Source organism: Microbacterium sp. bgisy207 (assembly GCF_965345035.1).
Lineage (GTDB): Bacteria > Actinomycetota > Actinomycetes > Actinomycetales > Microbacteriaceae > Microbacterium.
In genome coordinates this window covers 1-112,470 of sequence record NZ_CBDRMG010000005.1, presented here as the reverse complement: position 1 = coordinate 112,470, position 112,470 = coordinate 1, and the positions used below count along the sequence as shown (strand labels likewise).

At 67.1% G+C, this 112,470-nt stretch carries 105 protein-coding genes and 4 pseudogenes (1 of these 109 only partly in view); 42 read left to right on the top strand and 67 right to left on the bottom strand.

What is annotated here, in order from left to right:
• The 5 genes from ACSGC5_RS06205 to ACSGC5_RS06185 all read right to left on the bottom strand — a co-directional run.
• A protein-coding gene (locus ACSGC5_RS06205; RefSeq protein ID WP_434969744.1) for a peptidoglycan D,D-transpeptidase FtsI family protein crosses the window boundary here: on the bottom strand, window positions 1–1,020 show its 5' portion. Its footprint begins 717 nt before the window's first position; only the first 1,020 of its 1,737 coding nucleotides appear in the window; its start codon is at window positions 1,018–1,020; its stop codon lies off the left edge, out of view.
• A 44-nt stretch (window positions 1,021–1,064) separates the two neighbouring features.
• Window positions 1,065–1,652 (bottom strand): hypothetical protein, encoded by a 588-nt coding sequence (locus tag ACSGC5_RS06200; RefSeq protein ID WP_434969743.1) that lies wholly within the window; start codon window positions 1,650–1,652, stop codon window positions 1,065–1,067.
• Window positions 1,649–2,602, bottom strand: a complete 954-nt coding sequence (rsmH, locus tag ACSGC5_RS06195; RefSeq protein WP_434969742.1) for a 16S rRNA (cytosine(1402)-N(4))-methyltransferase RsmH — start codon at window positions 2,600–2,602, stop codon at window positions 1,649–1,651. The genes ACSGC5_RS06200 and rsmH overlap by 4 nt, the downstream gene beginning before the upstream one ends.
• 99 nt (window positions 2,603–2,701) lie before the next feature.
• Window positions 2,702–3,133 carry a division/cell wall cluster transcriptional repressor MraZ gene (gene mraZ / locus ACSGC5_RS06190; protein WP_434969898.1) on the bottom strand — a complete coding sequence of 144 codons (432 nt, stop codon included), beginning with the start codon at window positions 3,131–3,133 and terminating at the stop codon, window positions 2,702–2,704.
• Between the two features lie 296 nt (window positions 3,134–3,429).
• A complete protein-coding gene (locus tag ACSGC5_RS06185; RefSeq protein ID WP_434969741.1) occupies window positions 3,430–3,798 on the bottom strand; it encodes a DUF3040 domain-containing protein in 369 nt (122 codons plus the stop codon).
• 66 nt (window positions 3,799–3,864) lie between these two features.
• Here ACSGC5_RS06185 and ACSGC5_RS06180 point away from each other — a divergent pair, with 66 nt between their 5' ends.
• Window positions 3,865–4,959 carry a polyprenyl synthetase family protein gene (locus tag ACSGC5_RS06180; protein WP_434969740.1) on the top strand — a complete coding sequence of 365 codons (1,095 nt, stop codon included), beginning with the start codon at window positions 3,865–3,867 and terminating at the stop codon, window positions 4,957–4,959.
• 7 nt (window positions 4,960–4,966) lie between these two features.
• Here the strand turns inward: ACSGC5_RS06180 and ACSGC5_RS06175 are convergent, their stop codons facing one another.
• Window positions 4,967–5,323, bottom strand: coding sequence for an Rv2175c family DNA-binding protein (locus ACSGC5_RS06175; protein ID WP_434969897.1), 357 nt, complete (start codon window positions 5,321–5,323; stop codon window positions 4,967–4,969).
• A gap of 119 nt (window positions 5,324–5,442) precedes the next feature.
• Between ACSGC5_RS06175 and pknB the strand changes: the two genes are divergently transcribed.
• Window positions 5,443–7,395 (top strand): Stk1 family PASTA domain-containing Ser/Thr kinase, encoded by a 1,953-nt coding sequence (gene pknB, locus ACSGC5_RS06170; protein ID WP_434969739.1) that lies wholly within the window; start codon window positions 5,443–5,445, stop codon window positions 7,393–7,395.
• Between the two features lie 6 nt (window positions 7,396–7,401).
• On the opposite strand, the gene ACSGC5_RS06165 is transcribed toward pknB, so the two are convergent.
• Together ACSGC5_RS06165 and ACSGC5_RS06160 are read right to left on the bottom strand one after the other, a co-directional pair.
• Complete coding sequence (locus tag ACSGC5_RS06165) at window positions 7,402–8,739, bottom strand: class II 3-deoxy-7-phosphoheptulonate synthase (protein ID WP_434969738.1); 1,338 nt, start codon at window positions 8,737–8,739, stop codon at window positions 7,402–7,404.
• Between the two features lie 4 nt (window positions 8,740–8,743).
• Window positions 8,744–9,457 (bottom strand): lysophospholipid acyltransferase family protein, encoded by a 714-nt coding sequence (locus tag ACSGC5_RS06160; protein WP_434969896.1) that lies wholly within the window; start codon window positions 9,455–9,457, stop codon window positions 8,744–8,746.
• A gap of 196 nt (window positions 9,458–9,653) precedes the next feature.
• Here ACSGC5_RS06160 and ACSGC5_RS06155 point away from each other — a divergent pair, with 196 nt between their 5' ends.
• The gene (locus ACSGC5_RS06155) at window positions 9,654–11,480 is read left to right on the top strand and encodes an AMP-dependent synthetase/ligase (RefSeq protein ID WP_434969737.1); all 1,827 of its coding nucleotides are present in this window, start codon (window positions 9,654–9,656) and stop codon (window positions 11,478–11,480) included.
• Between the two features lie 77 nt (window positions 11,481–11,557).
• Here ACSGC5_RS06155 and ACSGC5_RS06150 read toward each other — a convergent pair whose 3' ends face one another.
• Genes ACSGC5_RS06150 through ACSGC5_RS06140 form a run of 3 tightly spaced genes read right to left on the bottom strand, consistent with a single transcriptional unit; the run spans window position 11,558 to window position 16,901 of the window.
• Window positions 11,558–12,049: a peptide deformylase gene (locus ACSGC5_RS06150; RefSeq protein ID WP_434969736.1), complete on the bottom strand. Its 492-nt coding sequence runs from the start codon at window positions 12,047–12,049 to the stop codon at window positions 11,558–11,560.
• 6 nt (window positions 12,050–12,055) lie between these two features.
• On the bottom strand, window positions 12,056–13,447 hold the full coding sequence (locus ACSGC5_RS06145) for a MinD/ParA family ATP-binding protein (RefSeq protein WP_434969735.1): 1,392 nt from the start codon (window positions 13,445–13,447) through the stop codon (window positions 12,056–12,058).
• Between the two features lie 46 nt (window positions 13,448–13,493).
• The gene (locus ACSGC5_RS06140) at window positions 13,494–16,901 is read right to left on the bottom strand and encodes a pyruvate carboxylase (protein WP_434969734.1); all 3,408 of its coding nucleotides are present in this window, start codon (window positions 16,899–16,901) and stop codon (window positions 13,494–13,496) included.
• A gap of 71 nt (window positions 16,902–16,972) precedes the next feature.
• Between ACSGC5_RS06140 and ACSGC5_RS06135 the strand changes: the two genes are divergently transcribed.
• Entirely contained in the window at window positions 16,973–17,779 is an 807-nt protein-coding gene (locus ACSGC5_RS06135) for a ParA family protein (protein WP_434969733.1), read from the top strand.
• Window positions 17,780–17,843: 64 nt separating this feature from the next.
• Here ACSGC5_RS06135 and ACSGC5_RS06130 read toward each other — a convergent pair whose 3' ends face one another.
• From ACSGC5_RS06130 to ACSGC5_RS06120, 3 genes are all read right to left on the bottom strand, one after another.
• Complete coding sequence (locus ACSGC5_RS06130; RefSeq protein ID WP_434969732.1) at window positions 17,844–18,389, bottom strand: MerR family transcriptional regulator; 546 nt, start codon at window positions 18,387–18,389, stop codon at window positions 17,844–17,846.
• Between the two features lie 93 nt (window positions 18,390–18,482).
• Window positions 18,483–19,175 carry a transcriptional regulator FtsR gene (gene ftsR, locus ACSGC5_RS06125; protein WP_434969731.1) on the bottom strand — a complete coding sequence of 231 codons (693 nt, stop codon included), beginning with the start codon at window positions 19,173–19,175 and terminating at the stop codon, window positions 18,483–18,485.
• Window positions 19,175–19,684, bottom strand: a complete 510-nt coding sequence (locus ACSGC5_RS06120; RefSeq protein ID WP_434969730.1) for an FHA domain-containing protein — start codon at window positions 19,682–19,684, stop codon at window positions 19,175–19,177. The genes ftsR and ACSGC5_RS06120 overlap by 1 nt, the downstream gene beginning before the upstream one ends.
• Before the next feature lie 122 nt (window positions 19,685–19,806).
• On the opposite strand from ACSGC5_RS06120, the gene lpdA reads away from it, so the two are divergent.
• The gene (gene lpdA, locus ACSGC5_RS06115; protein WP_434969729.1) at window positions 19,807–21,207 is read left to right on the top strand and encodes a dihydrolipoyl dehydrogenase; all 1,401 of its coding nucleotides are present in this window, start codon (window positions 19,807–19,809) and stop codon (window positions 21,205–21,207) included.
• A gap of 15 nt (window positions 21,208–21,222) precedes the next feature.
• Here the strand turns inward: lpdA and ACSGC5_RS06110 are convergent, their stop codons facing one another.
• Genes ACSGC5_RS06110 through ACSGC5_RS06095 form a run of 4 tightly spaced genes read right to left on the bottom strand, consistent with a single transcriptional unit; the run spans window position 21,223 to window position 24,426 of the window.
• On the bottom strand, window positions 21,223–21,897 hold the full coding sequence (locus ACSGC5_RS06110) for a CYTH domain-containing protein (RefSeq protein WP_434969728.1): 675 nt from the start codon (window positions 21,895–21,897) through the stop codon (window positions 21,223–21,225).
• Window positions 21,872–23,107: a YihY/virulence factor BrkB family protein gene (locus tag ACSGC5_RS06105; RefSeq protein ID WP_434969727.1), complete on the bottom strand. Its 1,236-nt coding sequence runs from the start codon at window positions 23,105–23,107 to the stop codon at window positions 21,872–21,874. The genes ACSGC5_RS06110 and ACSGC5_RS06105 overlap by 26 nt, the downstream gene beginning before the upstream one ends.
• Window positions 23,108–23,149: 42 nt before the next feature.
• A complete protein-coding gene (locus ACSGC5_RS06100) occupies window positions 23,150–23,635 on the bottom strand; it encodes a prepilin peptidase (protein ID WP_434969726.1) in 486 nt (161 codons plus the stop codon).
• An 11-nt stretch (window positions 23,636–23,646) separates the two neighbouring features.
• Window positions 23,647–24,426, bottom strand: coding sequence for a glycosyltransferase family A protein (locus tag ACSGC5_RS06095; protein ID WP_434969725.1), 780 nt, complete (start codon window positions 24,424–24,426; stop codon window positions 23,647–23,649).
• 110 nt (window positions 24,427–24,536) lie between these two features.
• Between ACSGC5_RS06095 and ACSGC5_RS06090 the strand changes: the two genes are divergently transcribed.
• On the top strand, window positions 24,537–26,150 hold the full coding sequence (locus tag ACSGC5_RS06090; RefSeq protein ID WP_434969724.1) for an acyl-CoA dehydrogenase family protein: 1,614 nt from the start codon (window positions 24,537–24,539) through the stop codon (window positions 26,148–26,150).
• A 302-nt stretch (window positions 26,151–26,452) separates the two neighbouring features.
• Here ACSGC5_RS06090 and ACSGC5_RS06085 read toward each other — a convergent pair whose 3' ends face one another.
• On the bottom strand, window positions 26,453–27,082 hold the full coding sequence (locus ACSGC5_RS06085) for a response regulator (RefSeq protein WP_434969723.1): 630 nt from the start codon (window positions 27,080–27,082) through the stop codon (window positions 26,453–26,455).
• Window positions 27,079–28,689 (bottom strand): GAF domain-containing sensor histidine kinase, encoded by a 1,611-nt coding sequence (locus ACSGC5_RS06080; RefSeq protein WP_434969722.1) that lies wholly within the window; start codon window positions 28,687–28,689, stop codon window positions 27,079–27,081. The genes ACSGC5_RS06085 and ACSGC5_RS06080 overlap by 4 nt, the downstream gene beginning before the upstream one ends.
• A 114-nt stretch (window positions 28,690–28,803) precedes the next feature.
• Between ACSGC5_RS06080 and ACSGC5_RS06075 the strand changes: the two genes are divergently transcribed.
• The 3 genes from ACSGC5_RS06075 to ACSGC5_RS06065 all read left to right on the top strand — a co-directional run bounded on the left by ACSGC5_RS06075 (window position 28,804) and on the right by ACSGC5_RS06065 (window position 32,011).
• Window positions 28,804–29,712 carry a universal stress protein gene (locus ACSGC5_RS06075; protein WP_434969721.1) on the top strand — a complete coding sequence of 303 codons (909 nt, stop codon included), beginning with the start codon at window positions 28,804–28,806 and terminating at the stop codon, window positions 29,710–29,712.
• A 29-nt stretch (window positions 29,713–29,741) separates the two neighbouring features.
• Window positions 29,742–30,413 carry a GAP family protein gene (locus ACSGC5_RS06070; protein ID WP_434969720.1) on the top strand — a complete coding sequence of 224 codons (672 nt, stop codon included), beginning with the start codon at window positions 29,742–29,744 and terminating at the stop codon, window positions 30,411–30,413.
• Between the two features lie 77 nt (window positions 30,414–30,490).
• Window positions 30,491–32,011: an arylsulfotransferase family protein gene (locus tag ACSGC5_RS06065; protein ID WP_434969719.1), complete on the top strand. Its 1,521-nt coding sequence runs from the start codon at window positions 30,491–30,493 to the stop codon at window positions 32,009–32,011.
• Window positions 32,012–32,098: 87 nt separating this feature from the next.
• On the opposite strand, the gene adhE is transcribed toward ACSGC5_RS06065, so the two are convergent.
• Complete coding sequence (gene adhE / locus ACSGC5_RS06060) at window positions 32,099–34,798, bottom strand: bifunctional acetaldehyde-CoA/alcohol dehydrogenase (protein WP_434969717.1); 2,700 nt, start codon at window positions 34,796–34,798, stop codon at window positions 32,099–32,101.
• 143 nt (window positions 34,799–34,941) lie between these two features.
• On the opposite strand from adhE, the gene ACSGC5_RS06055 reads away from it, so the two are divergent.
• The 3 genes from ACSGC5_RS06055 to ACSGC5_RS06045 all read left to right on the top strand — a co-directional run bounded on the left by ACSGC5_RS06055 (window position 34,942) and on the right by ACSGC5_RS06045 (window position 37,355).
• Window positions 34,942–35,361 carry a nuclear transport factor 2 family protein gene (locus ACSGC5_RS06055; RefSeq protein WP_434969716.1) on the top strand — a complete coding sequence of 140 codons (420 nt, stop codon included), beginning with the start codon at window positions 34,942–34,944 and terminating at the stop codon, window positions 35,359–35,361.
• A gap of 102 nt (window positions 35,362–35,463) precedes the next feature.
• The gene (locus tag ACSGC5_RS06050) at window positions 35,464–36,453 is read left to right on the top strand and encodes a type IV toxin-antitoxin system AbiEi family antitoxin domain-containing protein (RefSeq protein ID WP_434969715.1); all 990 of its coding nucleotides are present in this window, start codon (window positions 35,464–35,466) and stop codon (window positions 36,451–36,453) included.
• Window positions 36,450–37,355: a nucleotidyl transferase AbiEii/AbiGii toxin family protein gene (locus ACSGC5_RS06045; protein ID WP_434969714.1), complete on the top strand. Its 906-nt coding sequence runs from the start codon at window positions 36,450–36,452 to the stop codon at window positions 37,353–37,355. Before ACSGC5_RS06050 ends, ACSGC5_RS06045 begins: the two co-directional genes overlap by 4 nt.
• A 23-nt stretch (window positions 37,356–37,378) precedes the next feature.
• Here ACSGC5_RS06045 and ACSGC5_RS06040 read toward each other — a convergent pair whose 3' ends face one another.
• Window positions 37,379–37,951, bottom strand: a complete 573-nt coding sequence (locus ACSGC5_RS06040; protein WP_434969713.1) for a YdeI/OmpD-associated family protein — start codon at window positions 37,949–37,951, stop codon at window positions 37,379–37,381.
• 75 nt (window positions 37,952–38,026) lie between these two features.
• Between ACSGC5_RS06040 and ACSGC5_RS06035 the strand changes: the two genes are divergently transcribed.
• The 5 genes from ACSGC5_RS06035 to ACSGC5_RS06015 all read left to right on the top strand — a co-directional run bounded on the left by ACSGC5_RS06035 (window position 38,027) and on the right by ACSGC5_RS06015 (window position 40,478).
• Complete coding sequence (locus ACSGC5_RS06035) at window positions 38,027–38,608, top strand: dihydrofolate reductase family protein (protein WP_434969712.1); 582 nt, start codon at window positions 38,027–38,029, stop codon at window positions 38,606–38,608.
• Between the two features lie 303 nt (window positions 38,609–38,911).
• The gene (locus ACSGC5_RS06030) at window positions 38,912–39,163 is read left to right on the top strand and encodes a type II toxin-antitoxin system Phd/YefM family antitoxin (RefSeq protein WP_434969711.1); all 252 of its coding nucleotides are present in this window, start codon (window positions 38,912–38,914) and stop codon (window positions 39,161–39,163) included.
• A complete protein-coding gene (locus ACSGC5_RS06025; protein ID WP_434969710.1) occupies window positions 39,160–39,420 on the top strand; it encodes a Txe/YoeB family addiction module toxin in 261 nt (86 codons plus the stop codon). The genes ACSGC5_RS06030 and ACSGC5_RS06025 overlap by 4 nt, the downstream gene beginning before the upstream one ends.
• Before the next feature lie 89 nt (window positions 39,421–39,509).
• On the top strand, window positions 39,510–39,968 hold the full coding sequence (locus ACSGC5_RS06020; protein WP_434969709.1) for a MarR family winged helix-turn-helix transcriptional regulator: 459 nt from the start codon (window positions 39,510–39,512) through the stop codon (window positions 39,966–39,968).
• Between the two features lie 24 nt (window positions 39,969–39,992).
• Complete coding sequence (locus ACSGC5_RS06015) at window positions 39,993–40,478, top strand: glutathione peroxidase (protein ID WP_434969708.1); 486 nt, start codon at window positions 39,993–39,995, stop codon at window positions 40,476–40,478.
• Window positions 40,479–40,520: 42 nt separating this feature from the next.
• Here the strand turns inward: ACSGC5_RS06015 and ACSGC5_RS06010 are convergent, their stop codons facing one another.
• From ACSGC5_RS06010 to ACSGC5_RS05990, 5 genes are read right to left on the bottom strand one after another with little or no spacing between them, the layout of a single operon-like run.
• Window positions 40,521–41,465 carry a siderophore-interacting protein gene (locus tag ACSGC5_RS06010; RefSeq protein WP_434969707.1) on the bottom strand — a complete coding sequence of 315 codons (945 nt, stop codon included), beginning with the start codon at window positions 41,463–41,465 and terminating at the stop codon, window positions 40,521–40,523.
• Window positions 41,452–42,393 (bottom strand): ABC transporter ATP-binding protein, encoded by a 942-nt coding sequence (locus ACSGC5_RS06005; protein ID WP_434969706.1) that lies wholly within the window; start codon window positions 42,391–42,393, stop codon window positions 41,452–41,454. The genes ACSGC5_RS06010 and ACSGC5_RS06005 overlap by 14 nt, the downstream gene beginning before the upstream one ends.
• A complete protein-coding gene (locus tag ACSGC5_RS06000; RefSeq protein WP_434969705.1) occupies window positions 42,390–43,439 on the bottom strand; it encodes a FecCD family ABC transporter permease in 1,050 nt (349 codons plus the stop codon). Before ACSGC5_RS06000 ends, ACSGC5_RS06005 begins: the two co-directional genes overlap by 4 nt.
• Complete coding sequence (locus ACSGC5_RS05995; RefSeq protein ID WP_434969703.1) at window positions 43,436–44,482, bottom strand: FecCD family ABC transporter permease; 1,047 nt, start codon at window positions 44,480–44,482, stop codon at window positions 43,436–43,438. Before ACSGC5_RS05995 ends, ACSGC5_RS06000 begins: the two co-directional genes overlap by 4 nt.
• Window positions 44,479–45,507, bottom strand: a complete 1,029-nt coding sequence (locus tag ACSGC5_RS05990) for an iron-siderophore ABC transporter substrate-binding protein (protein WP_434969702.1) — start codon at window positions 45,505–45,507, stop codon at window positions 44,479–44,481. Before ACSGC5_RS05990 ends, ACSGC5_RS05995 begins: the two co-directional genes overlap by 4 nt.
• Before the next feature lie 186 nt (window positions 45,508–45,693).
• Between ACSGC5_RS05990 and ACSGC5_RS05985 the strand changes: the two genes are divergently transcribed.
• The gene (locus ACSGC5_RS05985) at window positions 45,694–46,743 is read left to right on the top strand and encodes an SDR family NAD(P)-dependent oxidoreductase (protein ID WP_434969701.1); all 1,050 of its coding nucleotides are present in this window, start codon (window positions 45,694–45,696) and stop codon (window positions 46,741–46,743) included.
• Here ACSGC5_RS05985 and ACSGC5_RS05980 read toward each other — a convergent pair whose 3' ends face one another.
• Entirely contained in the window at window positions 46,744–47,304 is a 561-nt protein-coding gene (locus ACSGC5_RS05980; protein WP_434969700.1) for a TetR family transcriptional regulator, read from the bottom strand. It lies immediately after the preceding gene.
• A 169-nt stretch (window positions 47,305–47,473) separates the two neighbouring features.
• Here ACSGC5_RS05980 and ACSGC5_RS05975 point away from each other — a divergent pair, with 169 nt between their 5' ends.
• The 6 genes from ACSGC5_RS05975 to ACSGC5_RS05950 all read left to right on the top strand — a co-directional run bounded on the left by ACSGC5_RS05975 (window position 47,474) and on the right by ACSGC5_RS05950 (window position 53,667).
• On the top strand, window positions 47,474–47,944 hold the full coding sequence (locus tag ACSGC5_RS05975; protein WP_434969699.1) for an Lrp/AsnC family transcriptional regulator: 471 nt from the start codon (window positions 47,474–47,476) through the stop codon (window positions 47,942–47,944).
• A 22-nt stretch (window positions 47,945–47,966) separates the two neighbouring features.
• Window positions 47,967–49,355, top strand: a complete 1,389-nt coding sequence (locus ACSGC5_RS05970; protein WP_434969698.1) for an aspartate aminotransferase family protein — start codon at window positions 47,967–47,969, stop codon at window positions 49,353–49,355.
• Between the two features lie 204 nt (window positions 49,356–49,559).
• Window positions 49,560–50,801, top strand: coding sequence for an ABC transporter substrate-binding protein (locus ACSGC5_RS05965; protein ID WP_434969697.1), 1,242 nt, complete (start codon window positions 49,560–49,562; stop codon window positions 50,799–50,801).
• A 6-nt stretch (window positions 50,802–50,807) separates the two neighbouring features.
• A complete protein-coding gene (locus ACSGC5_RS05960; protein ID WP_434969696.1) occupies window positions 50,808–51,953 on the top strand; it encodes an ABC transporter ATP-binding protein in 1,146 nt (381 codons plus the stop codon).
• A 2-nt stretch (window positions 51,954–51,955) separates the two neighbouring features.
• Window positions 51,956–52,867 carry an ABC transporter permease gene (locus tag ACSGC5_RS05955; RefSeq protein WP_434969695.1) on the top strand — a complete coding sequence of 304 codons (912 nt, stop codon included), beginning with the start codon at window positions 51,956–51,958 and terminating at the stop codon, window positions 52,865–52,867.
• Window positions 52,864–53,667 (top strand): ABC transporter permease, encoded by an 804-nt coding sequence (locus ACSGC5_RS05950; RefSeq protein ID WP_434969694.1) that lies wholly within the window; start codon window positions 52,864–52,866, stop codon window positions 53,665–53,667. The genes ACSGC5_RS05955 and ACSGC5_RS05950 overlap by 4 nt, the downstream gene beginning before the upstream one ends.
• A gap of 53 nt (window positions 53,668–53,720) precedes the next feature.
• Here ACSGC5_RS05950 and ACSGC5_RS05945 read toward each other — a convergent pair whose 3' ends face one another.
• Entirely contained in the window at window positions 53,721–54,179 is a 459-nt protein-coding gene (locus tag ACSGC5_RS05945; protein WP_434969693.1) for an SRPBCC family protein, read from the bottom strand.
• Between the two features lie 166 nt (window positions 54,180–54,345).
• Here ACSGC5_RS05945 and ACSGC5_RS05940 point away from each other — a divergent pair, with 166 nt between their 5' ends.
• Window positions 54,346–55,317, top strand: a complete 972-nt coding sequence (locus tag ACSGC5_RS05940) for a DNA topoisomerase IB (RefSeq protein ID WP_434969692.1) — start codon at window positions 54,346–54,348, stop codon at window positions 55,315–55,317.
• A 15-nt stretch (window positions 55,318–55,332) separates the two neighbouring features.
• On the opposite strand, the gene ACSGC5_RS05935 is transcribed toward ACSGC5_RS05940, so the two are convergent.
• From ACSGC5_RS05935 to ACSGC5_RS05925, 3 genes are all read right to left on the bottom strand, one after another.
• Window positions 55,333–56,190, bottom strand: a complete 858-nt coding sequence (locus tag ACSGC5_RS05935; RefSeq protein ID WP_434969691.1) for an N-acyl homoserine lactonase family protein — start codon at window positions 56,188–56,190, stop codon at window positions 55,333–55,335.
• A gap of 56 nt (window positions 56,191–56,246) precedes the next feature.
• Window positions 56,247–57,059: a tryptophan-rich sensory protein gene (locus ACSGC5_RS05930; protein WP_434969690.1), complete on the bottom strand. Its 813-nt coding sequence runs from the start codon at window positions 57,057–57,059 to the stop codon at window positions 56,247–56,249.
• A gap of 137 nt (window positions 57,060–57,196) precedes the next feature.
• Window positions 57,197–58,546, bottom strand: coding sequence for a DUF222 domain-containing protein (locus ACSGC5_RS05925; protein ID WP_434969689.1), 1,350 nt, complete (start codon window positions 58,544–58,546; stop codon window positions 57,197–57,199).
• A gap of 147 nt (window positions 58,547–58,693) precedes the next feature.
• Between ACSGC5_RS05925 and ACSGC5_RS05920 the strand changes: the two genes are divergently transcribed.
• Complete coding sequence (locus ACSGC5_RS05920; protein ID WP_434969688.1) at window positions 58,694–59,767, top strand: DNA glycosylase AlkZ-like family protein; 1,074 nt, start codon at window positions 58,694–58,696, stop codon at window positions 59,765–59,767.
• Window positions 59,768–59,788: 21 nt separating this feature from the next.
• On the opposite strand, the gene ACSGC5_RS05915 is transcribed toward ACSGC5_RS05920, so the two are convergent.
• A complete protein-coding gene (locus ACSGC5_RS05915) occupies window positions 59,789–62,227 on the bottom strand; it encodes a glycogen/starch/alpha-glucan phosphorylase (protein WP_434969895.1) in 2,439 nt (812 codons plus the stop codon).
• Window positions 62,228–62,452: 225 nt separating this feature from the next.
• Between ACSGC5_RS05915 and ACSGC5_RS05910 the strand changes: the two genes are divergently transcribed.
• The 3 genes from ACSGC5_RS05910 to ACSGC5_RS05900 all read left to right on the top strand — a co-directional run bounded on the left by ACSGC5_RS05910 (window position 62,453) and on the right by ACSGC5_RS05900 (window position 65,282).
• Entirely contained in the window at window positions 62,453–63,184 is a 732-nt protein-coding gene (locus ACSGC5_RS05910) for a glutamine amidotransferase (protein WP_434969687.1), read from the top strand.
• 125 nt (window positions 63,185–63,309) lie between these two features.
• Window positions 63,310–63,867, top strand: a complete 558-nt coding sequence (locus ACSGC5_RS05905) for an RBBP9/YdeN family alpha/beta hydrolase (protein ID WP_434969686.1) — start codon at window positions 63,310–63,312, stop codon at window positions 63,865–63,867.
• Entirely contained in the window at window positions 63,864–65,282 is a 1,419-nt protein-coding gene (locus ACSGC5_RS05900) for a CoA transferase (protein ID WP_434969685.1), read from the top strand. Before ACSGC5_RS05905 ends, ACSGC5_RS05900 begins: the two co-directional genes overlap by 4 nt.
• A 21-nt stretch (window positions 65,283–65,303) precedes the next feature.
• Here the strand turns inward: ACSGC5_RS05900 and ACSGC5_RS05895 are convergent, their stop codons facing one another.
• From ACSGC5_RS05895 to ACSGC5_RS05885, 3 genes and pseudogenes are all read right to left on the bottom strand, one after another.
• Complete coding sequence (locus ACSGC5_RS05895) at window positions 65,304–65,972, bottom strand: GntR family transcriptional regulator (protein WP_434969684.1); 669 nt, start codon at window positions 65,970–65,972, stop codon at window positions 65,304–65,306.
• Window positions 65,953–66,387 carry an EamA family transporter gene (locus ACSGC5_RS05890; RefSeq protein WP_434969894.1) on the bottom strand — a complete coding sequence of 145 codons (435 nt, stop codon included), beginning with the start codon at window positions 66,385–66,387 and terminating at the stop codon, window positions 65,953–65,955. Before ACSGC5_RS05890 ends, ACSGC5_RS05895 begins: the two co-directional genes overlap by 20 nt.
• Before the next feature lie 116 nt (window positions 66,388–66,503).
• Window positions 66,504–66,878, bottom strand: a pseudogene (locus ACSGC5_RS05885) (EamA family transporter); the annotation flags it as partial.
• A gap of 117 nt (window positions 66,879–66,995) precedes the next feature.
• On the opposite strand from ACSGC5_RS05885, the gene ACSGC5_RS05880 reads away from it, so the two are divergent.
• On the top strand, window positions 66,996–67,748 hold the full coding sequence (locus tag ACSGC5_RS05880; RefSeq protein ID WP_434969683.1) for a glutamine amidotransferase: 753 nt from the start codon (window positions 66,996–66,998) through the stop codon (window positions 67,746–67,748).
• On the opposite strand, the gene ACSGC5_RS05875 is transcribed toward ACSGC5_RS05880, so the two are convergent.
• From ACSGC5_RS05875 to ACSGC5_RS05865, 3 genes are read right to left on the bottom strand one after another with little or no spacing between them, the layout of a single operon-like run.
• Window positions 67,714–69,483: a hypothetical protein gene (locus ACSGC5_RS05875; protein WP_434969682.1), complete on the bottom strand. Its 1,770-nt coding sequence runs from the start codon at window positions 69,481–69,483 to the stop codon at window positions 67,714–67,716. The genes ACSGC5_RS05880 and ACSGC5_RS05875 overlap by 35 nt on opposite strands.
• Window positions 69,484–69,529: 46 nt before the next feature.
• Window positions 69,530–69,946: a DUF2809 domain-containing protein gene (locus ACSGC5_RS05870; protein WP_434969681.1), complete on the bottom strand. Its 417-nt coding sequence runs from the start codon at window positions 69,944–69,946 to the stop codon at window positions 69,530–69,532.
• 26 nt (window positions 69,947–69,972) lie between these two features.
• Window positions 69,973–70,764, bottom strand: coding sequence for an SDR family NAD(P)-dependent oxidoreductase (locus tag ACSGC5_RS05865; protein ID WP_434969680.1), 792 nt, complete (start codon window positions 70,762–70,764; stop codon window positions 69,973–69,975).
• A gap of 115 nt (window positions 70,765–70,879) precedes the next feature.
• Between ACSGC5_RS05865 and ACSGC5_RS05860 the strand changes: the two genes are divergently transcribed.
• Window positions 70,880–71,347, top strand: coding sequence for a MarR family winged helix-turn-helix transcriptional regulator (locus tag ACSGC5_RS05860; RefSeq protein WP_434969679.1), 468 nt, complete (start codon window positions 70,880–70,882; stop codon window positions 71,345–71,347).
• Window positions 71,348–71,398: 51 nt separating this feature from the next.
• Here ACSGC5_RS05860 and ACSGC5_RS05855 read toward each other — a convergent pair whose 3' ends face one another.
• Window positions 71,399–73,015 carry an FAD-dependent oxidoreductase gene (locus tag ACSGC5_RS05855; RefSeq protein ID WP_434969678.1) on the bottom strand — a complete coding sequence of 539 codons (1,617 nt, stop codon included), beginning with the start codon at window positions 73,013–73,015 and terminating at the stop codon, window positions 71,399–71,401.
• 75 nt (window positions 73,016–73,090) lie between these two features.
• Here ACSGC5_RS05855 and ACSGC5_RS05850 point away from each other — a divergent pair, with 75 nt between their 5' ends.
• Together ACSGC5_RS05850 and ACSGC5_RS05845 are read left to right on the top strand one after the other, a co-directional pair.
• The gene (locus ACSGC5_RS05850) at window positions 73,091–73,645 is read left to right on the top strand and encodes a helix-turn-helix domain-containing protein (RefSeq protein ID WP_434969677.1); all 555 of its coding nucleotides are present in this window, start codon (window positions 73,091–73,093) and stop codon (window positions 73,643–73,645) included.
• Between the two features lie 43 nt (window positions 73,646–73,688).
• Window positions 73,689–75,438 (top strand): annotated as a pseudogene (locus ACSGC5_RS05845) (DEAD/DEAH box helicase).
• 26 nt (window positions 75,439–75,464) lie between these two features.
• Here the strand turns inward: ACSGC5_RS05845 and ACSGC5_RS05840 are convergent.
• The gene (locus ACSGC5_RS05840) at window positions 75,465–76,376 is read right to left on the bottom strand and encodes a L,D-transpeptidase (protein WP_434969676.1); all 912 of its coding nucleotides are present in this window, start codon (window positions 76,374–76,376) and stop codon (window positions 75,465–75,467) included.
• A gap of 149 nt (window positions 76,377–76,525) precedes the next feature.
• On the opposite strand from ACSGC5_RS05840, the gene ACSGC5_RS05835 reads away from it, so the two are divergent.
• Complete coding sequence (locus ACSGC5_RS05835) at window positions 76,526–77,776, top strand: IS256 family transposase (protein ID WP_434969675.1); 1,251 nt, start codon at window positions 76,526–76,528, stop codon at window positions 77,774–77,776.
• A gap of 474 nt (window positions 77,777–78,250) precedes the next feature.
• Here ACSGC5_RS05835 and ACSGC5_RS05830 read toward each other — a convergent pair whose 3' ends face one another.
• Window positions 78,251–78,721: a general stress protein gene (locus tag ACSGC5_RS05830; RefSeq protein WP_434969674.1), complete on the bottom strand. Its 471-nt coding sequence runs from the start codon at window positions 78,719–78,721 to the stop codon at window positions 78,251–78,253.
• Window positions 78,722–78,767: 46 nt separating this feature from the next.
• The gene (locus tag ACSGC5_RS05825) at window positions 78,768–79,652 is read right to left on the bottom strand and encodes a M48 family metalloprotease (protein WP_434969673.1); all 885 of its coding nucleotides are present in this window, start codon (window positions 79,650–79,652) and stop codon (window positions 78,768–78,770) included.
• A gap of 290 nt (window positions 79,653–79,942) precedes the next feature.
• On the opposite strand from ACSGC5_RS05825, the gene ACSGC5_RS05820 reads away from it, so the two are divergent.
• Window positions 79,943–80,137 (top strand): hypothetical protein, encoded by a 195-nt coding sequence (locus tag ACSGC5_RS05820; RefSeq protein ID WP_434969671.1) that lies wholly within the window; start codon window positions 79,943–79,945, stop codon window positions 80,135–80,137.
• Between the two features lie 50 nt (window positions 80,138–80,187).
• On the opposite strand, the gene ACSGC5_RS05815 is transcribed toward ACSGC5_RS05820, so the two are convergent.
• Window positions 80,188–80,514, bottom strand: coding sequence for a MerR family transcriptional regulator (locus ACSGC5_RS05815; RefSeq protein WP_434969669.1), 327 nt, complete (start codon window positions 80,512–80,514; stop codon window positions 80,188–80,190).
• A gap of 76 nt (window positions 80,515–80,590) precedes the next feature.
• A complete protein-coding gene (locus ACSGC5_RS05810) occupies window positions 80,591–82,711 on the bottom strand; it encodes an amylo-alpha-1,6-glucosidase (RefSeq protein ID WP_434969668.1) in 2,121 nt (706 codons plus the stop codon).
• A gap of 146 nt (window positions 82,712–82,857) precedes the next feature.
• On the opposite strand from ACSGC5_RS05810, the gene ACSGC5_RS05805 reads away from it, so the two are divergent.
• From ACSGC5_RS05805 to ACSGC5_RS05795, 3 genes and pseudogenes are all read left to right on the top strand, one after another.
• Window positions 82,858–84,009: a glycosyltransferase family 4 protein gene (locus ACSGC5_RS05805; protein ID WP_434969667.1), complete on the top strand. Its 1,152-nt coding sequence runs from the start codon at window positions 82,858–82,860 to the stop codon at window positions 84,007–84,009.
• Between the two features lie 72 nt (window positions 84,010–84,081).
• A pseudogene (locus ACSGC5_RS05800) lies at window positions 84,082–85,121 on the top strand (IS256 family transposase).
• A gap of 42 nt (window positions 85,122–85,163) precedes the next feature.
• A pseudogene (locus ACSGC5_RS05795) lies at window positions 85,164–85,430 on the top strand (DUF6112 family protein).
• A gap of 44 nt (window positions 85,431–85,474) precedes the next feature.
• Here the strand turns inward: ACSGC5_RS05795 and trxA are convergent.
• From trxA to ACSGC5_RS05765, 6 genes are all read right to left on the bottom strand, one after another.
• Complete coding sequence (trxA, locus tag ACSGC5_RS05790) at window positions 85,475–85,855, bottom strand: thioredoxin (protein WP_434969666.1); 381 nt, start codon at window positions 85,853–85,855, stop codon at window positions 85,475–85,477.
• 38 nt (window positions 85,856–85,893) lie between these two features.
• Window positions 85,894–86,199 (bottom strand): glutaredoxin family protein, encoded by a 306-nt coding sequence (locus ACSGC5_RS05785; protein WP_434969665.1) that lies wholly within the window; start codon window positions 86,197–86,199, stop codon window positions 85,894–85,896.
• The gene (locus ACSGC5_RS05780) at window positions 86,199–86,846 is read right to left on the bottom strand and encodes a redoxin domain-containing protein (RefSeq protein ID WP_434969893.1); all 648 of its coding nucleotides are present in this window, start codon (window positions 86,844–86,846) and stop codon (window positions 86,199–86,201) included. The genes ACSGC5_RS05785 and ACSGC5_RS05780 overlap by 1 nt, the downstream gene beginning before the upstream one ends.
• A gap of 97 nt (window positions 86,847–86,943) precedes the next feature.
• On the bottom strand, window positions 86,944–87,444 hold the full coding sequence (locus ACSGC5_RS05775) for an Hsp20/alpha crystallin family protein (RefSeq protein ID WP_434969664.1): 501 nt from the start codon (window positions 87,442–87,444) through the stop codon (window positions 86,944–86,946).
• A gap of 146 nt (window positions 87,445–87,590) precedes the next feature.
• Window positions 87,591–88,517 (bottom strand): transposase, encoded by a 927-nt coding sequence (locus ACSGC5_RS05770; RefSeq protein WP_434969663.1) that lies wholly within the window; start codon window positions 88,515–88,517, stop codon window positions 87,591–87,593.
• 50 nt (window positions 88,518–88,567) lie between these two features.
• Complete coding sequence (locus ACSGC5_RS05765) at window positions 88,568–88,885, bottom strand: transposase (protein WP_434969661.1); 318 nt, start codon at window positions 88,883–88,885, stop codon at window positions 88,568–88,570.
• An 87-nt stretch (window positions 88,886–88,972) separates the two neighbouring features.
• Here ACSGC5_RS05765 and ACSGC5_RS05760 point away from each other — a divergent pair, with 87 nt between their 5' ends.
• The 3 genes from ACSGC5_RS05760 (at window position 88,973) to ACSGC5_RS05750 (ending at window position 90,985) form a co-directional block, all read left to right on the top strand.
• Complete coding sequence (locus ACSGC5_RS05760) at window positions 88,973–89,575, top strand: helix-turn-helix domain-containing protein (RefSeq protein ID WP_434969660.1); 603 nt, start codon at window positions 88,973–88,975, stop codon at window positions 89,573–89,575.
• A 78-nt stretch (window positions 89,576–89,653) separates the two neighbouring features.
• Window positions 89,654–89,842: a hypothetical protein gene (locus tag ACSGC5_RS05755; RefSeq protein ID WP_434969659.1), complete on the top strand. Its 189-nt coding sequence runs from the start codon at window positions 89,654–89,656 to the stop codon at window positions 89,840–89,842.
• Window positions 89,843–89,896: 54 nt separating this feature from the next.
• A complete protein-coding gene (locus ACSGC5_RS05750; RefSeq protein WP_434969658.1) occupies window positions 89,897–90,985 on the top strand; it encodes a hypothetical protein in 1,089 nt (362 codons plus the stop codon).
• A gap of 14 nt (window positions 90,986–90,999) precedes the next feature.
• Here ACSGC5_RS05750 and ACSGC5_RS05745 read toward each other — a convergent pair whose 3' ends face one another.
• The 16 genes from ACSGC5_RS05745 to ACSGC5_RS05670 form a co-directional block, all read right to left on the bottom strand.
• A complete protein-coding gene (locus ACSGC5_RS05745) occupies window positions 91,000–91,584 on the bottom strand; it encodes a hypothetical protein (protein WP_434969657.1) in 585 nt (194 codons plus the stop codon).
• Window positions 91,581–91,712 (bottom strand): hypothetical protein, encoded by a 132-nt coding sequence (locus tag ACSGC5_RS05740; RefSeq protein WP_434969656.1) that lies wholly within the window; start codon window positions 91,710–91,712, stop codon window positions 91,581–91,583. The genes ACSGC5_RS05745 and ACSGC5_RS05740 overlap by 4 nt, the downstream gene beginning before the upstream one ends.
• 87 nt (window positions 91,713–91,799) lie before the next feature.
• A complete protein-coding gene (locus ACSGC5_RS05735) occupies window positions 91,800–93,527 on the bottom strand; it encodes a UvrD-helicase domain-containing protein (protein ID WP_434969655.1) in 1,728 nt (575 codons plus the stop codon).
• A gap of 5 nt (window positions 93,528–93,532) precedes the next feature.
• Window positions 93,533–95,392 carry an ATP-dependent nuclease gene (locus ACSGC5_RS05730; protein WP_434969654.1) on the bottom strand — a complete coding sequence of 620 codons (1,860 nt, stop codon included), beginning with the start codon at window positions 95,390–95,392 and terminating at the stop codon, window positions 93,533–93,535.
• Window positions 95,393–95,528: 136 nt separating this feature from the next.
• Window positions 95,529–96,995 (bottom strand): hypothetical protein, encoded by a 1,467-nt coding sequence (locus ACSGC5_RS05725; protein WP_434969653.1) that lies wholly within the window; start codon window positions 96,993–96,995, stop codon window positions 95,529–95,531.
• Complete coding sequence (locus ACSGC5_RS05720) at window positions 96,992–97,780, bottom strand: TatD family hydrolase (RefSeq protein ID WP_434969652.1); 789 nt, start codon at window positions 97,778–97,780, stop codon at window positions 96,992–96,994. The genes ACSGC5_RS05725 and ACSGC5_RS05720 overlap by 4 nt, the downstream gene beginning before the upstream one ends.
• On the bottom strand, window positions 97,780–99,078 hold the full coding sequence (locus tag ACSGC5_RS05715) for a hypothetical protein (protein WP_434969651.1): 1,299 nt from the start codon (window positions 99,076–99,078) through the stop codon (window positions 97,780–97,782). The genes ACSGC5_RS05720 and ACSGC5_RS05715 overlap by 1 nt, the downstream gene beginning before the upstream one ends.
• A complete protein-coding gene (locus ACSGC5_RS05710) occupies window positions 99,075–99,917 on the bottom strand; it encodes a hypothetical protein (protein ID WP_434969649.1) in 843 nt (280 codons plus the stop codon). The genes ACSGC5_RS05715 and ACSGC5_RS05710 overlap by 4 nt, the downstream gene beginning before the upstream one ends.
• Window positions 99,907–101,790 carry a KAP family P-loop NTPase fold protein gene (locus ACSGC5_RS05705; protein WP_434969647.1) on the bottom strand — a complete coding sequence of 628 codons (1,884 nt, stop codon included), beginning with the start codon at window positions 101,788–101,790 and terminating at the stop codon, window positions 99,907–99,909. Before ACSGC5_RS05705 ends, ACSGC5_RS05710 begins: the two co-directional genes overlap by 11 nt.
• Window positions 101,787–104,582 carry a DEAD/DEAH box helicase family protein gene (locus ACSGC5_RS05700; protein ID WP_434969646.1) on the bottom strand — a complete coding sequence of 932 codons (2,796 nt, stop codon included), beginning with the start codon at window positions 104,580–104,582 and terminating at the stop codon, window positions 101,787–101,789. The genes ACSGC5_RS05705 and ACSGC5_RS05700 overlap by 4 nt, the downstream gene beginning before the upstream one ends.
• Entirely contained in the window at window positions 104,566–106,545 is a 1,980-nt protein-coding gene (locus ACSGC5_RS05695; protein WP_434969645.1) for a site-specific DNA-methyltransferase, read from the bottom strand. Before ACSGC5_RS05695 ends, ACSGC5_RS05700 begins: the two co-directional genes overlap by 17 nt.
• A 291-nt stretch (window positions 106,546–106,836) precedes the next feature.
• Window positions 106,837–107,952, bottom strand: a complete 1,116-nt coding sequence (locus tag ACSGC5_RS05690) for an ImmA/IrrE family metallo-endopeptidase (RefSeq protein WP_434969644.1) — start codon at window positions 107,950–107,952, stop codon at window positions 106,837–106,839.
• An 18-nt stretch (window positions 107,953–107,970) separates the two neighbouring features.
• Window positions 107,971–108,600, bottom strand: coding sequence for a hypothetical protein (locus ACSGC5_RS05685; protein WP_434969643.1), 630 nt, complete (start codon window positions 108,598–108,600; stop codon window positions 107,971–107,973).
• Between the two features lie 105 nt (window positions 108,601–108,705).
• On the bottom strand, window positions 108,706–108,972 hold the full coding sequence (locus tag ACSGC5_RS05680) for a hypothetical protein (RefSeq protein WP_434969642.1): 267 nt from the start codon (window positions 108,970–108,972) through the stop codon (window positions 108,706–108,708).
• Window positions 108,973–109,165: 193 nt separating this feature from the next.
• Window positions 109,166–109,615, bottom strand: a complete 450-nt coding sequence (locus ACSGC5_RS05675; RefSeq protein ID WP_434969641.1) for a hypothetical protein — start codon at window positions 109,613–109,615, stop codon at window positions 109,166–109,168.
• Window positions 109,616–109,730: 115 nt separating this feature from the next.
• The gene (locus ACSGC5_RS05670; protein WP_434969640.1) at window positions 109,731–110,120 is read right to left on the bottom strand and encodes a helix-turn-helix domain-containing protein; all 390 of its coding nucleotides are present in this window, start codon (window positions 110,118–110,120) and stop codon (window positions 109,731–109,733) included.
• A gap of 567 nt (window positions 110,121–110,687) precedes the next feature.
• Between ACSGC5_RS05670 and ACSGC5_RS05665 the strand changes: the two genes are divergently transcribed.
• Complete coding sequence (locus tag ACSGC5_RS05665) at window positions 110,688–112,430, top strand: recombinase family protein (RefSeq protein ID WP_434969639.1); 1,743 nt, start codon at window positions 110,688–110,690, stop codon at window positions 112,428–112,430.
• Window positions 112,431–112,470 lie beyond the last annotated feature (40 nt).

Below are 112,470 nucleotides of genomic sequence, written 5' to 3'. Positions count from 1 at the left end.
CTGGTAGTCGGGGTGGGGCAGGTCATCTCGGACGCTGGCGCCATTGTCGAACGTCTGACGGAAGGGCACGTGCACCACAGAGCCGGGACTGGCAGTTCCGGAATCGACGAGCATCGCCGCCGACAGCGCCTTGAACGTCGAGCCGGGCTCGAAGGTGGCATGGAAGATCCGGCTCTCCCGATCGGCGGGGTCGACCGCCCCCGGTGCGTTGGGGTCAACGGTCGGGTACTCGGCTGCCGCACGGATCGCCCCGGTCTTGACCTCGACGACGAAGATCGTCCCGGACCTGGCTCCCGTGTTCTGGGTCTGCTCGGCGATCAGCTGCTGCAGATACCACTGCAGGTCTCGGTTGATCGTCAGCTGCAGGGTGCCCCCGTCGACCGCGGGAATCTCGGTCGATGTGCCGGGGATGATGACTCCGTCGCCGCCGCGCTGATAGCGGATCTCGCCGTCCGTTGAGGCGAGGCAAGAGTTCTGCGCCGCCTCCAAGCCCGCGAGCGGTGTCGCGTCGGAGCCGACGAACCCGACGACGTTCCCGCCGACGGCGCCATCCGGGTACGTGCGCGCGGGGTGCGGCACGAAGGCAAGATAGGGAAGCCCCAACGCGGCGAGCTCACGGTACTGCGCTGTCGTGAGGCCCCGCTTGAGCATCGCGTACCGGCTCTCCGGGTTCTCGTCGAGAGCGGCCGTCACGATCGCCTGAATCTCCTCGGCGGGCTGGCCCGTGATCGCACCGATCTCGGCGGAGATCGTCTCCCACGGGACATCGACCTCCTCGCCGTCGATCTCGCGTTCGACCGGGCCGACGAGCATGGGGTCCAGCTGCGCGTCATAGAGCACGATGCTGCCCGCAAGGACCGCCCCGTTCTCGTCGATGATGGCCCCGCGCGTCCCATAGGTCTTCTGCGAGCCCGAGAGGCCGAGCTCGAGCGACTGCGCGACATGCTCCTTGGCATTGACGACCTGGATGTCGACGAGACGGATGACGAAAGCGGCGAGCACCGCGAGTACAACGGCCATCGCGACGACGGTGCGGCGCCGGGGGCTTCGCGTGCTGCGTCCGGTCATCGCGTCGTGGGGGTCGGCAGGCCGTCGGTGAGCGCGGGGGGAACGACGGACTGGCCGGCGGCATCGGTTACGTCGACAGGCACCCCTTCGATCGTCGCGGCGGGATCGGTGATCAGCGGGGTATCGGTGATGAGCGCGTTGGCCACGGCTCCCCTTCCGACGGCATCGATGGATGACTGCCAGCTCGCCGCCTGCGACGCTCCCACCAGTGCCCCATCCGAGAGTCTGAGGAAGGTGGGCGCTTCACTGATGACCATACCCAGCGCCGACGCGTTCGCTGCGAGGTACTGCGGCGAGCTGAGACCCGCGACCTCGTCATACAGAATCTGGCGGTCCCAGGTGAGCTGCCGCTGCTGCGCCGTGAGTGTCGAGAGCGCATAGGTGTCCTGCGTGGTCAGGATCGAGACGACCATCTGGGCCGCGACGATCGCGGCCGCTCCCAAGACCGCCACGATTCCATAGAGCACGCGCGGACGACGACGGGCCGCGGGGCGCTCCACGGGACGCAAGTGCGGGGTGGCCGGAGTGTCCGGGCGTACGCTCGGCGCGAACTCATCGATCGCTGCCAACAGGTCCGCGCTCATGCGGCGTCCTTCACTCGCTCGGCCGCCCGCAGGCGAACGGGGGCGGCGCGCGGGTTGCGCGCCTTCTCGGCATCCGATGCGAGCTCGGCGCCCTTGACCAGCAGGCGGAATTGCGCCGCGTGCTCGGGAAGCTCGACCGGCAGGCCTGCCGGTGCGGTGGATCGGATCGCCTGGGCCAGGACGCGCTTGACGAGCCGATCCTCGAGGGACTGGTAGGACATGACGACGAGTCGCCCGCCGACCACGAGAGCGTCCAGCGCGGCAGGCAGCGCGACCTCGAGCGCCGAGAGCTCGCCGTTCACTTCGATCCGCAGGGCCTGGAAGACGCGCTTCGCGGGGTGACCGGCGTTCTTGAGCGCGGCCGGTGTCGCAGCCTGCAGGATCTCGACGAGCTCTCCGGACCGCTCGATCGGCCGCTGCTCGCGCGCCCGGATGATGGCGCGGGCGTATCTGGCAGCCAGCTTCTCCTCGCCGTAGCGCTCGAAGATCCGACGCAGATCGCCCTCCCCGTAGGTGGCGAGCACATCGGCCGCGGTGATCCCCGCGGACTGGTCCATGCGCATGTCCAGCGGCGCATCCTGCGCGTACGCGAATCCCCGATCGGCGACATCCAGCTGCAGGGAGGAGACGCCGAGGTCGAACAGGATCCCGTCGACCCGCGCGAACCCCTCGCCGCGGGTCGCGTCGGTGATTCCGTCATAGACGGTGTGAACGGGGCGGAGACGGTCGCCGAAGCGGGCGAGCCGCTCAGAAGCGATGCGGAGAGCATCCGTGTCGCGATCAAGCCCGATCACGGTCAACGACGGGAACCGCTCGAGGAGGGCCTCGGTGTGCCCGCCCATCCCGAGTGTCGCATCGACGAGAACGGGCGCATCCCCCTCGAGTGCAGGAGCCAGGAGCTCGATGCAGCGCTCGAGAAGGACGGGGGTGTGGATGTCGCGCAGGTTCATGATGTCGGGCCGGACCGCTGGGCTCTGATCCCCATCCGCTGAAGACCTGGCGCCGGGGAAGTGCGTCAGGGCCCCGCAGATGGGCATCACAACCGAGGGTCAGAACAGGCCGGGGATCACCTCCTGCTCCATCTCCGAGTAGGTCTCCTCGTTTCCTTCGAGGTAGTCGTTCCACGCCTTGGCATCCCAGATCTCGGCGTGGGCGCCCACACCCGTCACCACGAGCTCCCGCTCGAGGCCGGCGTATGCCCGCAGCGGCGGGGGGATCGTGATGCGGTTCTGGCTGTCGGGGGTCTCGGCGCTTGCGCCGGACAGGAACATGCGCAGAAAGTCGCGGGCTTGCTTGTTGGTGAGTGGGGCTTCGCGGATGCGGTCGTGGACGCGCTCGAACTCTTCGGCCGAGAAGACGTAGAGGCAGCGTTCTTGACCGCGGGTGACGACGATTCCCGCGCCGAGGTCGTCGCGAAACTTCGAGGGCAGGATGACGCGTCCTTTGTCGTCGAGCTTCGGAGTGTGAGTCCCCAGCAGCATCCGCGTCACCCCCCCTTCGTCCGGCCCCTCCAGGTTGAGCGCCACTTTACTCCACTTCCCTCCACTTTGTCACCACTTCGATGGCACGCCGCTCCCCCGGCAGGCCGGAACGCCTGTTTCGCCGGGCAGGGCGCGGTGGTGAAAGCACCCGCGGGGCGCTGGAGTGAAGGCGTGACGCTGGGCGTTAACGACGAAACGCCGACCCGAAGGTCGGCGTTCGGTGGCTCCCGCTGGGGGGCCGTGGGGGGAGGTGGAGATCCGCGTGGAGCGGAGTGGAGGGCCGATGACCCCTCGGGTCAGCGGCCTTCCTGGCGGCGGTCCCACCGCTCGTTCATGCGGTCCATGAAGCTCGCCCCGGTGCGGCTGGCGGCCGGGCGCTGCTCATCGCGGACCCGCTCTGCCTCGGTGCGCTTGGCAGGCGTGACCGCGACGATCACGCCGGCGATCATGGCCAGGAAGCCGAGGACTCCCACGACGATCAACTGAATGGCGACGCCCACGATGAGGGCGCCGATGCCGGCGAGCACGAGGATCGTGCCGTAGACGACGTTGCGATACGAGAGACTCCCACCGCCGCCGGATGCCGAAACGACATCCGCGTCGTTGCGCATGAGATGGCGCTCCATCTCGTCGAGCAGACGCTGCTCCTGTTCGGAGAGTGGCATGAGATCCCCCTCGGGCTGGATCGGTGGCACGATTCTACGCGCGCCGTCGATTACTAGGCTAGGCCCGTGTCAGTAGGTAGTGATGCGGTTGCGGCAGTTTCCCAGCGAGTCGAGGACTTCCTCGCGGTCAGGGAAGCCGAGGCGGCACTGTTCGGGGACGAAGCGATCCTGCTGCACGAGGCAGCCGCCGACGCCGTGCGCGGCGGCAAGCGACTTCGCGCGCGGTTCTGCTTCGCGGGGTGGCGAGCCGTCCGCGAGTATGCCGGCACCTCCCTCACCCCCACGGATGACGTGCTCGCTGCGGCAGCCGCTCTCGAGGTCTTCCACGCCGCTGCGCTCGTGCACGACGACATCGTCGACAACTCCGACACTCGCCGTGGCCGTCCCGCCGCCCATCGCGCCCTCGAGGCCGCCCATCGGGCACGAGGGTGGGTCGGCGACGCGGCTCGGTTCGGGCGCTCCGGAGCGCTTCTGCTCGGCGACCTCCTCGTCGCGTGGAGCGATGATCTCCTCGAAGAGGGTCTGGCGCACGCGGATCGAGAGGCTGCGTCCGCCGGCCGCGAGGAGTTCGCCGTCATGCGCCGCGAGGTCACGGTCGGACAATTCCTCGATGTCGCCGAAGAATCGGCATACGTCACGGATGCCGATGATCGCCACGCCGAGCGGGCGCTGCGCGTAGCCTCACTCAAGTCTGCGCGTTACAGCATCCAGCAGCCGCTCGCCATCGGCGCGGCGATCGCGGGAGCGAGCACGGCACAGCGCGCGGCGCTGGTCGCCTTCGGGCACCCCATTGGCATGGCCTTCCAGCTACGAGATGACGTCCTCGGGGTCTTCGGCGACGCCGAGTCGACCGGCAAGCCGTCCGGAGACGACCTGCGAGAGGGCAAACGGACCGTCCTCGTCGCCTACACGCGGGAGGCGCTTTCACCCGGGTCTCGGCGCCTGTTCGACGAGATGCTCGGAGATCCGCAGCTGGAGCCGGATCAGATCGCGGCGATGCAGCAGACCATCCGCGAGACCGGCGCGCTGGAGCGGACAGAAGCGCTCATCCTCGAGTACACCCGCACGGCGGAGCGTGCCCTCTCGGGCGCGCCGCTGGGGAACCGAGCGGTCGGAGAGCTGCGAGACCTCGCGCGGGCGGCGACGGTCCGGATCACCTGAGGGCCGGTCAGGCGAGCGTCTGGGCGACTCGGCGCACCTCGCTCTTGCGCCCCGCCCGGAGCGCCTCGATGGGCGCGGTTCCGATCGTGTCGTCGTGCGCGAGCATCCAGTCGATCGCCTCGTCGTCGGTGAATCCCGCGTCGTGCAGGACGATGATCGTGCCCCGGAGTGAGGCGAGAGGTCGACCGCCGTCGATGAACACGGCCGGAACGGCGAAGGCACCGTGACGCTTCGAGCCGATCAGGTGTGACTCGTCCAGGAGCCGACGCACCCGACCGAGCGGTTCGCCGAGCACCTCGACGAGTTCGGGCATCGTGAGCCAAGCGGTGTCTGCTGCGGAGGTAGGGGTGGTCACGAAAGACATGATCTCACCACGTCGCACCATCCTCACCGCCATCTCCACGCTCTGCAGCCGGCCGGCGGTCGCGCTCACTCTGTGAGCCGCTCCCAGGCGGGGCCGCTCACGCTCCGTAGACTCGGTTCGTGAGCACCAGCGCGCAGACCGATCCCCTGATCGGCCGTCTCGTCGATGGCCGGTATCGGGTGCGCGCTCGCATCGCCCGCGGTGGCATGGCGACGGTGTACGTCGCCACCGACCTGCGCCTGGAACGCCGCGTCGCGCTCAAGGTCATGCACGGGCACCTGAGCGATGACACGGTTTTCCAAAGCCGGTTCATCCAGGAGGCGCGTGCGGCGGCACGCCTGGCCGACCCGCATGTCGTCAACGTCTTCGATCAGGGCAGCGATGGCGAGATCGCCTACCTCGTGATGGAGTACCTGCCCGGCATCACGCTGCGCGAGCTGCTGCGCGAACAGAAGCGCCTCACCGTGCCGCAGACGATCTCGATCATGGATGCCGTGCTCTCCGGCCTTGCCGCGGCACACCGGGCCGGCATCATCCACCGCGACGTCAAGCCCGAGAACGTCCTGCTTGCCGAGGACGGGCGCATCAAGATCGGCGACTTCGGCCTCGCCCGGGCAACGAGTGCCAACACGGCGACCGGCGCCCAGCTGATGGGCACCATCGCGTACCTCGCCCCCGAGCTGGTCACGCGCGGCACCGCGGATGCCCGCAGCGACATCTACAGTCTCGGCATCATGCTCTACGAGATGCTCACGGGTGAGCAGCCGTACCGCGGCGAGCAGCCGATGCAGATCGCGTTCCAGCACGCCACTGACTCGGTGCCGCGACCGAGCGTCAAGAACCCGGGGGTTCCCGAGCAGCTCGATGAGCTCGTGCTGTGGTCGACCGAGAAGAAGCCCGACGATCGCCCCGCGGATGCCATGGAGATGCTGCAGCGGCTGCGGGAGATCGAGCGGCACCTGGGGATCTCACCGCAGGTCGTCACGGCAGCGACGTCGGGGATGATCGATCGCGACGACGATCCCAGCCAGCTCACCAAGGTCCTCCCGGCGACGACCGGAAACCTCACCGTGCCCGCCAGCGAGGTCGACAATGCCGCCCTGCTGCGCCGCTCGGCGCAGCGCCAGGGCACGCGTACCGCCTGGATCGTGACGATCGTCATCCTTCTCGCGGTGCTGGCGGCCGGCATCGGCTGGTGGTTCGGATCCGGGCCGGGGTCGCAGGTCGTCGTGCCGTCGGTCGCGGGCCTGGATTACGAGGGTGCGGCAGCCCAGCTCGCGGCACAGAATCTCCTTCCCGAGCAGGCTGGCGAGAACAGCCTCGAGGTCGAGGAGGGGCTCGTTATCCGCACCGACCCTCCGGCCGGCGAGCGTGTCGACAAGGAGTCAACGGTCCGCGTCATCGTTTCCCTGGGGCCCGCGCAGCACGACATCCCGTCGGTGTCGGGCCAGCCCGCCACCGACGCACGCGTGACGCTGGCGGGGTATCAGTTGATCATCACCGAGCCCGACGCAGAGGTGTTCTCGGATGCCGCCGCGGGGACAGTGGTCGCCGTGTCGCTCACGCCCCGTGAGGGAGGCGACGTCGTCGACTGCACGAACGGGTGCACCGCCTTCGAAGGCGACACCGTCACGATGACCGTGTCGCTGGGTCCGGTGCCCGATGTCCGCGGCCTCTCCGTGGCTGCCGCCACCGAGACGCTCGAGGCCGCAGGCCTGAGCGTCTCCGGCGAGAAGATCGAGCAGTACGACGACGACGTCCCCGCCGGAGAGGTCATCGGCATCGCCGAGCGGTCGGAGGGCGGCTCGTGGCGCCCCGGCGACGCGGTGACCCTCATCGTCTCCAAGGGAGTCCAGCCCGTCGAAGTTCCCGCCGTGGTCGGACTATCGGTGCGCGACGCGGTGACGGTCCTCAAGGACGCGGGCTTCGAGGCCGAGACGGCACTGCCCGAGGGGAGCCTCTGGGACGTCTTCCGGGTCAACGCGATCGAGCCTCGGGCGGGAACCTTCCACGTTCCCGGCACCGTCATCACCATCACCGACATCGGGATCGGCGGGGGCGGCGACGACTGACCGCCGCTAGCGCTTCTCGAGCTCTTCCGCGACGAGGAACGCCAGCTCCAGAGACTGCATGTGATTCAGTCGCGGGTCGCACAGCGACTCGTACCGTGTCGCCAGACCAGCCTCGTCGATCATCTCGGAACCACCGAGGCACTCGGTGACATCGTCGCCCGTGAGCTCGACGTGGATGCCGCCGGGATGCGTTCCGACCGCGCGGTGGGCCTCGAAGAAGCCGCGCACCTCGTCGACGACGTCATCGAAACGGCGCGTCTTGTAGCCGGTCTGCGAGGTGATCCCGTTACCGTGCATCGGGTCGGTCACCCACAGCGGAGTCGCGCCGGACGCCTTCACAGCCTCCAGCAGCGGCGGCAGCGCGTCGCGGATCTTCCCTGCACCCATCCGGGTGATGAAGGTCAGCCGACCGGGCTCACGCTCGGGGTCCAGCTTGTCGATCAGCGCGAGCGCCGTCTCGGCGGTCGTGGTCGGACCGAGCTTGACGCCGATGGGGTTGCGGATGCGTGAGAAGTAGTCGACGTGTGCGCCGTCGAGGTCGCGGGTACGCTCCCCGATCCAGAGGAAGTGCGAGGACGTGTTGTAGGGCGTCCCGGTACGCGAGTCGATACGGGTCATGGGGCGCTCGTAGTCCATGAGCAGGCCCTCGTGCCCGGTGTAGAACTCGACCCGGCGCAACTCGTCGAAGTCAGCGCCGGCGGCCTCCATGAACTTGATCGCCCGATCGATCTCGGTCGCCAGGCGCTCGTAGCGCTGGTTGGCGGGGTTCTGCGCGAAGCCCTTGTTCCAGCTGTGCACCTCGCGCAGGTCGGCGAAACCACCCTGCGTGAAGGCACGGATGAGGTTCAGCGTCGACGCGGACGTGTGGTACGCCTTCAGCATCCGTGCCGGGTCTGCACGCCGCGAGGCTTCGGTGAAGTCGTATCCGTTCACGATGTCGCCGCGGTAGGCGGGCAGGGTGACATCGCCGCGGGTCTCGGTGTCGGACGAGCGGGGCTTGGCGAACTGACCCGCCATCCTCCCCATCTTCACGACCGGCATCGATGCGCCGTACGTCAGGACGACAGCCATCTGCAGGACGGTCTTGATGCGGTTGCGGATCTGTTCTGCTGTCGCGCCCGCGAAGGTCTCCGCGCAGTCACCCCCCTGAAGCAGGAACGCCTCGCCCGCGGCGGCGCGGCCGAGCTTCTCGCGGAGGATGTCGACCTCTCCGGCGAACACCAGGGGCGGGAGTGTGGCAAGCTCCGCAGACACCTCGACCGCAGCCTCAGGCGCATACCACGACGGCTGTTGCTTGATCGGGAGGGTACGCCAGTGGTCGAGCGGGTCGGTCTTCGAGAGCATCCCCTCAGTCTATCGGGGCGGGCACGGGCGCAGAGCGCGGCGGCACCGCACGGTTCTTGACGGTCGAGGCGTACACGTCGTCGTACCGCTGCTCCCCCAGCCGCTGCAGCGCGACCATGATCTCGTCGGTGATGGAACGCAGGATGTATCGGTCGCCTTCCATCCCGTGGAAGCGCGAGAAGTCGAGGGGCTCGCCGATGATCACCCCCACCCGGACAACGTTCGGGATCTTTCGCCCGATGGGCATCATCGTGTCGGTGTCCACCATGACGCACGGCACGACGGGTACGCGAGCCTCGAGCGCCATCCGGGCGATTCCCGTGCGCCCGCGGTACAACTGGCCATCGGGACTGCGAGTGCCCTCGGGATAGATACCGAGAAGGTCACCCCGGCCGAGGACCTGGAGGCCCGTGTTCAACGACGCTTCGGATGCCTTGCCCCCGGAGCGGTCGATGGGCAGCTGACCGGTCGCCTTGAAGAACACCCGGGTCGCCCACCCCTTGATGCCCTTCCCGGTGAAGTAGTCGCTCTTGGCCAAGAACGTGACCGGGCGATCGATCATCAACGGGAGGAAGATCGAGTCCGCGAACGAGAGGTGGTTGCTGGCGAGGATAGCCGCGCCGGTCTTGGGCACATTGCGTCGACCCACGATCCAGGGGCGGAAGATCGCCTTCACGATGGGGCCGATGACCACGTACTTCATGAGCCAGTAGAACACCGCTCGCACGCTCCTTCCCTCACCGGCGCTTCTGAAGTCTAGTCACGACGGGCCGGCGGTCTGAGCGTGGCGATCCCGGCGAGACACCCCCCGAAAACCATCTGGAACGAGGTGTCATCCAGGGTGAGATCGAGTCTCATCGGGTAGCATTGGCGGTCACACCGATCCGCTTTTCACCGGTACCGAAGGAGTTGCCGTGGTCCAGTTCGATACACCCGCGGTCGTGGCCCCCGATCCGCAGGCCAACATCACCGATCTGCTCGTGGAGCGGGTGAAGAAGACACCACAACTCGCGCTGTTCGCGGTTCCCGACGGCACCGGCTGGCGAGACATCACCGCATCCGACTTCCTGAACCAGGTCGTGGCGCTGGCAAAGGGACTCGTGGCCGGCGGGATCGAGCCAGGCGACAAGGTGGGCTTCATCGCCCGCACGACGTACGAGTGGACACTCGTCGACTTTGCGATCTTCTTCGCCGGCGCGGTCATGGTCCCCATCTACGAGACCAGCTCCCCGACGCAGATCGCGTGGAACCTGTCGGACTCGGGCGCCGTGGCCTGCATCTGCGAGTCGGCCGACCATGAGGCTCGGGTCAAGGAGGCCCTCGCCGACCTCCCCCACGTCCGGTCGACGTGGGCGATGCACAAGGGAGACCTCGACGCGCTCGTCGAGAAGGGCGCGGCGATCACGGATGACGAGATCGAGCGACGGCGCTCGCTCGCCGTGGGTGCCGACATCGCGACGCTCATCTACACCTCCGGGTCAACAGGCCGCCCCAAGGGCTGCGTCCTCACCCACAGCAACTTCGTCGAGCTCTCCCGGAACTCCGCGGAGGCGTTGAAGGAGGTTGTCGCCAAGCCGGGCGCCTCGACACTCCTGTTCATCACGACGGCCCATGTCTTCGCGCGCTTCATCTCGATCCTCAACGTGCACGCGGGCGTGAAGACCGGGCACCAGCCCGATACGAAGCAGCTCCTTCCCGCGCTCGGATCCTTCAAGCCGAGCTACCTGCTCGCGGTGCCCCGCGTGTTCGAGAAGGTCTACAACTCGGCAGAGCAGAAAGCGGAGGCCGGCGGGAAGGGCAAGATCTTCCGGGCGGCAGCGCACACCGCGATCGAGCACTCGAAGTACATCCAGGAAGGACGCAAGGTCCCGTTCATGATGGGGCTGAAGTTCCGCCTGTTCGACAAGCTCGTGTACTCGAAGCTCCGCGAAGCGATGGGCGGGCGCGTCGAGTACGCCGTGTCGGGATCCGCTCCCCTGGGCGAGCGTCTCGGCCACTTCTTCCACAGCCTCGGCGTCGACATCCTCGAGGGCTACGGTCTGACCGAGACCACCGCTCCCGCAACCGTCAACCTCCCCGGCAAGTCCCGGATCGGAACCGTCGGGCCCGTGCTGCCGGGCGTCGGCGTGCGGATCGCGGAGGATGGCGAGATCGAGGTCCGCGGCATCGACGTCTTCAAGGAGTACTGGCGAAACCCCGAGGCGACCGCGGCCGCCTTCGACGGCGAATGGTTCAAGACCGGCGACATCGGCGCCTTCGACAAGGACGGATTCCTCCGGATCACCGGCCGGAAGAAGGAGATCATCGTCACCGCGGGCGGCAAGAACGTCGCGCCCGCCGCTCTCGAGGATCCCATCCGCGCCAACCCGATCGTCGGTCAGGTCGTCGTCGTCGGCGACCAGAAGCCGTTCATCTCGGCCCTCGTCACCCTCGATCCCGAGATGCTGCCGACGTGGCTTGCCAACAACGGGCTGCCCAGCGAGATGTCTCTCGACGATGCCGCGTCCCACGAGGCGGTCCGCGCCGAAGTGCAGCGGGCGATCGACGGCGCCAACGCAGCAGTCTCCCGCGCCGAGTCCATCCGCAAGTTCGTCATCCTCCCCACGGAATGGACCGAAGCAAGCGGCCACCTCACACCCAAGATGAGCATCAAGCGCAACGTGATCATGGCGGACTTCGGCGACCACATCGAGGAGCTCTACGCGGTGCCGGTCACGACATCCAACGTGTCGTTGTCCTAGTCCTCACCCTGAGACCGTGACGCACAACGGCGGGGTTCCTGCAGGAGCAGGCACCCCGCCGTTCGCGATCGGACGTGTCAGAACCAGTCGGACTCACGGACCTCGCGCATTGCGCGCTTGCGGCGTTCCGGGTCGAGCCGGTCCAGGTAGAGCTTCCCGTCGAGGTGGTCGGTCTCGTGTTGCAGGGCCTGCGCCATCAGGCCGTCGCCCTCCAGGATGACGGGCTTTCCCTCCAGGTCGATGCCGTGCACGACCGCGTGAGGATGCCGCAGCGTGTCGTGCCAGAGTCCGGGCACGGACAGGCACCCCTCCCCCACGAGTTCCGGCTCGCCCGAGACCGCCACGAGCACCGGGTTGAGCACGTAGCCGATCTCTCCGTCGATGTTGTAGCTGAACGCGCGAACGCCGACGCCGATCTGCGGCGCGGCGACGCCGGCACGTCCGGGGAGCGCGACGGTGTCGAGGAGGTCGGCGACCAGCGCCCGTGTCCCCTCGTCGATCGTGTCGATCTGAACGCTCGGTGCGCGCAACACGGGGTCACCGAACACGCGGATGGGTCGAACAGCCATGAGCGCTCACACCACCGCGGGGGTGCGCAGGGATTCGACGACTGCTGCCGCGAGCTGGCGCGCGGCCTCGCGCGTCGCAGGATGGATCTCGTGGAACCCGATCGCCGCTCCTGACGCGATGTGGGAGTCGTACGGCATCCGGATGACGGCGCGTACGCGAGTCCGGAAGTGAGCCTCGACCTCGTCCGCCCGAACCAGCGGTGACCCGGGTCGCGTGGTGTTGAGCACCACGACGGCCTCGCGCACACGATCGCCGTACCCGTTCGTCTCGAGCCAGGTGAGAGTCTCGGATGCGAGACGCGCCTCGTCGATGCTCAGGCCCGCCACGACGACGAGCGCATCGGCACGCTCCAGGGTCGCCGACATCACGGAATGCACGATGCCTGTCCCCGTGTCGGTCAGCACGACCGAGTAGTAGTGTGCGGCGACGGCGGCAGCTGCACGGTAGTCGTCATCACCGAACGCCTCCGAGACGCGAGGATCGGCGTCGGAGGCGAGGACGTCGAGCCGCGTTTCGTCGCGCGCGACGATCGTCGACAGGTCGTTGTATCCGACCACCTCGTCTTTGATGCGCACGAGGTCTCGGATCGTCTTGCCGCTGGTGCGTCCGATCCGCTCCGCCAGCGTCCCGCGGTCGGGGTTGGCGTCGACCGCGACGACACGGTCATCGCGGGCATCGGCGAGCGCCATCCCGAGCAGCGTCGTGACAGTGGTCTTGCCCACGCCACCCTTGCGGCTGAGCACCGGAACGAACCGCGCGCCGCCGGGCAGCGGAGCCGCGATCCTCCGGCTGAGTTCCTTACGGGCACGCGCCTTCTTGCTGTCGCCGAGGTTGATGAGTGTGCCCGAGGCCCGGTAGAGGGTGCTCTGCCAGAATCCTTCCGGCTCCACCTTCGCCACATGATGCGGGTCCAGCAGTCGGTCGGCGGTCAGGACGTCCGCGCCCTCACGGCTGACCTCCAGTTCACCGAGGCGTTTCGAGGCGAGGGTGACGTCGAACACCGCGGCCGTCGGCTCCACCGCGCGGACCGGCTGCGCCACCGAAACGGCGACACGGTCGGTGAATGCCGGTGCGGGCTCGGGCTCGTCCGCCTCGACCGCATCCTCGATATCCATGTCGTGGCGCTCCTGCGGAGCATCCGCGACGGCATCGTCGATGATCTCGGCTTCAGCGGTGTCGGCTCGCTCCGCGGGCGCGGGCTGCGTCATGCGTTCCTGCGCGGACGACTCGTCGAAGTCCTCGTCGATCGCGTCATCGTCGTCGGCGGGAACGGGAAACGCGACATCGACCTGCGCCGTCGAGCCGCCGAGGAAGATCCCCGACGTGTCGACCCGCTCCTCGTCGAGGATGCCGTGCTCTTCGTTCTCCGGCTGTTCCGAGTCCGGTCGATCTGCCACGTGCTCTCCCTGCCGTCGATGTGGCGGCGCTGCGCCGCCCTCCAGGCTATCCGGCGGGTCGCACGACGAGCAAAAGATCCCCCGCATCGACCTGCTGCGGGGACGCGATCACGAGTCGCTCGACGATGCCGTCGACCGGCGACGTGATCGCCGCCTCCATCTTCATCGCTTCGATCGAGGCGACCGGTTGACCGGCTGCAACCGCCTCCCCCTCGCCGACCTTCAGTGTCACGACGCCGGCGAACGGCGCGGCGACCTGACCCGGCTTCGACGTGTCAGCCTTCTCCGCCTGGCGCACCTCGACCGAGATGCTGCGGTCGCGCACGAACACGGGGCGAAGCTGGCCGTTGAGCGTGGTCATGACGGTGCGCATGCCCTTCTCGTCGGCCTCACCGATGGCTTCGAGCCCGACGAACAGCTGCACGCCGCGCTCGATCTCCACGACGTGCTCGGATCCGTGCTCGAGTCCGTAGAGGTAGTCGACGGTGTCCAGCACGCTCACATCGCCGAACGTGTCTCGTACACGCTCGAACTCCTTCGTCGGCGCCGGGAAGAGGAGCCGGTTGAGGGTGGAACGACGCTCGCTCGAGGTTCCGGCGAGTCGCTCGGCATCCTCGGCGCGCAGCGGAGCGGTGGCGGCGCGCGGTTCGCGCCCCTGCAGAACCTTGGAGCGGAACGGCTCAGGCCATCCACCCGGCAGATCGCCGAGCTCACCTGCCATGAACCCCACGACGGAGTCGGGGATGTCGTAGCGCTCGGGGTGGGCGGCGAAGTCGGCGGGGTCGGCCTTGACGGCGGCCAGGTGCAGCGCGAGGTCGCCGACGACCTTCGAGGACGGGGTCACTTTCGGTACCCGACCGAGGATGTCGTTGGCCGCGGCGTACAGGTCCTCGATCAACTCGAAGTCCTCGGCAAGACCCAGGGCGATCGCCTGCTGGCGCAGGTTCGAGAGCTGACCGCCGGGAATCTCGTGCCGGTACACGCGACCTGTCGGGCCGGGGAGCCCCGACTCGAACGGGCGGTACAGATGACGAACGGCCTCCCAGTACGGTTCGAGATCGGATGCCGCCGCCAGGTCGATGCCGGTGTCGCGTTCGGTGTGCGCCAACGCGGCGACGAGCGCCGACAGCGACGGCTGGCTCGTCGTTCCCGCCATCGGAGCAGACGCCGCGTCGACGGCATCCGCACCGGCCGCGGACGCGGCGAGCAGGGTCGCGAGCTGCCCGCCGGCGGTGTCGTGCGTGTGCACGTGCACGGGAAGGTCGAACCGCTCGCGCAGCGCGCTCACCAGAGCGGATGCTGCAGCCGGGCGCAGCAGACCCGCCATGTCCTTGATCGCCAGGATGTGCGCGCCGGACTGCACGATCTGGTCGGCAAGTCGCAGGTAGTAGTCGAGGGTGTAGAGATCCTCAGCGGGGTTCAGGAGGTCTCCCGTGTAGCACATCGCGACCTCGGCGACCGCGGTGCCCGTCGACAGCACGGCATCGATCGCGGGACGCATCTGCGACACGTCGTTGAGCGCGTCGAAGATGCGGAAGATGTCGACGCCGCTTGCGGCGGCCTCAGCGACGAAGGCATCCGTCACCTCGGTCGGATACGGCGTGTAGCCGACCGTGTTGCGTCCGCGAAGCAGCATCTGGATCGCGACGTTGGGCAGCGCCTCGCGGAGTCGGTCGAGACGTTCCCAGGGGTCCTCGCCGAGGAACCGGAGCGCCACGTCGTAGGTGGCTCCGCCCCACGCTTCGACCGAGAGCAGTTCGGGAGTCATGCGCGCGACGTAGGGCGCCACGGCGACCAGATCCTTGGTGCGCACCCGTGTGGCCAGCAGCGACTGATGCGCGTCCCGGAACGTCGTCTCGGTCACCGCGAGCGGGGTCTGCTCGCGCAGCGCTCGCGCGAACCCGGCAGGACCGAGATCGAGGAGTCGTTGACGCGAGCCCGCCGGCGGGTCCTCCGTCAGGTCGATCGTCGGGAGCTTGAGTGCGGGGCTGACCGTCAGCGGGTTCTCGCCGTGGGGGCGATTCACCGTCACGTCGACGAGCCAGTTGAGCATCTTCGAGCCGCGGTCCTTGGACTCCCGTCCACGCAGCAGCTCGGGGCGCTCGTCGATGAACGAGGTCGAGAGGTCGCCGGCGAGGAAGGCGGGGTCTTCGAGCACAGCCTGCAGGAACGGGATGTTGGTGGACACGCCACGGATGCGGAACTCCGCCAGCGCGCGCCGAGCGCGAAGCACCGCGGCCCCGAAGTCCCGCCCGCGGCAGGTGAGCTTGGCGAGCATGGAGTCGAAGTGCGGGCTGATCTGCGAGCCGGCGGCCGTGGTGCCGCCGTCCAGACGGATGCCGGCACCGCCGGGCGAGCGATACGTCGTGATCTTCCCGGTATCGGGGCGGAACCCCTGCGTGGGGTCCTCCGTCGTGATGCGGCACTGCAGCGCCGCCCCACGCAGACGGATGCGGTCCTGCGTCAGGCCGAGCTCGTCCAGGCTCGACCCCGACGCGATCAGCATCTGCGACTGCACGAGATCGACATCCGTGACCTCTTCGGTGACGGTGTGCTCGACCTGGATGCGGGGGTTCATCTCGATGAACACGACCTCGCCGGTGCGCGGTCCCGCGGTCTCGAGCAGGAACTCGACTGTGCCGGCGTTCTCGTAGCCGATGGACTCGGCGAAGGCCACCGCGTAGCGGTGCAGGTCGTCTCGCACCACGGGATCGAGATTGGGCGCCGGAGCGATCTCGATCACCTTCTGGTGACGGCGCTGGACCGAGCAGTCGCGCTCGAACAGGTGAACCGTGTGTCCGGTCTTGTCGGCGAGCACCTGCACCTCGACGTGTCGGGGACGCTGCACGGCCTGCTCGAGGAAGACCCGCGGGTCACCGAAGGCGCTGCCTGCCTCGCGCATCGCCTCGGCCAGCGCCGGCGGCAGCTCCTCGGCGGTCTCGACTCGGCGCATGCCGCGGCCTCCCCCGCCGGCGACGGCCTTCACGAAGATCGGGAAGCCGATCTCGGCGGCCTGCGCGACAAGAGCGTCGACGTCGTCGGAGGCATCGGTCGAGCGCAGCACCGGCACCCCGGCGCTGACGGCGTGCTGCTTCGCCGTGACCTTGTTGCCTGCCATCTCCAGGACGGCGGCGGGCGGTCCGATGAAGGTGATTCCGGCGGCTGCGGCCTTCTCAGCCAGCTCGGGGTTCTCCGAGAGGAACCCGTAGCCGGGGTAGATCGCGTCGGCACCGCTCTCGCGGGCAACGCGGATGATCTCGTCGACGTCGAGGTACGCGCGCACCGGATGACCGCGCTCACCGATCTGGTAGGCCTCATCGGCCTTGAGCCGGTGCAGGGAGTACCGATCCTCGTAGGGGTAGACCGCGACAGTGCGGGCTCCGAGTTCGACGGCGGCCCGGAAGGCTCGGATCGCGATCTCGCCACGGTTTGCTACCAGGATCTTGCGAAACATCACACCTCGCTGTGGGTGAGGGGGCCTGCCTGAGTGTGCACCCAGCCTAGGGGACGGTAACGTAGAGCCTCGTGCACGTACTGTCGGTGAGCTCGCTCAAGGGTGGTGTCGGCAAGACCACTGTCACGCTGGGGCTTGCCTCCGCCGCCTTCGCCCGCGGTGTCCGCACCCTTGTGGTCGATCTCGACCCCCAGTCGGACGTCTCGACGGGCATGGATATCCAGGTGGCGGGAAAGCTCAACGTCGCCGACGTGCTGGCCAACCCGAAAGAGAAGGTCGTTCGACAGGCGATCACCTCCAGCGGATGGGCGAAGGTCCACCCCGGCACGATCGATGTCATGATCGGGTCGCCGTCCGCGATCAACTTCGACGGCCCGCATCCGAGTGTTCGCGACGTGTGGAAGCTCGAGGAAGCACTCGCGACGATCGAGGCTGACTACGACCTCGTTCTGATCGACTGCGCACCCTCGCTGAACGCACTCACGCGCACCGCCTGGGCGGCAAGCGACCGCGTCGTGGTCGTCACCGAGCCCGGATTGTTCTCGGTCGCCGCTGCCGACCGCGCGCTGCGTGCGATCGAAGAGATCCGCCGCGGCCTGTCCCCTCGTCTTCAGCCGCTCGGCATCGTCGTCAACCGCGTGCGGCCTCAGTCGATCGAGCACCAGTTCCGCATCAAGGAGCTGCGGGAGATGTTCGGTCCTCTCGTCCTGTCGCCGCAGCTTCCCGAGCGCACGTCACTGCAGCAGGCGCAGGGTGCGGCAAAGCCGCTCCACATCTGGCCCGGCGACTCGGCACAGGAGTTGGCGGCCGACTTCGACGCGATCCTCGACCGGGTCATGCGCACGGGCCGAATCCCCTCCCCCGACGCCGCGTCCTAACCGCATCCCCTGCGAAGCAGGTGCTGCAGAGCGGGTACTGCCGGATCAGGTGCTGCGGCGCCGGTCAGGCTGTGCGAGCGGCGCGGCGCGCCGCGAGTTCGTCGACGGCATCCGGAGCCTGCGGGTCGAACTCGACGAGGGTGGACTCGACCTCACGCAGTACCTTGCCGACGGCGATACCGAACACGCCCTGACCGCGGCTGACGAGGTCGATCACTTCGTCGTTGGACGTGCAGAGGTAGACGGATGCGCCATCGCTCATGAGCGTCGTGCCGGCCAGATCCCGGATGCCGGCAGCGCGAAGCTGCTCGACGGCCGTGCGGATCTGTTGCAGGGAGATGCCGGTGTCGAGCAGCCGCTTCACGAGCTTGAGCACGAGGATGTCGCGGAAGCCGTACAGTCGCTGCGATCCCGACCCGGATGCGCCGCGCACTGTCGGTTCGACCAACTCGGTGCGGGCCCAGTAGTCCAGCTGCCGGTAGGTGATCCCCGCTGCGCGGGCAGCGACCGCGCCGCGGTAGCCCACCTCGTCGTCGAGCGCAGGAAGACCATCGGTGAACAGGAGATCTGCCGTCAGGCTGGGCGTCGATTCCGCCTCGCGTGCCGTCATGGCAACCTCCCCAGTTCGATCGGACATGTCAACGCTAGATCAGCCACGTGTCTCGGGCAACGACATCCGGCCGTTGCGCCTCGGCGTGTCGCGCTACGAGAGAAAACGTTCGAGAGCGGAACGCAGGAAGATCGAGCGCACTTCCTCCAGGCGCCGCGCCAGTTCGGGCGCGAGTTCCTCCGCCCGCCCGCGCGAGGCAGCGTCCGTACGTCGAGCCAGCGGCGCGACGGCTGACTCTACCAGAGCGGCATCGCGCTCCGCGCTCTGCCGAAGCGTGCGGATGTGGCGCGGCTCGATGCCGTGGCGGTCAAGTGCCACGAGGCACCGCAACAACGCGACGGTCTGCTCGGAGTAGGTCTCGGATCCCGTGATCACTCCGGTGCTGATGGCATCGTTGAGCAGTTGCGGAGCGGCACCCGCGGCGGCCAACAGCTCTTCACGACGGTATCGGCGCGGGGCTGCGACGATCGAGGTCGGCGGTGCCGGCAGTGGCGTGACCGGGTCACGCCCCGCATCCACGTCATCGAGGTACTCGCGGATCACGACGAGCGGCAGGTAGTGGTCGCGCTGCAGTGTGAGCGCGAGCCGGAGGCGCTCGACGTCGGCGGGAGCGAACTTGCGGTATCCGGACTCGGTGCGCGTGGGCGTCACGATGCCCTGCATCTCGAGGAAGCGAAGCTTGCTCGAACTCAAGCCCGGAAACTCCGGAGACAGCCGCGCGAGAACTTGACCGATGCTCAGAAGCCCCGCTGCGGAGGCGCGATCACGGGCGGGAACGCCCGCCATCACTGCTCCGCCGCGGGCTCGAGGTCGGCGGGCGAAACGAAGAAGTTCAGTCGGAACTTGCCGACCCGGGCTTCTGATCCGTTGGTGAGCACGGCGCGATCAACCCGCTCTCCATTGACGTAGGTGCCGTTGAGCGAACGCTGATCGACCAACTCGAACGTCTTGCCGGTGCGGGTGATCTCGGCGTGCCGACGCGACACCGTCACGTCGTCGAAGAAGATGTCTGCTTCTGGATGGCGACCCACCGTCGTCACGTCGGCATCCAGCAGGTAGCGTGCACCCGCAGTCGGGCCGGAGCGGACGATCATGAGCGCAGATCCCGACGGCAGCGCATCGATCGCCTCGAGTTCGACCTCGCTCAGGTCGCTGCCGAACGGCACGAACGACAGGTCGGCATCGTGTCCGAACGACACCGTCGTGTCGGCCCCACGGCCACCGAGAGCCGACGCGGCGGGGTCGCCGGAGGCGCGACGGATCTCGTCGGGTTCAGCGGGCGCATTCTGTTCCACGGGGTGCCTCCTCAGGCTCCCCAGGATAGTCCGATTCGCTCCCCGAATGTCGAGTCGATCACCCGTATGCTCATCCGCCGAACTGTCGCCGTGGGATTGGTGCCGAGCGATAGGCTGGCAGCATGCCTCACTACGACGTCGTCATCCTTGGTGCCGGCCCCGGCGGGTATGTCGCGGCCGTCCGCAGCGCTCAGCTGGGTCTGTCCACAGCCGTCATCGAAGAGAAGTACTGGGGCGGGGTGTGCCTGAACGTCGGATGCATCCCGTCGAAGGCGCTGCTGCGCAACGCGGACCTCGCGCACACGTTCCACGCGAAGGCCGATCTGTTCGGCATCTCGGGCGATGTGCACTTCGACTTCGGCGTCGCCTGGGACCGCAGCCGTGAGGTCGCGGCAGGTCACGTCAAGGGCATCCACTACCTGATGAAGAAGAACAAGGTCACGGAGTACGACGGCCGTGGCTCGTTCATGGACGACCACACGATCGAGGTCAAGACCTCGGACGGCGGCACCGAGACGGTGACCTTCGACAACGCGATCATCGCGACCGGTTCGACGGTGCGGCTGCTCCCGGGCGTGTCCCTCAGCGAGAACGTCGTCACGTACGAGGAGCAGATCCTCACCCGCGAGCTGCCGACGTCGATCGTGATCGTCGGCGCGGGCGCGATCGGCATGGAGTTCGCCTATGTGCTGTCGAACTACGGCGTCAAGGTGACGATCATCGAGTTCCTGGACCGCGCGCTTCCCAACGAGGATGCCGAGGTCTCGAAGGAGATCGCACGCCAGTACAAGAAGTACGGCATCGAGATTCTCACCTCGACCAAGGTCGAGAGCGTCACCGACCACGGCGACCACGTCACTGTCGCCTACACCGGCAACAACGACGGATCCCAGGGGTCCATCGACGCCGACAAGGTGCTCATGTCGATCGGCTTCGCCCCCCGCGTCGAAGGATTCGGCCTGGAGAAGACCGGCGTGAAGCTCACCGACCGCGGCGCGATCGACATCGACGACTACATGCGCACCAACGTTCCGCACATCTACGCGATCGGCGACGTCACGGCCAAGCTGCAGCTCGCTCACGTCGCTGAGGCACAGGGCGTGGTGGCCGCCGAGACGATCGGCAAGGCCGAGACGATGCCCCTCGGCGACTACCGGATGATGCCGCGCGCGACGTTCTGCTCGCCGCAGGTCGCAAGCTTCGGTCTGACGGAGGCGCAGGCGCGCGATGCCGGCTACGACGTCCGCGTCGCCAAGTTCCCGTTCAGCGCGAACGGAAAGGCGAACGGGCTGGGCGAGGCGGTCGGCTTCGTCAAGGTCATCGCTGACGGCGAGCACCTCGAACTCCTCGGCGCGCACATGATCGGGCCGGATGTTTCGGAGCTGCTGCCCGAGTTGACCCTTGCCCAGAAGTGGGACCTCACGGCCCTCGAAGCCGCGCGCAACGTGCACACGCACCCGACGCTGTCCGAAGCGGTTCAGGAAGCATTCCACGGCCTCGCCGGCCACATGATCAACATCTGACCCGCGGGTCAGGCGTCACAGGCCCAGGGCGCGCGCGAGCTTCGAGTCACTCGACGCCTCGCGCGCGCCAGCCTGGTGCGCGGCGATCGTGATCGCGTCGAAGAACGCCGTCCGCTCTGCGGTGCCGACCGGACCCGCGGGGCCCGCCTCGATCTCCCACTCACGCCACGCCCGTTCCGTCCCGCGCACCTCGTCGCGGGCGCGGACACGATCATCGACCATCTCCGCGACCACACCGCCGTCGGCATCCGTCAGCGCGTAGGCGGTGCGCGTGTTCCGGATCCGAGCGATCACGATGAGCGGATCCGAGACGAGGTGACCGACGTGTGCGACGATCTCGGGCGGAACACCCGGGACGGATGCCGATCCCCCGCCCGTATCGAGCGGCCAGCCGGTTTCCATCCGGCCCGCGCCCTCGCGGGGCCCCTTGAGGTGCCAGCCGGCGTCCGGCCCGCCTTCGCGGCGCCGCAGTGCGTACCCGGCGCGACCGAGCGCGTAGTCCGCGGTGTCGTAGTAGACGGCGTCGAGTTCTCGCAGTTCCGGCTCTCCGACGCGGTCGATGCCGGCGACCGCCGTCCAGTCGGGCACCGGCGTGGACGGATCGACGTCGAAGGTGACCTCGACTTCCAGAGTTCGCGACGGATCTGTCGACCCCGCGGCCTCGTCAGTCGTCGGCGGGTCCGATCTCATCGGTGGACTCCACGAAGTAGAACTCCCCCTCGGTGGGGCCGTCGTGATCGCCCGTGTGCTCGAGCGCACCGCGGCGTTCGTAGATGACCTGTCCCTCGCCATAAGGAACGATCATGGTGTCCGCGTCCGGGGCATCCAGGGGCAGGACCTGCCCATCGAGCGGGCCTCCGTGAAGTCGTGCAATGGCCATGCCCCGAGCATAGTCCCGCAGGTCCGCGCTCTCCTCGATCGCCGCGGCGCGCGCGGCGAGCAGTTCCTGCGTCGACTGTCGCGAGGTCGCCACCGCGCGGCGCAGCCGCCGCTGCGCGAAGGTGAGAGGGGCCGATGCCGGGACGACGCCCTGGGACTCCTCTGCGGCGACGATGATGTAGGTGCACGCGATCAGGATGACCTGCGCCGAGAAGTTCAGCCACAGCAGGAGCGCGATGAGCGTGACGGATGCGCCGAGCAGGGGATTGGCGGAGGCGCCCTGCACGAACAGCCCCGACAGCTGCTGCAACACCGTGAGTCCCAGGCCGCCGACCAGCGAGCCGGCCCACAGCGCCCGCGCCGGCGCCCGGATGCCGCCCAGTACCAGGAAGATCGCCGCGATGAGAGCGGCATCCAGGACGAACACCGTGGCGATGCCGATCGCTCTGGTCAGCGCGTCGACGAGGAACTCCCCCGACGACAGCCCCAGCCATCCGGCCACGAGCGAGACGCCTGCCGTGCCGAAGTAGGTGACGGCCGCGGAGGCGATCACCGCGATTCCCACGCCCGCAGCCATCGCGAGGTTGCGCAGCATCACCCAGACGAAGAAGCCGTCGTCGAAGACGGTTCCCCCGAGGATGTGCAACGCCGAGCGCAGCGTGGCGACGGCGCCGATCGCAGCGAAGACGAGCCCGATGCCACCGACGATTCCCGCGATCGTGAGACCGGACTCCAGCGTGTCGGTGCTGATGACGCCGTTCTCGCCGATGAGCCCCGGGATCACCGAATCCACGGCCTCCACGAGCGCATCCCACGCCTCGGGGTTGTCTGCCAGCCACTGCCCCGCGAAGAAGAACCCCAGCGCCGCAGCAGCGAACACCGAGAACAGCGCGCGGTACGTGACGCTGTCGGCCAGCACCGGGCCGCGGCGCTCGGCGTACAGCAGCAGGGTGCGAACGATGCGCAGCGACAACGCCCATCTGATCGCGGCGGCGATGAACGTCTTCAGGGCGGCCGGCATGAGTCCAGGCTAACCGGCAGGCGTCGAGACGGCCGGGGAATGTCAGGGCCTTGACACGGCGAGGGCGATCGCCACCCACGCGCCGCCAATCATCCACGGTCCGAACGGAATGGCCGTGCGGCGGTCTGCCTGCCGCGTCGCGAGCATCCCCGCCGCGAACGCTCCTCCCAGCACGAACCCCGCGAGGGTTCCCACGAGCACGCTCCCCCAGCCGAGCCACCCCAGGTGCAGACCGATCACCGCGGCGAGCTTGACGTCACCACCGCCGACGCCGCCCGCCGACAGCATCCGGAGCACGAGGTACGCGCCCAGCAGCACGACGGCCGCCAGCAGGGCACGCACGAGGACGTCGAGGTGCCCGCCCGTGGCAGCGGCCGCCGACAGCCCCAGCAGTCCGGTCGCCCCGGCGAGCGCGACGAGGCGGTTGGGAAGCCGGTGGCTACGGATGTCGATGATCGCGAGGATCGTTCCGATCACCGCGAAGGCCGCGAACGCCGCAACGGTGAGCGCGGTCGAGATCGTCGGCATGGAGCCTGAGCCTAGGTGACCGCGACTCCTGCGTCGTCGCCGCCCGGGCCTTCCTGTGGATAGTCGGTTTCTCGGCGCCGCCAGGGCGCACCCTCCGGCCAACTGGCGGCGAAGGTCGGGACGACCCGTCCCACGCGGCGCGCGAGGCCACGGACCGAGGTGAGGGGCCGGGCCGAGACCGGCATCGTCAGCGTGCGGTCCCACCGCACGCCGTCGCTCTCGCGCAGGTGGATGGTCAGATCGAGGTCATCGTGGATGCGCGCGTTGTCACGGTCCACGACCTCGCGTGCGCGCTCCCAGATGGCGGAGCGCATGGCGAAATTCGATCCGAACACGAGCGGGATGCCGAGCCAGAGGTTGACCCAGAACCTGCCCCCGCCGATGTACCAGTGCTCGCCGAGATAGCGGACGACTCTGCCCGCACCGTAGAACTCCGCGCCGCCGGTGAGCACACCGAGGGTCTGGTCGGCCTCGAACGCGGCCTCGATGCGCGCGAGCCAGTCGGGGTGCGGCCGAGAGTCGGCATCGACGCGGGCGATGATCTCGCTCGTGGGCAGCGCCGCGTCGTACCCGCGGGCCGCAGCAGGCCAGATCCCCACGAGCGGCTCGTCGATCAGCTCGACGCCGGCTTCTCGCGCGACGGCGGCGGTGTCGTCGGTGCTGCCGTTGTCGACGACGATCACCCGGTCGGCAGGGCGTTCCTGCTTCTGCAGCGCCCGCAGGCATTCCCGGAGGAACTCGGCGTCATTGCGACACGGGATCACGACAGTAATGCGCAGCGCCGATGTCACCCCCTCACCCTACCGGCGGCCATCCCGGATGCCGGGAGCGCCGCATCCGGGATTCGATGGCCTTCGCGCGGGGCACAGGCTTACCGTGGAGCAACGGACGAGGGAGTCGGATGAACACGCACGAGGTCACGAACCAGGCCCCCGAACGCACCGGTCTCGACGAGTACGAGGCCAATACCGCGCTGCGCGAGGCGGTGGAGCGACATGATGCCGGTGGCGCGTCGGAACGACTGCACCGGATCGGGCGGCGTGTCGGCTCCGCTGCCTTTCAGAACGATGCGGCCCGCGCGAACCGGATCGAGCCTGTGCTGCGCACCCACGACCGGTACGGGCGTGTGATCGACCAGGTCGAGTACGACCCCGCGTACCACCGGATCATCGGGGCGGCACTGGCCGACGGCGCGCACACTGGTGCGTTTCGGGAACCCGGGCCGGGGGCATCCGTGGCACGCGCTGCCGCGTTCATGCTGTACGCGCAGGTGGAGCCCGGTCACGCGTGTCCGGTGTCGATGACACACGCGGCAGTTCCGGTCATCGCCGCTGACGACGACCTCGCCGGGGTGTGGATGCCGCGACTGCTGAGCACGCAGTACGAGCCTGATCTGGTGCCGGGCAAGGCGGGTGCCGTATTCGGTATGGCCATGACGGAGAAGCAGGGCGGCTCCGACGTGCGGGCGGGCACGACGCTCGCACGGCCCGTCGGTGGGGGCGAGTACGAACTGACCGGGCACAAGTGGTTCTGCTCGGCGCCGATGTCGGACGCGTTCCTCGTTCTCGCACAGGCTCCCGGCGGCCTGTCGTGCTTCCTCCTGCCGCGGCTGCTTCCGGATGGTGCGCGCAATGAGATCCGCATCCGTCGCCTGAAGGACAAGGTCGGAAACCGGGCGAACGCGTCCGGCGAAGTCGAATACGAGGGAGCGCGGGCGCGGCTGGTCGGTGAGGAGGGGCGAGGGGTGCGCACGATCATCGAGATGGTCACGCGCACGCGTCTCGACAGCGTTCTGGGAACGACCGCAGGGATGCGGCAGGCGACCGCGGAGGCCGCGTGGCACGTGCGCCACCGCGCGGCGTTCGGTGCTCGGCTGATCGACCAGCCGCTCATGACGCAGGTGATCGCCGACCTGCAGCTCGAGACCGAGGCGGCGACCGCGACGGCGATGCGGCTCGCGCGGGCCTACGACCAGGATGCGACGGCGCAGGAGGTCGCGTTTCGGCGACTCGGCACCGCTGTGGCGAAGTACTGGGTCTGCAAGCGCGGGCCCGGCCACGCGTACGAGGCGATGGAGTGTCTCGGGGGCAACGGGTACACCGAATCGTTTCCGCTCGGGATGCGGTACCGCGAGCAGCCCGTGATGGCGATCTGGGAGGGATCGGGAAACGTCATCGCGCTCGACGTGCTGCGCGCTCTGGTGCGGGATCCGGACAGCTTCGAAGCCTTCGACGCCGAGCTGGCGCACACCAGCGGCGTGGACCGGCGGCTCGACGCCCATCTCCGGCGCACACGGGAGCTCGTCTCGGAGCTGGCGCACGACGACGCTCGCGAGGGTCGCGCGCGCGAGCTGGTGACGGCGCTCGCGCTCGCGCTGCAGGGTTCGCTGTTGGTCCGCCACGCTCCCCCGGCCGTCGCCGACGCGTTCATCGGCTCGCGGATCGCCGGCGGCGCTCACCTCTACGGGGTACTCCCGGCCGGCACGGATGCCGCATCCATCGCTGCGCGTGCCTGACCATGCCCGGCACTGATGCGGTTCCGGCCGGGACCCGGTAGCGGTTGGGACCAAAGGCCCTATGGGCTCTCGTCGCCGTGGTGCACTCTGATGTCAGACCACGAAAGCTCGTCCGAAGCCCCGCTGAGGATGACTGGTTTCGTCGCTGGACGATGTTCGGCGACGCACGTGGGGAGAGGTATCCGGCGGATCACCCGAACCTGGTGCAGAGGGCCCGCCGTCGATCTGCGAGCCTCCCCCACGCATGCCGTCGCGGCGCCCGACTCGTCACCGGGCGCCGCGACGGCCTCACTGTGCCCGCGTCACTGTGTACGAAGTGACGTGGCGTAGACGGCAGCCTGGGTGCGCCGTTCCATGCCGAGCTTGCGCAGCAGCCCGGTCACATAGTTCTTGACCGTCTTCTCCATGAGGTCCAGGCGTTCGCCGATCTGCCGGTTGGTCAATCCTTCGGCGATCAGTTCGAGCACCTGGCGTTCGCGATCGGTGAGGTCCACACCGGGCGTGCTCGTGCGGGTCTCGCGCGCCTGCTCGCGCACGCGCGTGGCCGCTGCCGACGACAGCAGGTTCTTGCCCGAGGCGACGGCGCGGATGCCCTCGAGCAGACCGTTGGCCTTGATGTCCTTGAGGACGTACCCGGACGCTCCCGCCAGCACCGCCGAGTAGGCGGCTTCGTCGTCGTCGTATGCCGTGAGGATGAGGCAGGTGACGCTCGGATGCTTCGAGCGGATGTCGCGGCACACGTCGATGCCGCTGCCATCGGGAAGCCGCATGTCGAGAACCGCGACATCCGGCATCGTCGCGGCGATCCGGCCGAGCGCCTGCCGGGCCGTGGATGCTTCGCCGATGACTTCCATGTCGCGCTCGCCGTCGATGAGATCGACGACACCGCGGCGGACGATCTCGTGGTCATCGAGCACGAAAACTCGGATCATGTCGTCTCTCCCTGCGCCAAGGGCACCGCCCACCGTAAGCGGGTGCCGCCGCCGTCACGGCCGGTGAGCACGAATTCGCCGTTCCACCGCGCGGCGCGATGCTCAAGGTTACCGACACCGCTGCGTCTGGTCGGCGCCTCCGGCACGCCGACGCCGTCGTCGAGGATCTCGACGATCAGCATCTCGTCGGTGATGCCGACGCTGACAGATGCCTCTCGCGCCTGCGCGTGACGGGCGACGTTGCTGACTCCCTCGCGGACGACGGCCACGACGTCGTCCGCGACGTCGGCGGGGGTGCGCAGATCCAGCGGCCCCTGGAACACCAGGCGGGGCGCCTCAGCGAACGACGGCGACAATTCGCTGATCGCATCCACGATGCGGTGCCGCACGGACCCCGCCGCGACGTGCCGCTCGCGCAGCGCGAAGATCACGGTGCGGATCTCTGCGATAGCGGCATCCAGCGCGTCGACCTGTGCCGCCAACTCGCCTTTGGCCGACGGGTCGGCGATTCGCCCCGCGACCGCCTGGATCGACAGCCCCGCACCGAACAGGCGCTGGATGACGTGATCGTGAAGGTCGCGGGCGATGCGGCCGCGCTCGTCCATGAGCGCCAGCGCCTGACGGTCCGAGCGCCCGCGCGCCAGCTCGAGCGCGATCGTGGCTTGGGCGGCGAGGTCGGCAGCGAGATCGACATCCTTCTCGGTGAAACGCGCCGCGCCGACCGGGCGACCCACCGCGAGCACCATCGGGGCGCCGGCGGCACCGAGCATCGGCACGACGGCTGTCGGCCCCCACGCCATGAGCTCGTCGCCGAGTTCGACAGTGTCGCCGCTGACTTGCAGCGGTTGCCAGCTGTCGAACACGCGGCCCGCGAGGCTGCCCGCCATCGGAAGCACGGCACCGGTGAGATCGTCGGCATGCTGTCCTCGGGCCACGTCGACGCACATCATCGTCTCGCTGATCGAGGAGATCACCAGGACGGTTGCGGCATCCGTGAGCTGGAGGATCTTGTCGGCGAGCAGTTGCAGCGGCCGGCCGGTCTCGTCCGAGAACATGGCGGCGCTCATTTCCGCCGCCGCAGCCGCCCACCGCTCACGCCGCACGGAGTCCTCGTACAGACGCGCGTTGTCGATCGCGATACCGGCGGTTGCCGCGAGGGCCTCGAGGAGCTCGGTGTCTTCCTCGGTGAACGCCCCATCGGGGTGCTCGGTGAGGTACAGGTTGCCGAAGACTTCGCCTCGCACGCGGATCGGGACGCCGACGAAGCTGTCCATTCGGGGATGGTTGCGGGGGAATCCGACTGATCGCGGATCCCGACCGATGTGCTCCAGCCGAATGGGGTGGGGATCGTGGATGAGGGCGCCCAGGACGCCCCGGCCACGCGGTGGCGGCCCGATCGCGTCGGCCGCCTCGGTGCTCAGCCCCACGTGGATGAACTCTTCGAGCATGCCGTCGGGCCCGATGACTCCGAGCGCGCCGTAGCGCGCCCCCACCAGTTCGACCGCAGACTCCACGATCCGTCGGAGCACCGCAGACAGTTCCAGCTGACTGACCACGGCGGCGTTCGCTGCCAACAGGCTGCGAAGTCTCGCCTCGATATCGGCCACCGGCCCCACCGTCCCTGTCCGTTGGCTCTCTCGCCTGGATTCTAGCGCGGGACCTTCGGCCCTGTGGCGACCGCCGGGCGGCACCGAAGCTGGGATGACAGGAGGTGCAGGCGGATGCGGAATTCAATCCACGACCCGCAGGTGGACTCGTCGGAGGCCGCTGCGAGGAGCGACCGGGCGCACGACGTGCTCTGGCGGGTGTCTCCGTACGACCGACTCGTCGTCGGTGTCGACGGTTCAGGTCCCAGTGCTGGAGCGCTCTCCTGGGCGATCTCCTACGCTGTCGATCACGGGAGTGAGCTGCTGCTCGTTCACGTCATCGACGACACCTGGGGTGTTGCCGGGGACGATTACATGGCAGACGCCCAGCGGCGCGGCATCCATGTCTTGGATGCCTCTCGTCGACGGGCCGTTCAGGCCGGAGCTCCCCACGTCCAGACCGAGCTCGTGCACGGGCGGGCGCCGAGCGTGCTGTCGGGCGCCGCTCGCCCGCACGATCTGCTCATCGTCGGCTCCCACCGGACCGGGTTCTTGCGCGGACGCGCGTTCGGCGCGGCATCCGTCTACGTCGTCGCTGCCGCGCGTTCGGCCGTGGTCGTGGTGCCCAACCTGCCGCTCGAAGGGCGGCACGGCGTCGTCGTCGGGGTCACCGGGTCGCCGTCGTCGGATGCGGCGCTCATGCAGGGCGCACGCGAGGCGGCGCGTGCCGACCAGCAGCTGGTCCTCATCCACGCACGTCCCCCGGTTCCCCACGAGGAATCGTCGAGCAACGGCGAGTATCGCGCGTCGGCCGCGAGGGATGTCGTCGCCCGCGCCAGCGCGCGCGCTCTCATCGACATTCCCCACCTGGATCTCAGTTCGCGAGTGGTCGCCGACAACGTCGCCCCGGCGCTGCTGACGGCATCCGTGGATGCAGCGATGCTCGTCATCGGCCGCGGTCACACCGAGGCGCCGCCGAACATCTCGAGCGTCGTCCACGACGTGCTCATGAACCTCAACGCGCCCGTCCTGATCGTTCCCTGACAGCGCGCGCTCGGCTCTAGAGTCGAAGCGTGGTCTCGGTTCTCTGGTACGTCGTGCCCTTGGGCATGGCCGCCGCATTGAGCCTGTTCCCGATCCTCGCAGTCGTGCTGCTGCTGCTCTCACCGAGGCCGATCCCGGCCAGCGTCGGATACCTGGCCGGGTGGTCGTCGGGCGTCCTCGTGCTGGTCACGCTCTTCTCGTTCGCCGCTCGCCTGATCCCGCCGTCGACACGGGAGCAGATGCCGCCGTGGGCTCATGTCGTCGAGCTGGCCCTGGGCGTGGGGCTGGTGGTCGCGGGGATCTGGCGGGCGATTGCCGACCGTCGGCGACCGGTTCCGACGGATCCGCCGTCGTGGACCAAGGCGATGGATCACGTCGGGCCGCGCCGGGCGTTCGTGTTCGGACTCGCGATGAACGCTCGGCCCAAGAACCTCACGATCGCGCTGGCCGCGGGCCTGGCGATCGGGTCGGCCTCCCTCGACATCGTCGGCAGCAGCCTCGCGGTGCTGGTCTTCACGGCCGCCGCCGCCTCCACGGTCGCCGCGCTCGTGCTCGCGTATGTGTTCGGGAGCCGGTCGGTGCGGCCCCGCTTGGAGCGCTTGAGCGACTGGCTGGTCGCGAACTCCTCCCTGGTGCTCAACCTGTCGGTCGCGCTCGTCGGGGCAGTACTCGTCACGATCGGAACCGTCAACCTGCTCTGAGGTGCGGGGCGCGGCTGCTGCGTGAGAGTCCTCTCAGCGACGGGCGTCTGCGCGGGATCCCGTGGGACACTCCCGGGATGACGCGTCACACAACCCTCACCGGTGCCGGGCTCGCGGTCGCGGTGACGCTCGCGCTCGCCGGATGCGCCGGGGAGAGGGCTTCTGGCGGCGACGATGACGCCGATGTCACGCCGGCTGACGCATGGTCGTTCGTGAGCCGGCCAGACCTCACTCCCCCGATCGTGACGGTGAGCACTGCCGACGATGCGGCCAGTCTCGTGCGGGACGACATGTACGCCTTCCTCGGCCCGAAGGACCTCGACCGCGGGTCGGCGATGCAGGGGGCGATGATCGTGGATGCCGAGGGCAACCCGGTGTGGATCGCCAACACCGGCGAGAACTCGGCGTTCGACCTTCGTGTACAGCAGCACCAGGGCGAGCCGGTCCTGACGTACTGGGTGGGTCGCTCGGGCTTTCACGGGCGCGGCGAGATCGTCATCCTGGATGACACCTATTCGGAGATCGGGCGCGTGACGACCGCGGACCCCCTCGGGCCGGGGAATGCGGACATGCACGAGACGACGATCACTCCGCAGGGCACGATGCTGCTGCTGGCCTATGTGACCGCACCCGCCGATCTCACGGCGGTCGGGGGTCCGCGCGACGGCTACGTCCTCGAGGGTCACGTGCAGGAGGTCGACATCGCCACAGGTGAGGTCGTGTTCGACTGGGCGTCGCTGGACGAGGTGCCGGTGACGGAGTCGGTGCACGAGCTCCCCGAAGGGGGCGGCACCCGCACGGAGCCGTACGACTACATCCACCTGAACGGGGTCTCGCTCGACGGAGACGGACTGCTGGTGTCGGCCCGGAACACGGGCACCGTGTATCGCCTCGATCGAGCGACCGCGACCGTCGACTGGCGGCTGGGTGGGCGAGACAGCGACTTCACGATGGATGCCGACACCCAGTTCGCGTGGCAGCATGACGCTCAGCGCCGGGCCGATGGCACGATCACCCTCTTCGACAATCAGTCGGAAGCGGATGCCGACAGGTCACGAGGTCTGCGGCTCGCCCTCGACGAGGAGGCGATGACGGCGTCGGCGGTCGCGGAGTATCTGCCGCCGGATGATCGGCTCTCGGCGACCCAGGGCAACCTTCAGGAGCTTCCGAACGGAAACATCGTGATCGGATGGGGCTCGCAGCCCTTCTATTCCGAGTTCGATCGCGACGGCGACCTCGTCTACGACGCGACCTTCACGGCCGGAACCAGCTACCGGGTCTACGCCTCGCCGTGGACGGCGACGCCCGCCACTGCGCCCGACGCGCAGCTGATCGAGAATGGCTCGACGGCCAGTGTGTTCGCGTCCTGGAACGGCGCGACCGACGTGTCGTCATGGCAGCTGGTCAGCGGAGCGGACGAGGCGTCCGCGGTCGAGATCGCACGCGTGCCGCGCGAGGGATTCGAGACCGAGATTCCGATCCCCGACACCGGCTCACTGGGCGCGTACGTGGGCGTTCGAGCGATGGATGCCGATGGCGATGTGATCGGCGGGGGCAGCGCACGGATCGCGGCGCCCGAACCGACACCGGGCGGATAACGCTCCCCTCGTGGCCGAATAGCGGGGGGCACGCACGCCGAATCCCCGCCGGGAAACGCGACCCGGCGGGGATTCGGTGATCTCGTACTACGCGCGGCGCCCGGCGACCGGGGCTGCGGGGGCCTCTGCCGTGGTTTCTCCCGCAACCGCGACCTCGCCGCGGTGGGCACGGACCTCGTCGAACGAGGTCCCGTAGTACGCCGCCTCCATGAGGGTCTTCATGTCGGCGAGCATCGGCATCCGGGGGTTGGCCGGTGCGCACTGGTCTTCGTAGGCTGCCATCGCGAGCTCGTCGAGCCGGCCGATGAAGGCCGCCTCCGAGACGCCTTGCGCCTGGAAGGAGCGCTCGATACCGACCGCGTCACGCAGCTTCTCGACCGCGCGAGCGTAGGACTCCACGCCCTCCTCGGGCGTCGATGCCTTGAGCCCGAGGTGCTGCGCGATCTGCTGGAACCGCTCGGGAGCGACGTAGCGCTCGTACTTCGGCCAGCTCGTCAGCTTGGACGGGACCCGGCCGTTGTAGCGGATGACGTGCGGCAGGTAGATGGCGTTGGTGCGTCCGTGGATCAGGTGGAACTTCGATCCGGTGACGTGGGCCATCGCGTGCACGATCCCGAGGAACGCGTTGCCGAAGGCCATGCCGGCGATGGATGCCGCGTTGTGCATCTTTTCGCGGGCCTGGATGTCGGCGGGGTCCGTGCTGCCGGGGCGGGCCTTGGCGCTGCGTTCGATGTTCTCGAAGATGAGCTTGATCGCGTGCAGCGACAGGCCGTCGGTGTAGTCGTTCGCGTAGACCGACACGTACGCCTCGGTGGCGTGCGTGAGGGCGTCGAATCCGGCATCCGCCACGACCTTCGCCGGCAGTGCTGCGGTGAGCACCGGGTCGATGATCGCGACCGACGGGGTGAGCGCGTAGTCGGCGAGCGGGTACTTCATGCCCGTCTCGTCATCGGTGATCACCGCGAACGGCGTCATCTCCGAACCCGTGCCCGAGGTCGTCGGGATGCAGACGAGCTTGGCCTTCTTGCCGAGGTCGGGGAACTTGAACGCGCGCTTGCGGACATCGAAGAACTTCTCGCGCATGTCGGAGAACTGCACGTCGGGGTTCTCGTAGAGCAGCCACATGACCTTGGCGGCATCCATCGGAGATCCCCCACCGAGCGCGATGATCGTGTCAGGGTTGAACGCGCGCATCTCGGCGGCACCGGCCTGCACCGTGGAGAGCTTCGGCTCGGGCAGCACCTGGTCGATGATCTGCAGGTGCACGCGTCCGGGACGACGGTTCAGGACGTCGATGACCTTGTCGACGAAGCCGAGGTTGGTCATCGTGGCATCCGTGACGATCGTGACCCGCTCGACGCCCTTCATGTCGATGAGGTAGCGGATGGCGTTGGGCTCGAAGTAGGTCTTGGCCGGAACCTTGAACCACTGCAGGTTGTTGTTGCGCCGGCCGACGCGCTTGACGTTCACGAGGTTCACCGCCGAGACGTTGTTGGAGACGGAGTTGCGTCCGTAGGAACCGCAGCCGAGGGTCAGCGACGGCATGAACGCGTTGTAAATGTCGCCGATGCCACCGAGGGCAGAAGGCGCGTTCTCGATGATGCGCACCGCGCGGACGCGCTTGGCGAACTCGTCGATGACGCTCTGGTCGTTGCTGTGGATCGCACCGGAGTGGCCGAGGCCGTCGAAGTTGACCATCTGCTCGGACAGCGAGATGCCCTCTTCGGCGTTCTTGGCGCGCAGCACCGCGAGCACGGGTGCCAGCTTCTCGCGCGTGAGGGGCTCCTGGGGTCCGACGACGGCGCACTCGGCGAGGATCACCGAGGTGTCTTCGGGGACCGTGAAGCCGGCCTGCTCGGCGATCCACACCGGGGACTGGCCGACGACTTTGGCGTTGAGCTTGGCCTCGCCGCAGTTCTTGGCGTTGGCGTGGACACCGAAGATGAACTCTTCGAGCTTGCGCTTTTCGTCGGCGTTGACCATGTAGGCGTGCAGGCGGGTGAACTCGGCCAGCGCCTCGGCGGCGATCGGCTCGTCGAGGATGACGGCCTGCTCGGACGCGCACACCATGCCGTTGTCGAACGCCTTGGACAGCACGACGTCGTTGACGGCGCGGCCGACCTTGGCGGACCGCTCGATGAAGGCGGGCACGTTTCCGGCGCCCACACCCAGGGCGGGCTTGCCGCAGGAGTACGCGGCGCGCACCATGGCGTTGCCGCCGGTGGCGAGGATAAGCGCGACGCCGGGGTGGTTCATCAGTTCGCCGGATGCCTCGAGCGAGGGCTCCGCGATCCACTGGATGCAGTTCTTGGGCGCGCCGGCCGCGACCGCGGCATCCCGAACGATCGTCGCTGCGGCCACCGAGCACTTCTGCGCTGACGGGTGGAACGCGAAGACGATCGGGTTGCGGGTCTTCAGCGCAATGAGGGACTTGAAGATCGCGGTCGAGGTCGGGTTGGTCACCGGCGTGATGCCCGCGACGACGCCGACGGGGTCGGCGATCTCGGTGATGCCCGTGATCTCGTCGTGGCTGATGACGCCGACGGTGCGCTGCTTGATGATCGAGTGCGTCACGTGCTCGCACGCGAACATGTTCTTGACGGCCTTGTCTTCGAAGAGGCCGCGACCGGTCTCTTCGACGGCCATGACGGCCAGTTCGCCGTGGTGGTGGAGAGCTGCCACCGATGCCTTGCGCACGATGTGGTCGATCTGCTCCTGCGTGAACGACGCGTACTCGGCCAGAGCATCTTGTGCTCGTGCGACGAGTGCATCGATGGTGGTGGACATCGGATCCTCCTACCTGGCATGGACCCGGTGTCCACGCCTTCGTCCTGACACCATCGTGGCATTGTGGTCAGACCACATATAGGGACCATGGTCCCCGCGGCGTGAGTGGTCCCGTCGACTTCGGCGCTCGCTAGTGTCGAGCCATGGCTGTGCACGACGACGGGATACGGGCGGATGTCGACCACCTGGTGAATGAGTACCTCGCGAGCCTTGAGGCTGCGGATGCCGATCGCGTGATCGCGCTTTTCACGCCCGATGGGATCGTCGAGTCTCCCCTCTATGGCACGATGCCCGCCGCGGAGTTCTATCCCGTCCTGTTCGCCGACACCGCCAGCTCACGGCTGACGCTGCGGACCACCATGACCGGATCGACCGAGGGGCGCACGATCGTGAGCTTCTGGTTCGATTTCGACTGGATCCTCTCCACGGGAAAACCCGCGCCCTTCACGGTCGTCGACGTCGCCGAACTCAACGAAGCCGGCCTCGTCGAGAGACTGCACATCGTCTATGACACCCATCCGATCAGGGATGCCTTCAACGCCGCCCGCGTCGGCGGGGACTGATCCGGAGCAACGGGTGAAGAGCCAGCGCTGAGTTTGATCGTCGTCTCGAACGACACAGAATCAGAGCTTGGAAACTAACCATATGGACGTTAGAATCCAAGCATGCGATCACGCGAAGCGCTCAGGGTTCTGGCGGAGGTGTCAGAGTCCCAGTGGGGCATGATCACCTCGGCTCAGGCCAATGCGCGCGGCGTGAGCCACATGAACCTCACGCGCCTCGCTGAGTCCGGAGACCTCGTGCGGCTGTCGCACGGGGTCTACAAGGATGCCGGTGCACCCGGGGGCGACCACGACGAACTGCGCGCGGCGTGGCTAGCTTCCGAACCCGCGCGCCTTGCCTGGGATCGACTTCAAGACAAGCCGCCCGCGGTCGTGATCGCGGGTGAATCGGCGGCCACGCTGCACGGCATCGGAAACTTCCGGGCCACACGCAGCGAGTTCACAACCCCATCTCGAAAGCAGACCCAGCGTCCCGATGTTCGCTACCGAACTCGGATGCTGACACCCGACGAGTCCACCGTTCGGGAGGGTCTGCCGGTCATGACCGTAGAGCGCACCATCGCTGATCTCGTCGAGCAGCGCGCGCAGCTCGACCACATTGGGGATGCTCTCCGGGATGCCGCGCGCACGTCCCGACTCGACACCGATCGACTCACCGAGATGCTCGCCCCCCTCGCTGAGCGAAATGGACACGCGAAGGGAGACGGCGCTGCCCTGCTTGAGGAACTGCTCGAAGTCGCGCACATCGACCTCGGCAGCCTCTCGAAACAGATTATGCGGATGCCGGATCTGGCGGCGCTCGTCGCTCGCGACTATCTGGCCACGATCGACACGTCAGCACTCTTCGAAGGCCCTGAATTTCGAGCGATGCTCGAAACCGTGAACCAGCAACACGCTGAACTCGCCGAGAAGCTCACCAAGATCGTGATGCCGTCGCTACCCGTGCTTGACATTCCTGCTGAGTCGATAGCGGCAGCTGCGGCCGCGGTCGACTCGCGGCTAAGTGAAGTGATCAGCTCAGTGAACTGGGCAGCGCTAGCCCAACGAGCGAAGCAGATCGAGGCCTCTCCCGCCGACACGGAGCAAAGGTGACTGAGGAGCGGTACGCCTCCGCTGCAAGCGTAGAGTCGGCGATCCGCGAAGCCGCACGAAGGACCGCAGCGGGCGACCCGTCAACGACGATCGGCGATCTGATCGCGCAGGAGTACTTCCGCCGCTTCCTCAGCCGAATCTTCTCTGAGGCAGGTGAGTCAGGATGGGTGCTCAAGGGCGGCACCGGCCTCCTCGCGCGGGTGGGGTCCGCTCGCGCAACGAAAGACATTGACCTGTTTCGCGCCGACCACTCGCTCGACGGCGCCCTCGCCGATCTCCGACGGCTGGCAGCCATCGACCTTGGCGACTTCTTCCGCTTCGAGTACAGAGAACACGGCGACGCGGTCGGTGGCCAGCAGCCGTATGCCGAGGGCTATCACGTCAGCTTTGACGTCTACGTAGGCGCAAACAAGCGCGGCAGCCTGAGCGTTGATCTCGTCATCAACATCGTCATCACTGACGAACCGACTGTGACGTCGCCCGCCAACGGACTCGACATCCCGAAGCTGCCGAGCCACGACTACCGCCTGTATCCGATCGTCGATCAGATCGCCGATAAGGTCTGCGCGACGCTAGCGCACTACGGAGGCAGACCGTCAAGCCGCGAGTGGGATCTCGTCGACCTTGTCGTACTGACGACAACCGAGGATGTGAGCGCAGACAAGCTCCGGCGAGCCCTCGTCGCAGAGGCTCGAGCACGTGGGCTCACACTGCCTGAGCGCTTCACCGTGCCGGCAGCGTGGGGACGACGGTACGCGCGGGATGCTGGACCCATACCGGCATGCGCCGACTACCGCACCGTGGAACGCGCGGTCGCCCTCATCGGTTCCTTCCTTGACCCGGTGCTGCGAGGTGAGGTCACCGGAAGAACATGGTCACACGACGCGCGCGCATGGATCTGAGCGCAGGGGCCCACTCGTCGCACTCAGTGGAGCGTCTCCCCTTGTTCGAGCATCCGGACGTACTCGGCGACGCGGGCGGCACGTGACTCTGGCCGCTTGAGGTTGCCCACGCGAAACGACATCGCGAAGCGGTTCTGGGCGGACTGGGCGGCGAACGCGGCGGCGATCTTCGGGTCGGCATCCAGCGCCGCCTGCAACTCGGGAGGGATATCGCCATCGCTCTGACGGTAGGCGGCATCCCACCGACCGTCGGCCTTCGCGCGGTCGATCTCGCGCTGGCCCGCGGGCCGCATCCGTCCTTCGTCGATCAGGCGGGTGACGTGCGCGATGTTGATCTTTGACCAGAGGCTGCGGGGCCGGCGCGGGGTGAACGCCTGCAGGAAGTAGTCGGCATCCAGTGATTGCTTCTGTCCGTCGATCCAGCCGAAGCACAGCGCGACATCCAGCGCGTCGGCGTAGGTGATGCCGGGCTTGCGCGTGGCCGTCTTGCGCAGGCGCAGTCGCACGCCGTCGGGGCTGGGATCGGCATCCAGCCACTGCTCCCATTCCTCGACGGAGTCGACGTGCAGCACGGGCTTGTCGTTGTGGGCGACCATCCTCGAAAACTACCCCCTCGCACCGACACCACCCGGCGTGGTGGACTGTGCAGACCGCCGCGACGAGGAGGATGCATGCCCGCCCGCTTCGTGTATTGGATGAACGTCTCGCTCGACCTGTTCATCGAGCACGCGCACGACGAGCAGGGCGGCGGCGACTGGATGAGCATCGGCGACGAGCTGCACGAGGAGTTCAACGTGCGCGCCGAGGCACTCACGATGATGGTGCAGGGCCGCAAAGTCTTCGAGACGATGGAGAACTTCTGGCCCGCGGCGCGCGAGAACACCAAGTTCCCGCAGGTGTACCGGGACTACGGCCACATCTGGACCGACAAGCCGAAGATCTTGGTCTCGCACTCACGCACCGAGGCGCCGTACAACACGACGGTGTTCGGCGGGGATGACGCCATCGAGCGGCTGGGCGAGCTACGCGCCAGTTCGAGCGGTGACATCGGCGTGGGCGGAGCCGATGTCGCGACGCAACTTCTTGCGGCCGGATTGCTCGATGAGGTGCTGCTGTTCACACATCCGGTCATCCTCGGTTCGGGACGCCCGCTGTTCGATGAGGTGAGCGCGCCGGTGGGGCTGGAGCTGCTCGAGCAGGCGACCTACGCCGGTGGCGTGACGATGCACCGATATGCCATTCGGGATGCCTGAAGACAGCAATCGGGCACGTCTGGCCAATGTATGCCCTGGCGAGTTGGGTGGGCCTCTCGGCCCTGGGTAGGCCCGACGACGGGTGCCGCCGGGGCTTATGGGCCCGATAGGCGGTTTCCCGGACGCTGACCTCGAACGGGAACTGCGGAAGGGTGGGAGGGGCGCTAGACGCAAGCCCGCCGAGTAGGGATGAGCGGCGGGATCACCTTGCGCAAGTCGCGACCGACTGCGCGATGAACGGCCCTCGACTGAACGCCAGAGTGGTACCGTTTTACGTACTACTCATCCGAAAGGGTCGCAGCCATGTCCGCCATCACCGCGAGCGAAGCGCGAAAAAGCCTGTTCGGGCTGATTCAGCAGGTCAACGAGGACCACACGACCGTTGAGGTCGTCTCTCGCCGCGGCAACGCCGTGATCATGTCCAAGGATGACTTCGACGCACTGACCGAGACTGCCTACCTCCTGCGTAACCCTGCGAACGCGGAGCGACTGCTGGACGCCGTGGAGCGTGCACGTCGCGGAGAGTTTGAGCAGCACGACCTCCTCGAGGCGTGACGCGATCGCTTGCCTTCGACCCGAACGGGTGGGAGGACTACGTCTACTGGCAGACACAGGACCGCAGGACGCTGAAGCGGATCAACCTGCTGATCGCGGATGTCGTTCGTGATCCGTTCGAGGGCATCGGAAAGCCCGAACCGCTTCGTCACGTTCTTTCAGGCGCCTGGTCTCGTCGTATCGACGACAAGAACCGGCTCGTCTATTACGTGACCGATGACCACATCGTCATACTGCAGGCGCGAGATCACTACTGATTCACGGGGGCACCCAGAGGGGCCGGAAAGTCTCGGAATCGGAAGCTCACTACCTTGCATCCCAATAACTTGCATGCAAAGCTTCTCGCGTGACCCAGCCCACCGTGACCCTCGAGGATTCCGTGTGCTTCGCGGTGTACTCCGCCGCGCAGGCCACCGTGCAGCTCTACCGCGATCTGCTCGCGCCGTGGGGCGTGACGTATCAGCAGCTGCTGGTGCTCGGCATCCTGTGGCGTGACGAATCGACCAGCCCGGGGCGCATCGCCGCCGAACTCCACCTCGACGCCAGCACGATCACCGGACTCGTCAACCGCCTCGAATCCGCAGGGCTCGTCGAACGCTTCCGCCCGGCCGGCGACCGGCGCACCGTGATGGTGACGGCGACCGAGGCATCCGCGGATCTGCAAGCGTCCCTGCACCGCGTCGCGGGGTGCGTGGCCGACGCGATGAAGATGGAACCGGATGCTGCGCACAGCCTCATCAGTTCGCTTCACGATCTACGCGACAACCTCACCAGCGCAGACCGCCCCGAGCTTCGATCCGCCTGACCGCTCCCCCGAAAGGACCCCACCATGGACCTCTCCGACATCCCCGTCACGACCCTGCGCGGCGAAAAGACCACGTTCGGCGCGCTCACCGGCGGCAAGGCGGCGCTCGTCGTCAATGTCGCCTCGCGCTGCGGCCTCGCCCCGCAGTACGAGCAGCTCGAGGAGCTGCAGCGCACCTACGGCGAGCGCGGGTTCACGGTGATTGGCTTCCCGAGCAACCAGTTCCTGCAGGAGCTCGGCTCGGAAGAGAAGATCGCCGAGTACTGCTCCGCCACCTGGGGCGTGACGTTCCCGATGACCGAGAAGGTCAAGCTCAACGGCAAGAACGCGCACCCGATCTACCAGCAGCTGACGACCGTCCCGGGCGCCGACGGCAAGGCGGGCAAGATCAGCTGGAACTTCGAGAAGTTCGTCATCAGCCCCGACGGCCGCGTGTGGCGCTTCAGCCCGCGCACCCTGCCCGATGCGCCCGAGGTCATCGAGGCGATCGAAGCGGCACTCCCCGCCTGACTCCCCCGCGACTCAGGCCCCCGCGACTCAGGCCCCCGCGACTCAGCCGCGCATGGCGACGCCGCGGCGCCAGTAGCCCATGAACGCGACCTGCGAGCGATGGATGCCGAGATCCTTCACCAAATGGCGGCGCAGCGTCGTGACGACCGAGCTCTCCCCCGCGATCCAGAAATAGCGGTCGATCGCCTCGACGGGAGCGTCCAGGTCCTCACCTGACCCCGAGTAGACCGGCGTCTCCCAGAGCAGCTCCTCGGTCCCGTCATCCATCACGGTCACCGTGGCCGTCGCACCCAGGTATCCGAGAACGTCGGGAATCAGCCGCGAACCGTTCGGAGCGCCCTCCCGAGCGACCCACCGAACCTCGACACCGGCCGGCGCATCGATCGCGAGCACGTCGTCGGCGTACGGAACCTCGATGACCGCGCATCCGACGGCATCCCGATCGATGTCCTCGAGGATGCGGGCGATCGCCGGCGCTGCAGTCTCGTCTCCGGCGAGCAGGATCTCGCGCGCGCTCCCCGGCGCGTACTCGATCCCGCCCCCGGCCGGGCGGCCCCGGCGGGGACCGACGATCAGCAGCTCATCCCCGACGGATGCCTGACTGGCCCACGACGACGCGGGACCGGTAAATCCCGGTTCGAGGTGAAGCACGAAGTCGATGACGACCGAGGTGCCGCCCTCCTCGACGCGCAGCTCCCGGATCGAGTAGGTGCGCATCGACCCGCGCTCCTCTTCGGGCACGGCGAGGAACACCGACCACCAGTCGCCGTCCGGATGGGTCAGATCGGGCAGGCGCCCGGAGCTCGGCGGGAAGATGAGCTTGATGCGCTGGTCGAGGATCCGATCCGGGTCGCCGAACTCGTCGAGATCCGACCCGGTGAAGGTGACGCGCACGAAGCTCGGCGAGACCCGGTCGATCGCGCTCACGGCGGCACGCGCCACCACGAACGGTGGGGCGTCGAGGACGATGGTTTCAGCGACGGACATGATGCCTCCCGATGGGCATGACGACGGGTGAACCCGAGACCGGATCGGGGATGACACGACTGTCCATCCCGAACACGTCTCGGACGAGGGCCTCGGTGACGACGACATCGGGCGCTCCCGAGGCATGGACCTGGCCGTCCTTCATGGCGACGAGCTCGTCGGCGTAGCGCGCGGCCAGATTGAGGTCGTGGAGCACCATGACGATCGTCGTGCCGCGGCTGCGGTTGAGGTCGGTCAGCAGGTCCAGCACCTCGATCTGGTGCGCAACGTCCAGGTAAGTCGTCGGCTCATCGAGCAGCAGGATGTCGGTCTCTTGCGCCAACGCCATGGCGATCCAGACGCGCTGACGCTGCCCACCCGACAGTTCGTCGACGCAGCGGTCGGCAAGATCCGCGATGTCGGTCGCCTCCAGGGACTCCGCGACGACCTGGTAGTCACGCGGACTCCACCGGGCAAGCATCCGCTGGTGAGGATGCCGCCCACGGCCGACGAGGTCGGCGACCGCGATACCTTCCGGCGCGACGGAGTTCTGCGGGAGCAGACCGATCTCGCGCGCGATCTGCTTCGTGGGGGTGCGATGGATCTCGCGTCCGTCGAGCACGACGCGGCCAGCCCGGGGCGGAAGCAGCCGGGCACACGCGCGTAGCAGCGTCGACTTGCCGCATCCGTTGGCTCCGACGATCGTCGTGATCGCCCCCGCACGGATCTGCAGATCCAGCTCTGAGACGACAAGGCGGTCACCGTACGCAAGCGAGAGACCCTCGGCGGCCAGGCGATGCGTGGCGGCCGTGCCCGCGGCCTCGATGGCGGGCGCGGGAGCGGCGTCGCGGGAGGCATCCGGTGCGGGCTCGGCGGCGACATTCATCGGCGGGACCTCGCGAGAGACGTCCGGTTCTCGGACGGGAGCGGTGACGGGCAGCGGGTTCACAGAGATCCTCCCGACCGGTGCGTGCGCACCAACAGATAGACGAGGTAGGGGGCGCCCAGGATGCCGGTGATCACGCCCACCGGGTAGCGCGACGCGAAGGCGAACTGACCGACGAGGTCGGCCACGAGCACGAGCAGCGCACCGACGAGCCCCGCAGGAAGCAGGAGGGACGAGCCGGGTCCGAGCAGCCGCGCGGCGATGGGCCCTGCCATGAAGGCGACGAACGCGATCGGCCCGGTCGCCGCAGTGGCGAACGCGAGGAGGATGACCGCACCGATGATGAGCAGCATGCGCGTGGGCGCGACCCGCACCCCGAGGGCTGCGGCTGAGTCGTCGCCGAGTCGGAGCACATCGAGGTCGGCGCTGCGAGCGAGCATGACCGGGACCACGAGCAGCATCACGATCGCCAGCGGCACGAGACGTTCCCAGGAAGCGTTGTTGAGGCTTCCCGCGAGCCACTGCATCGCCGCCTGCAGATCCCACTCGGCCGCTCCCGAGAGCTGGTAGGCGATGAGACTGTCGATCATCGCCGCGATGCCGATACCGATCAGGATGAGCCGTGCCCCCGCGAACCCTCGGCGGTCGGCGAGCAGGTAGATCGCCGTGGCCGTGACGAGGGCCCCCACGAGTGCGACGACCGAGACGGCCAGATCGCTCAGCGAGAAGACGATGATGCCCGTGACCGCCGCGAAGCTCGCGCCGGCGCTGATGCCGATGACATCCGGCGAGGCAAGCGGGTTGCGCAGCATCGTCTGGAACGTGACACCCGCCATCCCGAAGGCGAAGCCGGCGAAGAGCGCAAGCATGGCCCGCGGCAGACGCAGTTCCCCGACGGTGAAGGATGCCCCGGGCACCGTGTCGCCGAGGATGACGCGCAGCACTTCCTGCGGCGAGTAGAAGGTGTGCCCGACCATCGTGCTCACGGCGATCACGGTCAGCACGAGCAGCGCGAGGATGCCGGTGGTCGTGCTCCATCGCCGCCGGCGGGAGCGGCGACCGAGGGCGATGGCCGACACGGTCGGGGTGGGTGTCGCGGTGGCGGTCACAGCTCGCGCACCTTCTGGCGTCGGACGATCCAGATGAACAGGGGGGCGCCGATGAGCGCCGTGATGATGCCGACCTCGATCTCTTCGGGCTTGGCGACCAGCCGACCGATGATGTCGGCGGCAAGCAGAAGAGCTGCCCCACCGATCGCCGACAGCGGGAGCAGCCAGCGGTGGTCGGAACCGATGAGCATGCGCACGCCGTGCGGGACGACGAGTCCGACGAACCCGATCGGACCGGCGATCGCGGTGGCCGCACCGCACAGGATGACGGCCCCTGCCGAGGATACGAGCCGCGTGCGGGTGACGTGTTCGCCCAGCCCCGCCGCCAGGTCGTCGCCGAGGGCGAGGGAGTCCATGCCCCGCGCGGTCGCGAACACGATGACCGCACCGACCAGCAGCACGGGCGCGACGACCGCGACGCGATCCCACTCGGCGCCGCCGACGCCACCGATCTGCCAGAAGCGGAACGTCGACATGACGTCGATGCGAGGGAGCAGGATCGCGCTCACCAGCGACGCGAGCGCAGCGGAGGTCGCAGCCCCCGCGAGCGCGAGCTTGAGCGGTGTCGCTCCCCCGCGCCCGAGAGACCCGACCGCGTAGACGAACACCGCCGCGGCGGCTGCTCCGACGATCGCCAGCCCCATCTGCCCGTACGGGTCCATGATCCCGAAGAAGGCGAGGCCGGCGACGACCGCGAGTGCGGCACCGCTCAGGACTCCCAGGATGCCGGGGTCGGCGAGCGGATTACGCGTGACGGCCTGCATGCTCGCACCCGCCAGGGCGAGGGCGGCACCGACCAGGATCGCCAGCGCCGTGCGCGGCATCCGTTTGACCACCGCTGCCGATTCGATCGTCGACACGTCGCCCGTGAGCCCCGCGACCACGTCGCCGGCGCTGACATCTGCCACCCCGAACGCAACGGATGCGACCGCGAGCGCGGCGAGCACGCCGATCCCCGTGATGACCCACACGACACGCACCGATACCGACCGTCGCAGCGAGGCGACGGCCGGTACCGGTGCGGGCGCGTGGAGGGTGGTCACTGCTGTCCAGCGACTCCCGAGGCCAGCAGCTCGAAGTAATCGTCGATGCCCCAGCCGATCGACAGCGGCGACGGGTTGGCCGAGGCCGCCAGCGGCGTGCTGTTCTCGAGAACCACGATCGAGCCGTTCGCGATCGCGGGGATCTGCGACAGCAGCGGATCGGACTGCAGCTGGTCGATGATCGCGCCGTCGGCCTCGCCGTAGGTCACGAAGACATCGACGTCGGCGAAGCGGTCGGCATCCTCCGCGCTCACCGTCGTGTAGAACGCATCGGTCGCGGCCGACTCCTCGGCGACGATCTCGGGGACGGGGAATCCGATGCTCTCGAGGAAGCCGGGACGGGTGTCGTGGCTCGTGTAGAAGCCGATCTGGCTGAAGTCGGCCGGATCGATGTAGCTGAACAGCACGCGTGCGCCATCGAGCTCGGGGTTGTTCGAGACGGCGGTCTCGACCTTGGCGTGCAGGTCGTCGATGAGCTCGTCGCCCTCGGCCGACAGACCCAGCGCGGCGGAGTTCACGCGGATCATGTCCTCGTAGGAGGTGCCCCAGGCGACCTCGGGGTAGGCGACGACCGGCGCAATCTTCGACAGCGTGTCGTAGTCCTCCTGCGTGAGACCCGAGTAGGAAGCGAGGATGACATCGGGCTGCGTGTCAGCGATCGCCTCGAAGTCCAGACCATCGGTCTCGTCGAACAGGACGGGCGTCTGGGCACCGAGCTCCTCGAGTCGGTCCTCGACCCAGGGCAGGACGCCATCGCCGTCGTCGTCACCCCACGTGGCCTTGCTCATGCCCACGGGCACGACACCCAGCGCCAGCGGCACCTCGTGGTTGGCCCAGGCGACGGTTGCCACCCGCTCGGGCTGCTGCTCGATCACGGTCTCGCCGTAGGCGTGCTCGATCGTGACGGGGAAGCCACCGTCGGACTCGGCTTGGATCGTGTCGGCATCCGTCGACGACGAGCAGGCGGCAAGGGAACCGGTCAGGGCCGCGGCGATGCCGACGGCGATGAGACGGGAGGCGCGCACGGGCGCTCCTTTCGTGGGGTGCTGTGGGAAGGACATCCAGGCTTGGTAAGCCTTGCCTAAGTTACACGCCGCAGCGGCCCTCGCTCAATCTGAAGGTCCCGGGAAAAACCCTGTCAACTTTGTTGACACGTTCTCTAGACTGGGATCGAGCGGTCCCGAACCGCCGCATAACTCAAGGAGGAGAACATGGGAAAGGACAAGGCGCTTACCGCCAAGTCGTCGATCGGCGCCTGGTTGAAGCATCCCGTCGGCGGGCCGATTCTGCGGGATCTGCTCGCCCAGGGCGGCCAGAACGAATCGGCACTGGCCCCCGTCAAACTCTTCTCCCTCGAACGCGTCGCCGCCATGAGCGGGGGGCGGATGCCGCAGGAGATGATCGACGACATGGTGCGCCGCGCCAATGACCCCGGCGCCCTCGCTGCCGCGCCCGACAGCGACGATGACGAGGATGAGGACGACATCGCCGCTCCCCCGATGGCCGCACCGTGGGTGGAGCGCATCACCCCCGGAAGGTTCGCGGGCAAGACGGTGATCGTGACCGGTGCCGGATCGGGCATCGGGCGAGCAGTCGCCGCCCGGGTCGCCGCCGAGGGCGGGACGGTCGTCGCGGTCGACATCGCCGAAGACCGCGTGGCCGCAGCCGTCGTAGAGATGCCGGGAGCGATCGCTGTCGCCGGCGACATCACCTCGGAAGACTCCGTGGCCGCAATCGTTGCGGCGGCGGGCGGTCGTGTCGACGGTCTTGCGAACGTCGCCGGGATCATGGACGACATGACGCCGCTGCACGAAGTCAGCGACGCCGTGTGGGCACGGGTCATGGCGGTGAACGTCGAGGGGACCTTCCGACTCACGCGCGCCGTGCTCCCCCTCATGATGGCGGCCGGCGGCTCGATCGTCAACGTGGCCTCCGAGGCCGGACTGCGTGGCTCAGCGGCCGGCCTTGCCTACACCACGTCTAAGCACGCCATCGTCGGACTCACCAAGAGCACGTCCTTCATGTACGCGGGCAAGAACATCCGCGTCAACGCGGTGGCACCGGGCCCGGTCGCGACCGGGATCGAGGCGACCTTTGCCTCCCAACTCGGCCAGGAGCGTGTGGGGCTCGCGATGACGATCCTTCCGCCCATCGCCGAGGCGGCGCAGCTCGCAGCATCCATCACGTGGTTGCTCAGCGACGACGCGACGAACGTGACGGGGGCGATCCTGCCCTCCGACGGCGGCTGGTCGGCGATCTGATCACCCGGTGATCGCTGCCTGCAGCAACGCGCCATAGCGTCGCACGAGGGTCTCGCGCGTCACGTGCGCGAGACCCTCGTCGCGCACAACCCACAGGCTGTAGAACAAGCCGCCAACGACAGCCGCCGCCATCCGCGCCCGCAGATCCGCATCCGCCGCATCGGCACCGTGGGCGGCGATTCGCGTGCGGAACGGTCGCACGAACCCGTCCTCGTGCGCCGCCCGGAGATGGGTCCAGATCCCGCCGGAGTCGCTGGCGCGCAGGAGCGCCAGGTAGATACCCCGAGCGTCTGCATCCGCGTCGAGGAGGAACGAGATGAACCTCTCGCCGAGCGTCTCGATGGGTCCATCGAAGGCCGCCGCCGCGACCCGAACCTCCATGGTCTCCATGAACAGCTGCTCTTTGGTGCCGTAATGACGGATGACCAGCGCGGGGTCGACGGCGGCCTCGCTCGCGATCTCACGGACCGAGGTGCGCGCGTAGCCGTTCTCGGCGAACAGCCGCTGCGCGGCATGCCAGATCGCCCGCTTCGACGCGGGTGCGTGCTCCGGCAAGCTCATCCCCCCATGGTCGCATGGGAGCCGAGCCAGAGCACTGTGAGTGAATCGAAAGCGGGAAACCGTCGTATTCCGGCTTCCAAGACGCAATCTGCAGCGGATTCCATCGATTCCTTGGACAATCTCGACGCTTTCAGTTGATTCCCGTGCGAGCGTCTGCAATGATCGAGACGTGGCAGATCGCGCTCCCCGGGTACCGCAACTCGATGACATCTCGCGCGCCATCGTCGAGCACCTGCAGGCTGATGGCCGACGATCCTACGCCGACATCGGGAAGGCCGTCGGGCTCTCCGAGACTGCCGTGCGCAACCGGGTGCAACGACTCGTCGATGCCGGCGTCATGCAGATCGTGGCCGTCACCGACCCGCTGCAACTCGGCTTCGCCCGGCAGGCGATGGTCGGCATCCGGACGACCGGGGATTCGACACGCATCGCGGCGGAGGTCGCGAAGCTCCCCGAGGTCACCTACGTCGTGCTCACCGCGGGCAGCTTCGACGTGCTGGCCGAAGTCGTGTGCGCGTCGGATGACGAACTCATCGACCTCCTCAATCGTCGCGTGCGCGCCATCGAGGGTGTCGTCGCCACGGAATCCTTCGTCTACCTCCGCCTCGTGAAGCAGCTCTACGACTGGGGAACCCAATGACCGGGCCCCGAAAGGACATGCAATGAACTCCCCCGCAGACCTTCAGCGGATGGCCCAGGATCACCTGTGGCTCCACTTCTCCCGCCAGTCCGTAATGGACTCGTCCGGGGTGCCCATCATCGTGCGCGGCGAGGGACACCACATCTGGGACGACCGCGGCAAGCGCTACTTCGACGGGCTGTCCGGACTGTTCGTCGTCAACGCGGGGCACGGACGCACGCGCCTCGCGCAGGCTGCCGCGAAGCAGGCCGAAGAGCTCGCGTTCTTCCCGCTGTGGTCCTACGCGCACCCCGCCGCCATCGAGTTGGCGGATCGACTTGCGGACGAGGCACCGGGTGACCTGAACCGGGTCTTCTTCACGACCGGCGGCGGCGAGGCTGTCGAAACGGCCTTCAAGCTCGCCAAGCAGTTCTGGAAGCTTCAGGGCAAGCCCATGAAGCACAAGGTCATCTCGCGCTCCATCGCGTACCACGGCACCCCGCAGGGAGCCCTCGCGATCACCGGCATCCCGGTGATGAAGGCTCCCTTCGAGCCCCTCGTGCCCGGCGCGTTCCGGGTGCCCAACACCAACGCGTACCGCGCCGAAGAGGCCGGGTTCGTGTGGGACGGCACCGGCGACCGTCTGGAGGCGTTCGGCCGATGGGCAGCAGACCGCATCGAAGAGATGATCCTGTTCGAAGGCCCGGAGACGGTCGCGGCGGTCTTCCTCGAGCCGGTGCAGAACTCGGGCGGATGCTTCCCCCCTCCCCCGGGATACTTCCAGCGCGTCCGTGAGATCTGCGACCGCCACGATGTGCTCCTGGTCTCGGATGAGGTGATCTGCGCGTACGGACGCATCGGTCACACCTTCGCGTGCAACGCCTACGACTACGTGCCCGACATCATCACCTCGGCGAAGGGTCTGACCAGCGGCTACTCGCCGCTGGGCGCCACGGTCGTCTCGGACCGGATCTACGAGCCGTTCCGCCACGGACACACCTCATTCCTCCACGGGTATACGTTCGGTGGGCATCCGGTCTCTGCCGCGGTGGCCCTCGAGAACCTCGCGATCTTCGACGAGGAAGGACTCAACGAACGCGTCCGCGAGAACTCCCCGCTGTTCCGCGCTGCCCTCGAGAAGCTGCTGGATCTGCCCATCGTCGGAGACGTGCGCGGCGACGGATACTTCTTCGGTATCGAGCTCGTGAAAGACAAGGCCACCCGCGAGACCTTCAACGACGACGAGTCCGAACGACTCCTGCGCGGGTTCCTCTCGGGCGCCCTGTACGACGCGGGGCTGTACTGCCGCGCCGACGACCGCGGCGACCCCGTCATCCAGCTCGCGCCGCCGCTGACGATCGGTCCGTCCGAGTTCGACGAGCTCGAGCAGATCCTGCGCGACGTTCTCACGCGCGCCGCGACCCTGCTATAGCGGATTCACCTGCTGCGGATTTCGGCGACGCCGGAATCCGCAGCAGTCGTGCGTGAAACCGTCGCCCGCGTTTCCTCAAACGACAGATTCCTGTATCAAGTTTGTTTCGGACCGCGGATGACGCTTGCCGCCTCCCGTGCGGTCATGGCACGATCACTGACAATCCGTGCACAGCACGCATTCAGCTGATTGAGGAGACCGACCATGCCCGACCGTCAACTCCCCTCCGATCCCATGATCCGAGCGCTCATCTCGCAGGCACGAGCAGCGCAGATCTCACGGCGCGGCGTGCTCGCGGGGGCCGGCGCCCTCTCCCTCATGGGGTTCCTCGCCGCGTGCACCGGCCGCGTGGGGGGTTCCGGGTCCACGAGCGGATCAGCGCTGACCGCTCCCGAAGACCTGTCCTCGAGCGTGAAGACCCTGACGTGGGCCAACTGGTCGTTCTACCTCGACGAAGACGACGAGGGCAACCACCCCACACTGCAGGCCTTCGAGGAGCAGACCGGCCTGACGGTCAACTACGACGTCGCGATCGACGACAACAACACCTACTTCGCGAAGGTGCGCGACCAGCTCGCCCTCGGTCAGGGAATCGGGGCAGACACGGTCTGCCTCACGGACTGGATGGCGAACATCTGGATCGCATCCGGGTACACGCAGGCGTTCGATAAGGCGAACATGCCCAACGTCTACGCGAACCTCAACCCGAGCCTGATGAACCCGAGCTTCGACCCGGGCCGGGCGAACTCCGTGCCCTGGCAGTCGGGCTTCGCGGGTATCGCGTGGAACACGGAGAAGCTCCCCCAGGGGCTGGCCTCCGTCGAGGATCTGTGGAACCCCGACCTGAAGGGCCGCGTCGGCGTCCTCAGCGAGATGCGCGACACGATCGGACTCATCATGCTCAGCCAGGGCGTGGACATCTCGTCCGACTCCTGGGGCGACACCGAATTCCAGAATGCGATCGACGTCTTCGCCAAGCAGGTCTCGGACGGTCAGATCCGCAACATCAAGGGCAACTCGTACGCCGACGACCTCATCAACGAGGACACGCTGGCGGCGATCGTCTGGTCGGGCGACATCACCGCGATCAACGCCGAGGTCGGCTACGACAAGTTCGGCTTCGCCCTCCCCGACTCGGGCGGGACGCTGTGGAGCGACAACTTCATGATTCCGATCGGCTCGCAGCAGAAGGCCAACGTCGAGTCGCTCATCGACTACTACTACCAGCCCGAGGTGGCTGCCGAAGTCGCCGCGTGGGTCAACTACATCACCCCCGTGGTCGGCGCTCAGGAAGCAATGGCCGAGATCGACCCCGAGATGGTCGAGAACCAGCTGATCTTCCCCGACGAGGAGACACTCGCCAACGCGTACATCTTCCGCGCGCTCAGCAACCAGGAGCAGGAGAAGTACAACGCCGAGTTCGAAGCCGTCGGACTCGGCGCCTGATCCGGCATGGCACCATCGACACCCGAGGCCGGCGCTGACCTCGAGCTTCGCGGCATCCGCAAGACCTTCCCGGGCTTCACCGCTCTGCACGACCTGGATCTGGTGATCCCCGCGGGATCGTTCTTCGCGCTCCTGGGCCCTTCGGGCTGCGGCAAGACGACGACCCTGCGGATCGTCGCGGGCCTCGAGCGGCCCACGGCGGGTTCGATCTCGATCGGTGGCAAGGACGTCACGACGGTTCCGCCGCACAAGCGGCCCGTCAACACGGTGTTCCAGAGCTACGCGCTGTTCCCCCACATGACCGTGCAGGAGAACGTCGAGTTCGGTCTGCGGCGGCGGAAGGTGGCGGATGCGGCAAGCAGGGCGCTGGACGCGTTGAAGCTCGTCGAACTCGACCACGTCGCCGGGCGTAAGCCGTCGCAGCTGTCCGGAGGCCAGCAGCAGCGTGTCGCCCTCGCGCGAGCTGTCGTGAACCGTCCCGCTCTGTTGCTGCTCGACGAACCCCTCGGCGCACTGGACCTGAAGCTTCGCCGGCAGATGCAGGGTGAGCTCAAGACGATCCAGGACGAGGTGGGAATCACCTTCCTGCACGTGACGCACGACCAGGAGGAAGCCATGACGATGGCCGACACGGTCGCCGTCATGAACCACGGCCGCATCGAACAGATGGGCGCACCCCAGGAACTCTACGAACTGCCGCGCACCGGCTTCGTCGCGAGCTTCCTCGGCCAGTCCAACCTCATTCCCGCGACGGTGGATTCCACGGCCGGCGGAAACCTCGTCGCGCGCCTGGCAACCGGCGGCACCGTACGGATGCCGATCGATCGAGCCGTCGCGACGTCGGGAGCGATTACGGTGGGGGTCCGTCCCGAGAAGCTGATGCTCGTCGCCGAGCAGCCGACCACGGACGACAACATCCTCGGTCCCGGCCGCATCACCGACCTGTCCTTCACCGGTGTGAGCACGCAGTACACCGTCGAGATTCCGGGGATCGGACCGGTCGGGGTGTTCGAGCAGAACATGGTGTTCGGCTCGGTCTTCTCGGTGGGCAGCGAGGTCTGGGTTCGCTGGCGGCCCGAGCACACGTTCGGGCTGGATGCCGATGCTCAGGCGGGTGCCGCCGAAGCCATCGCCGACAGCGAGGACTCCTAGCCATGGCGATGTCGGCGCTGGCTGTCGCCGATACTAAGAAGGCGTCGCCGCAGCGGCGCGCCGGATGGGTGGCCTTCGCGCTTCTGCTGCCGGGACTGGCCTACCTCACGCTGTTCTTCGTCGTCCCGTTCGTGTCGTTGCTGATGACCTCGTTCGGCGTCAACGACACCTCCCAGTACGGCGCGTTCTACTACGCCTTCAACTGGCAGAACTACGTCGACGTCATCGCGGAGTACTGGCCGCAGTTCCTGCGCTCCTTCTGGTACGCGCTGCTGGCCACCCTGTTCGCGCTGCTCATCAGTTACCCGATCGCATACTTCATCGGGGTTGTGCTGCGCGACCGGCCGCTCATCCGCAACCTGCTGCTGGTGCTCGTCATCGCGCCGTTCTTCATCTCGTTCCTCCTGCGGACTCTCGCGTGGAAGGCGCTCTTCGCCGACGAGGGGCCCGTGGTCGGGTTCCTGCAAGCGATCGGGATCTTCGGCCCGCAGGATCACATCACGGGAACCGGCTTCGCGGTCGTGTTCGGTCTCACCTACAACTTCATCCCGTTCATGACGCTTCCGTTGTTCGCCTCCCTGGACCGGCTCGACACTCGGCTTCTCGAAGCGAGCTCCGACCTCTACGCGACGCCCGGGCAGACGTTCTGGCGGGTGACCTTCCCTCTGTCACTTCCCGGGGTCGTGTCGGGCACGCTCCTCACGTTCATTCCCGCATCCGGTGACTACGTCAACGCCAGCCAGGCCTTCCTCGGAAGCCCGTCGACGACGATGATCGGAAACGTCATCCAGTCGAAGTTCCTCATCACGGTGAACTATCCGCAGGCGGCGGCCCTCAGCATCCTGCTCATGGCCGTCATCCTCATCATCGTCGGCAGCTACGTGCGGCGCACGGGAACGGATGACCTCCTGTGAAGACACAATGGACGGTCAGGTCCCGCATCCTCGGCCTCTATGTCATCGCCGCGTTCGTGGTGCTGCTCATCCCGATCGCCTACACGTTCCTGTTCTCGTTCAACGAGACGACCCGCACCAACATCACGTGGAACGGGTTCACGATCGAGAACTGGCTCACGGTGTGCGAACAGCCCGAGGTCTGTGTCGCCTTCGGCAACAGCATCCTCGTCGGTGTCGTGGCGACGATCATCGCCACGACCCTCGGCACGATGATCGCGCTCGCTCTGGTGCGCTACCGCTTCCGCGCACGGGGGCCGATCAGCCTGCTGCTGTTCCTGCCGATGGCCACACCCGAGGTCGTCATCGGCGCGGGTCTTGCCGCGCAGTTCTTGACGATGGGTGTCGCGAAGGGGATCGTGACGATCATCCTCGCGCACACGATGTTCTGCCTGAGCTTCGTCGTGGTCACGGTGCGCGCCCGCGCACTCTCGCTGGATCCGTCGATGGAAGAGGCAGGCCGCGACCTGTACGGCTCACCGCGGCAGGTGTTCTGGCGGGTGACGTTCCCGTTGCTGTTGCCCGGGATCATCGCGGCGGCTCTGCTGTCGTTCAGCCTGAGCTTCGACGACTTCATCATCACGTATTTCACGTCGGGCTCGGTGCAGACCTTCCCGGTCTACATCTACGTCGCCGCCCAGCGGGGCATTCCCCCGCAGGCCAACGTGATCGCCTCGGCGGTGTTCCTCCTCGCGATCATCGGCACGCTCGCGTACGGGATCGTCAACGCCCGTCGCGCGGCGGTTCGTCGCGGGCGCTGAGCCCGTGCTCGTTCCCGCGGGCGGTCTGCACGCCCGCGGGAACGAGGGGGTCGTCATCCGTTGTGGATCTCGCCGCGCCAGCCGCCCGTCTCGCGACCGCGCTCTTCGATGAACGACTTGAAGCGCTCGAGGTCCATGCGGGCCGCGGCTTCGTCGAGGTTTAGTCCCGCGCCCGCCTTCTCGACGAAGGTCTCGGGCTCCCACTCCATCCGCAGCTCCACCCGGGTCCGGTCGTCGGTCACCGGCGTGAAGGCCACACGCCCGGTGTGCACCCGCTCCCCCGTGCTGGCCCACTCGACGTGGTCATCGGGCACCTGGTCCACGATCTCGGCGTCGAACTCGCGCTCGACGCCGCCGATGCTCACGGTCCAGTGCGTGAGGTCGTCGGTGGTCTGGGTGATGGAGTTCACCGACCCCATGAACTGCGGGAAGTCCTCGAACTGGGTCCACTGGTCGTAGACGGCGCGGATCGGGGCGTCCACTTCGATGTCAGCGGTCATCGTGCTTGTCATGACGGTCTCCTTCGTGGTCACCGTGCGCCGGTCGCCGGGTCGGCGATCGGTCGGGGCCGACGATACGGATGCCGCACGGCGCCGCTGAGGGGGTTGACAGCATCCGTCGCCCCACTCGGGCACACCTGTGCGCCCTGTGCCCTTGGCGGCCGCGTAGCGTGAGGACATGCCCCGCTTGCGTCGCAGTCGCACCTTCGAGCCCGGACTTCGCCGCGTGCGCCGCGGACGAGGATTCGCGTACCTCGATGAATCGGGCGCCGCGATCTCGGACGAACAGACGCGCGAGCGGATCTCGGCGCTTGCGGTCCCGCCCGCGTGGAACGACGTCTGGATCTCGCCCCATCCGCACGGGCACATCCAGGCCACGGGAGTCGACGATGCCGGGCGACGCCAATACCTGTATCACGAGGCGTGGCGAAAACGTCAGGACCGCGTCAAATTCGAACGGATGCTGGACCTCGCCCAGACGCTCCCCGCGGCGCGGCGCGGCGTCACGCTCGATCTGCGAACGGAGGGTCTGGGCAAGTCCCGCGTGCTTGCTACTGCGTTCCGCATGCTCGACACCGGGAGTCTGCGGGTCGGGTCGGAGCGCTACGCGGACGTGCACGGCAGCTTCGGACTGTGCACACTCCTGTGCGCGCACGCGAGCGTGCACGATGGTGAGCGGGTCGAGCTGCGCTTTCCCGGCAAGAGTGGGCAGCCGTGGGAGTCCGAGCTGACCGACCCCGACCTGGCCGCGGTCGTCCGGGCGCTCAAGCGCCGCGGCGGCCGGGCGCGGCTCCTGGCCTGGCGGGACGGTGACGGCGAGGTGCATCCCCTGCATCCGGACGACATCAACGCCGACATCCGACGACGAACGGGCGGCGACTTCACGGCAAAGGACTTCCGTACTCTGCACGGTACGGCCGCTGCCGCCCTGAGCCTTGCGAAGGCGGGTCCGGTGACGAGCGCATCGCGGCGGGCGCGCATCATCGCAGCAGCGATGCGGGATGCCGCTTTCGTTCTCGGCAACACCCCTGCCATCGCCCGCAGCAGCTATGTGGATCCGCGGGTCGTGGATGCCTACGAACATGGGACGACGATCGACCCGTCGCGTCCGGCATCCGTCGAATCGGAGCTACGAGCGATGCTGCGCTGAGCCGCGGGCGCGTCGTCAGGCGGCGGATTCCGCCGCGCGGGGGTCGTGTCCGGCGATCACGCGAAGCCCCGGAAGCCTGTCTCGCAGCGCCACGACGCGCCGCAGCGTCTCGCGCTGCCGCTTTCTGTCACCGACATCCGGAACGACCCCGCGGTCGATGAGGCTCGGGTCGTAGGTCGCGTCCCCGACAAGTAGCAGCGGGTCGCGGCCCCCTCCCCGGCGCACGAGCAGACTCATCGAACCGGTCGTGTGACCCGGGGTCGGCAGGAGCGTGAGAGCACCGTCTCCGAAGATGTCGTACGCGCCGTCGAAATCCGTCAGCGCAGGGTCGTCCGAGGGGGCGAAGCTGACGGGCCGCCACCGGACGCCCGCAGCGAGAAGGTGCTCAGCGAGGACGCCGTGCATATGGGGCGAGCGGCCGGTGAGAAGCGCGTGCTCGGCCTCGCTGACGAGCACCGGGATGCCGGCAGCCGCGAGCTCACCGACGTTACCGGCGTGGTCGTAGTGCAGGTGGGAGACGGCAGCGAGGGCAAGCCGCTCGAGGGGAACGCCGGCGAGTTCGAGCTGTTCACCGAGCCCCTGGCCCGGGGTCAGCGTGGAGTCCACCTGTCGTGCATAGACCGCGCCGACGAATCCGCGCGGGAAGTACGTGCGCGGTGCGTCGGCGGACTCGGGCGCCTGACCGGTGTCCCAGAGCACCCACCCCTGGTCGTGCTCGATGAGGACGACGTTGACGGGCAGCGGCTCTGTCCACCGCCGTGAGGTGAACGTCCACCACAACATGGGCGTTCCGCTGCCTGCGATGTTGTGCGGCCGCAGCCGCACCTCGCCGATACTCAGAACCGTTACGCGCCCGACGCCGCCAGAAGTCATGTCGTTCAGTGTGCCAGGTCGCGGTTACCCGAACGCGGCGACCAGGTTTCGGCAGGTCAGTCGGCGAGGGTGCGCTCTCGCAGGAGTCGGGCAACGGCCGGGATGATCAGGACGACGGCGGCGACGACGATCGCCGCGATGCCGATAGGGACGTCCACGAGGTCACCGGTCAGGCGCGCGACGGCCAGCCACGCCAGTCCCCACGCGATCGAGAGCACGGGCGCGATCCGCCACCCTCCGGCTGCCGACACGCCGAGCGCGACAACGGCGACGACGACCAGCACGATCACGCCGAGCACGGATGCCGCACCCTCCCAGTCGGCGGGGACCGTCGCCGTCAACGCGGCGGCGACGTTGGCGACGGTGGCGAGAGCGACCCAGCCGAGGTGCAGCCCCGTGACTCCGTCGATGAGGATGCCGTCAACTGCGCCATCGGAGGGCAGGTGGGTGCGGACCGCGCGAAGGTAGGTGACGACGAGGGCTGCGAGCAGCAGAACGATGCACGCCACGGTCGCCCACACCGAGAGGAACTGCACGGTGACGAGCCAGAGACCGTTGAGCACCATCGTGAGGGCGATGAGCCAGCCGAGGCTGCGCTGTCGCGTGCGCGTCCGCTGCGACGGGAGCGCCTGCCAGACGACGTAGATCGCGAGTCCCAGGTAGATCGGCGTCCAGATCGCGAATGCTTCGGTCGCGGGAGTGAGGTAGGACGCGTCCGGCGAGAACGACCCGCCCTGCGCCTCCTGGATCGGCGTCCCACCGAAGGCGCCGAGACCGACAGCATCGCCGATGATCATGAAGACGAAGGCCGCGATCACGAGGATCTGACGGATCACATCGCTGCCACGGGCTGATTCGGTCGCGCTCATCCGTCCACGCTAGTCGCCTGGCGACCGAATGGGCAGGGAACCCGTGAGGAACCCATGAGAAACACGGACCGGCCACACCCAGGGGGCCAGCAGTAAGCCAGACGGCCGTGGGGTGGGTTCAGGCGGCGCCGTCGCGGCTAGGCGGCAGTGGGGTGGAAGGTGGGGAGGCGCCGTTCGGGGGCGACGACATACCGGCGCCCGTGCGGGGATACCCATTCCAGGGACCCGTCACCGAGGTGGGTGATCTGCCACCCGCCGTGATGCTTCACCGTATGGTGGCCCTGACAGAGCGGGGCCGTGTTCGCCACGGATGTCTCACCACCGTGTTCCCACGCGACCGTATGGTCGATCTGACACCGCGACGCCGGCATCCCGCACCCCGGTCCCATGCACCGGTCAGCCCGCCACTTCACGAGCTTCGCAAGCTCCGGTGGCGGCCGATACCTCGTCCGCCCCACGCTGATGACGGCGCCGGTGTCGGGGTGTGTGAGCACCCGCATCCACCCTGATGCGTCACCGGCCAGCTCCCGGGCGCGCTCGATCGGGATCGGACCAACCCCCTCCACCTCCGCCGGGTCTGTCACACCGTCCGCCCCGAGGAGGGCCAGTGCAGGAACGGTCACGACAACGGTGGCGCGGATCCCCCGCGCCTGCTCGGGGTGCTCGGCCACGGTCCCGTCGATCAACAGATCGCAGAACACGTCAGCACGGATCTCATCCAGACTCCGCTCCGAACCGTCCCCCCGCTCCCCGCCGCGGGTCGCGCCACGGTCCCGGTCACGAATCACCGTCGCGATCTGCGTGATCCGGCCGTGGATCGCGTGAGCTTCCACCGACGGGATCAATGCGTGCAACCACGACATCCCGTCCCCGACCTGCTCGATCACCACCCGACGCTCCCGCACCGCCGACCCATGCCGCTCAGCCAACGTCGGGGCCATCTCCCGGTCGATAAGGCGGCGCAACGCCCGCCGGAACGACCCCACCGGCAGCGTCTCCGCCAACCCCAACGCCCGCCCCACCAGGCCCGCCGCGACCCCCGGGTCCAGCACATCCAGATCATCGACGAGGATCTCGACGTGCCGCACCGTCACGTTCGCGCGCGAGAGAGACTCCAGCACGGTCGGATACGAGTGCACCAGGGACTCGGCGCGGGCAAGCATCATCCCCGCCGCGGTCTCCGTCACCCGCAACGCAGCCGCCAACTCCAACCGCAACGACCGCATCACCAACTCCCGCGACCCACCCCCATACCGGGTCACGTCATCAAGGGCTTCCACCCGGAGCGCGTCAACGCGCGCGAACCGCTGCGCAGCGAACACCGCCTCCAGATCAGCGACCTCCACCACCAGACCCACAGCATCCGGTCGCGGCGGAACCCACCCCACCCCGCCATCCCACTCCCGCACATCATGGTCGTCGAGGAAGGCGTCAGCATCCGGCACCCCGGGCCACTGCCCCGACTCGCCCATGCCAACTGATCCCATACCGCGACACTACGAGGGGGTTCCGACATTCGAATCCCTGCCATCCGCACCGAATCCAGCGCGCGACCGATGCGACAGTCCGCCAGGTCGCACGCCCGCAAACGCGGCTCGCCGGAGTTGGGGGTGGCTGGTACTACGGTGATCGACATGACGGCGTCCCTCTCCCCCGACCAGGCGCGCGGGATGCGCCACCGGGCCCAGCTGCTCGGAGGCTCGCCCCTCTCGCCACGGGAGGTGGTGGACCGCGCGGTCGCCCTCCAAGGCCAGGATCTTCCGGCAGTCCTGCGTGCGATCGCCCTACGCTCGGCTCCGGGAACGACGGTCGGCGAGGTGCGCGCAGCGTTCGACAGCGGTGTCCTCGTGCGGTCGTGGCCCATGCGCGGCACGCTGTTCGCGACGACCCCCGAGCACCTGGCGTCGCTCCTCGCCCTCACCGGCACGAGAACTCTGCAGTCCATGGCGCGGCGCCGGGAGCAACTCGAGCTGGACGATGCCACGGTCGCGCGCGCGCACGAGGTCGCCGTCGCGGCGCTCGAGCACGCTCCGCAACGTCGTGCCGACATCCTGGCCACGTGGGAAGATGCCGGGATCTCGACGAAGGGTGGTCGAGGCTACCACCTGCTCGTCCATCTGTGCGTCAGCGGGGTGGCGCACTGGGGAGCCTTCGCTCCCGACGGGTCCGAGCAGTTCCTCACCCTCACCGCGACACCGCGCGAGACCGACACGGATGCCGCTCTCCGGCGCATCGTCGCCGGTTATGTCGCCGCGAGGGCGCCGGTCACCCTCGACGACCTCGCGTGGTGGACCAAACTCCCCAAGACGACCCTGCGCGCCGTCGCGGCATCCGTCGATGCGATCGAGCAGGCGCACCTCGGTGAGAGATCCGTGTATCTGAGCTCGCCGGCGGACGCCGTCGCGGACGCGAGCCCGACCGGCTCCGCGGAGCGGGTGACCCTCGTTCCCGCCTTCGACGAATGGATCCTCGGCTACGCGGACCGCTCTCTCGTCGCCTCGGGAGCGATGCTCGACGCCCTCGTTCCCGGCGGGAACGGCGTGTTCCGTCCCGCGGTTCTCGTCGACGGGCTGGTCGTCGGCACGTGGCGCTTCTCCGCGCCCCGGGGAGCAAGACGCCGAGCGCCCGTGCTCGAACTCATCGAACCCGTCTCGGACGCGACGGCAGCGCTCATCGACGACGCCCTCGCCGCGTGGCCGCACGACTGACCACGCGACGGATGCTTCGCGTCAGAGCAACGGACGCGCGTGCCAGATGCGATCGAGGTAGTCGCGCATCGACCGGTCGGAGGAGAAGAAGCCGCAGCGGGCGATATTGAGGATCGCCGAGCGCGTCCAGGCATCCTGATCGGCGTACGCGAGGTCCACGCGCGCCTGCGCCTCGATGTACGAGGCGTAGTCGGCGAGCACCATGAATCGGTCGTCGTAGAGCAGATTCGACACGATCGGCTCGAAGACCGAGCGGTCGCCGCCCGAGAACTCCCCCGAGGCGATGAGGTCCATCGCCGCCCGCAGCTGCGGGTCTGCCTGGTAGAAGTCCGCCGGCTTGTATCCCTTGGCCCAGAGCGCCTCGACCTCGGGCTCGGTCATGCCGAAGAGGAAGAAGTTGTCGTCGCCGACGAGCTGGCGGATCTCGACGTTGGCGCCGTCATCCGTGCCGATCGTCAGCGCGCCGTTGAGGGCCAGCTTCATGTTCCCGGTACCGGAGGCTTCCTTGCCGGCGAGCGAGATCTGCTCCGACAGGTCGGCGGCGGGGATGATGCTCTCGGCGAGGGTCACGTTGTAGTTCGGCGGGAACACGACCTTCAGGCGCCCCTCGACGCGGGGGTCGCTGTTCACGACGGACGCGACCGAGTTGATGAGGTGGATGATGCGCTTGGCCATCGCGTATCCGGGGGCGGCCTTGGCTCCGAAGATGAAGGTCCGCGGCTGGATGTCGGCGGCGGCTACCCGACCCGAGATGATGCTCTCGTACTCGGTGACGATGTGCAGCACCTTGAGGGTCTGCCGCTTGTACTCGTGGAGCCGCTTGACCATGACATCCAGCAGGTGACTGTCATCGATCTCCACGCCGTCGCGCCGTGCCAGCACGTCGCTGAGGTGACGTTTGTTGGCCGCCTTGACCGCAGCGAAGCGCTCACGGAACTCGGGGTCCTCGGCGAGCGCCTCCAGTCCGCGCAGTCGCTCGAGGTCGACGGTCCATCCCGCGCCGAGCGCCTCGGTGATGAGCTCTGCCAGGGCGGGGTTGGCAAGACGGATGAAGCGTCGCGGCGTGACACCGTTCGTGACGTTCGTGAACTTGTCGGGGTACATCTCGGCGAACTCGTGCAGCACCTTGTCGCGCAGAAGCTGCGAGTGCAGTTCGGCGACGCCGTTGACCTTGGCCCCGGCGACGGTGGCGAGGTAGGCCATCCGCACCGAGCGATACGGGTGCTCGCCGATGATCGACATGTTGCGGATGCGCATCATGTCGTCGCCGAACCGCTCCCGAACCTCCTCGAGGAACTCGTCGTTGATGCGGTAGATGATCTCCAGGTGCCGCGGCAGGAGCCTGCCGAGCAGGTCCACCGGCCAGACCTCGAGCGCTTCGGGCAGCAAGGTGTGGCAGGTGTAGGCGAAGCACTGCTTCGTGATCGACCAGGCCTCGTCCCAGTCCATCCCCCGCTCGTCGACGAGCACGCGCATGAGCTCGGGGACGCCGATGACCGGGTGGGTGTCGTTGAGCTGGAAGATCACCCGATCGGGAAGGCCTCGCAACTCGAACCCTTCGGGCAGGACGTTGTCGAGGAAATCCTTGATCGATGCGGCCACGAAGAAGTACTGCTGCTGCAGGCGCAGCTCTTTGCCCTGGGGCGTGGAGTCCTCGGGATAGAGCACCTTGGAGATGTTCTCGGCGTACGTCTGCGCCCGCACCGACTCTTCGTAGTCGCCCGAGTTGAAGATGCGCAGGTCGAACGCGTTGGTCGCCACGGCCCGCCACAGTCGCAGCGTGTTGACGCGTCCGTTGTGGTAGCCGGGCACCATCATCACGTACGGCACGGCAAGAACGTTCCAGTCCGGGATCCACCGGGTCCGGGTCACGCCGTTGTCGTCATACGTCTCGGTCCGTCCGCCGAACGAGATCGTCTGCGCCGCCTCCGGGTGCGGGAACTCCCACGGCGAGCCCATGCGCAGCCAGGCATCCGGCTGCTCCACCTGATGCCCGTCGACGAAGGTCTGCCGGAAGATCCCGTACTCGTACCGGATGCCGTATCCGATGTTGGGGACGCTCATCGTGGCGAGCGAGTCGATGAAGCAGGCAGCCAGCCGGCCGAGACCGCCGTTTCCGAGTCCGGGCTCGACCTCGACCTCTCGCATATCGTCCATCGAGATGCCGCACTGGGCGAGCGCCTCGGTCGCGATGTCGGTCAGGCGCGCGGCGAGCAGGTTGTTGTCGAGCTGCTTGCCGAGCAGGTACTCCGCAGACAGGTAGCAGACGGTCTTCGCCTGCTGCTCGCGCTGCCGGGTCTGGTCCTCGAGCCAGCGCGCCATGAGGTAGTCGCGCACAGTCCCCGCGAGCGCGAGGTACTGGTCGTTCGTGTCGGATGCCGACAGCGAGACCCCCTGGTCGAAGTTGAGGTTCGCGAGGAACTGCTTGACGAACCCGTCCACCGACGCCGGTGGCGCCATGACGGGAGCAAGCGCGAGGGGGTGGGTGGGGCGCAGCGGCGCGGTGGACTTCTCTGTGTCGGGCACGACACGAAGATATCGAGTCCGGCGGGATGAATCATCCTCATCCACCGATCGCCATGCGAGGTTTACACACTCGTCACGAAAAGCGCCTACGCGGGGTGGGGCCCAGCCGTCAAGCCACGCAACCGATCCGCCGCGTTCGTGCGGCCATATGCTGAGCGGATGAAGCCGTTCGTCCTGCTCGCGACCCGGGCCGAGAACGGTCCAGCCGATGAGGAGTACGAGCTCTTCCTGCGCTACACCGGTCTGGCGGAGTCAGAGCTGCGGCGCGTCCGGCTCGAAGCAGGACCCATGCCGCACCTCGACCTCGATGATCTTTCGGGCATCTTCGTCGGCGGCGGACCGTTCAACGCCTCGGATCCGCCCGAGCAGAAGTCGACCGTCCAGCGGCGCGTGGAGTCAGAGTTCGACGCACTGCTCGACCAGGTGGTCGCGCGCGACTTCCCCTTCCTGGGTGCCTGTTACGGGGTGGGCACGGTCGGTGCGCACCAGGGCGCCGTGATCGACCGCACCTACGGGGAAGCGGTCGGTGTCGTCGAGGTGTCGCTGACGGATGACGGGATCGGCGATCCGCTCCTGGCAGACATGCCGCCGACGTTCGATGCCTTCGTCGGGCACAAGGAGGCCGTCCGCGCGCTTCCTTCCTCGGCGACGTTGTTGGCGTCGTCGGCGACGTGCCCCGTGCAGATGTTCCGCGTGCGAGAGAACATCTACGCGACCCAGTTCCACCCCGAGCTCGATGTCAACGGCATCACGTCACGGATCCATGCCTACGCCGACTTCGGGTACTTCGCGCCGAGCGAGGTACACATTCCGCTCGCGGCCGTCCGCCGGCGCCAGGTGCTGCATCCCAGCCGGATGCTGCGCACGTTCGTCGAACGCTACGCGCGCTGACCGGCGCTCCGCCACAGGGACGCGAGGCCACACGTCGCGCATTGGCTCTTCTCGACACGTCACGGCGCCGATTGGATGGCAGCACACCGGACTGCGCGCACGGCCGCGGGAACAGGAGGAGAGCGATGCTGGATGCCGCGGTCGTCGTGGTCCCGGGCCTGGGCGGGTCTTCGCCCGGCCACTGGCAGTCGATCTGGCAGGCGGAGCATCCGTCCTGGGTTCGTAGCGCGCCGACATCCTGGGATGAACCCGTCTTCGATGACTGGGACCGCGCCGTCGGGGCGGCAGCGGCGACGGCGGGTGAGCCGGCGTTCCTCGTGGCGCACAGCTTGGGGTGCCTGACGGCGCTGGCGTTCGCCGCGCGCTCTCCCGACCTGGTGCGGGGAGTGTTCCTGGTCGCTCCGCCCGACCCGGATGCCCCCTCATTTCCCTCCGAGGTGCTCCGTTTCGCGACCGTGACCGCCGCTCTGGGCCCCGTGCCCACGCCGACCGTCGCCGTCACGAGCACGACAGACCCCTACTGCGCCGCACACCGCGCCCCGGAGATCTGCCGGCGCTGGGGGGCACGCCGGATCGACATCGGCGATGCCGGGCACATCAACGTCCTCAGTGGGCATGGGCCGTGGCCCGAGGGTCGGGAGATGCTCCGCGCCTTTGTGCACGAGGTCACGGGACAGCGATGACGTCGACCCCTCCCGGTGCCCTCACGATCGAACTGATCACGGCAGCCACTGGCCGCGCCGAGCTCGCTTCGGCGGTGACACCCCCTTCCGGTGCGGTGACGCTGCCCTCTGCGCTTCCGGTGGCCGAGCTTGCCACGGCCGCGATCGGGGCCGCGTCGCTTGCCGCGGCGTCCCTCGCACACGCCCGCTCCGTGGGCCGTGCGCCCGAACCGGGCGAGCTCGCGCCCGTCGTGCTCGACGGGCCGCGCATCACGGCGGCCTACCGCAGCGAGCAGGTCTTCACCTGGAGCGGGGCGAAGCCGGATGCGTGGGCTCCCGCATCCGGCTTCTTCGAGACCGCCGACGGATGGGTCAGGACCCACGGCAACTACCCGCACCACGGCGCAGCACTGCGACGGATGCTGGGCCTCGGCGACGACGCCGGCCGGGACGAGATCGCCGCCGCCCTCCGGACGTCAACCGCCGCGCAGGGGGAAGACCGCGCCGCGGCGGAGGGCGCGATCGTCGGTAAGGTCCGCACCGAGAGCGAATGGCGAACGCACCCGCACGCGCTCGCGGCGCGCACGTTGCCCCTCGTGCGCCGCGACGTGTGGGAGGCCGCTGCCTCGCCGCTCGCTGCTGCACCGCTGCCGGACTCGACACCACCGCGTCCGCTCAGCGGGGTTCGCGTCGTCGACCTCACGCGGGTGATCGCCGGGCCGGTCGCCACGCGCACGCTCGCGCTGTTCGGCGCCGATGTGCTGCGGATCGACAGTCCTCGCTTGCCCGAGATCGACTGGCAGTTCCTCGACACCGGTCAGGGCAAGCGCTCGGTGCTTCTGGATCTCTCGAACCCGGCATCCCGATCCGCGCTCGATACCCTGCTTGCACACGCCGATGTGCTCGTCACGGGGTATCGCCCCGGCGCCGTGGCGCGGTTCGGGCTCGACCCGACGACGGCCCGGGCGCGATGGCCGCACCTGATCACGGCGACCGTGGACGCCTGGGGCCCCGGCCCCTGGGAGCAGCGACGCGGTTTCGACAGCATCGTGCAGGCGGTCTCGGGGATCGCGGCACTGCACGGGACGGATGCCGCGCCCGGCGCCCTCCCCGCCCAGGCCCTCGACCACACTGCCGGGTATCTGCTGGCGGCAGCGGTCATGAACGCGCTCGAGACACGGCATCTGTCGGGCGCCGCATCTCACGTCGCCGTGTCGCTCGCGCGGGTCGCGCAGTCTCTCCTGGATGCGCCGCGACCGCCGGCATCCGAGGCCCCGCCGGTCACGCCCGACGAGTCGTGGCGCGATCGCACCGTCCAGATCCCCCTCGCCGGCGGCGGGTCGGTCCGGTGTGCCGCACCGGCACCGGTGTGGAATGGCGCGCCGCTCGAGAGTGCTCCCCTTCTCCCCTACGGGGCCGCGGAGCCGGCCTGGTGACGGGCCGCCACCGCAGCCGCGTCATGACGAGGCTGCGCGAGCAGCGCGGATGAGATCGGCGGAGTTGGCCAGGTGAGCGCGCACGGCCTCTCCCCCCGAACGCTGCACCTCGTCGAGGTACGCCGTGTGTTCGTGTGCCAGCGAGCCGGCCGGATAGTCCGGCCTCACGTGCGTGAGCAACAACAGGATCTCCGACTCGAGCTGCCGGTGCGCCTGCGAGATCCGAGGGCTCGCCGCCGCCTCGACGATGACGCGGTGCACCTCGGCGTGTGCCCGTGTCGTGGCCAGCCAGTCGCCGGATGCCTCGGCGAGCGCGAGACGGGCGATCGCGTCGCGAACCGGACGAGTGACCGCGTCCGGCCACGGGGTTCCATGACGCGCCGTCACCTGCCGCACCGCCTCGGCCTCGAGCGCCCCGCGTAGCTCCTGCAGTGCGCCGACGGCATCGTCGTCGAGATGGGCCACGCGCGCACCCCGGTATGGGGCGATCGTGACCAGACGCTCGGCAGCGAGAGTCTGCAGCGCCGTCCGAACCGTGTGCCGGGACGCGTGGTGGCGCGTGGCCAGACCCTCCTCGCGGAGCGGGGCACCGAGGGCGATGTCGCCGGAGAGGATGCGCACACGCAGTGCCTCGGCGAGGGCGGCGGCCTGGGTGGGACCCGGGTCCCGATCACGGCGGCGGGGCGACATCCGTCTTCTCCTTCCGGACGGCCGGGAGCGAGAGCACGATCAGCCCCGCTGCCAGCACCGCGAGTCCGGCGGCCGAAACCGCCGTGAGCTGCTCATGCAGCACCCACACGCCCAGCAGCGTCGCGCCGAGCGGCTCGGCGAGCGTGAGGGTGGCGACCGTCGTCGGGGCGAGCCGCCGCAGACCCCATCCGAACAGGAGGTAGGCCACCGTGGTGGTGACGACACCGAGCCAGAGCGCGAGGGCAAGGCCTTCCGGAGTCACGATCCAGCCGGGGCCGGTCGCGACCAGCAGCGGCGCACTCGCCACGGCAGCCAGGCCGAACAGGACTCCCATCGCCGCCTGGAAACTCCATCCGCGGTCGAGCAGGAGCTTGCTCGCGAGCGCGTAGAGCGCGTAGGAGGCACCCGCGCCCAGTGACGCGAGGATGCCGACAGGCCGACTCCCGTCGCGGCGCCTCCACCGACCAGTCCTGAGACGAGCACGACGCCGACGAGCGCGATCGCGGTCGCCACCGCCCAGCGCACGGTCGGCATCCGCCGACGGATGAGCGCGTCGAGGACGCCCGTGACAATCGGCGCGGATCCGAGCGCGATGACGGTGCCGACGGCCACGCCGTTCAGGCGGGTGCCGGCGAAGAAGGCCGGTTGGTAGGCGAGGACGCCCATGACGCCGACAGCGACGATGATCCACGCGGGGGCGCGGTACGTCGCCGCAGCACCGAGACGTGGTGCGCGCGGCATCCGGGATCGTGTCGCCAGTGCGACCGCGCCGAGGATCCCGCCGCCGAGCAGGATGCGTGCGGCACCGATCGACAGCGGCGACGCGTCCACGTCTGCGAGCGCCTGAGCCGTGCCGGTCGTCGCGAAGCAGAGTGCTGCAAGCAGCACCGCAATCACTCCCGACATCCTGAAATTGTTACACAATGTTCCCTTCGGCGCGGTCGATGCCAGCGGCTCCGCATTGGATCTTTCCCGGGTTCGCGCCGCTCGATTGGATGTCTCCAGCGTCAGGGAGGAGCGCAAGTGAACCGAACCGAGACTCAGGACCGCCAGGCGGACACCAACGCGTCCGACCGCGCCGTCGCGGTTGTGCTGCGACATGTGGCGTTCGAGGACGCGGGGACCTGGGGCGAGGTCCTTGAGGGTCACGGGTTCGAGCTTCGCTATCTGCGTGCCGGAGTCGACGCGCTCGACGCGGGCGCTTTCGCCGGGGCCGACCTCCTCGTGATCCTCGGCGGACCGATCGGCGTGCACGATCGTGACGCCTACCCGTTTCTCGACGACCAGATGCGCTCGATCGCGTCGTGGATGAGCGTCGGGGCACCGACACTGGGCATCTGCCTGGGCGCGCAGATGATCGCGACCGTCCTCGGTGCGCGCGTCCACCCCGGTGCCGCACCGGAGTTCGGCTTCGCGCCGCTCAGCCTCACTGCCGCCGGGCGGTCCAGCGTTCTGTCGGCACTCGACGGGGTTCCGGTGCTGCACTGGCACAGCGACGTCTTCGAGCTCCCCGACGAGTGCGTGAGCCTCGCGCAGACCGAACACTGCGGCGCTCAGGCGTTCACGGTCGGCGACCACGTCCTCGCCCTGCAGTTCCACCCCGAGGCCGACCCCGCGCGCATCGAGGAGTGGCTCATCGGACACGCCGTCGAACTGGCATCACACGGCGTCGATCCGCGCACCATCCGAGGCGACGCGGCTCGCTACGGCGAGCGCCTGCGCACGGCGTCGACGGACATGCTCAGGAGGTGGCTTCGCGGCCTGCCGCGGGAGTAGCAGCCGACTCATCCGCGCTCGGGGGCAGGAGGGATTCGAGCACGACGTCTGCGTCGGACTGGAAGATGCGGGTGTCTGCGCTCCGGGTGCCGATTCCGGATGCTCGGTGCTCCAGTGGCGGGAGGGTGCCCGGTGACGAGACCCGCACGCACACTCGACCGGTGTCCGCGATGGCGAGCGTGACTGTCGCCTCGCCAGCCCCCGAATGCTTGACGGCGTTCACGAAGGCCTCGGTGACCACCTCGGCCGCCCGCTGGTCGGTGTCTCGATCTCGCAGCGCCGCGCGCGCATCGTCCGACGCGATGTAGAAGATGTCGAGCACGGCTCGCCACGCCGAGATCACCCGGCCGAGGGAACCGAGTGGACCATGGCGGGATCCACGCCCGACCTCGATCTCACTCACCGGCCCCTGCATCCGATCGAACGCGTCGTCGGTTCTCTCCCGGAACTGCGCCACCTCCCTCACGGTGGGCTGACGTTCGTCGGCCTGCGCGGCGAGGATGACGCACTGGCCCTGGACTCCGCCGTGCAGGATGCCGACCGCGTGGCGCAGCGGATCGGATGCGCGTGCACTCTCGAGAGCGACATCCCGCGCCGCGGTGGCGAGCATCTGCTGCGAGCGCAGGGCGGCCAGGTGGGCGGAACGCAGGGCATCCACGCAGACCGAGACGACGATCGCAAGCCCCGGGATCACCACGATCCCGACGAGTCCGATCATGCCGATGTGCGGCAGCAGAGCCAGCGACATTGCGGCGACCGCGACGCCTGCCAGCATCCACACGAGCAGAAAGAGCGCAGGTCGCGAACCGGCGCCCGGCTTGGGGAGCACGCGGCCCGTCACGAAACCCGCCGCAAGGTCGATGACCACGAGTCCGACAAAGCCCACGACCGCGACCCAGATCCCGCCGTTGAACAGGGAGAACGGAAGGGTCGCGATGCCGTACACGGCGGCGATCACCAGGGGCGGCGGCCGCATGAGGCGCTCCGAGACGGTTCGGCGCGGTTCGGCGGGCCTGACGACCGGCTCGGATGCGGGCGCTGACGCGTCAGCCTCGTCAGCGCGCGCCTCAAGGAGGTGGCTTTCGCGGCGCACTTGTTCGGCGTAGGCGCGCACGATCTCGAAATCGATGGGGCGGGCGAGCATGACGTTGCGGGAAGCCCGAAGGCGCTGCGCCGTCGCCGCCAGCACGGCATCCACCTCCGCCGCCTCCTCATGGGCACGCTGGAGCCGGGCCCGCATCGGCGCGAGCGCACTCTCGAGCCGCGTCACAATGGCGCGACGACGGCCATACTCGGACAGCGCAATGCCCACGAGGGAGAACATCGCGAGCCCGGAGACGATGTTGGTGACCGCGCGCGGCCCGAAAGCACCGGTCGTGCTGACATCCCAGAGCCAGCGACTGATCGCGTCGTTGAGCGGTGTCCGGAGCGTGCAGAGGGTCAGCAGCGTCGCGAGCACGATGACGCCGCGAGCGGGTCGCGACCTCAGTCGCCGCTCCGCGAAGACCGCCGGCATCGCGAGGATCACCAGCGCAATCCATCCGACGGCGCCGACGACCATGCCCTGCAGGTAGCCTTCGACCGAGGCGCCGTGGATCGTCGGAACGCCCACGATGACGGCGAGGATGAACGAGAGGAACGTGCTCCACCGGTTGAAGAACGCGCCGTCAGTGACAGCACGCCACCAGATCGCGACGAAACTCCGTACGCGCAATCGCTCCCACACCTCGCTCACCCCAGACCCAGATCCACACCACGCTAGCGGCGGCGGCTGGGAAGCGTCAGTGCCCTTTGTCCCGGAGGCGTCCGATCCCCGCATCCGTCGCGGTCACGGCGACGATCGTCACCACGTACACGACAAGGTCTCGAGGGTCGAAGACGGTCCCGAGGACGAGCATGGCGGGCGGGAACGCCGCGCCGGCGGCGAGCGGCAGGCCCGTGAGCTGGAACAGTTCGATGCCCACGCACCAGGTCACGGCGATGGCTCCGACAACGAGCGGGGACTGCCGCACGGCGATCCCGGCAACGAACGCGTACACCGCCGCCGCGTAGAGCGCGTCCCCCGCGATGTCGGTCGCCGCGGTGTCCGGCAGCATCGTGTGGACCGCGAGGCCGGCGATCACCAGCACGGCCAGCGACCCGGCGCAGGCACTCCGTCGGATCAGGATCCAGCGGCCGGCGCCGGCGGAATCTCCCATACGTCCACCGTAGGCCGGAGCGTGACCTACAGCGTCGTCGTGAGCACTCCCCCGTCTGCCCGGAGCGCCGCACCGTTGGTCGCCGACGCGCGCGGACTTGCCAGGTATGCCACGAGCGCGGCGACCTCGGACGGGTCGATGAACCGCTCGAGCAGCGTAGTCCGGTTCTGGCCGATGACGGCATCCTTCACGACATCGACCGGCGCACCTTGAGAACGGGCGATCTCGTCGATCGCGCGAGCGACGCCATCCGAGTAGGTCGGACCACCGAGCACCGTGTTCACGGTGACCCCGGTGCCGCGGGTGCGCTTGGCGAGGCCGTTGCCCAGGGCGATCATCGCTGCCTTCGTGACGCCGTAGTGCACCATGTCGGCGGGCACCGACACTCCCGACTCGCTGCTGATGAACACGATGCGACCCCAGCCGCGCTCGAGCATCCCGGGCAGAAGCGCGCGAGAGAGCCGTACGCCGCTCATGACGTTGACGTCGAAGTAGCGCTGCCACTGTGCATCATCGATGCTCTCGAAGGCATCGAGCCCGAAGAGTCCGACGTTGTTGATCAGGACGTCGACCTGGCCGAGCTGTTCGATGAGGTCACTCACAGCGCTCGCGTCGGCGACGTCCGCGACGATCCCCGACGCCTCGACGGCCGGATGCCGGTGACGAAGCCTGCCGACCGCCTCGTCCACGCCCGAGGCGCTGCGGCCGTTCACGACGACGTCGACTCCCTCGGCGGCGAGGGCATCGGCGATCGCATATCCGATCCCTCCCGTCGAGCCGCTGACGAACGCCGTCATGCCGCCGAGTTGCAGATCCATGGATGCTCCGTTCTGACGCGCGATCCGGTCGGACACGAGTCGATAACTTGCTCAGGAAAGTCAATGCTAGGCGCCATGACTTTCCTGAGCAAGTCAATCGCACTAGGCTTGTCCCATGCGATTGAGTCAGGAGCAGCTCGCGACGTGGGCGTCGCTTGCCACAGTCCTCGAACGCCTGCCCCGTGCGCTCGATGCGCAACTCCAGGAAAGTTGCGGACTGACCCACTTCGAGTACGGCGTGCTGTTCGCCCTCGATACGGCGCCCGAGCGCACCCTGCGCCTGAGCACCCTCGCGGGCTATGCGAACTGCACGCTCTCCCGCCTGTCCCGCGCCTTCACTCGGCTCGAGCGCGCCGGACTCGTCTCTCGCGAAACGGACGCCACGGACGGGCGGTTCACCCTCGGCATCCTGAGCGATGCCGGCCACGACCTCGTGCAGTCAGCGATGCCGGGCCACCACGCCCTCATCCGCGAACTGGTCTTCGCGCCGCTGACGACCGCGGAGGCCGACAGCCTCGGCGCGCTTAGCCGTCGCATCGCCGAAGCGATCGGTCCGGCCGAGATCTGGACGCCGCGTCCGTAGCCACGCGCCACCGAGCCCACCCCATATCCACCGGTTCCCCCGAGGTCCAGATCACCCCTCGAGGCGGACGGCCCGCAGCACGACATCCTCCACATGGTGACTGCTGGCTGCCCCCGCCGGACGCTGCCGCTTCTCGTGCACCTCGATGCGCCAGCTCTCGTCCGTGGCCAGTGCCGCCAGGATCTCGGTGACGCCGACGTAAGCATCCGGGTCGAACATCCGGGTGTGTTCGGCAGGATCACCCGCATCGCGAGCCCACGCCGTGTCGTGCGAGACGACCAGGAGGGTGCCGCCCGGAGCGACCGCCTCGAGCAGGCTCCGCACGCCGCGGCCATCCGGCGTGCGCGTGAACGAGCCGTACTGTAGCGAGACGAGATCGAAGGTCTCCCCTGCGTACGGGTGGACGCTATTGGCGTCGACGTGCCGCGTGCGTACGTCCAGACCGCGGCGCCGCGCCTCCTGCCGGATCCGATCGAGCGCGCGCGACGAGACATCGGATGCCGTGACCTGCCATCCGTTTTCGGCGAGCCAGAGAGCATCTGCCCCCTCCCCCGCGCCGACATCCAGCGCCCGGCCGGGAGCGAGCGTCGAGACCTCCGCGACCAGAGTGCCGTTCGGGTTGCCGCTCCAGATCTGCCCTTCGCCATAGCGGTCATCCCACTCGGCCTCCACGCCCGAGGGACGGGAACCTGCCGCAAGATCCTCGTGAGCGAGGCTGAAGGCGATCTGCGCGCCGACCATGCTGCCGTTCGCGGCGGCGTGGAGCACCTGAAGGGCCGGATCGACGACGTTTCCCGCCGCGAACACGCCCTCGACCACGGTGCGACCCGTGGCATCCGCCGTGAGCACCTCACCCCAGCCGCTGGGGTGAGGAGTCGCGACAAGGCCCAGTCCGGCGAGCGCCTCGACGCGCGCTCGGAATCGCGCGCCGACGAGCACGGCATCCGCAGCCAGGTGCGCGCCGCCCTCCAGCTCGATGCGGAGAGCACCGTCGGCATCCGTGACGCGATCGACCGCCGCCGCATGCACGGGCACACCGGACGCCTCGAGCGCCCGGACAGCGGTGTCGTGGGCATCGACGCCCTCGTGGAGCACGACCGACAGACGGTCGGTGAGGTGCCTCATGAGGGCTGTCGGGTGCAGGTTCAGGGGGTCGGTCACGATCTGCACGACACGCTGGTCGCGCACCTCCCAGCCGTGGCAGAACGGGCAGTGGATGACCGAACGGCCCCAGCGTTCGCGAAGGCCGTCGATCTCGGGTAGCTCGTCGGTGAGCCCGGATGCCACGAGGACCCGCCGTGCGAGCAGCGCGCTCCCACCCGAGAGCTCGACACGGAACAGGTCGCCTTCGCGGGAGACATCGACGACGCGACCCGACAGAACCTCCCCGCCGTAGGAGCGCACTTCCTCACGGCCGATCGCGCGCAACTCGGCGGGCGGAGCGCTCTCGCGGCCGAGGTAGCCGTGCATGTGGTCGGCAGGAGCGTTCCGTGGCGTGCCGTCATCGACGACGATCACCGAGCGGCGCTGCCGCGCCAGCTGTAAGGCACCTGCCAGCCCTGCGGCAGACCCGCCGACGACGGCGACGTCGCAGCGACGCGTCATGGCGGGGGCGGCGGTGTGTGCGTGAGGGACGGCGGCGTGTGCGCGAGGGGTGTCGGTGACCATGCGACGAGCGTACGACCGCCTGCTATAACCGGATGCCATCTTGCGCAATCTGCAAGAGCGACGGATGCTGGATCCATGGCAATCAGCGATGTGGAAGCGCTCGCACGGATGCGGCTGCGCAGCGTCCGGACGACTCTCGGGTATTCGCTCGATGAGGTCGCCGAGCGGAGCAATCTCAGCGCATCGACGATCAGCCGCATCGAGACCGGCAAACGGGCGCTCAGCATCGATGTCCTTGTGCCACTCGCGGAGGCGCTGCAGATCAGCCTCGACGATCTGTTCCACGCCGAAGACGACGATGATGTCGTCATCCGACCGACCCAGCGCAGCTTCGGCGCACGGACGACGTGGGCCCTCAATCGCATCGATGGCCGCACGATGGCGATGAAGATGCGGCTCGAGCCCGAGCCCGAGGTGCCGGCGACACGCGTGCATCCTGGCTTCGACTGGTTCCTCGTCCTCGAGGGCCGCGTGCTGCTGCAGCTCGGCGAGCGACGCATCGAGGTCGCGCAGGGTGAGGCTGCCGAGTTCTCGACCATGACCCCCCACGCGATCAGCGCGATCGACGCGCCTGCAGAGCTCCTGATGGTCTTCGACCGTGAGGGCCAGCGGGCGCACCTGCACCGCTGAGGCCGAATCGCGCTGACACCGCCGAGCGACTAGCGTCACACCCATGGCCTCCTCCTCCGAGCACGTGACCGACGAGGCAGCGCCTCCCCGCGCTGAGCCCGCCTTCTCCGACCTCGGTCTCGACGACGCGGTCATGAAGGCGCTCAAGGATGTCGGCTACGAGACGCCGTCCGCCATCCAAGCCGCGACCATCCCCACACTGCTGGCGGGCCGCGACGTCGTCGGACTTGCCCAGACGGGGACCGGAAAGACCGCCGCGTTCGCGCTGCCGATCCTCTCGCGGCTGGACCTGTCGCAGAAGACCCCGCAGGCCCTCGTGCTCGCACCCACCCGCGAACTCGCCCTGCAGGTGTGCGAGGCGTTCGAGAAGTACGCCTCGCACCTGCGCGGCGTCCACGTCCTGCCCGTCTACGGCGGCCAGGGGTACGGGCAGCAGCTCTCGGCGCTGCGCCGAGGCGTACACATCGTCGTGGGAACGCCGGGCCGCATCATGGACCACCTCGATAAGGGCACGCTCGACCTATCGGAGCTGAAGTACCTCGTGCTCGACGAGGCCGACGAAATGCTCAAGATGGGCTTCGCCGAGGATGTCGAGACGATTCTCGCCGACACCCCCCCCCCCCCCGACCAAGCAGGTCGCCCTGTTCTCGGCGACGATGCCGGCGCAGATCCGCCGCATCTCGGCGCAGTACCTGAGCGACCCCGAAGAGATCACGGTCAAGACCAAGACCACCACGTCGGCCAACATCACGCAGCGGTACCTGCTGGTGTCGTACCCGCAGAAGGTCGATGCGCTCACCCGCATACTCGAGGTCGAGAACTTCGAGGGCATGATCGTCTTCACGCGCACGAAGAACGAGACCGAGACCCTCGCCGAAAAGCTGCGCGCCCGCGGATACACGGCTGCAGCGATCAGCGGTGACGTCGCGCAGGCGCAGCGCGAGAGGACGGTCAACCAGCTCAAGAGCGGCAAGCTCGACATCCTGGTCGCCACGGATGTCGCAGCCCGCGGCCTCGACGTTGACCGCATCAGCCACGTCGTCAATTACGACCTACCGATCGACACCGAGTCCTACGTCCACCGCGTGGGCCGCACGGGACGAGCCGGACGCGCGGGAGCGGCGATCAGCTTCGTCACCCCGCGCGAGCGGCGCATGCTGACCTCGATCGAGAGGGCCACGCGCCAGCCCTTGACCGAAATGAAGCTGCCGAGCGTCGAGGACGTCAACGCGACCCGGCTCACACGCTTCGACGACGCGATCACGGCAGCGCTCGCGGATCCGGCGCAGATCGGCATCTTCCGCGACATCATCGCCCACTATGTCGAGCACCACGACGTGCCCGAGGCGGATGTCGCTGCAGCGCTCGCGATCGTCGCGCAGGGCGATACTCCCCTGCTTCTCGAACCGGATGCAGCACGCGAGCCGCGGTTCGCCCGTGGCTCGCAGGACCGACCCGGGCGTGGTGGACGCGACCGCAACGAACGCTCCGATCGCGGCCCCCGCAGCGGAGGCGGACCGCGAACGACCTACCGGATCTCGGTCGGCCGGCGCCAGAAGGTTGAGCCGCGCCAGATCGTCGGAGCCCTCGCCAACGAGGGGGGCCTTCGCCGCGAGGATTTCGGCGCGATCCAGATCCGCCCCGACTTCTCGCTCGTCGAGCTGCCCGCGGATCTCTCGCGTAACACGTTGAGGCGACTCGAGAACACCCGCATCAGCGGCAAGCTGATCGAGTTGAAGCCCGACCGATTCGGCAACTCGGCTAAGCGCGAAGACCGCCCACCGCGCCGCTGACCACCTCCGCGGCATCCGCGCGAGCGTCATTCGCGGATGATGACCGGAGTCCCCAGTGGGAGCGCAGCGAGCGCGTGGGCTGCCGCTTCATCGACGCGCAGGCATCCGTTCGACACTCGACCGGAACGGGTGTCGTGATAGTGGAAGGCGGTGACGGCGACATCGCCGCCGTCGAACCCGTCGAGAGTCGGACTATGCACCGAGAGGTAGGTGATCGGATTGCCCCTCGTGTACGCGAAGGTCGGCTCGGTGCGCACCGTCATGATGAACGAACGACCGAGGGGCGTCGGCGTCGCCTCGACGCCGGACCCGAAGTCGCTGGCGACGCGCTGCCGGTCCGCGCCACGAACGATGTCGATGGTTCGGTCGCCGAGGGAGACCTCGACGACCGCCTCTTGCGCCGTGAACTCGACGTCCTGCGTTCGGAGCCATCCGGTGAGTTGCCCGGAGTTCCCCCCGGAGGGATAGGCCTGGCGGCCCACGAGCATGACCTTCGCCCATGCGTCGTACTGCTCGATCACCGGCACCACGGTGCCGTCGTAGTAGTAATCGCGCGGAAGCGACGCCACCGGAGCGCCACCGGGCTCGGCGAAAACGGGGACCGCGGCGCCCGCCGCTCGAGCGGCGACCCCGGTCAGCTCTCCGAACGGATCGTCGTCGACGGGCAGCTCGGGAACGATAGCGAAGACGGTGACCTCAGGGAGTCCGGCGAGGTCGTAGTCGGTCGTGTCCGCGGCGGGTCCGACCAGGGTGGGTGTCGGCGTCGGCTCGGGTTCGACTGTGGGCGTAGGCGTGGGCGTCGGCGCTGCCGCGAGCGGTTCGCCCCGCCCCGACGCGACGATCGATGCGATGACGAGCGCCGCCGCGACGAGGACACCGGCGACAGCAAGCGCGATCCATCCCGCGTTTCGTCGGGTGAGCGTGCGCGTCGTGGCCATGCATCCATCGTCGGCGCTGACGAAGACCCCCACAAGCGCCGAAGTTGGTGTAGTTCGCGGTGGCCGGTCTCGTCGTAGAGATGGGTGCGGTCACCGTGTAGTTCCCTTCGAGAAAAACTCTCACATCCCACTCGAAAGGCATCTTCACGATGACCGCACCTCATATTGTCGACCCCGCTGGCCTGCTTCAGGAAGCGCTGGGCGACGCGTCTCCCGATCTGATGCGCAGGTTGCTGCAGACAACGATCAACGCGCTGCTGTCCGCCGACGCGGACGCCGTCGTCGGCGCGGAATGGGGCCAACGCTCCACCGACCGGGCGGCGCAGCGCAACGGCTACCGGCACCGCGACCTCGACACCCGGGTTGGGACGATCGACGTCGCGATCCCCAAGCTGCGCTCCGGCACGTACTTCCCCGAATGGCTCCTCGAACGCCGCAAACGCGCCGAGTCGGCGCTGATCACGGTCGTCGCGGACTGCTACCTCGCTGGCGTCTCGACCCGCCGGATGGACAAGCTTGTGAAGACCCTTGGGATCCACAACCTGTCGAAGTCGCAGGTCTCACGGATGGCCGCGGACCTCGACGAGCACGTCGCCCAGTTCCGGCACCGACCCCTGGGGGATTCGGGCCCGTTCACGTTCGTCGCCGCCGACGCGCTCACCATGAAAGTCCGTGAAGGCGGTCGGGTGATCAACGCCGTCGTGCTCGTCGCGACCGGCGTCAACGCCGACGGGCGCCGCGAAGTCCTCGGGCTCCGCGTCGCGACGTCCGAGACCGGGGCGGCCTGGAACTCGTCCTTCGCCGACCTCGTCGCCCGCGGCCTGGGCGGCGTTCGCCTGGTCACCTCCGACGCCCACGCAGGCCTGGTGGAGGCGATCGCGGCGAATCTGCCCGGCGCGGTCTGGCAACGCTGCCGCACCCATTACGCGGCCAACCTGATGAGCGTGACACCGAAGACTATGTGGCCGGCGGTGAAAGCGATGCTTCACTCCGTCTACGACCAACCCGACGCTGCCGCCGTGAACGCCCAGTTCGACCGGCTCCTGGACTACGTCAACGGGAAACTCCCCGACGCGCACGAGCACCTCGACACCGCACGAGCTGACATCCTCGCGTTCACCGGGTTCCCCGAAGGGCTCTGGCAGCAGATCTGGTCCAACAACCCCAACGAGAGATTGAACCGGGAGATCCGTCGCCGCACCGACTCCGTCGGCATCTTCCCCAACCGCGACGCGATCATCCGCCTCGTCGGCGCCGTCCTCACCGAGATCACCGACGAATGGGCCGAAGGCCGCCGCTACCTCGGGCTCGAGATCCTCGCGAAGTCCCGACTCGCCCTCGTCGACAACACCGGCACGGAGGAGGTGAACACCGACAGCACCCTCGAGCTCACCGCCTGAACCATCAACAGATCGAAGGAACCCGAACTACACCACTCCCTGGGGCTTGACCTAGCGCGACAGCGATTGCGATCACGATGGCCACCACAACAGCGACCAGAGTCGCGGCAGGAGACCGCAAGATCATTGAGGTTCTCGAGCGCCACCATCGGGTCCCGGGTACTTCCGACAAGACTCTTTCCTCTCTGTAGGAACACCGCCGCCGGTGCTCCTCGCCACGCGACGTCCCCGCTAGGGCGCAATCCGAACCACCAGGATTCGCTGTGAACAGCCGTCCGGTTTCTGCAGGAGGGTGTCCCCCTTGGCTGCGTCGCAGAAGCATCAGCTCGGCTGGATGAGCGGACGACGCCAAGAGGTCGACGGCGCCCAGCCGCAGCTTGCGGCAGTTGACGCGCACGGCGACGAGCGAGAGCCGTTCGCTTGGACGCGCGGGTTGCGCGCGTACGGGGTTGAGTGGCTGACGAGTTGGCTTGGTTACTGTTGCGGCTGGGCTTCGGCGAGCAACGTCCGGGCCTGTTCGAGATGGTTCGGGCTGGTCATGACGTCCCAGTGTTCAGCGGCGAGTTGCTGTACGGATGAGAAGTCGCGGCCGCCCCTCCAGATGCCGTGCCCTGCGAGACCGAAGATCGCTCCCCAGAGCGCACCGAGGCCGACTGCCCACAGTGCCGTCCAGAGCCAGAGAATCCCTGGCGTGAACAGGGACAGTACGAGTCCGATCAGCAAGCCGAACCATGCCCCGCTCGCCGCGCCGTAGCCGGCGGCGCGAGCGAACGTCATGCGCCCGGTCACCTGCTCTTCGATCCGGACATTCCAGCCGACGATCGAGACGTGCTCAACGGGGAAGTCGGCATCGGCGAGCTTGTCCACGGCGGCCTGCGCGGCCTGATAATCCTCGTAACGGGCGAGGAGTGCACGAGCGGGCGTGGTTGCGTTGTCCTCGGTCATCAGAGTTTCTCCTTTCGAAGGTGCGGTTATCGGTGGTGCGCCATACTCAGCGAATCGACGCCGGGCGTCGGTGATCTCGGCGTTCGTCGGCGAGTTCGAGCAGTCGCCGCACACGTTGAGACGTCGGCGGATGCGTCCGGAACAATCCACCGAGCCCGTCGTCGGCGAGCGGGTTCGCGATCATCAAGTGGGCGTTCGCGGTGGTCGCAGGCGTGCTCACCAGCGGCGCGCTGTGCACGCCTGCCTCGATCTTCTGCAACGCCGCCGCCAACGCGAGCGGATCGTCGGCGAGCTCGGCACCGTCAGCGTCGGCCTCGAACTCGCGAGTACGGCTGATCGCGAGTTGAATAAGTGCGGCCGCGACCGGCGCGAGAACGAGCATGACGAGCGTCGCCAGCGGGTTCGGGGCACCCTCATCGTCGCCGCCCACCGGCAGGAAGAACGCAAAGTTGGCCAGCGACGTGATCACGCCCGCGAGACCGGCGGCCACGCTCGAGACGAGGATGTCTCGATTGACCACATGGGACATCTCGTGCGCGAGGACGGCACGAAGCTCACGCCATGTCAGCAGCCGCAGGATTCCCTCGGTGACGCATACCGCCGCATGACGTGGGTCACGACCCGTGGCAAACGCGTTCGGCTGCGGCAACGGGCTGATATACACCTTCGGCATCGGCACGCCCGCAGCATCCGACAGCTCCCGCACCGTCGCAATGAGAGTGGGCGCCTCCCACTCACCCACGCGACGCGCTCCCATCGCGCGCAGCGCGAGACGATCCGACCAGAAGTAGGCGGCACCGTTCATCGCCAGCGACAAGAGCGCCGCGACCGCGAGGCCCGAGCCGCCAGCGATCGCATACCCTGCTACGAGCATCAACGCGGACAGCGCACCCAACAGGACAGCTGTCTTGAGTCCGTTCCAACGACGCATTGGACATCAACCTCCCCGGCTCATTAAACTTGCGTCGCTACGTGTCAAGTTTAACTTGACTCTGTCTATCCTTCAACTCGATCTGCGAGTAACCTGCTACTCTAGGTGAAGGTTTTCAGGCTCAGTATGTGCAGCACGCAAGCGTTGATCTTGCCCTCGGCTGCGCACCGGTGCCGCGAGGTCCCACCTCGTGCTCCGGAAGTCATCGCAGCAGCGCGGTGGGCGACTTCGAGCAGGCGAGGCATCTGAGGTTCAGCGAATGAGGCGATGAGGATAAGGAGGAGCTGGGGATGACGAAGCAACCGGGTGAGGATCCTGAGGTTCCCCTCGAGGATGCACTGGAGCAGGACATAGATGCGGGCCCCGACGCGGCGGACGACCGGGTCGCGACCTCGGTGCCGCTGCCGGAAGACGCCGACCCGATTGACGCATGGGAGCAACGGATCGAGACTCCCCTCGACGATGAGGATCAGCGGGAGCTCTAGAGACGAGTCAAGAGATCGTCGGCCGGCCCAATCTTCCGACTGAGTCGGCGTCAGGCCGTCGGTCGCGACCGCAACTCGCTGATCTCGTGCTCGAGGGCCTCGACCCTTCGCCGGAGGGCGAGAACCTCTCTGACGCCAGGAAGCGTGACCCCGGCGTCGGTGAGGTCCTGGACCTCGCGAAGCCTCTCGACCTCGTTACGCGAGTAGCGCCGTTGACCACCATCGGAGCGCTCTGGGGACACGATGTCCTCGTCGTCCAGTCGACGAAGCGCAGCCTGCTGCATGCCGAGCAGGGTAGCCACCTGGCTGATCGTGTAAATGGGGGCGTCGTCCTGGTACAGGGGCGGCATCGCTTCGCTGCTCTTTACCTCCGCCATCTCTCATTCCTTCTTCTCCATCGCGCATCTCACGGACGCATCTTTGAACACGCGGACGGCGGCTGGGTCCGGCCGCTCAGTTTCGAATCACACGAGCGTGATGCTGGTCGGCCTCCACGTCGACCCTCCCGGAACCGAGTGGCAAACCGCGGATCTGCACCTGTCCGATCATCGCAGGAACTGGCGCCACCGTCACAAGCGCGCCACGCTCGTCGGCGTCCAACGCGAGTGCGATCCTGAGCAACTCGAAGGGTGTGGCCGCCGACCATGCCTGCGGTGAACAAGATGTGGGATACGGAACCGGCACCGGCTTGTCGCGACGGTCGAACCCGCAGAACAGCTCGGGAAGACGGCCACCGAACGCCTCGAGAGCGTCGAGAAGACCGGACAGCACGCGGATCGCCGCATCTTCGCGCCTGTACCTGATCATCCCCGCAGCGGCGATGACGGAGTCGTGCGGCCACACGGAGCCGTTGTGGTAGCTCGCCGGGTTGTATCGGGCGGAACGGTCCGAGAGCGTGCGAATGCCGAAGCCGGTGAACATGTCCGGCGCGACCAGCCGGTCGATGACGGCGTCCGCGACGTCGTCGTTCACGATGCCTGTCCATAGGCAATGCCCGATGTTGGAGGAGATCACCGTGACGGGCCGCTTCTTCGCGTCGAGCGCGAGGGCATAGAAACCCTCCTCCGGCATCCAGAATGCGTCGTGGAAACGAAGTCGCAGCCTCTCCGCGTCTTCGCGGAGACGTTGCGCCTCGGCCGCAGAACCGAGAGCATCCTCGATCTCCGCAGCCGCGAGATAGGCTGCATAGCAGTACCCCTGCACCTCCGCGAGCGCGATCGGCGCTTCCGCGACGGAACCATCGGCATGGGCGATCGAGTCTCCGCTGTCTTTCCATCCCTGGTTCAGGAGCCCGCGGTCGGTGCTCCGCTTGTACTCCACGAACCCGTCTCCATCGCTGTCGCCGTAGGTGCGGATCCAGTGCACCGCAGCGTCCACGGCAGGCTTGAGCTCGGCCAGCTCTTCCACCGGGACCCCCCACCTCAGTGCCCGGCCCACCAGCATCACGAACAGCGGCGTCGAATCCACCGAGCCGTAGTACACGCTTTCGCCCCCCAGGGTGAGGGAGAGATCCGCGCCGCGCCGGACTTCGTGGAGAATCTTGCCCGGCTGCTCCTCAGCCATCGCCAGCTCCCTCGTCCCCTGTAGCCGCGCAAGCGTTCGGGCGGTCCCGAGCGCCAATCCGGGAGCGTAGGGAAGCATCATCCAGCTGGTGATCAGAGCGTCACGCCCGAAGAGGGCCATGAACCACGGCGCGCCCGCCGCGACCACCTGGTCCTCGGGATGCTCGGGGTCCACGATCCGCAAGGCACCGAGATCACGTTCGCTGGTCGAAAGAGCCTGGGCGAGCACGGTGTTGCCGACCTCGATGACCGGTGCCGCCTCGTGCCATCCCTGCATCCGCCGCGCAGGCTCGGTATGGGCCAGCGGCCGATCAAGGGGGAAAGACGCCGCCAGTTCGTCGCCTGCGACGATCGGAAGAACCTCGACACTGGTCTGCCACTGTCCATGAGCAGGCACCACCGTGCGGAAGGTGAGGACCCCTGGAACGGCCTGCGCTCCCGGCGCGTACACGCGCACCCCGCGCTCCTCTCCTGACGACGCGGACACAAGGAAGGAGACCGAATCAGAGCTCGCCGTCGACGAGACTCCGAGAGCGCGCACGGGTCTCGCCTCCTTCACCTCGAAGAGGTCGGCGAAATCGGCATCGAGATGCAGAACGATGTCGAGTCCTGCAGACTCGGCCCCGAAGTTGGACACCACGATGTCCTCCCGCATGCCCTGCCCGACCATCCGATGGCGCTCGACGATCACCGTGGGCTCGACCTGTCCCGGTCGGGTGGGGATACGACCCACGAAACGGCACTCGAAAGGCTCAGCAGGCAGCACGGTGAGCGGCTCGACCTCATGCCCGTCGATACGCAACTGCCACCGCGAGAGCACTCTGGTGTCCATCACGAACAGCCCGTCGCTGCGGTGGGGGACGATATCCCCGTTGGGCTGCGACACGCAGAACGAGGAGCCTTCCACCAACGTCACGGAGCCCTGGAGCTGCGGAACCGCTCCGATCCCGTGGGGTCCGGGCTGATCATCACCGACCAGGCCTCGCGCTTCCAGGTCTGCTTCGGAAGCCACTTCGCGCTCCTTCCTCACTCGAACTCTCGCTCGAGACCACCATACCTATACTTGTAACGGTAAGTTACATGGACCTATAGTGCGAGCAACTCTTCGATGGGGAAGGGAGATGTGATTCCGGGAACAAACACTCTTGGGAGTAACTCATGTCACTCATCGTCGAACGGCAAGACACCGCGACACCGCACGAGGGCGGGCAACCGCTCAAGATCGGCATGATCGCGCCGCCATGGTTCGAGCTTCCCCCCGCGGGATACGGAGGCACCGAGACTGTCGTGGCCGGACTGGTCGACCAATTGGTCGACCGCGGGCACGAGGTCACCCTCGTCGGGTCCGGCAGGTCCGGAACGCGCGCACAGGACTTCAGACCCGTGTACGACACGCCTCCGTCGCATCTGCTCGGATCGAGCGTGATGCCCGAGCTCGTGCTCGCCGCCGAAGTAGGACGGATCATGGACGAACTCGACGTGGACATAGTCCACGATCATTCCGCGGCCGGCCCGCTGCTCGCGCGGCACCGACGACAGCCCACCGTCGTGACCATGCATGGTCCGGTCGCCGGTGAGAACGGTGATTACCACCGTCGCCTCGGATCGACGGTGGGCATCATCGCGATCTCCGACGCCCAGCGACGACAGGCACCAGAGCTGAACTGGGTGGGCACCGTCCACAACGCCATCGATGTCGCGGCCTTCCCCTTCCGAGAGCAGAAGTCGGACACGGTGCTCTGGCTGGGTCGGTTCAGCCCCGACAAGGGAGCGCACGTCGCCATCGAGACCGCCCGTCGCGCAGGGCGGAAGATCATCCTCGCCGGAAAGCTCACCGAACCCTCGGAGAAGGCGTACTTCGACCGAGAAGTCCGCCCCCTGCTCTCCCACGACGCCGAATACATCGGCGAGGCCGATACGCACCTCAAACGCGAACTGTTCGCGAACGCCGCGTGCCTGCTGTTCCCGATCCAGTGGGAGGAGCCCTTCGGGATGGTGATGGCTGAAGCGCTCGCCTGCGGCACGCCCGTGATCGCCACGCGCCGGGGAAGCGTCCCCGAGATCGTGCGACATGGGGAGAACGGTTTCATCGCCGACGCTGCCGACCAGCTCGTCGAGGCGGTCCAGCGCGCCTCGGAGATCGACCCGCATATGTGCCGGAACGATGCCGAGCAACGCTTCGACCTCCCCGTGATGGCCGCGGGATACGAGCGCATCTACCGCATGCTTGCCGAGGGAACCGCGGAGATTCGAACAATGACCGGAACCGCCGACGCATCGGAACCCAGGAGGCGGAGCGACAGGACATGACGGGACTGTCTGACTAGCGGTGGATCTGGTCGGGCCTGACCGAAAGGAAGGGTGATGACCGATGTCATCGAGATGATCGATCCTGTGACGGGGGGAGATCATCGACGAGCAGCAGCTCGCGGAGCAGCTGCTGAAGCAAGCGTAGGAACGGGGCGTCGACCTCGGCGGCCCGGACGGGTTGCTGAACGGACTGACGAAGCGGGTGCCGGAGACGGCGCTCGAGGCGGAGATGACCGAGCACCTCGGCTATGAGAAGCACGCTGTGTCGACCAGCGAGAATGCGCGCAACGGGACGAGGTCGAAGACCGTGCTGACCGAGGTCGGTCCCGTGCAGATCGAGGTTCCTCGGGACCGGGACGGGTCGTTCGACCCGAAGATCGTCAAGAAGCGGCAGCGGCGGTTGACCGGGGTCGACGAGATCGTGCTCTCGCTCGCCGCGCGTGGGCTGACGACCGGGGAGGTCGCCGCGCACTTCGACGAAGTCTACGGAGCCTCGGTGTCCAAGGACACGATCAGCCGGATCACCGACAAGGTCATCGAGGAGATGACCGAGTGGCCAAGAACCGCGGCGTCGAGGACGTGTGCATCGTCGTCTGCGACGGCCTCAAGGGCCTGCCAGAGTCGATCGATACGGCGTGGCCGCTCGCGACGGTGCGGACCTGCATCATCCACCTGATCCGTAACACGTTCCGGTTCGCGTCCGGCACTACTGGGAAGAGATGGGCAAGGACCTCCGACCCGTCTATACCGCCCCGACCGAATCGGCCGCGGTCGAGCGGTTCGAGGAGTTCGACGCGAAGTGGGGCGGGCAGTATCCAGCGATCACGAAGCTCTGGCAGAACGCGTGGTCCGAGTTCGTGCCGTTCCTGGACTGGGACGTCGAGATCCGCCGCGTGATCTGCTCGACAAACGCGATCGAGTCGCTCAACGCGCGCTACCGCCGCGCCGTGAGGGCGCGCGGGCACTTCCCCAACGACGCTGCGGCGCTGAAGTGCCTCTACCTCGTGACCCGCTCGCTTGACCCCACCGGCAGGGGCAGGGCACGCTGGGCGACGAGGTGGAAGCCGGCACTGAACGCGTTCGCGATCGCATTCGAAGGCCGAATCAACTAACCATGCGCTCGGCCAGATCCACCATTAATCGGACACACTCTGATGGACGTGTTCCCCGACCTCGGTGGCGTCGGGGGTGCTGCCCGGCTCCACGAGATCGTCGGCGCGCTGCTCATGGCTGTCCTCGTCACCGCTGTGCTCATGCTCATCGTCTGCGCCATCGCGTGGGCGGTCGCATCATCCTGTGGCAGTCACCAAGCCGTGACCAAAGCCCGCACCTGACTGTTCGCCGCGGTCGGCGCTGCGATGCTGGCCGGGGCCGGCGTGGCCTGGCTCAACTTCCTGCTGGACGTCGGCACTGGGCTCTGAGCCATGCGTTCCGCCGTGCGGGTGCCATCGCCTATTGGGTTCTGTCAGGTGTTGAGGGAACGTTCGACCCAGGCGCGCAGCTGCGGCGCGGGAACGGCGCCGACCATGCGGTCTACTTCTTTCCCGTCGCGGTAGACCAGAAGGGTGGGGATCGAGGAGACGGCGTGGCGTTGGGAGATGCGTGGCGAAGTGTCCGCGTTGACCTTGGCGACCTTGAGGCGTCCGGCGAGGTCGCGGGAGAGCTGGTCCACGACCGGCGAGATCTGCCGGCACGGGCCGCACCAGGGCGCCCACACGTCCACCAGCACGGGGAGTGTCGCCTCCCCGACCACCGTGTCAAACGAGTCATCGTCGGCGTCCACGAGCCAGGGCAGGTCGGTGTGGCATTTGGCGCAGCGCACCCTGCCCGGACGCGCCTGGGGCACGCGGTTCTTCGCCGCGCACCCCGGGCACGTCACGACGCTCACAGCCACACCCCGTGCCGCGCGAGGACGGCCTGCACCTGGCGGAGGCTGGGCTCCATGAGCCACTCCCCGTCGATGTGCACGACCGGAGTGCGCAGCCGTCCGCCCGTTAGCGCCTCCAGGCGTGCTTGCACGGAGGGATGGTCGTCGAGGTCGACGTAATCGTATCCGACACCTGCCCGATCCAGCGCCCGGCGGATCAGCTGCGTGATCCCGCACCAGCGGTTGCCGTAGATCGCCACCGGCACCGTTCGCGTGCGGGGCGCGCGCCGAGGGCGGGTGGGCGTGACATCCCAGATCGTCATCACTGCACCTCCTTGTCGTCGTTGTTGCGCTCGTTGTCGTCGTTGTGCTCCTCGACCGCGACGAGGTCGAGGGCGTCAACGAGCGCGTCGAAGTCCGGCAGCTCCTTCAGCCGCTCGGACACGTGAGCCCAGCGGATGATCCCGTCGGCGTCGACCAAGTAGACGGCGCGTTCGCTGTGCCCGTCGGCGTTCCGCCACACGTTGTACGCGCGGGCCGTCTCACCCCGTGGCTGGAAGTCGCTCAGCAGCGGGTAGCGGATGCCGCGCACCGCAGCCCACGCGCCATGACTGTAGATCGAGTCGACCGAGATGCCCAGCAGGCGGATGCCGCGGGATGCGAACTCGTCATACTCCTGTTGGTACAGCTCCAGTTGCACACTGCATCCCGGACTCCAGTCCAACGGATAAAACACCAGCGCCACCGGAGACCCGCGCAGCTCCGAGAGCCGCACGATCGTGCCGTCCGCGGCCGGGAGCGCGAAATCCGGCGCCGGCGTCCCCGGCTCCAGACCCGTCGTCACCCGGGATCCGTCCATCGGAGGCGCGCTCCGATAGAGTTCGCGAACCGCAGCCAGATCGTCCGCAGGCTCTACGACGGGGGCGGTCTCGATGCTCGTCGCCGAGTCCAACAGATCGAAGGCGTCCATCACGCAACCCCCGTTCTCCGAGAACGGACGACGTGAACGGGAACGTTCCCGCGCATCCGGAGCCCGGGGCCCTTCCGGGCCCCGGGCAGCCACCGGGTCAGGAGTCGACCGAATGCGCGGGTCGGGCTTTTGGGTCCGCGACCTCCTTCTCGGCCACGCCCGCCCCGATCGCGTGCGGGGTAGAGGACGAGGATCCTTCGACGGCGACAGCGACCTTGCGCGGGAGCGCATCGGCTCTCACCGGCAGCGTGATCTTCAGAACGCCATCTCGATAGTCGGCCGCGATCGCATCCAGATCCACCTCGTCGCTCAGTGCAAGCTGCCGAACCACGCGCGCGGAACTGCGCTCGCGGACCAGCCAGCGCTCGCCGCGGTCCTCCCGTGAGGTATCGCGGTCCGCGCGGATGGTCAACAGCCCCGCCTCAGCGGAGACGTCGATCGACGACGGGTCGAACCCCGGAAGATCGGCCTCCACTACATAACGATCATCCTCCCGGTAGAGGTTGATCGGCGCGGAACTCAGCGCAGACTCCGGGAACCCGGAGAAGAACGCCGAGCTGATCCGGTCCAGTTCCTTGAACGTATCGAACAGCATCATCACTCTCCTCTCGTGTATTGAGTCACCTCGACTCAATTTTACTCTGGGTGACGCACGAGCACGCAGATTTATTCCCGCTCGCGCAGAAGAATCTCCGCGCCGAGAACCATGCATCGTGCATCGCTGTCGCACCTAACTGTCGAGATCTATCTCGGCAGCATCAAAAGTGTCCCGCGGCAAGTAGTTGGCAGGATTTCTTCTCTTTCGAAGGTGGGGATGGTGGGGTCGGCCAGGCCCAGGTGCACCTCCATCGGCCGGTTCCAGGCGATCGCCTCGTGAGGCCGCTCGGTGTTGTACTCGACCCGGTAGTCCTCGGCGCGCTCGATCAGGGTCAACGCGTCGGGGATCTCGTCGAGGAACAGCCGCTCATACTTCAGCGTCCCGAACCCGCGTTCGCGTGACCCGTTCTGCCCAGGGCTCTTGACCCGGGTGCGGACGTGTCGCAGCTCGGGGTGTCGCATGATGAACAGCTCGAAGTTCAGCGACCGGAACGGGCCGCCGTTATCGGTGACGATCGTCACCACCGGCAGCACCTCACCCGTCTGAGGGTCGACCTCGCATTCGTCGACGAGCGGGTGCCCGAACATCGCCTCATAGTCGGCCAGAGCGAGCTCGATAGCCGCGATCGCGTCGTACTGGTTCGCGGTCGGCGACACGTGGAACGGGTGCTCGACCTTCGAGTACCAGTCCCGGCACCCCGCGATCCGCCAGGTCCCGCCCTGGGCGGTCTCGAACTCGCTGAAGTCCAACTGCCAGACCTGGTTCGGACCCGTCGGGTTCTTCGCAAACGCCGCCTTCCGATCCTTCGCCAGCTCGCGCCGCTGCTTCTGATACTCCGACGGCAGGATCAGCCCGTCGTCACGCAGCAACCGCAGCACGGTCGCCTGCGACACCACATGGCCGTCGTGCCGGGTCAGCGCCCAAATCTTCCGATGCCCCCACGCCGGCTTCGCCAGAGCGTGCTTGGTCACCAGAGGGCGGGCGGCGTCCCGCGCCGGTTGCGGCCACGGACCCTTCGGTGGCTGCTCCTGGCGTGCCTTGGCCTGCCAGCGCCGCCAGGTCCGTTCGGGCATGTCGATCAGCCTGCAGAACCTCGACGTCGACACGCCCGCCTCGATGCGGATCACCTCGAGGTCTTCGAAGGGCCCAACCGGCCCTCCGCAGACTTCTTCCACACGCGGATCTCGACCGCCGCCTCACCCAGCGCCTGGGTCAGATCCGCGACCTCCGCCTCGAGCTGCTGCTCCCGCGTCGACGGCCCGGACTTGCCTGCCGCCAGGCCGGTCTTTCCTGCCTCAAGGAAGTCCGCCTCCCACCGACCGATCGACTGCTCGCTGACCTTCTCACGCCGAGCCGCCTCGGCGATGGTCATCTCGCCGGCGAGGACGCTCAGCACGATCCTCGTCTTCTTCTCCACCGGGATCACTGGTGGTCTACCCATGGTCAAACTCTCCGCTCAGAACTCAATCAATCGTCCTGCCACAAAGTCCGACGCGCGACACTCAGACCCCAGCTCCGACCTCTCCAGATGGGGTCGGAGCATCGCCCTGCGCGGATTCTGGCCCACTCGACGGGCACCTTTTGGTGCACTTCGCGGGCAGCAACGCCGAACGAGATTGGTCCACTTGCGCGGTGGACGGACCGAGCAGCTCGAACGAGTGGACCAGGCAGTGACCACCCTCAGAAACGACGAAGCCCTGGTGAAAGTTGCCTCCCACCAGGGCTTTTTGTCGGGCTCCTGCGAAACTACTGCCAACAAGCCCGGAAAGCCGCGGAACTGGCCGAGCTCCTGGCCACGGCACGCGAGTCGACACGAGAGGTCAACGACCGCACGGTCCCCCAGAAGAACGCCCTCCACAGGTCGGTCGTCAAGCTCCTGATCGAGGACTACGAGGCCGGGGCGTCCACGTACGAGCTTGCCAAGCAGTACAACCTGCGCCGCAACACAGTCCGCGACACGCTCCGTCGCGCAGGGTTCGACCTCACCTCCAAGTCGAAGCGCGCTGCCCTCAGCGACGAGCAGAAGACCGAGGCACGGCGCCTGTTCGCCAACGGGACGACACGTCGCAAGCTCATGGAGATGTACGGCGTGAGCGAGTCGACGATCAGGCGGGTGCTGCGCTGTCGGTGATGAACAGCACCTACTCCTCGCCGGAAGGCTCAGCGGGCGCGAAGCCCTCCTTCGCCATGATGCGGCGCGCCATTGCGAATGCATGCGCTCCAGGAGCGGAACGCTCTTGTCGCGATAGTCCTCGCGGACTCCCTCGGCTGGCCAGAGGCGCACCTCGAGGAATCCGACCCGCTCCGCCGCATCCGTCTTCCCCAGGGCGACTGCCCCGATCTGAGCTTCGACGAGCGGCGGGAATGGAGACAGCGGAATCCGCAGCGCAACTGGTGACGCAAGCGGGCGACATCGCTGGGCGCTTTCCGGTTACCTCGGCAGACTAGGAGCATGCATCTTCCAATCCGGGCGCAGGGCACCACGCTGACCGATGAGCAGGCGAAGATCCTCGACGACGAGTTCTTCCTCTCCAATCCGCTCAGCCATTTCTCGTCGCGGGTCTCGATGCTGCTCGAAACCGCTCGATCGAGCTACGAGGCGAGCCCCGAGAACGAACCGGAGTTCTTCAAGACACTTGGTCTTGACAGCGCAGATTCGGCGCTCAAGTTCGATGCTCAGCACCGCAGCGTCCAGGTCGCGATCGATGCGTTGTCTCTTCGCCATCAGGCTGCCGAAGCCCTGACCCGTTTCATCTATGCACGAGTCGCCGCGGCGCCGCGGGATGGCGATGCGAAGTCCACCTGGCTGGCCATCGCCGACAGCCCAACTCCCATGATCAAGGTCATCGAAGCCAACAAGACGGCGCTTGACGCAGACCCACACCGATTCCTCCAGCTGCTCTTCCCGCCTGGCACTGTCGTTGAGGGGCCGGTTATGGGGGCTGCTGAGACGGCGGTGGCATGGGCGAATCACGCCGTGTGGTTGCTGACAAGCGATGAGCTTTCCATCAACGCAGCACACAACAAGCTCAAGCACGGCCTGGCGACGTCGGCACGCGGAGACGTGCGAATCGAGTTGATCACGACGCCACCGAACGAGGACGGGACGATCCCCACCAGCGCCTTCGGAGAAGGCAAGTCGATTCCGCTCTTCGACCGCCCGATGCTCACGTATCTCAGCCGACCGCCCAAAGAGTTGCGACAGGGCCTAGAAGCAGTCTCCCTCCGGGTCGACCTTCCCGTAGTGCTGACCGAGACCTGGATGATGGCGAATGTGTACGCCGCGATGTTCCACATTGCTGCCCGCGAACACTATGGCGAGAACCTCCCGGAGGGCGTCGCCCCGTACCCCACGCTCGTCGTTGGACGGCTGCCAGAGCACGTCATCGGTGGCCGTCCCCTGGGGTATCGGTCGGCGGTGACGTTGCCGCCCGATGGGACAACCGCGCCGCGCCCGTCCGGGGTCGCCTTCTTCAAGCAGTTCTGGCCGATGATCATTGACTTTGAAAGCAAGACCGAAGGCGTCGTCGTTGACGAGTAGCCGGGCGGCTCAGATCAGTTGAAACGGAACGTGCGGTACGAGCTCTGTACGTTGAAGCGGAGGCCTTCCTTCCGTCGCTGCAGGAACCCCGCGACCGTGTCAACGTCGTCCGGCCGCATGCCGAGTGCCCGGCACTTGGCGCGCACCTGTTCGACGGTGATCGGCACCCAGCGCTCCGGCCTGTTCATCATGTCTGCTTTGAGTTTGTCTTCTTCATTCCACTTCAAACCCGACGAGTAGCCAGCCGCCATCGCCGCGATGTACTCGAGAATCCCATCCACCCCGTTCGGCAACGGTTCCTGCCGATCTGCTGGCTCCTCGACAGGCTGAGGCTCGACGGTGCGCCCATGAAACAGTTGGACAGGGTTGGCGTCTTCGATCCACTCCGCCGTCTCGTCCTCATTCCACTCGATGATCGCGAGCGCGTCAGCGTCAACGCCCCACAGGCCATTCAGGTGCTTCCGATTCGGCCAGGCGTAGAGCACACGGCGGCCCGCGAGCGACCCCGTCGAGAAGCCCCTCCATGAAAGATGAGTGACTCCCGATGCCACCACCAGCCGCTTCAGGATGTCGCTGTGCACCTGCTTCTGCGGCGTCACGACAACGACAGGATGACGGGTTGATCCGCGAGCCACTGAATCGCACGCAGGTTCTGCGGCTCGCGAGAGGTCTCCCCCTCGCTGAGCCGCGAGATCGCGACGGGGAACGTATACGCGTGGGATGTCATCAGCAGCGCCTCACTTCGTGTTGGGCTACTCACGGTAGTGGTGGCCACCGACATTCTTAGGTTGGAAAGCGCGGCGATTGTGCGTCCTCAGTTTGAGAACGACGAACTCGCTGGTGTTACGAGATCTGGAGCGCCCCGCGGTCGAATGATCGCCACTTGGTGCCGCGCACGTGTGATGCCGACCCGCAGCAGGCGTCGCGATGCGGCGCGCTGCGCCTCGGTGTCGGTGTCGCGGAAGAAGCTGCCCTGGTATTGCCCTTCAACGAGCAGGACGCCGTCGAACTCTTTGCCCTTGGCCTTGTGGATGGTCATGAGGACGCAGCCGCGTGGGTCGCGCTGATCGGACTGAAGCCTGCCCGCCTCGAGCGCGCGGCGAACCAGGTCGATGGCGCGGCCGTAGCTACCGCGAAGATCCCAAGCTGAGGCGAGGCGGCTTCCGATCTCGTCGGTTGCTCGGAAGAGCCGGACGAACTTGGCGTTGGCTAGTAGATCCGACAAGTCGTTCCCGGCCGCCAGCAGATCACGCGCGTGTAGCCAGTCCCTTGCAGGATCACCCTGAAGCACCAGACCGTTGTCGTAGGAGGCGGTGAGACCCTTGGCGCTGGCCAGCCGCTGCGTCTCACCTCTGCGCGCTCGGTCTGCGGCGGTACGGTATCGCTCGCTGGTCTGCCGGGCGGCGTTGCTCGCACTGGCAGCGTTCTTCGCATCGAAATAGTCGGCGATGCGGTCGAAGGTCTGGCCGAGCGCCGTTTCCTTGGGGCAGCCCGGCCATTCCAGAATCGAAGCTACTACCAAAGCAGCTGCTGCCGTGAGGTCGGCGTCCCACAGCACATCGTGCTCGACGGGTTTGATCGTCTGGCCGTTGAAGTTGTGCTCTTGCCCCAGGACCGTCGACAGCTTTCCGACGAGCGCGTTCGTTCTGGCGAGTACCACTACGGACGGGTGAGCGACCCCCGCCTTGCGGAGCGAGCCGAGCATCCAGACTACCTCGGCGTGGACGGTGCTATCGAACGCGTTCGGCCAGTAGGCGCGCGTGATCACATCCTTGGTCTCAGGCAGAGGCCGGTTCGTCAGGACGGCGTTGGCGTACTGCAGGATGCCGGCGTCGGGGCTTCGATGGTTCTCCCCGCTGAGATCGAACTCGGCCGGGCTGAGGTGGGTGCGCAGGTGATTGAGGCGCTCCGGATCCACGCGAGCGTCATAGTCGAAGATCCGCTGATCAGGGTCGGCCATAAACACGGTCTTCGACCGCGTCGACAGCGCCTTGACCAGCGCCCACTGCGCGTCATCGGTGTCCTGGAACTCGTCCAGGATGATCACGGGGTACTTGTTGGCGAGCAGCGATGCAATCGACGCGCTGCCAGCAACGAGTTGGGCGGCAGCGGCTGCGAACTGTCCGAATGTGAAGCGGCCGTCATCGCGCGCAAGACGTTCGGCCTCAGCGCCCCAGTCACCATCGAAGGCAGCCTTGGCGAGGTTCTCCTCGCCGGGATAGACAATGCGCGGAACGCTCCCGGTAAGCATGCGACCGTGCGCTCGAAGAATGTCCATGGCGAACGCATGGTAGGTGCGCACGGCGATCTGCCGCCGCTCGTCCGAGCGCAAGATGTCACGGCAGCGGATCTCGACCTGGCGGACGGCTGCGCGAGAGAAACTGAGGAACAGGATCTCTTGGCCAGGTTCTAGGGCGGGAATCATCTCCTGGGCTTTCAGCAGCGACAGCGTGGTCTTGCCGGAGCCGGGGCCGCCGAGTACCAGGACAGGGCAGTCGCGATCCAGCGCTTCCTGGGCGGTCTTGGAGAGCTGCACCTCCACGGTGCCTATTCCTCGGGCTCCGCGGCGTCGGCCGTCGGCGCAGAAGTGTCGTCATCCAGTATCAACTCAGGCTGGTCCTGGAGCTGCTCGTTGATGATGAGGAGCGCATCACGGATGAAGGCCGGCAGTTCGGCCTCGGTCTCGCACTGCTCGATGAGCGTTCCGGTGTACCCGAAGCCGAACGCATCGCCCTTGCGAGCCTTCAGCACCTTCGCTGCCAACTCGGCCAAGTCGCCGTCAGCAACCTGGTCAGCCACGTATGGGTGGCTTGACGGGTAGTCGTCGCGCCGCACGACTTCGTCAAGGAAGCTTCGCAGCACTCGCGTCGGAACCTGCTTCACGAGGATCTGCTCGATGCCGGTCTCCGGTGATTCCCAGAACTCGTCGAACGACTTGATGTTCTCCGTCGCGTCCGCTGCATCCGGGGCGTTCAGCTTGTCGCGCATGCCGTAAACCCGCTTGCCGAGCGCCTTGAAGATCGGGGCGTAGCGCGGGACTTCGCGGTCATTACCTGCGTTGAAGAGGGTGACTCCGGTGAGGTCGACGTGCGAGTAGTCGTCTCGGAAGCGTTCGAGCGCCGCGGAGACGGCGTGCACGGTGACCATCTCCGTCTGTCCCTCGAGGACAAAGACGGCACGGCTCAGTATCGCTTCGGCAAACTGGCGGCGCTGCGTGCGGTAGGTCTTCGGCTTGACGCTCGCGGTATCGATTGGCTCGCCGGAGACGGTGTCTCCGTCACGCGAGAGGATGACCACGTTCTCCGGGTCGAATTGCTCGATGACGTAGGGCGAGTGAGACGTAACGATCGACTGTCCCATCTGTTGCACCACGTACTTCGTCACGCGCCGCTGGGTGTGTGGAGGAAGCGCGATCTCCGGCTCCTCCATCACGAAGATGACCGACTGGTCTTCCTTGAGATCCGCGATAATCGTCAGCAACGCAAAGACCAGCAGGTTGATCGAGCCGGTGCCCTGCTTGGCGAACGGTACTGAGTGGTTGCTCGGTTGCGTCGCAACGAAGAGCCGCACGACCTCGCGCAGATGCTCGCGCGTCAGATCTGAGGCGAAGAACGCGGCAGAGTCCTCACCTGGAGCCAGGTTGACGAACTTACCGAGGCGCGTGCGGATGTTCTCTCGGATGACCTTGAGCTGTTCGATCTCTCCGATAGCCGGATCGAGGTCTTGCAGCGCGCCAAGCGCGTCCCGCCACATCTCCGCTGCGCTCTCACCGCCGAGTCGGAGAATGGTGTCGAGCAGCGAACCGCGCTGCAGGCTGAGCGCACGAGATCCCGTGCGCAGCGCTCGCAAGAAGATGAAGCCGCAGAGCCGCTTGTGCGCACGGCTGAACTGTGCACGGCCCGCTCCGAGTGATGCGCGCTCATCTTCGTCGAGCTCGTCGAACCCGGGTAGCGGGTGGTCGAAGAAAGTGTCCCCGATGAAGTCGTCCTCTTCACGGTCATAGCGCCCGATGAAGATGACGGGGAGTGCCCAGACGATTCCATCGCCGTCGGCAGATTGGAGGCTGTCGGGTTCTTCATCGATGAACGAGAGCGCCTCGTCGTCCCAGCGTCGAACGTGCTGGAAGAACCGGCGCAGCTGCTCGTCCGAGAGGTCAGTGAGCACTGCGCGCACGCGAATCTCACGTGGGCCGCCCTCATCGCCGAGGTAGTCACCGTGGGAGAAGTCGTGCTCGTCGATGACCGGTCTGCGATGGAGGCGCTCTGGCCCCAGGACCACCTCCAGCGCTTCGCACACCGTGGACTTGCCGATGTTGTTCCCGCCGACCAGCAGAGTGTGCTGTTGGAAGACCACCCGGCCCTCTGTGATACCGCGGAAGTTCTCGATCTCAAGCTGTCTGACCCTCATGCCGCGGCCTCCTCGTCATCGGGGGCATCCGCCACGTTCGGATCAGTCACACTGTTTAGCACCGCGCGTATGTTCCTACCTTCGCCGGCGGACACGAATCCAACCGCGGGTCGAATCACGCGATAAGAAGTCGCCATCATGAACTCAACGATCCCTCTTTCTTGGATGCACGCTCCTGCGCGCCGAGCGGAGCACCAAGCAATCGGATGGCCTCAGAACGCACCGCCCGTTCGAGGACGTCGGCCACGATCGCAAGGTGCCGGGGTTCGAATGAGCCTGAGCCGTGCGACAGGGTGTTTCGGGCTCTCGTGAGAGCGGTCTGAAGCGGGAGCGTTCCTTTTCCGATGTATGCCTTGCGAACGGCCTTGATCAGTTCGGTCTTCGTGAGTTCCTCCGAGACCTCGTCCGGCAGTCGCTTCAGCAGATCTGCGAGCGCCGAGTCGAGGCCCTGCTGAGCCTCCCGACGGAGGTTCTTGTTGATAAATGTGAAGTCGGCCTTCTCGAGAAGCTGCTGGGCACGCGCAAGTATGCTCTCCCGCTTGAGGCCGTACTTCTCTTTGTCCGCATCATGCTTGGCGCGGTTCTCGAAGCCGTATGACCCCTCCAACGCTTGGAGCAGAAGTAGGAACCTCGAGCGGGGATGTTGGTCAGCAGCCGTTGCCATTGCACCGTAGGTCTCAAAGAGGGGATGCCTAGCCGTGATCTGTCGTTGCCAGGCATGCAGTAGGTCGAGCAAGCTCAGGTCGTCGTTCGCAAGGTTGACCGCCGAACGAATCTCCTCGACCGCAGCGCGGGTTGAGTTGACGGGCAGGTGGGTGATGTCCCAGCCGAACACCTGGTCGCGGTGCGAGCGCGGGGCGGCCTCATCGACCACCGCGAGAAGGTACCGAAGCTCACGGGGAGCACCCGTCAGGAGCGAGATGAGCTGGCGGAGAGGGCGCACCCACTCAAGCCACCAATCGACAGCTGTCATTGGCTCGTCTGAGTTGAGGCGTAGGACTGGGCCGAAGGCCATCCTGAATTCGTAGCCGTCGAGCGCCCGCACGCTGTAGTCGTAGCTGAAAGTCATCGACTGGCCGCCGACGCTCCAGGTGAACTTGGCATCCTTGTCGACGGTGGCTTCCCAGACTGGCTCGTCGCCAGCCTTCATCGGCATCTTGACGCGCGAGATCGGTGCGACCCCCGCGACCGATTCCAGCCCCTCGATCTGGAGCTCGATGGAGGCATACTTCCGGTGTTCCGCCGTGTCGAATGCGTCAAGTGACAGTGCTGCGAAGGCTCCCACGGCTCGCCCATTTCCGGGGAAGCTGTAGCTGAGTTCACCGTTCATCAGGGCCACATAGGCCCCGCTTGAGAGTCGGCCTGTGAGGAGGTCGAAGGCGTGGCGCTGTGGGAACGAGGCGACTCCTGTAGCTCCTTCGGACACCCACTCGATCGGCAGATCGCCGTAAAGGATCCCGGTTGGGTACTTCCCCTGCTCGACGGTCAGGAGTCCCGGGATCGCCAGGTGGCCACCTCTACGGTCGGGCACCTGCCAGGTGATGAGGTACTCGCCGGTCTCAAACGGCAGCTTGACTGCTGAGGTCTCCTTGGCTGGTTTCATCGCGGCGCTCCGTGCGCACGCGCGAAGGCGATCATCCGCCGAACAGCGGCAGGGAGAAGGCCGTCAACGTTCGTCTCACCCACAAGGCGGATCAGGTTCGCCCAGACCTGCCCGCGGACAGCTTGGACATCGAGACTGTAGATCCGCGACAGCGCCTGTTCGACGTCGTCGACGGAACCCGGCTGTCGCGGCGAAGTGGATGTGCGATCACCGGACGGATGGTCGGTCTCGGTAAGAATCCGCTCGAGCGGGATCAGCGAGACGTCAGCCGGGTACTTCATCCCTGCGGCGTTGATCGAGAACCAGCAGTCGAGTTCGATCGCCCGCAACGTCTCGGCCTCGTTGCCGCGCCACCAGTGGAGCACAGCACCCTTGATCGGCGTGCGCTCCAGCGCGCCCAGAACGCGGCCCGACGTACCTGAACTGTGGATAGAGGCGACGCGGGGGGTCCTCTGAAGCGCGCTAAGCACCGAGGCGAACACCTGCTCCTGATCCGCAATTGGCACCTTTGAGCGCCCGTCCAACCCGATCTCACTCACGAAGGCGGTCGACGCGAGCAATGAGCTAAACCTCGTTGCGTCGAAGTCCTGCTGCGCCTGCGCGACGCCTGGATGACAGCCGACGCCCCAGATTGTGACATGATCGCGACGAGCTCTGACGGACTCGTACTCGTCCAACGATCGAGTCGCCGCGAACACGACTGCGCCGAGCCGCTCGAGGTCGGCGGGGCGAGTCTTCGGGTTGATATGCGCATGCAGGTCGAGCGGGGGAAGCTGGGGTGCCATCAGAAGAGCCCCCGCAGTTCCTCAACTCCCCGCCGGGACAGCGCGAGCGCGTCCTGCGCGGCGTATCCCTCCGGCAGTGACATCGCCATCACGTCGCGTGGCCGGATGCCTCGGTCGACGAAGTCGCGGAGCGGCTCAACGATCGACTTCTGCCGGACGAACGTGCCGTACCTGCCACTCGCATCTTCGGAGAGATAGGTCGTGGCGTCTGGAATGCCGGCGGCGGTGAAAGCTGCTCGGCGGACGAGGCAGCCGAAGCAGACACCGCAGGAGGAACCAGCTGGCGCTCCGCTGTAGCGCCCATCGGTGTGCGAACAGGAGTTTGTGCTGCTGAGGTAGGCCGAGGCGGCGTCGATGCCAACGGCATCTGCCACACGGCGGAACATCTCGCCCTTCGTGAGCGTCTCGAAGGGGTTCTCGATAAGGCCATGACCGCCCACGCTCCGCATCAGCGCAGACAGTTCGCGCAAGAAGCGCGGATGGGTGGTGTGCGTCGACAGGCTGCCACGGCGATCGGGGCCGAGCGGCGGGTTGAGCGAGGCAAAGCCGTTCTCGGCAATCCAGAGCGTCGAGCCAGCGCGCTCAGCGACGGCAAGCCCGAGCGCAAGGAAGAGCAGTGAGCGCGAGCGCGTCGATGTCTCGCTGCGGAACGATGAGCCGTCAAGGCGCCTCGATCCACGATGGAGGTGGAACTGATGATGCACCTGCCGGATGCCGGGTACCAGCTCGCTAATCGCGCTGACGATGCCCTGTTGCACCGGGGAGATCGCGGTCGAGCTGTACTGAGACACCAGCGACTGGGAATGGTTCCCGCCCAGCTCAACTGCGGACAACAGTGCGCCAGCGGCCGAGTCAGCGCCCCCGCTCAGAAGCACCGTCCGGTCATGGTGCTGCTCCTCGATCGGCAGCCCGGTCGCCTCAGCCAAAGGAGCCTGAGTGAAACTGAATGCCCAGCTGTCACCCGAGAGGAAGCCGACCGTGCGGGACAGCTGCTCAGCATACGGCGCCCAGATTTCAGGATCGGTCACCTCAACGGTGAGGGCGAAGTCCCGTGCGTTCCAGCTCGAGCCTCCGGCCTCACGGTGCACTGATCGATCAGCGGCAAGAACACCGAGCGCAATCCGGACGAGGTCGACGTTTCGTGGGTTCACCACGCCGAGGCCGGCCAGGTGGGGATCGACACCGCCAGTGAAGGTGGTGCGGCCGTTGCGCGTCCAGAGGAAAACCTCGTCGAAGCCGCCTTCCTCAAGGCCGGCATCAGCAGCTGCCTCGGAGAGTGTGAGCAGCAGCCGGGTCATGACGTGACTCCGAAGATCTGCCCGATGTCGCGGATGCCATTCTGGATAGCCTGCGCCATTTGCTGCTCGGTCGCGCCTGCCGGGTTCAGGGTTGCCTGCGCCGCGTACTCCGCTGCCACATCACGGATTTGGCGCTCCAGGCTACGGCGCTTCTCGAAGCTGGCGTCCTTGGCGTAGATCGTCGCTGACACCTCGGTCAACGCGGTCTCCGCGATCGTTGTCTCGATCGACTTCCTGACGACATCCTCCGGCGTCGGCGGATGATCCGCAGGCTGCTCCAAGATCCACTCGACAACGGTCGCGACGATGTCGCGTTCCTCAGCATCCGCAACTGTGCTGTCGGCCTGGGACTCAAAGGTCGCCTCGATGATCTTGAGCCCGATAGCGACAGGGTTACCGAGCGACTGCAGCTCGTCGTAGTTGAGACCAGCCTCACGCAGGGCCTCCCGGTTGCCAGACGAGTAGGCAAGCGCAAGCCGCCCAGCTCGCCCAGCTGCCCGAGATACCCGACCGACAGAGCGGGTGGCGCCACCCGATGAACGGCCACCCCCTCCGCCTCGGGCACCGCCCCCGCCGCCGCCACCTGGGCCGTCGCTGCGCCCACCGCGTCCGCGCGAGTTGAGCAGGACGCGAAGCGCCGGCCCGAGGTCTACACGCGGTTGCGCCGGCGTTCCGGGACGCGGCGGATCAGAAGCGTGGTCGGCTCCGTCCGCGCCGCTCGTGTCAGCACCATCGGCGGCGCCTGGCCCACCTGCGGCATCAAGCCACGCCGCAATGTTGTCGCGCAGGTCGCCTGCGTCCTTGCCACCGCTGCCGCCGAATGAGCCGCTAGTTCCCATTGCCGCTCCACGCCGTCTCGACGATGCCCACAGATTGCTGGAGTTGCTGGTCGTCTGACCCGTCCCGCCAGGTATCAAGCACCGGCCGATAGACCGCCTGATCCAGCGGTCGAAGCTTGATGATCGTTGCCGGTTCGACGTGGGCGGCGGGAAGACTCTTCAGCGCCTCCACAACACTCGGCTGGGTACTGGGCTGCTGCGCCGCGAGGCGAAGCAGGCTCTCGACGGTGAACTTCTGCAGAGCGGGCTGATCGCGAGTTCGGCGTCCGAGATGGCCGACCAGGATCTGGGCGTCGCCCTCTGGAAGCAGCTTCAAGGTTTCGTCGGTGACGCCTGCACGGTCGAGCTTGAGGCTTGAGGTCAGGGCAACCGCGAGGTCGCGGAGACGCTCGGGTAGGCCGGTGTCGATGACCTCGATCTTGGCGAATGAGGCAGCAAGGTATAGGTACCCGGAGATGGCGGATGCATCAAGTACGGGCGGGAGTTTCGCCCAGCGGCGGAGAGTGTCGCTGAAGTCGTCATCACGAGCGGGCTCTGGCTCCGGCTCGGCAACGGCAGGCTTCTTTCTGGCGCCGCGCTCCTTCGGCGTCTCTTCCTCGGAGGTTTCAGACGCCGGTTCCTCAATCGTCTCTGCGCGACCGTTCGCAGCAACGTCGAGCGCGTCAAGCTTGTCGCGCAGCTGGTTCGACGCGAGCCAGCCGAGCACGGTTTCAAAGTCATCGGTGAGGATGCGCTCCAGCACCATGAGCTTGGCAACCTCATCCGGCTCCAGCTCGAATCCACGACGCCGGGCAACGGCCTGGCGTACATTCAGGTCGTTGAGGAACCTCTTGATGCGGCGCGGATTGCCGTGGAACTTCTCATAGAGGATTGGCGTCAGGCGTGTGGCCGTGACAAGGTGCTCCGCCAGCACACTGCCATCCTCGACCTCCAGGTCGTCGAGGCTGCCGCCGCCTATGCGCAGCTCGTCGCACTTCGTGACGAAGGACGCATATGCCGCCTCGTCTTCGCTCAGCTCGGCCTTCGCGAGAAGGAGGAAAAGATACGCCTCGGTGTCGAATCGGCTCAGCGCGGGAAGAGGGATGGTCGTCTGGACGATCTTGTGCAGATAGAGCTTGGCCGGATCCTCATCCTCGTTTTTCGGAGCCGCAGTCTTGAGCTTCTGCTGGATCGCCTCGGCGACGCGATCCTCATCGGCCGCGATGACGAAGGACATGCGCTTGGCCGAAAGGAACAGCCTGATCGCTTCAAGGGTCTCGACCACAGTGTCCGGCAGGCAGCGGTCGAGATCGTCGACGAGCACCACCACACGCGACAGGTGGGCCAGCGCGGGATCAGCCAACAACGTCTCGAACTCTTCGCGGAAGGCGGTCATGCCTTTCTCGCCGTCGAGGCTGTCAGGCTCGTCGCTCACCAGCCCGAAGACGTCATCGATGTTTGGCAGCTGCATGGTGATGGCGGTCTTCGCGGCCATCTTGACCGCCTTCGACCAGTTCACCTTGCGAACGAGCTTCTTGAAGGCTTCGAGGCCAGCCTTGCCAACCGGGTCTGACTCTTTGAACTCCTTGCTGAGTGCGCCGAGCACCTCAGCGATGAGGCTCTCCTTCGGGCCAACCGCCGGGTCGTAGAGCCACGGCTGCGTCGAGATGACGAGCACCTTGCGGTCGCCGCTCTTGGAGCGCTCCGTGATCTCGGACTTGATCAGTTCAAGGACGCTGGTCTTTCCGCTGCCCCAAGCACCAGACAGCCCGATTGCCACCGGGTCGAGCCCATCGTCGAAGATGGCGTCTGCGGCCGTCTCCGCCACAGCACGAAAGGCCAGCAGATCCTGGGTGGCGGGCTCATCTGACCAGAGCGGGTAGGAGGAGGTCATACTGCACCTCCATCGGCGCCGTTCACAACTTCGCCGATCAGCAGCCCGTGCGTGTCGGTCGTGTAGTTGTAGTCGACCGGCCCGATTGGTGCGGCTTCGAAGTGGTGCTCCGCGAAGCGGATGCGCATGGCCTCGTCCCAGTCAAGGTCGTCGAGGTTGCGGGTGTCCTTGGTCTCGCGGATGAGGTAGAGCCGCTGGGTGCCGTTCTCGTCGTAGACGATGGCCCAGTCCGGCGAGTATTCACCGACCGGCGTGCGCACGCGGAAGCGGCGCGGCAGCTTCGTAAACAGCTTGACGCGCTCGCGGTTATTCTCGAGCTGGGCGGCGAAGGCGCGCTCGACGTGGCTGTCGTAGTCGACGTGGTCGTAAAGGTTCACGCCGCCCTCGGGCGCAGCGATGACGCCGTTCTTCGGATCGGGGTTGCCGGGCAGAGGCTGCGGCGGGTTCTTGGATTCGACTTCGAGGAAGACGACCTCCGCGTCCCACCAGTCGGTTTCGTCGATGGGTTCGTAGCTGATACCGCGAACCATCTGCTCGATCGTTTCGATGCGGATGGCGTTTGCCACGATCCGCGCCCAGCGGTCAGGATCGTCGAGGACGTGCCGGGCGTAGTCGCGGTCGGGATAGTTCAGGATCTCGCGCACGATCCCGGCCAGGGTCGGTCGGGTGAGCTGGAGGGGGAACTTGCCGTACTGGAGCTGATCCTCGATGAGCTGCACGATGTCAGGCAGCCGCTGGCCCACGACGACGATGCGTTCGCCGCGCGACTCGGCCACCGCAGAATCTGCTGTGATGACGTGCCCCTCGTCGTCGTAGACGAGATCGGCGGACTGCACGACGTTGGCGCGGCGCTCGATGAACTCCAGGTCGGCCAGGTGCTCGGACGCCGCAACCACGATGCAGAGCGCTTCCGGCTCAACGGTGACGCGGTAGCGCGCCTTGTAGCGGATGCGCTTCCACAGCTCGGCGAACTCGGGGCTCTCGAACAGGGCAGGGCGTCGGCGGACGATGACCTCGTTGTCGGCATTGTCGACCTCGGGGCCAGCCTCGCCGGAGCCACCGCCAGAAGCGATGTACTCGGCATTCAGACCGTCGCGGAACTCCGTGAACGACTCGTCCACGATGAGGGTCAGCCGGTTGATCGCCGGGTCCATGACACGGTGACCGTTCTGGTCAACCGGCAAACGCAGACCACGGCCGATCTGCTGGCGACGCTCCAACTCCGAGCGGGTGTGTCGCAGGAAGCCGACCTGGAAGACGTTCGGGTTGTCCCAGCCCTCCTTGAGCGCAGAGTGAGAGAAGATGAACGCGCGCGGGTTGGCGCGATCGAGAATGAGTTCCTTGTTGGCGATGATCTCCTGGTACGCCCGCGCCTCCAGCTCGGCATCCGACGCTCGACCAGACGTGTCCTTCAGGATTCCCGTCTTGGTCGACGGGAAGTATGCGACCCGCAGTTCAGCCGGGTCGGGCATGTCGCTCTCGGGATAGCCGGCGCGCAGCCACTCCTCGCGGTACAGCTCGTCGAACATCGCAGGTAGTACCGCCTCGTCACCGGCATAGTCGGCCACACGTTCGACGAAGAACAGTGACAGCACCTTGACGCCACGGTTCATCGAGTCGATCTGCCCCTGACGGGCCAGGTGCGTTCGAATGGTGTGGCGGATCTGGTCACGCCAGACAGCCTCGGCATCGACGCCGGTCTCGGTTCCCGCCTGCACGACGAGGCCGTTCTCGAAGATCACCCGGTCTGGCTTGCGCTCGATGCTGTCGACAACCAGGCCGCGGTACTGCGGCAGACTGCCGGACTCCTCGAACAGATCGGTGCCGTTCTGCAGCACCACCGGCACCCGCTTACCACCGGCCTTGTCGATTACGGCCTCTGCCATCAGGCGCTTGCGGACGCTCCGAAGCTTGTCGAGACGGACGTAGGGCTTGCCGTCCTCGCCCGCGACGATGCCCTTGACTGACACCCGCTTGACCAGGCCCGCCTCGGCGGCCTGCTTCGGGCCAAGCCGATGCACGAGGTTGAACGGCTCCTTGTGGGTTGCGCTGTAGCGCAGCGCAACCAGCGGGTTCAGGGTGGCAATCGCCTGTCGGCGCAGCGGCGTCGCCATGTTCTGCGGCTCATCGATCAGGACGACCGGGCGGGCCTTGGCGATCTGCTGCACGCCGCTGAGCGAGTCACCCCACAGCTGGGGCTGCTCCGCACTGGCGTAGAGCGTGTTCGTGTCCGGCTTGTCGAGCGCCTGCACGCTGGCGACCAGGAACTGCACCGTGCCCGACGGCTCGGTGAAGTCGTTCAGCGCCGAGTTCTCGCCCAGCACACCCCACTTGTACGGGACGCCGGGGTACTTCAGCCGGAAGTGCTCTTCGGTCTGCTCGAACGTCTTGACCACACCCGCACGGATCGCGATCGAGTGAACCAGGATCACGAACTTCCGCAGCCCATACAGCTCCGCCAGACGCAGCGCAGTCGAGATATAGACATACGTCTTGCCCGTGCCGGTCTCCATCTCGACGGAGAAGTTCGGGAACTCGCGGTCGGTGCCCTCGAGATCTGTCTCCGCAAGCAGCTCCAGCTGCGTCTGCGGTTCGACAGCCTCGCGGGAGGTGATCGTCCTCAGGTTGTCGGTAAGAACGGAGTGTTCCAGCGTGAAGCCCGCGTGACCCTCCGCGCCAGGCGCCTGCCCAGCAAGCGCATAGCGCGGCGGCACCAGGGCACCCTCAAACAGGTCGACCACCGCAGAAACGGCGGCCGACTGGTGCGGCTGATCGTCAAAGCGAAACTTCACGAGGCACCCGCTCCAGAAGAATCAGCTTTGACTGCAACCGCGGCGCCAATGTCAGCGTCACCGAGTCCTCGACCTGGTCGCCACGAAGAATCAGGGTGTCGTCATCACTCAGGCCCAGCGCATCGGCCGTCGCCAGCGAGAACGCGTCGAGCGAGATCAAGAGGCGACCCGACGTGCTCTTGCCGTCGGCGGGAGTGAACTCGTAGACCGTCACACCGTCAACTTCGTGCGTCGTCACGCGCGCATCGAGCTTCGTACCCGTGGCCTTGAGCGCCACCTCCCATGCCACGTCGAGCGGCTTCGCACCATCAACCACCGGAGCGCCCGCCGTGTGGTCGAGCACCTGCGTCAGGTAGCTCTGCCCGGTCATCTCCGGCAGCGCGAAGAGCGGCTTCTCGATGACGAGGTTCGTCGGACGCGTGCGGAAGATCCGGAAGCCGAGCTGGGGAGCATCGAGCGTCTCCTGTTGCAGGGAAGCCGCCGCACGACGCAGTCGCTCGGCCGTCACCTCGAAGATCGTCTCGTACCCGGCGGCGAGCGCGTTCTTACCCGACTCCTCGGACGCATCAGGCTTCTCCGGCACCTGCACCAGAATCCAGTGCCGCGTCTTGCCATCCCTCGGGTTCTGCTCCCACACCGCCTGGCCGGTCGAGCCAGAGCCTGCGAAGAAGTCGAGGATCAGGTCGCCGTCGTCAGTGATGGCGTGGAAGAGGCGGGCCAGTATCTCTGTGTCTTTCGGGTAATCGAAGACGGTGGCGCCCATGAGACTGTCGAGCGCCTTCGAGGCTGCCCGGCGATCCTTGTAGAAAACAGACCCCGGCGCCCACTCCTCGTGCTCGTGCAGATATGACTTGATCTTCAGGCGTTGGTCGACGCTCTCCGGGTAGTAGATGCGGCCGTCAGCATCAAGCTGCTCCATGCGTTCGCGGCTGTAGGCCCAACCGTTCTGATGAGGCTTGTAGCCCTTGAAGTCGTAGACGAGATTGGGGCGCGGGTTGGGACTACGCAAGTTATCGGGGAAATAGACCCCTCGCTCGTCGACGTAGTTGAAGTGCTCGTGCGCCTTGGAAGCATGCTCGTCCGGGAGTGCACGGAACCAGGCGAGCAATCCACTATGGATTGCAGAGAAGTCCTTTCCATGACTACCACGAAGCTCTTCGACCTTGGCGTAGATCTCGTCCAGTCCGGCCTTCCGTTCACGCCAGCGTGCGTCCTGTTCACGCAGATAAGCGTGGTCGCGTGCATAGGCCACCACGTAGTCGTGACCAACCGAAATCTGCCGAGCGTCGTTCTTGCGACCGCCGTTCCACACGAAACTGCCGACGAAGTTCTCTGCGCCGAACACCGCGTCGAGTAGAAGCCGCAGGTGGTGCACCTCGTTGTCGTCAATGGAAACGAGGATCACACCGTCACGGCGCAACAGGTGACGAGCCAGCGCGAGGCGCGGGAACATCATGGTCAGCCACGGCGCATGCTTGCGGCCGCCGGTCTCGATCCGGCTGGTCGTGGCGTTGCCCTGGTCGTCGACCTGGCCGGTCTCCTCGAGGTACTGCCGCTCGGGCACCGCGAAGTCGTCGTTGTAGGTGAACGTGTCTCCCGTGTTGTAAGGCGGGTCGATGTAGATCAGCTTGACGGCGCGTGAGTAGCCATTCTTCAGGAGCTTGAGCACCTGCAGGTTGTCGCCCTCGATCAGGACGTCACGAGCATCCGGCCAGTGCACGGAGGCATCCTCATCGGGAACGAGCGTTGCCGTGGTCGGGACGCGCGCGTCCTGGCGTGCTCGCTCGATACCAGGCCAGCTGAAGGAGAAGGCAGGCTTGACCTCGCCGTCAAGGCCAAGCGCCCCGAGCAACGCATTACGATCAAGTTCCCCATCGAGGAAGGCACTGGGCACCAGGTCGCGGAGCTGGGCGAGCAACTCTTCGTGAGCGTCCCGGGTCTCGTCCGGCACCGACGGGGTCATCGGGCGACCTCCTGGCGATGGGCGTCACGGTTACACGTTGTGCTGCTGGGGCCGTGCGACCACCTGGTGCTGAACGTTGTCATGCTGTGCTGGTTCTCCTCCGCGCTGAGGCGCGTCTTAAGTTGTGCTCTCGGGGCGTGTCCTACGCTACCGACGACCACTGACACTGCTAGGGTGCCGCGCCGGAGGCGGTGCCGAGAGGGGTCTCGCGACGGGGAGCCTGACCGGCTCGACCGAACGTTGCGATCTGTCCTGATTATCTCACGATCAGGACTTTTCGTGAAGATCGACTTACACCACTCGAAGGTTGGCTCGGCTCGGAGTTCGCAGCTGCGCTTCGCCTTCGATAGCAAAGGTGACTAGACCAAGCATGAGGTCGCGAACGTCTTGACCACGCACGTCGAGTGCGCGCGCGATATCAATGAAGCTCTTACCCTGAGAGCGCATGTCTGTCATCACTTGTGTGAGCAGGCTGGAGCTTTCCGCGAGCAGGTCTGAGCCCGGCTCGCCGCGCCGGAAGCCCGCGCTAGAGAGCTGTCTCGCCAACGTGCTGTAGGTCCAGTCCGAGATCACACCCAGCCTGTGTGCACGCAGGTTGAGCGCCATCGCGCTGACGCGCCACCGCCGCTTGAGTACCAGGATGTCTTCGAGCATGAGGTTGCCCCTAATCGAGCCGAGGACGTCAGCGCGCGGCATCAGGAAGGCTGAAGCGAAGTCGTTTGCGGCCTGCTCCTTCTCCTTGCCAGGCTCAACGTGTAGTGAACCACCGTGCATGACCAGGTGCCCCAACTCGTGGGCGAGGTCGAAGCGCAGGCGCTCGGCAGACTTATGCACGTTGAGGAAAATCACCGGCGTCGCCCTGTGCCGGAACGAGAACGCATCGACCGCCTGAAGCGGCCCGCCGGCTGAGTAGACCTTGGCACCCTTGGACTCGAGAAGCTGCAGCAGGTTCTTGATCGGCGCCGCGCCAAGCCCCCATGCACCGCGCAGTGCCTCCGCGGCCTGCTCGGCTGGGAGCACCTCGTCAGCATCGAGCAGATCCTGGAGCTCCGGCACCGCCGGAGCGGGGGCTTGGTAGGTCGCTTCGATCCAGTCCGAGAGTTCGATGGCTAGCGCAGAGAGCGACCGCGCGGTCTGCTCATCCTTCTTCGCCAGCCGAGACGTAGCCCGGAAGTGGAAGGCGTCCGTGGGCGGCAGCGCAGTGACGGGGCGGTAGAAGAAATCGACTGGGAAGTCCAGGGCCCGCGCGAACTCGCGGATCAGCTCAGGGCTAGGAGTTCGTTTCAGGTTCTCCGTCTGAGAGATCCACGGCGCGGTGACCCCGACCTCAGCCGCGAGAGCGGTGGCCGTCACCTGTCGAATGGCGCGCGCCATCTCCACGCGCGCGGGAACGAAGGTATTGCTCATCGGGTCAAACCCTTCGTCTTAGCGTCGGGCGATCTTGAACGAGAAGTCGTCCTCGTCGTTGCCCTCTTCGAAGCTGAATGCACCAAGCGCCAGGTCGAAGGCAGGGAAGATGATCCGTTCCGACCAGCTGTTCACGAAACTGCCGAGCCGTCCAACAGGCCGCGACAGCTCCAGGTGCACGAGGCCGTCGCGCTCGTCGTAAAGGAGGATACGGACGTCGTCGACGTCAACTTCACCCTCGTCGGTCGGCTGGCCAAACATCGCGACCGCGCCGTTCTCGTCCACACGGCGGGCGAAAGCGGATCCCTTGGGGTTCTTGGTGGTCGGGCTACCGTAGGTGACGCCAGTAAAGGCGTTGCCGCTGCTGACGATGAGCCCGAGGTTGAGCTCAGGTTGCAGGAAGTAGGGAAGATTCTCGGGGTCGAACCGCCGCCACCCAAGCTGCAGGAGCATCAGCCCCTCGTGCACCGTTTCGATGGTGCGCGCCCAGCGCGTGAACTCGGGAGCAGACTTCGGTGCAGCCGGGCTGAAGGTGCGGCTCTCCGCCGCCGCGACAGACACCGCACGCTCGAACACAGTCGCCTCGAGCCGCATGGGCGCGAGCAGGCCTGCCAATGCCTCGCGGGTCTTCGGGGTGTGGATTGCCATCAGGAGTCCCTTCTCGCGGCTGAGCCGACACCTCACCGTAGCAGACTGAGTAAAAGAACAGACACATGAAGTTAGGGTGTGTCGCAGGGAAGGCCTTCTCGGTCCTCAGACCCCGAGCACCGCTCGCCGCACCCGCATAGGCCACGGCGCCAGCGTTGCCATCCGGTACCTCAGCCACAGGTCGACGAGCGCTGCCTGGTCAGTCACGATCTGCACAGCCTGCCGCGTCGTCTGATCCCACGTATGACGCGGCCGGAGCCCGGCACCGTCGAGGTACGCGGCGATCGTCGCTCCGGCGTAGGGCCGGAGGGCGAGTGCTTCGGAGAGCTCACCGCGCACGTCGATCAGGTGTTCCCGGAGTGTGTGCTGCATCCAGTGTGGCCAGCGATGCGCCGTGGAGTCGTCTTCCAGTTGGGCGATGATGACGTACGGATCACGGCGGCAGTCGTCACACGGACGGTCTCCGCGAACATCGGACGACGAGCCTGATGGGCTGCGCTGTCACGCCACGACTGCAGCGCCCGGTTCAGCTTCTCGTCCCAGGATGGATAGGGCTCGCCGTTCATCAGTAGGCAGACGTCGCGATGTAGTTCGGTTCCAGCGCCACCGTCTTCGGCAGCGTGCCCGGGTCGAAGCGCCGGCTCAGCTCGATCCGCTCCTCCAGTTCCGGCGTCAGCCACGAGTGCACCTCCAGCGGATACCCCATCCAGAACAGTCGCTTCACGACGGGCTTGTACCAGCAAGCCACCCGGGTCTGTCCCTCGAAGATGGTGAACTCGGCATGCAGTGACCGGGCATGCGACGTCGACCCGATGACCCGAATCGGGCCGATGACCCGAATCGGGTGCGCCAGGTCGATGCAGAAGTCCGAGATGAAGGTGCATGACGAGGTGTGCCCACCAACAGAAACGACCCGAGTCGAGATACTCGGGTCGTTATCGAAGATGGCGGTACTCGCCGCAATGGAGTTCTTGCCATAGTCGGCAAGGCGGAGGTAGTGGAGGCGTTTCGGCATAGCGGAGGCTCCTTTCCGGGAGGGCAGGGACGAGGAACATACCGTCCTCCCCCGGGCCAAGCCCAGTCCGGCAGTAGCGACCCCAAAGCGCCCGTAGGAGCCCCATCCGGCGGCCTCAGCCGGAGTACCCCCGGTGCGTGTTCTCCTTGATGAACGCCATCAAAGAATCACGTGCGATGTACTTCCGACTGCCGATCTTCGTGTGCTCAATATCCCCACGGTTCGTCAGCTCGTAGACAGCCGAGTAGGGAATCCCCAGCGCCTTGCCCGCGTCCTTGAGAGACAGTAGCATCGGCCCGGACTCCGAGAGCAGGTTCGGTCGGATCACTGTCGTCTGCTCAGCTTCGACCACCTCGACTTCCGATGCCACGTCTTTCCAGGAGCCGAAGTACCCGTACGGGCGGTTGAACTCTTCCTGCACCTTCTTCGCCGCGTCCTCTTCGTCCGTGGCACGCACCCACCGCTCGGCGACCTGCACGCGTGTCACCACGACCTTGTATCTCATGTACGTCTCCTGCTTCTGCACCTGCCGGGTGCGTGGCTTCTTCGATGATCTCCCAGACCCCGTGCGCTGAACACGACGCATCGCCCGCACTGTCGCTCCGACATGCTCGTCGTCGACGACAGCGGCACCAGGTTGCTGCGGTGCTGGAGCAGGTGACGCTGGAGCTTCATCCTCTTGAAAGCGAAGATGCGCAAGCAAAGAAAAACCGCCGATCACAGGGGTCGATACGGCGGAATTTCTTGGAGGGCCCAGTGGGGCTCGAACCCACGACACCCTGCTTAAAAGCCAGATTTGTACCACTTTGGTGGACATGCCTACCCCTGTTATCACAGCACTTCGCACACGTTCACGTTGCCTCACATTGGGTTCCGTTGCCGTCAATTACTGCCGTCAAACCGTCCTGCCGAATATCCATCAAAGCGAGCGCATTTTCACGTCAGCGAATCGGCAGGGAGTCATACGTCAAGCCTGCAACGCTGCTCTCATGAACAAGCTCCGCAAGGCATCGTTCCCGCTGTCTCTGCTGCCCGCCACACCGCTCATGCCCGAGAAGAAGGAGCCGCGTCCATGACGCTCTACGACGAGACCCCACCCATCCCGCATCCCGACCAGCTCAGCTTCGAGACGATCGACGTCGGCACCGGGCAGCCCGTGGACGACATCCCAACTGGCAAACGGGCAGTGATCTATCTGCGCGTCTCCACTCCGAGCCAGGTCAACACCGACTACGACCCGGAAGGTATCTCCCTTCCAGCGCAGCGCAAGGCCTGCTACCGCAAGGCCGACCAGCTCGGAATCACCATCATCGACGAGTACATCGAGCCTGGCCGCTCCGCCCGGGAGATGACCAAGCGACTGGCGTTCCAGCAGATGCTGGAGCGCATCCGCACCGAGCGGGACGTCGACTACGTCATCATCTACAAGCTCTCACGCATGGCCAGGAACCGCTTCGACGATGCCATCGTCGGTGCCGAACTCAAGAAGCGCGGAGTCACCCTCATCTCCGCCACCGAGTCCATCGACGAGACCCCGGTCGGGCAGCTCATGCACGGCATCCTCGCCGCGTTCAGCGAGTTCCGCTCCGCCGAAGAGGGAGCCGACATCGCCTACAAGATGGGCGAGAAGGCCAAGAAGGGCGGCACGCTCGGCAAAGCACCCATCGGGTACATCAACACCATCGACCGCATCGACGGCCGCGAGATCCGCGCTGTCGCCATCGACGACGAGCGTGCGCCACTCGTCCGGCTCGCATTCGAGATGTACGCCGCAGGCGAGGCGACCCTCGAAGACATCCAGAACGAACTCACCGACCGAGGACTGCGCACCCGCCCCACCCAGCGCCGCCCCGCCGGCCCGATCTCCGTCTCCAAGATCCACCAGATGCTCCAAGACCCGTACTACGTCGGCATCGTCACGTACAAAGGCGAGGAATACCCCGGCCGGCACGAGCCGCTCATCGACCGGGAGCTGTTCGACCAGGTGCAAGACCTCCTCGCCTCGCGGGGCAGGGCAGGCGAACGCCGCCGCGTGGTGCACCACTACCTCAAGGGCACCCTGTGGTGCGGCGCCTGCTGGCGACGCGACAGGTCCATCCGCCGCATGATCGTGCGCCGCACCATCTCCCGCAGCGGCGAGGAGTACTTGTACTTCTTCTGCCGCGGCACCCAGGACGGGTTCTGCGACGCCAAGTACTCCAACGTCCACCGCATCGAACGCGCCGTCGAGGAGCACTACCGCACCGTCCAGTTCAGCCCCGACTTCCTCCAGGCCATGCGCAAGACCCTCGACGACGCCCTCGCCGAGCAAGAAGCCTCACAACGCGCCCTGAAGGAACAGCTCGAAGGGCAGCTGGAGCGCCTGGACGCCCAGGAAAGCAACCTCCTGGAGCTGGTCGTCGACGACACCATCCCGAAGGAGAAGATCCGCGCCAAGCTCCGCGAGATCGGCGCTGAACGCGAACGCCTCACCGCCCAGCTCCAGGCCACCGTCGACACGCTCAAGGACGCGGTCGAGTTCATCGAGACCAACCTGCGCCTGCTCGAAGACCCCTACGAGCTGTACATGAACGCCAGCGACGAAGTCCGCCGCCGCCTCAACCAGGCCATCTTCAAGCACATCTTCATCGACCATGACGAGATCATCGATCACGACCTCGAAGACCCGCTCGGAGACCTCTTCACCGTCCAGACGATCTACCACGCCAGCACCATCGGAGCACCGCCTGGCCGCCTGCACGACCTCGCCCAGGCCTCCTGGGCCAAGGGGTTAGCGGCAGAAAAGAGTGGATGCGATAGCGGTTCTGGCGCGTGATTCCGCGGTGATGGGGGGACCGTTATGGTCGACGACTCTT

What these genes read in the sequence shown, in the direction of transcription:
- ACSGC5_RS06200 (WP_434969743.1), bottom strand. Translation starts at nt 1,652, where the DNA reads ATGAGCGCGGACCTGTTGGCAGCGATCGATGAGTTCGCGCCGAGCGTA.
- rsmH (WP_434969742.1), bottom strand. Translation starts at nt 2,602, where the DNA reads ATGAACCTGCGCGACATCCACACCCCCGTCCTTCTCGAGCGCTGCATC.
- mraZ (WP_434969898.1), bottom strand. Translation starts at nt 3,133, where the DNA reads ATGCTGCTGGGGACTCACACTCCGAAGCTCGACGACAAAGGACGCGTC.
- ACSGC5_RS06185 (WP_434969741.1), bottom strand. Translation starts at nt 3,798, where the DNA reads ATGCCACTCTCCGAACAGGAGCAGCGTCTGCTCGACGAGATGGAGCGC.
- ACSGC5_RS06175 (WP_434969897.1), bottom strand. Translation starts at nt 5,323, where the DNA reads ATGTCTTTCGTGACCACCCCTACCTCCGCAGCAGACACCGCTTGGCTC.
- ACSGC5_RS06165 (WP_434969738.1), bottom strand. Translation starts at nt 8,739, where the DNA reads ATGCTCTCGAAGACCGACCCGCTCGACCACTGGCGTACCCTCCCGATC.
- ACSGC5_RS06150 (WP_434969736.1), bottom strand. Translation starts at nt 12,049, where the DNA reads ATGGCTGTTCGACCCATCCGCGTGTTCGGTGACCCCGTGTTGCGCGCA.
- ACSGC5_RS06140 (WP_434969734.1), bottom strand. Translation starts at nt 16,901, where the DNA reads ATGTTTCGCAAGATCCTGGTAGCAAACCGTGGCGAGATCGCGATCCGA.
- ACSGC5_RS06130 (WP_434969732.1), bottom strand. Translation starts at nt 18,389, where the DNA reads ATGACGGCACGCGAGGCGGAATCGACGCCCAGCCTGACGGCAGATCTC.
- ftsR (WP_434969731.1), bottom strand. Translation starts at nt 19,175, where the DNA reads ATGGCGGGCGTTCCCGCCCGTGATCGCGCCTCCGCAGCGGGGCTTCTG.
- lpdA (WP_434969729.1), top strand. Translation starts at nt 19,807, where the DNA reads ATGCCTCACTACGACGTCGTCATCCTTGGTGCCGGCCCCGGCGGGTAT.
- ACSGC5_RS06110 (WP_434969728.1), bottom strand. Translation starts at nt 21,897, where the DNA reads ATGAGATCGGACCCGCCGACGACTGACGAGGCCGCGGGGTCGACAGAT.
- ACSGC5_RS06105 (WP_434969727.1), bottom strand. Translation starts at nt 23,107, where the DNA reads ATGCCGGCCGCCCTGAAGACGTTCATCGCCGCCGCGATCAGATGGGCG.
- ACSGC5_RS06100 (WP_434969726.1), bottom strand. Translation starts at nt 23,635, where the DNA reads ATGCCGACGATCTCGACCGCGCTCACCGTTGCGGCGTTCGCGGCCTTC.
- ACSGC5_RS06090 (WP_434969724.1), top strand. Translation starts at nt 24,537, where the DNA reads ATGAACACGCACGAGGTCACGAACCAGGCCCCCGAACGCACCGGTCTC.
- ACSGC5_RS06085 (WP_434969723.1), bottom strand. Translation starts at nt 27,082, where the DNA reads ATGATCCGAGTTTTCGTGCTCGATGACCACGAGATCGTCCGCCGCGGT.
- ACSGC5_RS06075 (WP_434969721.1), top strand. Translation starts at nt 28,804, where the DNA reads ATGCGGAATTCAATCCACGACCCGCAGGTGGACTCGTCGGAGGCCGCT.
- ACSGC5_RS06065 (WP_434969719.1), top strand. Translation starts at nt 30,491, where the DNA reads ATGACGCGTCACACAACCCTCACCGGTGCCGGGCTCGCGGTCGCGGTG.
- adhE (WP_434969717.1), bottom strand. Translation starts at nt 34,798, where the DNA reads ATGTCCACCACCATCGATGCACTCGTCGCACGAGCACAAGATGCTCTG.
- ACSGC5_RS06055 (WP_434969716.1), top strand. Translation starts at nt 34,942, where the DNA reads ATGGCTGTGCACGACGACGGGATACGGGCGGATGTCGACCACCTGGTG.
- ACSGC5_RS06050 (WP_434969715.1), top strand. Translation starts at nt 35,464, where the DNA reads ATGCGATCACGCGAAGCGCTCAGGGTTCTGGCGGAGGTGTCAGAGTCC.
- ACSGC5_RS06040 (WP_434969713.1), bottom strand. Translation starts at nt 37,951, where the DNA reads ATGGTCGCCCACAACGACAAGCCCGTGCTGCACGTCGACTCCGTCGAG.
- ACSGC5_RS06035 (WP_434969712.1), top strand. Translation starts at nt 38,027, where the DNA reads ATGCCCGCCCGCTTCGTGTATTGGATGAACGTCTCGCTCGACCTGTTC.
- ACSGC5_RS06030 (WP_434969711.1), top strand. Translation starts at nt 38,912, where the DNA reads ATGTCCGCCATCACCGCGAGCGAAGCGCGAAAAAGCCTGTTCGGGCTG.
- ACSGC5_RS06015 (WP_434969708.1), top strand. Translation starts at nt 39,993, where the DNA reads ATGGACCTCTCCGACATCCCCGTCACGACCCTGCGCGGCGAAAAGACC.
- ACSGC5_RS06010 (WP_434969707.1), bottom strand. Translation starts at nt 41,465, where the DNA reads ATGTCCGTCGCTGAAACCATCGTCCTCGACGCCCCACCGTTCGTGGTG.
- ACSGC5_RS05985 (WP_434969701.1), top strand. Translation starts at nt 45,694, where the DNA reads ATGGGAAAGGACAAGGCGCTTACCGCCAAGTCGTCGATCGGCGCCTGG.
- ACSGC5_RS05980 (WP_434969700.1), bottom strand. Translation starts at nt 47,304, where the DNA reads ATGAGCTTGCCGGAGCACGCACCCGCGTCGAAGCGGGCGATCTGGCAT.
- ACSGC5_RS05970 (WP_434969698.1), top strand. Translation starts at nt 47,967, where the DNA reads ATGAACTCCCCCGCAGACCTTCAGCGGATGGCCCAGGATCACCTGTGG.
- ACSGC5_RS05965 (WP_434969697.1), top strand. Translation starts at nt 49,560, where the DNA reads ATGCCCGACCGTCAACTCCCCTCCGATCCCATGATCCGAGCGCTCATC.
- ACSGC5_RS05960 (WP_434969696.1), top strand. Translation starts at nt 50,808, where the DNA reads ATGGCACCATCGACACCCGAGGCCGGCGCTGACCTCGAGCTTCGCGGC.
- ACSGC5_RS05955 (WP_434969695.1), top strand. Translation starts at nt 51,956, where the DNA reads ATGGCGATGTCGGCGCTGGCTGTCGCCGATACTAAGAAGGCGTCGCCG.
- ACSGC5_RS05945 (WP_434969693.1), bottom strand. Translation starts at nt 54,179, where the DNA reads ATGACAAGCACGATGACCGCTGACATCGAAGTGGACGCCCCGATCCGC.
- ACSGC5_RS05940 (WP_434969692.1), top strand. Translation starts at nt 54,346, where the DNA reads ATGCCCCGCTTGCGTCGCAGTCGCACCTTCGAGCCCGGACTTCGCCGC.
- ACSGC5_RS05935 (WP_434969691.1), bottom strand. Translation starts at nt 56,190, where the DNA reads ATGACTTCTGGCGGCGTCGGGCGCGTAACGGTTCTGAGTATCGGCGAG.
- ACSGC5_RS05930 (WP_434969690.1), bottom strand. Translation starts at nt 57,059, where the DNA reads ATGAGCGCGACCGAATCAGCCCGTGGCAGCGATGTGATCCGTCAGATC.
- ACSGC5_RS05925 (WP_434969689.1), bottom strand. Translation starts at nt 58,546, where the DNA reads ATGGGATCAGTTGGCATGGGCGAGTCGGGGCAGTGGCCCGGGGTGCCG.
- ACSGC5_RS05920 (WP_434969688.1), top strand. Translation starts at nt 58,694, where the DNA reads ATGACGGCGTCCCTCTCCCCCGACCAGGCGCGCGGGATGCGCCACCGG.
- ACSGC5_RS05915 (WP_434969895.1), bottom strand. Translation starts at nt 62,227, where the DNA reads ATGGCGCCACCGGCGTCGGTGGACGGGTTCGTCAAGCAGTTCCTCGCG.
- ACSGC5_RS05910 (WP_434969687.1), top strand. Translation starts at nt 62,453, where the DNA reads ATGAAGCCGTTCGTCCTGCTCGCGACCCGGGCCGAGAACGGTCCAGCC.
- ACSGC5_RS05905 (WP_434969686.1), top strand. Translation starts at nt 63,310, where the DNA reads ATGCTGGATGCCGCGGTCGTCGTGGTCCCGGGCCTGGGCGGGTCTTCG.
- ACSGC5_RS05900 (WP_434969685.1), top strand. Translation starts at nt 63,864, where the DNA reads ATGACGTCGACCCCTCCCGGTGCCCTCACGATCGAACTGATCACGGCA.
- ACSGC5_RS05895 (WP_434969684.1), bottom strand. Translation starts at nt 65,972, where the DNA reads ATGTCGCCCCGCCGCCGTGATCGGGACCCGGGTCCCACCCAGGCCGCC.
- ACSGC5_RS05870 (WP_434969681.1), bottom strand. Translation starts at nt 69,946, where the DNA reads ATGGGAGATTCCGCCGGCGCCGGCCGCTGGATCCTGATCCGACGGAGT.
- ACSGC5_RS05865 (WP_434969680.1), bottom strand. Translation starts at nt 70,764, where the DNA reads ATGGATCTGCAACTCGGCGGCATGACGGCGTTCGTCAGCGGCTCGACG.
- ACSGC5_RS05860 (WP_434969679.1), top strand. Translation starts at nt 70,880, where the DNA reads ATGCGATTGAGTCAGGAGCAGCTCGCGACGTGGGCGTCGCTTGCCACA.
- ACSGC5_RS05855 (WP_434969678.1), bottom strand. Translation starts at nt 73,015, where the DNA reads ATGGTCACCGACACCCCTCGCGCACACGCCGCCGTCCCTCACGCACAC.
- ACSGC5_RS05850 (WP_434969677.1), top strand. Translation starts at nt 73,091, where the DNA reads ATGGCAATCAGCGATGTGGAAGCGCTCGCACGGATGCGGCTGCGCAGC.
- ACSGC5_RS05840 (WP_434969676.1), bottom strand. Translation starts at nt 76,376, where the DNA reads ATGGCCACGACGCGCACGCTCACCCGACGAAACGCGGGATGGATCGCG.
- ACSGC5_RS05835 (WP_434969675.1), top strand. Translation starts at nt 76,526, where the DNA reads ATGACCGCACCTCATATTGTCGACCCCGCTGGCCTGCTTCAGGAAGCG.
- ACSGC5_RS05830 (WP_434969674.1), bottom strand. Translation starts at nt 78,721, where the DNA reads ATGACCGAGGACAACGCAACCACGCCCGCTCGTGCACTCCTCGCCCGT.
- ACSGC5_RS05825 (WP_434969673.1), bottom strand. Translation starts at nt 79,652, where the DNA reads ATGCGTCGTTGGAACGGACTCAAGACAGCTGTCCTGTTGGGTGCGCTG.
- ACSGC5_RS05820 (WP_434969671.1), top strand. Translation starts at nt 79,943, where the DNA reads ATGACGAAGCAACCGGGTGAGGATCCTGAGGTTCCCCTCGAGGATGCA.
- ACSGC5_RS05815 (WP_434969669.1), bottom strand. Translation starts at nt 80,514, where the DNA reads ATGGCGGAGGTAAAGAGCAGCGAAGCGATGCCGCCCCTGTACCAGGAC.
- ACSGC5_RS05805 (WP_434969667.1), top strand. Translation starts at nt 82,858, where the DNA reads ATGTCACTCATCGTCGAACGGCAAGACACCGCGACACCGCACGAGGGC.
- ACSGC5_RS05785 (WP_434969665.1), bottom strand. Translation starts at nt 86,199, where the DNA reads ATGACGATCTGGGATGTCACGCCCACCCGCCCTCGGCGCGCGCCCCGC.
- ACSGC5_RS05780 (WP_434969893.1), bottom strand. Translation starts at nt 86,846, where the DNA reads ATGGACGCCTTCGATCTGTTGGACTCGGCGACGAGCATCGAGACCGCC.
- ACSGC5_RS05775 (WP_434969664.1), bottom strand. Translation starts at nt 87,444, where the DNA reads ATGATGCTGTTCGATACGTTCAAGGAACTGGACCGGATCAGCTCGGCG.
- ACSGC5_RS05770 (WP_434969663.1), bottom strand. Translation starts at nt 88,517, where the DNA reads ATGCCCGAACGGACCTGGCGGCGCTGGCAGGCCAAGGCACGCCAGGAG.
- ACSGC5_RS05765 (WP_434969661.1), bottom strand. Translation starts at nt 88,885, where the DNA reads ATGGGTAGACCACCAGTGATCCCGGTGGAGAAGAAGACGAGGATCGTG.
- ACSGC5_RS05760 (WP_434969660.1), top strand. Translation starts at nt 88,973, where the DNA reads ATGGGGTCGGAGCATCGCCCTGCGCGGATTCTGGCCCACTCGACGGGC.
- ACSGC5_RS05755 (WP_434969659.1), top strand. Translation starts at nt 89,654, where the DNA reads ATGCATGCGCTCCAGGAGCGGAACGCTCTTGTCGCGATAGTCCTCGCG.
- ACSGC5_RS05750 (WP_434969658.1), top strand. Translation starts at nt 89,897, where the DNA reads ATGCATCTTCCAATCCGGGCGCAGGGCACCACGCTGACCGATGAGCAG.
- ACSGC5_RS05740 (WP_434969656.1), bottom strand. Translation starts at nt 91,712, where the DNA reads ATGACATCCCACGCGTATACGTTCCCCGTCGCGATCTCGCGGCTCAGC.
- ACSGC5_RS05730 (WP_434969654.1), bottom strand. Translation starts at nt 95,392, where the DNA reads ATGAGGGTCAGACAGCTTGAGATCGAGAACTTCCGCGGTATCACAGAG.
- ACSGC5_RS05725 (WP_434969653.1), bottom strand. Translation starts at nt 96,995, where the DNA reads ATGAAACCAGCCAAGGAGACCTCAGCAGTCAAGCTGCCGTTTGAGACC.
- ACSGC5_RS05720 (WP_434969652.1), bottom strand. Translation starts at nt 97,780, where the DNA reads ATGGCACCCCAGCTTCCCCCGCTCGACCTGCATGCGCATATCAACCCG.
- ACSGC5_RS05715 (WP_434969651.1), bottom strand. Translation starts at nt 99,078, where the DNA reads ATGACCCGGCTGCTGCTCACACTCTCCGAGGCAGCTGCTGATGCCGGC.
- ACSGC5_RS05710 (WP_434969649.1), bottom strand. Translation starts at nt 99,917, where the DNA reads ATGGGAACTAGCGGCTCATTCGGCGGCAGCGGTGGCAAGGACGCAGGC.
- ACSGC5_RS05705 (WP_434969647.1), bottom strand. Translation starts at nt 101,790, where the DNA reads ATGACCTCCTCCTACCCGCTCTGGTCAGATGAGCCCGCCACCCAGGAT.
- ACSGC5_RS05695 (WP_434969645.1), bottom strand. Translation starts at nt 106,545, where the DNA reads ATGACCCCGTCGGTGCCGGACGAGACCCGGGACGCTCACGAAGAGTTG.
- ACSGC5_RS05690 (WP_434969644.1), bottom strand. Translation starts at nt 107,952, where the DNA reads ATGAGCAATACCTTCGTTCCCGCGCGCGTGGAGATGGCGCGCGCCATT.
- ACSGC5_RS05685 (WP_434969643.1), bottom strand. Translation starts at nt 108,600, where the DNA reads ATGGCAATCCACACCCCGAAGACCCGCGAGGCATTGGCAGGCCTGCTC.
- ACSGC5_RS05680 (WP_434969642.1), bottom strand. Translation starts at nt 108,972, where the DNA reads ATGCAGCACACACTCCGGGAACACCTGATCGACGTGCGCGGTGAGCTC.
- ACSGC5_RS05675 (WP_434969641.1), bottom strand. Translation starts at nt 109,615, where the DNA reads ATGCCGAAACGCCTCCACTACCTCCGCCTTGCCGACTATGGCAAGAAC.
- ACSGC5_RS05670 (WP_434969640.1), bottom strand. Translation starts at nt 110,120, where the DNA reads ATGAGATACAAGGTCGTGGTGACACGCGTGCAGGTCGCCGAGCGGTGG.
- ACSGC5_RS05665 (WP_434969639.1), top strand. Translation starts at nt 110,688, where the DNA reads ATGACGCTCTACGACGAGACCCCACCCATCCCGCATCCCGACCAGCTC.